Source organism: Enterobacter sp. GD03975 (genome assembly GCF_029838645.1).
GTDB classification, from domain to species: domain Bacteria; phylum Pseudomonadota; class Gammaproteobacteria; order Enterobacterales; family Enterobacteriaceae; genus Enterobacter; species Enterobacter quasihormaechei.
The window spans coordinates 518,413-633,280 of sequence record NZ_JAOBZC010000001.1 but is presented as its reverse complement, the minus strand read 5'-3'; the positions used below and the strand labels follow the sequence as shown (position 1 = coordinate 633,280).

The 114,868-nt window shown below is 55.8% G+C and carries 111 protein-coding genes, 1 pseudogene and 1 riboswitch (2 of these 113 running past the window's edge); of the genes and pseudogenes, 69 read left to right on the top strand and 43 right to left on the bottom strand.

Annotation, left to right across the window (positions count from 1 at the left end):
• Positions 1–426, bottom strand: partial view of a tyrosine transporter TyrP gene (tyrP, locus tag N5C09_RS02900; RefSeq protein WP_279748401.1) — the start only. The gene continues 786 nt to the left of window position 1, outside the view; the window shows 426 of its 1,212 coding nt (coding positions 1–426); its start codon is at positions 424–426; the stop codon falls past the left edge of the window.
• 191 nt (positions 427–617) lie between these two features.
• On the opposite strand from tyrP, the gene N5C09_RS02895 reads away from it, so the two are divergent.
• The gene (locus N5C09_RS02895; RefSeq protein WP_279748400.1) at positions 618–854 is read left to right on the top strand and encodes a YecH family metal-binding protein; all 237 of its coding nucleotides are present in this window, start codon (positions 618–620) and stop codon (positions 852–854) included.
• A gap of 36 nt (positions 855–890) precedes the next feature.
• Here the strand turns inward: N5C09_RS02895 and ftnA are convergent, their stop codons facing one another.
• Complete coding sequence (gene ftnA / locus N5C09_RS02890) at positions 891–1,388, bottom strand: non-heme ferritin (protein WP_003859676.1); 498 nt, start codon at positions 1,386–1,388, stop codon at positions 891–893.
• 200 nt (positions 1,389–1,588) lie between these two features.
• Positions 1,589–1,927, bottom strand: a complete 339-nt coding sequence (gene yecR, locus N5C09_RS02885) for a YecR family lipoprotein (RefSeq protein WP_279748399.1) — start codon at positions 1,925–1,927, stop codon at positions 1,589–1,591.
• Positions 1,928–2,172: 245 nt separating this feature from the next.
• Between yecR and N5C09_RS02880 the strand changes: the two genes are divergently transcribed.
• Positions 2,173–2,811 (top strand): RpiB/LacA/LacB family sugar-phosphate isomerase, encoded by a 639-nt coding sequence (locus N5C09_RS02880; protein ID WP_003859680.1) that lies wholly within the window; start codon positions 2,173–2,175, stop codon positions 2,809–2,811.
• Positions 2,812–2,854: 43 nt separating this feature from the next.
• Here the strand turns inward: N5C09_RS02880 and N5C09_RS02875 are convergent, their stop codons facing one another.
• The gene (locus tag N5C09_RS02875) at positions 2,855–4,273 is read right to left on the bottom strand and encodes an MFS transporter (protein WP_279748398.1); all 1,419 of its coding nucleotides are present in this window, start codon (positions 4,271–4,273) and stop codon (positions 2,855–2,857) included.
• 214 nt (positions 4,274–4,487) lie between these two features.
• Between N5C09_RS02875 and azuC the strand changes: the two genes are divergently transcribed.
• Positions 4,488–4,571, top strand: coding sequence for a stress response protein AzuC (azuC, locus tag N5C09_RS02870; protein WP_003859682.1), 84 nt, complete (start codon positions 4,488–4,490; stop codon positions 4,569–4,571).
• A gap of 106 nt (positions 4,572–4,677) precedes the next feature.
• A complete protein-coding gene (locus N5C09_RS02865; protein ID WP_003859683.1) occupies positions 4,678–4,929 on the top strand; it encodes a DUF2766 family protein in 252 nt (83 codons plus the stop codon).
• An 80-nt stretch (positions 4,930–5,009) separates the two neighbouring features.
• Here N5C09_RS02865 and N5C09_RS02860 read toward each other — a convergent pair whose 3' ends face one another.
• Positions 5,010–6,353, bottom strand: coding sequence for an anaerobic C4-dicarboxylate transporter (locus tag N5C09_RS02860; protein ID WP_279748397.1), 1,344 nt, complete (start codon positions 6,351–6,353; stop codon positions 5,010–5,012).
• A 141-nt stretch (positions 6,354–6,494) separates the two neighbouring features.
• The gene (locus N5C09_RS02855; RefSeq protein ID WP_102751027.1) at positions 6,495–6,998 is read right to left on the bottom strand and encodes a non-heme ferritin-like protein; all 504 of its coding nucleotides are present in this window, start codon (positions 6,996–6,998) and stop codon (positions 6,495–6,497) included.
• A 504-nt stretch (positions 6,999–7,502) separates the two neighbouring features.
• Between N5C09_RS02855 and N5C09_RS02850 the strand changes: the two genes are divergently transcribed.
• The 6 genes from N5C09_RS02850 to otsA all read left to right on the top strand — a co-directional run bounded on the left by N5C09_RS02850 (position 7,503) and on the right by otsA (position 14,303).
• Positions 7,503–8,060 (top strand): DJ-1/PfpI family protein, encoded by a 558-nt coding sequence (locus N5C09_RS02850; protein WP_131636917.1) that lies wholly within the window; start codon positions 7,503–7,505, stop codon positions 8,058–8,060.
• Positions 8,061–8,376: 316 nt separating this feature from the next.
• Positions 8,377–9,366, top strand: coding sequence for an arabinose ABC transporter substrate-binding protein AraF (gene araF / locus N5C09_RS02845; protein ID WP_017384422.1), 990 nt, complete (start codon positions 8,377–8,379; stop codon positions 9,364–9,366).
• 71 nt (positions 9,367–9,437) lie between these two features.
• Positions 9,438–10,952, top strand: coding sequence for an L-arabinose ABC transporter ATP-binding protein AraG (gene araG / locus N5C09_RS02840; protein WP_107533282.1), 1,515 nt, complete (start codon positions 9,438–9,440; stop codon positions 10,950–10,952).
• A gap of 14 nt (positions 10,953–10,966) precedes the next feature.
• Positions 10,967–11,947 carry an L-arabinose ABC transporter permease AraH gene (gene araH / locus N5C09_RS02835; protein WP_063450143.1) on the top strand — a complete coding sequence of 327 codons (981 nt, stop codon included), beginning with the start codon at positions 10,967–10,969 and terminating at the stop codon, positions 11,945–11,947.
• Positions 11,948–12,100: 153 nt separating this feature from the next.
• Positions 12,101–12,904, top strand: coding sequence for a trehalose-phosphatase (gene otsB / locus N5C09_RS02830; RefSeq protein WP_107533281.1), 804 nt, complete (start codon positions 12,101–12,103; stop codon positions 12,902–12,904).
• A complete protein-coding gene (gene otsA, locus N5C09_RS02825; RefSeq protein WP_107533280.1) occupies positions 12,879–14,303 on the top strand; it encodes an alpha,alpha-trehalose-phosphate synthase in 1,425 nt (474 codons plus the stop codon). The genes otsB and otsA overlap by 26 nt, the downstream gene beginning before the upstream one ends.
• A gap of 15 nt (positions 14,304–14,318) precedes the next feature.
• On the opposite strand, the gene uspC is transcribed toward otsA, so the two are convergent.
• On the bottom strand, positions 14,319–14,747 hold the full coding sequence (gene uspC / locus N5C09_RS02820; protein ID WP_279748396.1) for a universal stress protein UspC: 429 nt from the start codon (positions 14,745–14,747) through the stop codon (positions 14,319–14,321).
• Positions 14,748–15,544: 797 nt separating this feature from the next.
• Between uspC and flhD the strand changes: the two genes are divergently transcribed.
• From flhD to cheW, 6 genes are all read left to right on the top strand, one after another.
• A complete protein-coding gene (gene flhD / locus N5C09_RS02815; protein ID WP_003859693.1) occupies positions 15,545–15,895 on the top strand; it encodes a flagellar transcriptional regulator FlhD in 351 nt (116 codons plus the stop codon).
• Positions 15,896–15,897: 2 nt separating this feature from the next.
• Positions 15,898–16,476, top strand: a complete 579-nt coding sequence (gene flhC, locus N5C09_RS02810; protein ID WP_003859695.1) for a flagellar transcriptional regulator FlhC — start codon at positions 15,898–15,900, stop codon at positions 16,474–16,476.
• 123 nt (positions 16,477–16,599) lie between these two features.
• Positions 16,600–17,487, top strand: a complete 888-nt coding sequence (gene motA / locus N5C09_RS02805) for a flagellar motor stator protein MotA (protein ID WP_003859696.1) — start codon at positions 16,600–16,602, stop codon at positions 17,485–17,487.
• Positions 17,484–18,413 (top strand): flagellar motor protein MotB, encoded by a 930-nt coding sequence (gene motB / locus N5C09_RS02800; RefSeq protein WP_022648511.1) that lies wholly within the window; start codon positions 17,484–17,486, stop codon positions 18,411–18,413. Before motA ends, motB begins: the two co-directional genes overlap by 4 nt.
• Before the next feature lie 4 nt (positions 18,414–18,417).
• On the top strand, positions 18,418–20,427 hold the full coding sequence (gene cheA / locus N5C09_RS02795; protein ID WP_279748395.1) for a chemotaxis protein CheA: 2,010 nt from the start codon (positions 18,418–18,420) through the stop codon (positions 20,425–20,427).
• Positions 20,428–20,446: 19 nt separating this feature from the next.
• Positions 20,447–20,950 carry a chemotaxis protein CheW gene (gene cheW, locus N5C09_RS02790; RefSeq protein ID WP_003859699.1) on the top strand — a complete coding sequence of 168 codons (504 nt, stop codon included), beginning with the start codon at positions 20,447–20,449 and terminating at the stop codon, positions 20,948–20,950.
• Between the two features lie 96 nt (positions 20,951–21,046).
• Here the strand turns inward: cheW and N5C09_RS02785 are convergent, their stop codons facing one another.
• Positions 21,047–22,306 carry a dicarboxylate/amino acid:cation symporter gene (locus N5C09_RS02785; RefSeq protein ID WP_063868444.1) on the bottom strand — a complete coding sequence of 420 codons (1,260 nt, stop codon included), beginning with the start codon at positions 22,304–22,306 and terminating at the stop codon, positions 21,047–21,049.
• A gap of 426 nt (positions 22,307–22,732) precedes the next feature.
• On the opposite strand from N5C09_RS02785, the gene N5C09_RS02780 reads away from it, so the two are divergent.
• From N5C09_RS02780 to cheZ, 11 genes are all read left to right on the top strand, one after another.
• On the top strand, positions 22,733–23,305 hold the full coding sequence (locus N5C09_RS02780) for a spore coat protein U domain-containing protein (protein ID WP_063450136.1): 573 nt from the start codon (positions 22,733–22,735) through the stop codon (positions 23,303–23,305).
• 7 nt (positions 23,306–23,312) lie between these two features.
• On the top strand, positions 23,313–23,861 hold the full coding sequence (locus N5C09_RS02775) for a spore coat U domain-containing protein (protein ID WP_063450135.1): 549 nt from the start codon (positions 23,313–23,315) through the stop codon (positions 23,859–23,861).
• Positions 23,862–23,877: 16 nt separating this feature from the next.
• Positions 23,878–24,639 (top strand): molecular chaperone, encoded by a 762-nt coding sequence (locus N5C09_RS02770; protein WP_193033462.1) that lies wholly within the window; start codon positions 23,878–23,880, stop codon positions 24,637–24,639.
• A complete protein-coding gene (locus tag N5C09_RS02765; protein ID WP_279748394.1) occupies positions 24,615–26,999 on the top strand; it encodes a fimbria/pilus outer membrane usher protein in 2,385 nt (794 codons plus the stop codon). The genes N5C09_RS02770 and N5C09_RS02765 overlap by 25 nt, the downstream gene beginning before the upstream one ends.
• On the top strand, positions 26,996–27,958 hold the full coding sequence (locus N5C09_RS02760) for a spore coat U domain-containing protein (RefSeq protein WP_107533276.1): 963 nt from the start codon (positions 26,996–26,998) through the stop codon (positions 27,956–27,958). The genes N5C09_RS02765 and N5C09_RS02760 overlap by 4 nt, the downstream gene beginning before the upstream one ends.
• Positions 27,959–28,044: 86 nt before the next feature.
• On the top strand, positions 28,045–29,712 hold the full coding sequence (tar, locus tag N5C09_RS02755) for a methyl-accepting chemotaxis protein II (RefSeq protein ID WP_279748393.1): 1,668 nt from the start codon (positions 28,045–28,047) through the stop codon (positions 29,710–29,712).
• A 44-nt stretch (positions 29,713–29,756) separates the two neighbouring features.
• A complete protein-coding gene (gene tap, locus N5C09_RS02750) occupies positions 29,757–31,358 on the top strand; it encodes a methyl-accepting chemotaxis protein IV (RefSeq protein ID WP_279748392.1) in 1,602 nt (533 codons plus the stop codon).
• A gap of 19 nt (positions 31,359–31,377) precedes the next feature.
• Positions 31,378–32,244, top strand: a complete 867-nt coding sequence (gene cheR, locus N5C09_RS02745) for a protein-glutamate O-methyltransferase CheR (protein ID WP_063868450.1) — start codon at positions 31,378–31,380, stop codon at positions 32,242–32,244.
• A complete protein-coding gene (locus N5C09_RS02740) occupies positions 32,241–33,290 on the top strand; it encodes a chemotaxis response regulator protein-glutamate methylesterase (RefSeq protein WP_003859716.1) in 1,050 nt (349 codons plus the stop codon). The genes cheR and N5C09_RS02740 overlap by 4 nt, the downstream gene beginning before the upstream one ends.
• 17 nt (positions 33,291–33,307) lie before the next feature.
• Positions 33,308–33,697, top strand: coding sequence for a chemotaxis response regulator CheY (cheY, locus tag N5C09_RS02735; protein ID WP_000763862.1), 390 nt, complete (start codon positions 33,308–33,310; stop codon positions 33,695–33,697).
• Between the two features lie 10 nt (positions 33,698–33,707).
• Entirely contained in the window at positions 33,708–34,352 is a 645-nt protein-coding gene (gene cheZ, locus N5C09_RS02730) for a protein phosphatase CheZ (RefSeq protein WP_063450128.1), read from the top strand.
• A 48-nt stretch (positions 34,353–34,400) separates the two neighbouring features.
• On the opposite strand, the gene N5C09_RS02725 is transcribed toward cheZ, so the two are convergent.
• From N5C09_RS02725 to N5C09_RS02710, 4 genes are all read right to left on the bottom strand, one after another.
• Positions 34,401–35,570, bottom strand: a complete 1,170-nt coding sequence (locus N5C09_RS02725; RefSeq protein ID WP_193527806.1) for a fimbrial protein — start codon at positions 35,568–35,570, stop codon at positions 34,401–34,403.
• Complete coding sequence (locus N5C09_RS02720) at positions 35,560–38,031, bottom strand: fimbria/pilus outer membrane usher protein (RefSeq protein ID WP_227415086.1); 2,472 nt, start codon at positions 38,029–38,031, stop codon at positions 35,560–35,562. The genes N5C09_RS02725 and N5C09_RS02720 overlap by 11 nt, the downstream gene beginning before the upstream one ends.
• A 93-nt stretch (positions 38,032–38,124) precedes the next feature.
• Positions 38,125–38,817, bottom strand: coding sequence for a molecular chaperone (locus N5C09_RS02715; protein ID WP_193033456.1), 693 nt, complete (start codon positions 38,815–38,817; stop codon positions 38,125–38,127).
• Positions 38,818–38,950: 133 nt separating this feature from the next.
• Positions 38,951–39,526, bottom strand: coding sequence for a fimbrial protein (locus N5C09_RS02710; protein WP_193033455.1), 576 nt, complete (start codon positions 39,524–39,526; stop codon positions 38,951–38,953).
• A gap of 506 nt (positions 39,527–40,032) precedes the next feature.
• On the opposite strand from N5C09_RS02710, the gene flhB reads away from it, so the two are divergent.
• The 5 genes from flhB to N5C09_RS02685 all read left to right on the top strand — a co-directional run bounded on the left by flhB (position 40,033) and on the right by N5C09_RS02685 (position 46,633).
• On the top strand, positions 40,033–41,181 hold the full coding sequence (flhB, locus tag N5C09_RS02705; RefSeq protein WP_064910429.1) for a flagellar biosynthesis protein FlhB: 1,149 nt from the start codon (positions 40,033–40,035) through the stop codon (positions 41,179–41,181).
• Positions 41,174–43,252, top strand: a complete 2,079-nt coding sequence (gene flhA / locus N5C09_RS02700; protein WP_063450124.1) for a flagellar biosynthesis protein FlhA — start codon at positions 41,174–41,176, stop codon at positions 43,250–43,252. The genes flhB and flhA overlap by 8 nt, the downstream gene beginning before the upstream one ends.
• Positions 43,252–43,644, top strand: coding sequence for a flagellar protein FlhE (locus tag N5C09_RS02695; RefSeq protein ID WP_279748391.1), 393 nt, complete (start codon positions 43,252–43,254; stop codon positions 43,642–43,644). Before flhA ends, N5C09_RS02695 begins: the two co-directional genes overlap by 1 nt.
• Positions 43,645–43,905: 261 nt before the next feature.
• On the top strand, positions 43,906–45,489 hold the full coding sequence (locus N5C09_RS02690; protein ID WP_063868457.1) for an MFS transporter: 1,584 nt from the start codon (positions 43,906–43,908) through the stop codon (positions 45,487–45,489).
• A 4-nt stretch (positions 45,490–45,493) separates the two neighbouring features.
• Entirely contained in the window at positions 45,494–46,633 is a 1,140-nt protein-coding gene (locus N5C09_RS02685; protein ID WP_063868555.1) for a glycoside hydrolase family 105 protein, read from the top strand.
• Between the two features lie 34 nt (positions 46,634–46,667).
• Here the strand turns inward: N5C09_RS02685 and argS are convergent, their stop codons facing one another.
• Complete coding sequence (gene argS / locus N5C09_RS02680) at positions 46,668–48,401, bottom strand: arginine--tRNA ligase (RefSeq protein ID WP_279748390.1); 1,734 nt, start codon at positions 48,399–48,401, stop codon at positions 46,668–46,670.
• 237 nt (positions 48,402–48,638) lie between these two features.
• On the opposite strand from argS, the gene N5C09_RS02675 reads away from it, so the two are divergent.
• Together N5C09_RS02675 and cutC are read left to right on the top strand one after the other, a co-directional pair.
• Positions 48,639–49,199 (top strand): VOC family protein, encoded by a 561-nt coding sequence (locus N5C09_RS02675; protein WP_063450119.1) that lies wholly within the window; start codon positions 48,639–48,641, stop codon positions 49,197–49,199.
• 69 nt (positions 49,200–49,268) lie between these two features.
• Entirely contained in the window at positions 49,269–50,012 is a 744-nt protein-coding gene (gene cutC, locus N5C09_RS02670) for a copper homeostasis protein CutC (RefSeq protein ID WP_279748389.1), read from the top strand.
• 175 nt (positions 50,013–50,187) lie between these two features.
• Here cutC and cmoB read toward each other — a convergent pair whose 3' ends face one another.
• Genes cmoB through N5C09_RS02645 form a run of 5 tightly spaced genes read right to left on the bottom strand, consistent with a single transcriptional unit; the run spans position 50,188 to position 53,768 of the window.
• Positions 50,188–51,159, bottom strand: a complete 972-nt coding sequence (gene cmoB / locus N5C09_RS02665) for a tRNA 5-methoxyuridine(34)/uridine 5-oxyacetic acid(34) synthase CmoB (RefSeq protein ID WP_131636883.1) — start codon at positions 51,157–51,159, stop codon at positions 50,188–50,190.
• Positions 51,156–51,899 (bottom strand): carboxy-S-adenosyl-L-methionine synthase CmoA, encoded by a 744-nt coding sequence (gene cmoA / locus N5C09_RS02660; RefSeq protein ID WP_279748388.1) that lies wholly within the window; start codon positions 51,897–51,899, stop codon positions 51,156–51,158. The genes cmoB and cmoA overlap by 4 nt, the downstream gene beginning before the upstream one ends.
• 40 nt (positions 51,900–51,939) lie before the next feature.
• On the bottom strand, positions 51,940–52,335 hold the full coding sequence (locus tag N5C09_RS02655; RefSeq protein WP_063450115.1) for an MAPEG family protein: 396 nt from the start codon (positions 52,333–52,335) through the stop codon (positions 51,940–51,942).
• Positions 52,336–52,386: 51 nt separating this feature from the next.
• On the bottom strand, positions 52,387–53,205 hold the full coding sequence (locus tag N5C09_RS02650; protein ID WP_204643504.1) for a DUF72 domain-containing protein: 819 nt from the start codon (positions 53,203–53,205) through the stop codon (positions 52,387–52,389).
• Positions 53,202–53,768: a hydrolase gene (locus tag N5C09_RS02645; protein ID WP_279748387.1), complete on the bottom strand. Its 567-nt coding sequence runs from the start codon at positions 53,766–53,768 to the stop codon at positions 53,202–53,204. The genes N5C09_RS02650 and N5C09_RS02645 overlap by 4 nt, the downstream gene beginning before the upstream one ends.
• Before the next feature lie 263 nt (positions 53,769–54,031).
• On the opposite strand from N5C09_RS02645, the gene aspS reads away from it, so the two are divergent.
• The 6 genes from aspS (at position 54,032) to ruvB (ending at position 59,288) form a co-directional block, all read left to right on the top strand.
• Complete coding sequence (gene aspS / locus N5C09_RS02640; RefSeq protein ID WP_279748386.1) at positions 54,032–55,804, top strand: aspartate--tRNA ligase; 1,773 nt, start codon at positions 54,032–54,034, stop codon at positions 55,802–55,804.
• A gap of 1 nt (position 55,805) precedes the next feature.
• Entirely contained in the window at positions 55,806–56,249 is a 444-nt protein-coding gene (gene nudB, locus N5C09_RS02635) for a dihydroneopterin triphosphate diphosphatase (RefSeq protein WP_063450111.1), read from the top strand.
• Positions 56,250–56,276: 27 nt separating this feature from the next.
• Positions 56,277–57,017: a YebC/PmpR family DNA-binding transcriptional regulator gene (locus N5C09_RS02630; RefSeq protein ID WP_006176049.1), complete on the top strand. Its 741-nt coding sequence runs from the start codon at positions 56,277–56,279 to the stop codon at positions 57,015–57,017.
• A 34-nt stretch (positions 57,018–57,051) separates the two neighbouring features.
• Positions 57,052–57,573 (top strand): crossover junction endodeoxyribonuclease RuvC, encoded by a 522-nt coding sequence (gene ruvC, locus N5C09_RS02625; protein WP_003859749.1) that lies wholly within the window; start codon positions 57,052–57,054, stop codon positions 57,571–57,573.
• A gap of 81 nt (positions 57,574–57,654) precedes the next feature.
• Positions 57,655–58,269 carry a Holliday junction branch migration protein RuvA gene (ruvA, locus tag N5C09_RS02620; RefSeq protein WP_023312236.1) on the top strand — a complete coding sequence of 205 codons (615 nt, stop codon included), beginning with the start codon at positions 57,655–57,657 and terminating at the stop codon, positions 58,267–58,269.
• An 8-nt stretch (positions 58,270–58,277) separates the two neighbouring features.
• On the top strand, positions 58,278–59,288 hold the full coding sequence (gene ruvB, locus N5C09_RS02615) for a Holliday junction branch migration DNA helicase RuvB (RefSeq protein ID WP_003859753.1): 1,011 nt from the start codon (positions 58,278–58,280) through the stop codon (positions 59,286–59,288).
• 65 nt (positions 59,289–59,353) lie between these two features.
• On the opposite strand, the gene znuB is transcribed toward ruvB, so the two are convergent.
• Together znuB and znuC are read right to left on the bottom strand one after the other, a co-directional pair.
• A complete protein-coding gene (znuB, locus tag N5C09_RS02610; protein WP_063450110.1) occupies positions 59,354–60,139 on the bottom strand; it encodes a zinc ABC transporter permease subunit ZnuB in 786 nt (261 codons plus the stop codon).
• Positions 60,136–60,891 carry a zinc ABC transporter ATP-binding protein ZnuC gene (gene znuC, locus N5C09_RS02605; protein WP_063450109.1) on the bottom strand — a complete coding sequence of 252 codons (756 nt, stop codon included), beginning with the start codon at positions 60,889–60,891 and terminating at the stop codon, positions 60,136–60,138. The genes znuB and znuC overlap by 4 nt, the downstream gene beginning before the upstream one ends.
• Before the next feature lie 77 nt (positions 60,892–60,968).
• On the opposite strand from znuC, the gene znuA reads away from it, so the two are divergent.
• From znuA to lpxM, 3 genes are all read left to right on the top strand, one after another.
• A complete protein-coding gene (znuA, locus tag N5C09_RS02600) occupies positions 60,969–61,913 on the top strand; it encodes a zinc ABC transporter substrate-binding protein ZnuA (protein WP_129741652.1) in 945 nt (314 codons plus the stop codon).
• Positions 61,914–61,928: 15 nt separating this feature from the next.
• Complete coding sequence (mepM, locus tag N5C09_RS02595) at positions 61,929–63,248, top strand: murein DD-endopeptidase MepM (RefSeq protein WP_006811031.1); 1,320 nt, start codon at positions 61,929–61,931, stop codon at positions 63,246–63,248.
• A 119-nt stretch (positions 63,249–63,367) separates the two neighbouring features.
• Positions 63,368–64,339, top strand: coding sequence for a lauroyl-Kdo(2)-lipid IV(A) myristoyltransferase (gene lpxM / locus N5C09_RS02590; RefSeq protein WP_063868466.1), 972 nt, complete (start codon positions 63,368–63,370; stop codon positions 64,337–64,339).
• A gap of 35 nt (positions 64,340–64,374) precedes the next feature.
• Here lpxM and pyk read toward each other — a convergent pair whose 3' ends face one another.
• Together pyk and N5C09_RS02580 are read right to left on the bottom strand one after the other, a co-directional pair.
• Positions 64,375–65,817: a pyruvate kinase gene (gene pyk / locus N5C09_RS02585; RefSeq protein WP_010432595.1), complete on the bottom strand. Its 1,443-nt coding sequence runs from the start codon at positions 65,815–65,817 to the stop codon at positions 64,375–64,377.
• A 114-nt stretch (positions 65,818–65,931) separates the two neighbouring features.
• Complete coding sequence (locus N5C09_RS02580) at positions 65,932–66,801, bottom strand: MurR/RpiR family transcriptional regulator (RefSeq protein WP_063450107.1); 870 nt, start codon at positions 66,799–66,801, stop codon at positions 65,932–65,934.
• Positions 66,802–67,157: 356 nt separating this feature from the next.
• Here N5C09_RS02580 and zwf point away from each other — a divergent pair, with 356 nt between their 5' ends.
• The 3 genes from zwf (at position 67,158) to kdgA (ending at position 71,356) form a co-directional block, all read left to right on the top strand.
• Positions 67,158–68,633: a glucose-6-phosphate dehydrogenase gene (gene zwf / locus N5C09_RS02575; protein ID WP_022648481.1), complete on the top strand. Its 1,476-nt coding sequence runs from the start codon at positions 67,158–67,160 to the stop codon at positions 68,631–68,633.
• A 230-nt stretch (positions 68,634–68,863) separates the two neighbouring features.
• Positions 68,864–70,675 carry a phosphogluconate dehydratase gene (gene edd, locus N5C09_RS02570; RefSeq protein WP_279748385.1) on the top strand — a complete coding sequence of 604 codons (1,812 nt, stop codon included), beginning with the start codon at positions 68,864–68,866 and terminating at the stop codon, positions 70,673–70,675.
• 39 nt (positions 70,676–70,714) lie between these two features.
• Positions 70,715–71,356: a bifunctional 4-hydroxy-2-oxoglutarate aldolase/2-dehydro-3-deoxy-phosphogluconate aldolase gene (gene kdgA / locus N5C09_RS02565; protein ID WP_063450105.1), complete on the top strand. Its 642-nt coding sequence runs from the start codon at positions 70,715–70,717 to the stop codon at positions 71,354–71,356.
• A 41-nt stretch (positions 71,357–71,397) separates the two neighbouring features.
• Here kdgA and purT read toward each other — a convergent pair whose 3' ends face one another.
• On the bottom strand, positions 71,398–72,576 hold the full coding sequence (gene purT / locus N5C09_RS02560) for a formate-dependent phosphoribosylglycinamide formyltransferase (protein ID WP_279748384.1): 1,179 nt from the start codon (positions 72,574–72,576) through the stop codon (positions 71,398–71,400).
• Between the two features lie 170 nt (positions 72,577–72,746).
• Here purT and N5C09_RS02555 point away from each other — a divergent pair, with 170 nt between their 5' ends.
• Both N5C09_RS02555 and ptrB read left to right on the top strand, forming a co-directional pair.
• Positions 72,747–73,397, top strand: coding sequence for a tellurite resistance TerB family protein (locus N5C09_RS02555; protein WP_063450103.1), 651 nt, complete (start codon positions 72,747–72,749; stop codon positions 73,395–73,397).
• Between the two features lie 75 nt (positions 73,398–73,472).
• Complete coding sequence (gene ptrB, locus N5C09_RS02550) at positions 73,473–75,548, top strand: oligopeptidase B (RefSeq protein ID WP_112792797.1); 2,076 nt, start codon at positions 73,473–73,475, stop codon at positions 75,546–75,548.
• Here ptrB and exoX read toward each other — a convergent pair.
• From exoX to N5C09_RS02535, 3 genes are all read right to left on the bottom strand, one after another.
• Positions 75,530–76,192, bottom strand: coding sequence for an exodeoxyribonuclease X (gene exoX / locus N5C09_RS02545; RefSeq protein ID WP_063450101.1), 663 nt, complete (start codon positions 76,190–76,192; stop codon positions 75,530–75,532). The genes ptrB and exoX overlap by 19 nt on opposite strands.
• A gap of 24 nt (positions 76,193–76,216) precedes the next feature.
• On the bottom strand, positions 76,217–76,867 hold the full coding sequence (locus N5C09_RS02540; protein WP_063868470.1) for a carbon-nitrogen hydrolase family protein: 651 nt from the start codon (positions 76,865–76,867) through the stop codon (positions 76,217–76,219).
• 111 nt (positions 76,868–76,978) lie between these two features.
• Entirely contained in the window at positions 76,979–77,209 is a 231-nt protein-coding gene (locus N5C09_RS02535; protein ID WP_003859784.1) for a DNA polymerase III subunit theta, read from the bottom strand.
• Between the two features lie 137 nt (positions 77,210–77,346).
• On the opposite strand from N5C09_RS02535, the gene yobA reads away from it, so the two are divergent.
• Genes yobA through N5C09_RS02520 form a run of 3 tightly spaced genes read left to right on the top strand, consistent with a single transcriptional unit; the run spans position 77,347 to position 78,944 of the window.
• Positions 77,347–77,718: a CopC domain-containing protein YobA gene (yobA, locus tag N5C09_RS02530; RefSeq protein WP_279748469.1), complete on the top strand. Its 372-nt coding sequence runs from the start codon at positions 77,347–77,349 to the stop codon at positions 77,716–77,718.
• A gap of 1 nt (position 77,719) precedes the next feature.
• Positions 77,720–78,589: a copper homeostasis membrane protein CopD gene (copD, locus tag N5C09_RS02525; protein ID WP_279748383.1), complete on the top strand. Its 870-nt coding sequence runs from the start codon at positions 77,720–77,722 to the stop codon at positions 78,587–78,589.
• Between the two features lie 16 nt (positions 78,590–78,605).
• A complete protein-coding gene (locus tag N5C09_RS02520) occupies positions 78,606–78,944 on the top strand; it encodes a YebY family protein (RefSeq protein WP_063868473.1) in 339 nt (112 codons plus the stop codon).
• Positions 78,945–79,311: 367 nt separating this feature from the next.
• Here N5C09_RS02520 and N5C09_RS02515 read toward each other — a convergent pair whose 3' ends face one another.
• A complete protein-coding gene (locus N5C09_RS02515; RefSeq protein WP_193037075.1) occupies positions 79,312–80,292 on the bottom strand; it encodes a VirK/YbjX family protein in 981 nt (326 codons plus the stop codon).
• A gap of 159 nt (positions 80,293–80,451) precedes the next feature.
• Between N5C09_RS02515 and pphA the strand changes: the two genes are divergently transcribed.
• Positions 80,452–81,096, top strand: a complete 645-nt coding sequence (pphA, locus tag N5C09_RS02510; RefSeq protein ID WP_279748382.1) for a protein-serine/threonine phosphatase — start codon at positions 80,452–80,454, stop codon at positions 81,094–81,096.
• A 34-nt stretch (positions 81,097–81,130) separates the two neighbouring features.
• On the opposite strand, the gene N5C09_RS02505 is transcribed toward pphA, so the two are convergent.
• The 4 genes from N5C09_RS02505 to yebS all read right to left on the bottom strand — a co-directional run bounded on the left by N5C09_RS02505 (position 81,131) and on the right by yebS (position 86,881).
• On the bottom strand, positions 81,131–81,370 hold the full coding sequence (locus N5C09_RS02505) for a YebV family protein (RefSeq protein ID WP_279748381.1): 240 nt from the start codon (positions 81,368–81,370) through the stop codon (positions 81,131–81,133).
• A 105-nt stretch (positions 81,371–81,475) separates the two neighbouring features.
• The gene (gene rsmF / locus N5C09_RS02500; RefSeq protein ID WP_279748380.1) at positions 81,476–82,918 is read right to left on the bottom strand and encodes a 16S rRNA (cytosine(1407)-C(5))-methyltransferase RsmF; all 1,443 of its coding nucleotides are present in this window, start codon (positions 82,916–82,918) and stop codon (positions 81,476–81,478) included.
• 77 nt (positions 82,919–82,995) lie between these two features.
• Positions 82,996–85,629, bottom strand: coding sequence for a PqiB family protein (locus tag N5C09_RS02495; protein ID WP_102750892.1), 2,634 nt, complete (start codon positions 85,627–85,629; stop codon positions 82,996–82,998).
• Positions 85,598–86,881 carry a membrane integrity lipid transport subunit YebS gene (yebS, locus tag N5C09_RS02490; protein ID WP_063449630.1) on the bottom strand — a complete coding sequence of 428 codons (1,284 nt, stop codon included), beginning with the start codon at positions 86,879–86,881 and terminating at the stop codon, positions 85,598–85,600. The genes N5C09_RS02495 and yebS overlap by 32 nt, the downstream gene beginning before the upstream one ends.
• A 132-nt stretch (positions 86,882–87,013) precedes the next feature.
• Between yebS and N5C09_RS02485 the strand changes: the two genes are divergently transcribed.
• The 4 genes from N5C09_RS02485 to htpX all read left to right on the top strand — a co-directional run bounded on the left by N5C09_RS02485 (position 87,014) and on the right by htpX (position 91,437).
• On the top strand, positions 87,014–87,511 hold the full coding sequence (locus N5C09_RS02485; RefSeq protein ID WP_279748379.1) for a GAF domain-containing protein: 498 nt from the start codon (positions 87,014–87,016) through the stop codon (positions 87,509–87,511).
• A gap of 96 nt (positions 87,512–87,607) precedes the next feature.
• On the top strand, positions 87,608–88,294 hold the full coding sequence (gene proQ / locus N5C09_RS02480; protein ID WP_006811005.1) for an RNA chaperone ProQ: 687 nt from the start codon (positions 87,608–87,610) through the stop codon (positions 88,292–88,294).
• A 19-nt stretch (positions 88,295–88,313) separates the two neighbouring features.
• Positions 88,314–90,362, top strand: a complete 2,049-nt coding sequence (gene prc, locus N5C09_RS02475) for a carboxy terminal-processing peptidase (RefSeq protein ID WP_063868479.1) — start codon at positions 88,314–88,316, stop codon at positions 90,360–90,362.
• A 193-nt stretch (positions 90,363–90,555) separates the two neighbouring features.
• Positions 90,556–91,437, top strand: coding sequence for a protease HtpX (gene htpX, locus N5C09_RS02470; RefSeq protein WP_063868480.1), 882 nt, complete (start codon positions 90,556–90,558; stop codon positions 91,435–91,437).
• Positions 91,438–91,486: 49 nt separating this feature from the next.
• On the opposite strand, the gene N5C09_RS02465 is transcribed toward htpX, so the two are convergent.
• The gene (locus tag N5C09_RS02465) at positions 91,487–92,860 is read right to left on the bottom strand and encodes an MFS transporter (protein WP_279748378.1); all 1,374 of its coding nucleotides are present in this window, start codon (positions 92,858–92,860) and stop codon (positions 91,487–91,489) included.
• Between the two features lie 178 nt (positions 92,861–93,038).
• On the opposite strand from N5C09_RS02465, the gene kdgR reads away from it, so the two are divergent.
• Positions 93,039–93,830, top strand: coding sequence for a DNA-binding transcriptional regulator KdgR (gene kdgR, locus N5C09_RS02460; protein ID WP_063449625.1), 792 nt, complete (start codon positions 93,039–93,041; stop codon positions 93,828–93,830).
• A 64-nt stretch (positions 93,831–93,894) separates the two neighbouring features.
• On the opposite strand, the gene N5C09_RS02455 is transcribed toward kdgR, so the two are convergent.
• The gene (locus tag N5C09_RS02455) at positions 93,895–94,134 is read right to left on the bottom strand and encodes a YobH family protein (protein WP_063449624.1); all 240 of its coding nucleotides are present in this window, start codon (positions 94,132–94,134) and stop codon (positions 93,895–93,897) included.
• A 160-nt stretch (positions 94,135–94,294) separates the two neighbouring features.
• Here N5C09_RS02455 and mgrB point away from each other — a divergent pair, with 160 nt between their 5' ends.
• The 6 genes and pseudogenes from mgrB to rlmA all read left to right on the top strand — a co-directional run bounded on the left by mgrB (position 94,295) and on the right by rlmA (position 98,653).
• Positions 94,295–94,438 (top strand): PhoP/PhoQ regulator MgrB, encoded by a 144-nt coding sequence (mgrB, locus tag N5C09_RS02450; protein ID WP_063868482.1) that lies wholly within the window; start codon positions 94,295–94,297, stop codon positions 94,436–94,438.
• A 74-nt stretch (positions 94,439–94,512) separates the two neighbouring features.
• Positions 94,513–94,800: a YebO family protein gene (locus N5C09_RS02445; RefSeq protein WP_107535549.1), complete on the top strand. Its 288-nt coding sequence runs from the start codon at positions 94,513–94,515 to the stop codon at positions 94,798–94,800.
• Between the two features lie 669 nt (positions 94,801–95,469).
• Positions 95,470–95,614 (top strand): annotated as a pseudogene (locus N5C09_RS02440) (DUF2627 domain-containing protein).
• 12 nt (positions 95,615–95,626) lie between these two features.
• Entirely contained in the window at positions 95,627–95,836 is a 210-nt protein-coding gene (cspE, locus tag N5C09_RS02435) for a transcription antiterminator/RNA stability regulator CspE (RefSeq protein ID WP_001062678.1), read from the top strand.
• A 216-nt stretch (positions 95,837–96,052) separates the two neighbouring features.
• Positions 96,053–97,798, top strand: a complete 1,746-nt coding sequence (gene ftsI, locus N5C09_RS02430; RefSeq protein WP_279748377.1) for a peptidoglycan glycosyltransferase FtsI — start codon at positions 96,053–96,055, stop codon at positions 97,796–97,798.
• Positions 97,799–97,837: 39 nt separating this feature from the next.
• Positions 97,838–98,653: a 23S rRNA (guanine(745)-N(1))-methyltransferase gene (gene rlmA, locus N5C09_RS02425; RefSeq protein WP_203464847.1), complete on the top strand. Its 816-nt coding sequence runs from the start codon at positions 97,838–97,840 to the stop codon at positions 98,651–98,653.
• On the opposite strand, the gene mntP is transcribed toward rlmA, so the two are convergent.
• The 5 genes from mntP to manX all read right to left on the bottom strand — a co-directional run bounded on the left by mntP (position 98,650) and on the right by manX (position 102,801).
• A complete protein-coding gene (mntP, locus tag N5C09_RS02420) occupies positions 98,650–99,216 on the bottom strand; it encodes a manganese efflux pump MntP (RefSeq protein ID WP_279748376.1) in 567 nt (188 codons plus the stop codon). The genes rlmA and mntP overlap by 4 nt on opposite strands.
• Positions 99,217–99,226: 10 nt before the next feature.
• Positions 99,227–99,415, bottom strand: a riboswitch (yybP-ykoY riboswitch).
• A 198-nt stretch (positions 99,416–99,613) separates the two neighbouring features.
• Positions 99,614–100,072 (bottom strand): DUF986 family protein, encoded by a 459-nt coding sequence (locus N5C09_RS02415; RefSeq protein WP_279748375.1) that lies wholly within the window; start codon positions 100,070–100,072, stop codon positions 99,614–99,616.
• A 54-nt stretch (positions 100,073–100,126) separates the two neighbouring features.
• Complete coding sequence (locus N5C09_RS02410; RefSeq protein WP_006810994.1) at positions 100,127–100,978, bottom strand: PTS mannose transporter subunit IID; 852 nt, start codon at positions 100,976–100,978, stop codon at positions 100,127–100,129.
• A 12-nt stretch (positions 100,979–100,990) separates the two neighbouring features.
• Positions 100,991–101,791, bottom strand: a complete 801-nt coding sequence (gene manY / locus N5C09_RS02405; protein ID WP_063868486.1) for a PTS mannose transporter subunit IIC — start codon at positions 101,789–101,791, stop codon at positions 100,991–100,993.
• Between the two features lie 47 nt (positions 101,792–101,838).
• Positions 101,839–102,801: a PTS mannose transporter subunit IIAB gene (manX, locus tag N5C09_RS02400; protein WP_063868487.1), complete on the bottom strand. Its 963-nt coding sequence runs from the start codon at positions 102,799–102,801 to the stop codon at positions 101,839–101,841.
• 463 nt (positions 102,802–103,264) lie between these two features.
• Between manX and yoaE the strand changes: the two genes are divergently transcribed.
• Complete coding sequence (yoaE, locus tag N5C09_RS02395) at positions 103,265–104,824, top strand: CNNM family cation transport protein YoaE (RefSeq protein ID WP_279748374.1); 1,560 nt, start codon at positions 103,265–103,267, stop codon at positions 104,822–104,824.
• A gap of 6 nt (positions 104,825–104,830) precedes the next feature.
• Here the strand turns inward: yoaE and N5C09_RS02390 are convergent, their stop codons facing one another.
• From N5C09_RS02390 to pabB, 4 genes are all read right to left on the bottom strand, one after another.
• Positions 104,831–106,429, bottom strand: a complete 1,599-nt coding sequence (locus tag N5C09_RS02390; protein ID WP_279748373.1) for a cyclic diguanylate phosphodiesterase — start codon at positions 106,427–106,429, stop codon at positions 104,831–104,833.
• A gap of 129 nt (positions 106,430–106,558) precedes the next feature.
• Complete coding sequence (gene sdaA / locus N5C09_RS02385) at positions 106,559–107,923, bottom strand: L-serine ammonia-lyase (RefSeq protein WP_047354210.1); 1,365 nt, start codon at positions 107,921–107,923, stop codon at positions 106,559–106,561.
• A 184-nt stretch (positions 107,924–108,107) separates the two neighbouring features.
• Positions 108,108–108,686, bottom strand: coding sequence for a CoA pyrophosphatase (locus N5C09_RS02380; protein WP_063868489.1), 579 nt, complete (start codon positions 108,684–108,686; stop codon positions 108,108–108,110).
• Complete coding sequence (pabB, locus tag N5C09_RS02375) at positions 108,683–110,017, bottom strand: aminodeoxychorismate synthase component 1 (protein ID WP_279748468.1); 1,335 nt, start codon at positions 110,015–110,017, stop codon at positions 108,683–108,685. The genes N5C09_RS02380 and pabB overlap by 4 nt, the downstream gene beginning before the upstream one ends.
• Positions 110,018–110,078: 61 nt before the next feature.
• Here pabB and N5C09_RS02370 point away from each other — a divergent pair, with 61 nt between their 5' ends.
• On the top strand, positions 110,079–110,261 hold the full coding sequence (locus N5C09_RS02370) for a YoaH family protein (RefSeq protein WP_003859925.1): 183 nt from the start codon (positions 110,079–110,081) through the stop codon (positions 110,259–110,261).
• A gap of 5 nt (positions 110,262–110,266) precedes the next feature.
• Here N5C09_RS02370 and N5C09_RS02365 read toward each other — a convergent pair whose 3' ends face one another.
• Positions 110,267–110,611: a RidA family protein gene (locus N5C09_RS02365; RefSeq protein WP_003859927.1), complete on the bottom strand. Its 345-nt coding sequence runs from the start codon at positions 110,609–110,611 to the stop codon at positions 110,267–110,269.
• A 133-nt stretch (positions 110,612–110,744) separates the two neighbouring features.
• Here N5C09_RS02365 and N5C09_RS02360 point away from each other — a divergent pair, with 133 nt between their 5' ends.
• The 4 genes from N5C09_RS02360 to fadD form a co-directional block, all read left to right on the top strand.
• The gene (locus tag N5C09_RS02360) at positions 110,745–112,655 is read left to right on the top strand and encodes an ATP-dependent DNA helicase (RefSeq protein WP_023303884.1); all 1,911 of its coding nucleotides are present in this window, start codon (positions 110,745–110,747) and stop codon (positions 112,653–112,655) included.
• 66 nt (positions 112,656–112,721) lie between these two features.
• Positions 112,722–113,417 (top strand): tRNA (adenosine(37)-N6)-threonylcarbamoyltransferase complex dimerization subunit type 1 TsaB, encoded by a 696-nt coding sequence (gene tsaB / locus N5C09_RS02355; protein ID WP_107535544.1) that lies wholly within the window; start codon positions 112,722–112,724, stop codon positions 113,415–113,417.
• A 37-nt stretch (positions 113,418–113,454) separates the two neighbouring features.
• Complete coding sequence (locus N5C09_RS02350; RefSeq protein ID WP_063449611.1) at positions 113,455–114,036, top strand: Slp family lipoprotein; 582 nt, start codon at positions 113,455–113,457, stop codon at positions 114,034–114,036.
• A gap of 203 nt (positions 114,037–114,239) precedes the next feature.
• Positions 114,240–114,868: the start of a long-chain-fatty-acid--CoA ligase FadD gene (gene fadD / locus N5C09_RS02345; protein ID WP_129741659.1), read on the top strand. The gene runs 1,057 nt beyond the window's last position; the window shows 629 of its 1,686 coding nt (coding positions 1–629); its start codon is at positions 114,240–114,242; its stop codon lies off the right edge, out of view.

Below are 114,868 nucleotides of genomic sequence, written 5' to 3'. Positions count from 1 at the left end.
GACCAGCGACGTGCCCGCGCAAACCACGCCGCCACCGATTAGCGCAAAGACAATGGCGCCTGTTTCCGGTGAAAACGACGCCCCGAAGCCGTCATTGATACTTGACGCTATCAGTTCCCCGGCGCCGCTGATGTAAGCGGCAGTCAGCGCGTACATCAGGAACATCATGCTAAAACCGGTGATCCACTGCCCGTAGCGTCCAAGATAGCGTGCCGCCAGGGAGCCTAGGCCGGTATCGGCAGGGACGTGCTGATAAACCTCCAGCAACAGGAGCGCGGTGTAACACATCAGGGCCCACAACCCGCCCAGTAACAGTACGGTCACGCCAAATCCGACGCCGGCAGCCGCCAGCGGCATAGCCAACATTCCTGCGCCAATTGTCGTTCCGGCGACGATAAAAATACTTCCCAGAGTTCTGTTTTTCACGCTTTCCTCTACAACCCTTCCATACCGCGACTCATTCTGCGGCGCAGAGTAAGGGAAAAGCTCCATCTCGTCAAATCACCGTTACATAGGGTGTAATGATTAATTTACAAAAAGAAAAGGGGAACCTGCGCCAGCGCAAAGCGTGTCGTGGAGGGAGCGGTTAGTCTGCTTTTTATTTGCGAGAGGTAACCATGTCAATTCACGGTCACGACGTGCTTAATATGATGATTGAGTCAGGTGAGCGCTATACGGAGCAGAGTCTGGTTGAGGCAATTCATGCCCGCTTTGGCGAAGCGGCGCGATTCCATACCTGTTCGGCTTCGGAGATGTCCGCCGAAGAGCTGGTGGCGTTTCTGGCGGCGCGCGGAAAATACATTCCGGCAGAAGACGGCTTTTCTACGCACGAAAGTAAGATTTGCCGTCATTAAAATAAAACGGTGCTGAAAAGTCAGCACCGTTTGATATTAATTCTGAGTATCGAGAGTCGACAGCTCTTTATCGATAAAGTACAGGCCTTCCCCGGATTTCCCCGCCAGCGATAATTTATCCAGCACGGATTTAAACAGCTTCTCTTCTTCGTGCTGTTCAGCCACATACCACTGAAGGAAATTAAAGGTTGGATAATCCTGGCTGGTCATAGCGGCATGAGCCAGTTCATTTATTTTCTGGGTGATCAGCTGTTCATGCTCGTACGTGGCGCGGAACAATTCATCCAGAGAGCCGTACTCGGCGAAAGGCGACGCCACGTTATCAATGCGCGGCAGGCTGCCGGTATCCGTCAGATAATCAAACAGACGCTGCATGTGCGTCATCTCTTCCTGAGCATGACGACGCAGGAAGGCGGCGGCCCCTTCAAAGCTGTGATAGCTGCACCAGGCGCTCATCTGCTGATAAAGCAGGGAAGAAAAAAGCTCAAGATTCATTTGCGCATTGAGCTTGTCGATCATTTCAGTTTTAAGCATGGTGCAGCTCCGGTTTATTATTTCTGGTTCACGATGAGCGACACTATAATTTGTTATTTAATTATTTGCAAAAAGTAAAATAAATATCTCTTTATTAAAAATACGAATGGGAATAAAACGCATTGCCGCTATTTATTTTTATTAATGCGAATTGTTTTTGTTCTTATTAAATAAACTGCCAGCGTGACTGGCAGTACCGGTTAATACCACGGATTCTGGCGGCCGGCGGTTACGGCGTAACCCTGACATTTATACTGAATGGTCACGCTTTCATTCAGACACAGCGAGCCGCTGATGAGCGTACAGGTTTTAATGGGCTGTCCGTAGGCTGACGCGGTGGCATAGCCCATGTTTTGACAGGCTTTTGTTGCCGTTCCGTTATTGACATAGTCGTCAGACCAGGCATTTTGCAGCATGGCCTGGCCATAGTCGAGGCGCACAATCCCGTTAGGGGCATCGGTGCTGCTTACTTGTGCCTCACGGTTGATGCTGCACCCGGCGAGCAGCAGGATCGTTCCGGCGATGATTACACTTTTCATGGTTCACTCTGCGTGTCGGGAAATATGCCATTGTAACCAACGCGATGGGGCGCAATGGCTGGAATAGCCGGAGGATCTGACCCTTCACCGTGCAACGAGCCGGTCCCGCCTGCGAAATTGTGAGCGCATCTTTGTTTTTTAAAACAAGTTTTCACTTAATTTGAAAGTGCGTTTGTTTGATAGTAAGGTTAAGTGGAAAAGGTATCCACAGCGGGATCGCCCGCCATGCATTCAGGAGAGACGAGATGAAAATTGCACTGATGATGGAAAACAGCCAGGCCGCTAAAAATCCCATCATCCTTAATGAGCTGAAAGCCGTTGCTGATGAAAAAGGTTTCCCGGTCTATAACGTCGGTATGAGTGATGAGAACGATCATCATCTCACCTACATTCACCTGGGCATCATGGCGAGCATTCTGCTGAACGCGAAAGCCGTCGATTTTGTTGTTACCGGCTGCGGTACCGGGCAGGGCGCATTGATGTCCCTGAACATTCATCCGGGCGTCATTTGCGGCTACTGCATCGATCCTGCGGATGCTTTCCTGTTTGCACAAATCAACAACGGTAACGCGCTTTCTCTGCCATTTGCGAAGGGCTTTGGCTGGGGGGCAGAACTGAACGTCCGCTTTATCTTTGAGAAAGCCTTTACCGGACGCAATGGCGAAGGCTACCCGCCAGAGCGTAAAGAGCCGCAGGTGCGTAATGCGGGGATCCTCAATCAGGTGAAAGCCGCCGTGGTGAAAGAAAACTATCTGGATACCCTGCGTGCAATCGATCCTGAGCTGGTTAAAACCGCCGTCTCGGGCCAGCGCTTCCAGCAGTGCTTCTTCGAAAACTGCCAGGACAAAGAGATCGAAGCCTTTGTGCGCGGTATTGTTGGCTAATTCCGTTGTGCCGGGCGGCGCGCTGTCTGCCCGGCAAGAAGCCTTACTTTTTCGATGAGACCGCGCTGCCTGCATCTTTGGTCAGGCGCAGCGTGTCAAACATCCCCACCAGGCAGATTAGCGCGATCGCCACAAATGCCAGCCGGAAGCTCATTCCCGGCATGGCGGTAAGCCCCATCGCCTCGCTGACTGTTTCCCCGATACGAATACCTATTGCCCCGAGTGAGATCCCAAGCCCCACGGCAAGCTGCGTTGCGGTTGAAAATAACGTATTGGCGTAGCTCATCTGCGCCGGGGGCACATCCGCAAAGGCCAGCGTACTGACCGCCGTAAACTGAACCGAGCGGAAAACGCCGCCCAGATAGAGGATCAGCATCACGAGCCACATCGGGGTCTGCGGAGTGAGAAACGCGCAGGCCAGCAATGCCACCACATTCAGCGCACCGTTAATCAGCAAAAGCCGCTTAAAACCCAGGCTGCGGATCAGGGGCGTCGTCGCCGGTTTAATGGTGAGATTGCCAACGAAAACGGCCAGCACCAGCAGGCCCGAATGGAACGCATCCATGCCAAAGCCGACCTGAAACATCAGTGGTAGCAGGAACGGGACCGCGCTGATGGAGGCGCGAAACAGCGATCCGCCGTACAGGGTGACGCGAAACGTCGGCACCTGCATCGCATCGAGACCGATCATCGGCCAGGCTGCCCGTTTAAAATGACGCAGCGCCAGGCCCAACGCGACGAAACCGACGATGAACAGCGTGGCCGTTAATCCTGCCCGAAGAGGCTGTCTTCCCATCAACTCCATCGCGTACACCAGGCTTACCATGGCAAGGGTGGTGACAACAAAACCCGGCAAATCAAACGGCCGTCGCGTATCTTCATGCAGGTCAGGAATGATGCGCAGCGCCAGCAAAATGGCGATGAACCCCAGCGGCACGTTAATAAAGAAGATCCAACGCCAGTCGGCATAGCTTGTGATGAACCCGCCCAGCGGCGGGCCGATGATTGGCGCAACCAGCGCAGGCCAGGTCAGGGTGGCGATTGCCGTGATGAGCTGGTGTTTTGGCGTTGTGCGTAACACGGCCAGGCGGCCAACGGGCACCATCAGCGCGCCGCCTATGCCCTGGAGCACGCGCATCGCCACGAACTGCTCAAGCGTTTTGGACAGGCCGCAAAATACCGAGGCCAGCGTGAAGATCGCCAGCGCGAGGGCGAACACTTTGCGTGCGCCGAAGCGGTCGGCAATCCAGCCGCTGGCGGGGATCAGCACGGCCAGGGTAATCAGATAGGCGCTGATACCGATATTCAGATCCACGGCCTGTACGCCAAAGCTCTTTGCCATATCCGGCAGCGCGGTGGCAATCACCGTCCCGTCCAGAAACTCCATAAAGAAAGCACCGGCCACCAGCAGCGCCGCAGGCGAGAGTCCACGGCCCTCTTTGCCGGTTAGGTTTTCACTCATTCTCTTCCTGCCCGTTCAAAAAATTTTATAAAAATTTACTGGAATTTATAAGTCTGTAAGATGCGGATTTATCTTGGCTTTTTTTAACAAACCAGCAGCACTGTGGGGTTAGTAACCGTGACGTAGGTCACAAAACGGTTGATTTTTGTGATGATGGTCATATTATAAGCCTATTGACAATAACACCTGCATAACACGTTACTGGAGCAACATAATGAAACTGCGCAAAATCCTGAAAAGCATGTGGGCGAACTACTGCACGACGTTCAAAGACGTCCCACCGGGTGCGATGTTCTGATAAAAAAACCTGCTTCGGCAGGTTTTTTTATGTCTGCGAACGACGAGAGGAAGATAGAAGGGCATCTGTTTTGCTACTATGGCGGCCTTTCAATAAGGAGAAACCCATGTCACAAAACCTGAGCGCCGATCAGGAACTGGTATCTGACGTCGTCGCCTGCCAGCTGGTTATCAAACAAATCCTTGATGTGATTGACGTTATCGCGCCGGTAGAAGTGCGCGAAAAGATGTCGACCCAACTGAAAAACATCGATTTCACCAACCATCCTGCCGCGGCGGATCCGGTTACGCTCCGCGCGATCCAGAAAGCGATCGCGCTGATTGAACTTCGCTTCACGCCGCAGGGTGAGTCACACTAAAATAAACCGATGTTTTAAAATTAGAAACTGTTTTCTGATTTTGCGTTGAAGGGCGACAGAGCCTGTCGCCCTCAGAAGGGTCAGAAGAACGTCTGCACCAGCAGATAGCTCACCACGCAGGCGCAGCTGACGCCAATCAGCCCCGGCAGAATAAAGCTGTGGTTAATGATGAATTTGCCGATGCGGGTGGTGCCGGAGCGATCGAATCCGATACAGGCCAGATCGCTCGGATAGGTGGGCAGCACAAAGTAGCCGTATGACGCCGGGAAGAAAGCAACCAGCATTTTCGGGTCGATGCCCAGCATCAACCCCATCGGGGCGACGGCGGTCAAGGCTGCGGCCTGGCTGTTGACCAGTTTTGAGACCAGAAACAGCACGATGGCATACGTCCAGGGATGACTCTTCACGACCCCCTCCAGCGCCATTTTCAGCTCGTCGAGATGCGCCTGAAAAAAGGTATCGCTCATCCACGCCACGCCAAACACCGAGAAGATGGCGACCATCCCCGCCTTAAACACTGCCCCGTTTGAAATTGCCGATGCATTGACCTTGCAGGTCATCAGCATGACGGCCCCGGCGATCAACATCATCATTTGAATGACAAGATTCATCGACAGAGCCGTCATTTTACCTTTGATCTCAAAGGCCGGGCGTAGCGCTGGCACTGCCCCCAGAAGCACCACGACGGCAATACCGGCGAAGAAAATCCACGTTGACCAGTAGGCCTGTTTCGGGAAACGCTGATCCATCAGCGTCTCCGTTCCCCCGTAAATAAACTCCCGCTGTTTCGGATCTCCCAGCTTTTCCTGAAACTCAGGATCGTCTGCCAGGTTCTTCCCGCGGCGTAAACTCCACAGCGCGGCGATGGCAACGCCACACAGCGAGGCCGGTACGGAGACGGCCAGGATTTCGAGGATCCCCCACGCGTGGCCGATACCGTGCTGCGCACCCAGAATGGACACCAGCGACACGACGGCCACGGAAACGGGGGAGGCGGTGATCGCCATCTGAGATGCCACCGAGGCCACTGCCATTGGTCGTTCCGGACGTATGCCTTTTTTCAGGGCAATATCCGCGATAATGGGAAACATGGTGTAAACGACGTGGCCGGTCCCGCAGAGAAAGGTCAGCGTCCAGGTGGTAAATGGCGCGAGAAGGGTGATGTGCTGGGGATGTTTACGCAGCAGACGCTCCGCGAACTGCATCATCACGTTCAGGCCACCCGCAGTCTGTAGCGTGGCCGCGCAGCCGATGACCGCAAGGATCGTGAGCATCACGTCAACCGGGGGTTTACCGGGTTGCAGACCAAAGACAAAACTCAAAATAAACAGGCCGATGCCGCTTATCAGCCCCAGGCCCATACCGCCGAAGCGTGTGCCTATCAGCAGGCAGAGGATAATGACAATAAACTCAATGGTGATCATGATGCTCCCTCGTCAATGAATGTAATTAAACAAATCATTACACGATGTATGGTTATTCATTGGGAGCGAGATCTGATTTGTTAAATGTCAGTAAAAGCAGGGAGTTGGTACCCGCTCCCTGACGGGAGCGGGTGAAAGGGATTAGTGGTGCTGAACGGTGGCAAGGTCCAGAAGATGGCGGTCCGTCTGCTCCAGGCAAATACCCGCGCGCTTCGCGTTGCGGATTTCATCTGCGAGCGTTTTCAGCAGCATGCCATCCTGCTGCTGCTCTCTGTCCATATCACGTAAAAACCTGAAGGTCGTGATGTCCTGTTGCGCTTTGGCTTCATCAGCCAGCTTGCTCAGCGTCGCACAGCGTTGCTCATACTCTTCGAGCGTTTTCTGGAACAGTTCTTCCAGAGAAGAGTAATTATCTTCAATCGTTTCAAGCTCTTTTACGGTGGGGTTTGCCCCGACGGCTTTTAAAAAGTTAAAGACACGCATCATGTGCGTGACGTTACTTTGCGCCTGAGTACGAAAGAAAGTGGCAGTGCCGTTGAGGCTTTTTCTGGAACACCACGCGCTCAAATGCAGATGCAGATTTGAAGCGTAAAACTCCAGGTTCATCTGGGCATTCAGTTTTTGCATCATCGTTTGGGTAGTCATACTCATATCCTTATTGACTGTGGGACTTGATGTCCGCTACTTAACCTGACCCGGCAGGTATTGACGATTGAATGGCAGAAAAAGATTTCTGCAAGGTAAAGAAACTCGAAAATTCACTTCCTGTGTTCGATTTAAATAAGCATACGCTTCTCTTCGAATTAAGAAAACTCTTAATTGGGCTGTGTTTACCATACATTACAAATTTAAATATAGCGCAGAATAGAAAACAGGCGATAAGTCGGATTGTTTTTTAATTATATGATTTTATTGATTTAAAAAAGAATAACGCTCATTTTTATCGTTTCAGGAAACCTTCTTTGGCGGGAAATTCTGCGAAAGTGTTAAATGAGAAATAATATCTGCAAATATATCCTGCTGTAGGAAATTTGAGCTAAATCAATTTTACCGCAATATACGGTTCTGTGATCGCGTCGCAAGATTGTCATCTGACATGGTGTAAAAATGAAACAATGTTTTATATCGTTTCATCCGTTGAGGTTTATGATGACTAAAGTTGCGGTGCTGTTGGCACCAGGTTTTGAAGAAGCAGAAGCGATTATCACTATTGATATTCTGCGCCGCTTGCAGATTGAGGTGGAAACGCTGGCCTGCACGGAGTCCCGTGCGGTAGTGAGTTACCACAACATTCCCATGGTGGCCGACAGTACGTTAACGGAGCGCAGTGAGACGCTTTATGACGCGGTGGTTTTACCCGGCGGGCCGCAGGGAAGCGTCAGCCTCGCGGCTAACCGCGAGGTGATACGCTTTATTTCCGCGCATGACGAGCGCGGCAAGCTCATCTGCCCCATCTGCTCTGCGGCAGCGCGGGTTCTGGGCGGCAACGGGTTGCTCAAGGGGCGCCGCTACGTCTGTTCCGGCGATCTGTGGGAAACCGTTAATGACGGGGTTTATGTGGATGCGCCGGTCGTAGAGGATAACAACCTTATCAGCGGTAAGGGCCTGGGACACGCTTTTGACTTTGCGCTGACGCTCTCTGCTCGTCTGTTGGGCGACGATGCCCCCGTTCGCGATCATGCGGAACACATCTATTATCCCTGGTAATTTCTCTGCCGGGCGCTCAGGCGTCCGGATGACAGGGACGTCTTAGCTGACCTTATGGATAATTCTGCTTAATCCCTTCCCATTTGTAGGACAATTACGGCCTTTTTTATGTCATTTTTCGCTGAATTTATGTACGCAATTACTGTAATTCTGCGGTGTGATGGCGCTCTCTTATGGATGATTAATTTCCCGCTAAAACTATCTCCAGCAATAACGCTTATGACGAGGTAAGCGCTAATGCCTTGTTTTAAGTCCGATTAAATAAGCTGTTCGCCATTATTCCCTACAGATAAGAATACTTAAGCTGGAGTTTACCATGCACAAATTTACTAAAGCGCTGGCGGCCATCGGCCTGGCTGCCGTTATGTCACAATCCGCTATCGCTGAAAATTTAAAGCTCGGTTTTCTGGTCAAACAGCCTGAAGAACCGTGGTTCCAGACCGAATGGAAATTTGCTGATAAAGCCGGGAAAGATTTGGGATTTGAGGTGATTAAAATCGCCGTGCCTGACGGCGAGAAAACGCTGAACGCCATCGATAGCCTGGCGGCCAGCGGCGCGAAAGGGTTCGTTATCTGTACCCCGGATCCAAAACTGGGTTCGGCTATTGCCGCGAAAGCGCGCGGTTACGATATGAAAGTCATTGCCGTGGACGACCAGTTCGTGAATGCCAAAGGCAAACCGATGGATACCGTTCCGCTGGTGATGATGGCGGCCACCAAAATCGGTGAGCGTCAGGGTCAGGAGCTCTATAAAGAGATGCAAAAACGCGGCTGGGATGTGAAAGAGACCGCCGTAATGGCCATTACCGCTGACGAGCTGGATACCGCCCGTCGTCGTACCACGGGCTCCATGGACGCCCTGAAGGCGGCCGGCTTCCCGGAAAAACAGATCTACAAAGTGCCGACCAAATCCAATGATATCCCGGGCGCCTTTGATGCGGCGAACTCCATGCTCGTCCAGCATCCGGAGGTGAAACACTGGCTGGTGGTGGGCATGAACGACAACACCGTGCTGGGCGGCGTGCGTGCAACGGAAGGTCAGGGCTTTAAGGCACCGGACGTAATTGGGATCGGCATTAACGGCGTTGACGCCGTGAGCGAACTGTCTAAAGCGCAGGCGACCGGCTTCTACGGCTCCCTGCTGCCAAGCCCGGATGTCCACGGCTATAAATCCAGTGAAATGCTCTACAACTGGGTGACCAAAGGGGTTGAGCCGCCGAAATTCACCGAAGTGACCGACGTGGTGCTGATCACCCGCGATAACTTCAAAGAGGAGCTGGCGAAAAAAGGACTGGGCGGTAAGTAATACGCTGTGATTGCGCCCCTCACTCGCCGTGAGGGGCCAGACGTACACACTACAGGAATCACGGAGTCGTTATGCAACAGTCTGATCCGTATCTCTCTTTCCGCGGCATCGGGAAAACGTTCCCCGGCGTAAACGCGCTGACCGATATCAGCTTCGACTGCTATGCCGGCCAGGTTCACGCCCTGATGGGGGAGAACGGCGCGGGAAAATCCACGCTGCTAAAGATCCTCAGCGGCAACTACACGCCCACCACCGGTACGCTGGCCATTCGCGGCGAAGAGGTGGCCTTTGCCGACACCACGGCCGCGTTAAACGCGGGTGTCGCCATCATCTATCAGGAGCTGCACCTTATTCCTGAGATGACCGTGGCGGAGAACATCTATCTGGGCCAGCTTCCGCATAAAAGCGGCGTGGTCAACCGCTCGCTGCTCAACTATGAAGCGGGCTTGCAGCTGAAGCACCTTGGGCTGGATGTCGATCCGCAAACGCCCCTTAAGTATCTCTCCATCGGCCAGTGGCAGATGGTGGAAATTGCCAAAGCGCTGGCGCGTAACGCCAAAATCATCGCTTTCGATGAGCCAACCAGCTCGCTCTCCGCGCGCGAAATAGAAAACCTCTTTCGCGTGATCCGCGAGCTGCGCAAAGAGGGCCGCATCATTCTGTACGTTTCTCACCGTATGGAAGAGATTTTTGCCTTAAGCGATGCCATCACGGTGTTTAAGGATGGCCGCTACGTGCGCACCTTTACCGATATGGAGCAGGTCAATCATGACCAGCTGGTGCAGGCGATGGTCGGACGCGATCTGGGAGATATCTACCACTGGAAACCACGGGAATACGGCCCAGAGCGTCTGCGTCTGGATAACGTTAAAGCGCCCGGCGTTCGCACGCCCATCTCACTCTCGGTGCGCAGCGGCGAAATCGTCGGGCTGTTTGGCCTGGTGGGGGCAGGGCGCAGCGAGCTGATGAAAGGGCTGTTTGGCGGTACGCGTATCACCCAGGGCCAGGTCTTCGTCGACGGGAAAAAGGTGGATATTCAGAAGCCTGCCCAGGCGATTAATGCGGGCATCATGCTCTGCCCGGAGGATCGAAAGGCCGAAGGCATCATTCCGGTACATTCGGTGCGCGACAACATCAACATCTCTGCCCGGCGCAAGTTCATCCGTGCGGGATGCCTGATTAACGATGGCTGGGAGGCGAGCAACGCGGATCACCATATCCGTTCGCTGAACATCAAAACCCCCGGTGCTGAACAGCTGATCATGAACCTGTCCGGCGGCAACCAGCAGAAAGCGATTCTGGGTCGCTGGCTGTCGGAAGACATGAAGGTCATTTTGCTCGACGAGCCGACGCGCGGCATCGACGTCGGGGCGAAACACGAAATTTATAACGTCATCTATGAGCTGGCAAAACGCGGCGTGGCGGTGCTGTTCGCCTCCAGCGATCTGCCCGAAGTGCTCGGCGTTGCCGACCGTATCGTTGTGATGCGCGAAGGCGAAATTGCCGGTGAATTGTTGCATGAACAGGCGAATGAACAACAGGCGTTGAGTCTCGCCATGCCTAAAGTTAGCCAGGCTGTCGCCTGAGTAAGGAGTCAATGATGTCCTCTGTTACTACATCCGGAGCGCCGAAGTCGGCCTTCAGCGTTGGCCGCATCTGGGACCAGTACGGCATGCTGGTGGTTTTTGCCGCCCTGTTCGTTGCGTGCGCGATTTTTGTGCCAAACTTCGCGACCTTCATCAACATGAAGGGGCTGGGGCTGGCGATCTCCATGTCCGGCATGGTGGCCTGCGGAATGCTGTTCTGTCTGGCCTCCGGCGATTTTGACCTGTCGGTCGCCTCGGTGATTGCCTGTGCCGGCGTCACCACCGCCGTGGTCATCAACATGACCGAAAGCCTGTGGATCGGCGTATTTGCCGGGCTGATGCTCGGCGTGCTGAGCGGCCTGGTGAACGGCTTCGTGATTGCGCGCCTGAAGATTAACGCCCTGATCACGACGCTGGCGACCATGCAAATCGTGCGCGGTCTGGCCTATATCATCTCTGACGGTAAGGCGGTAGGGATTGAAGACGAGCGCTTCTTCACGCTGGGCTATGCCAACTGGCTGGGCCTGCCCGCGCCTATCTGGCTGACGGTCGCCTGTCTGATCCTGTTCGGTTTCCTGCTTAACCGTACCACCTTTGGCCGTAATACCCTGGCAATTGGCGGTAACGAGGAAGCGGCGCGCCTGGCGGGGGTGCCGGTTGTGCGCACCAAGATCATTATCTTCGTGCTCTCCGGGCTGGTATCGGCGGCGGCGGGGATTATTCTGGCGTCGCGCATGACCAGCGGCCAGCCAATGACCTCTATCGGCTATGAGCTGATTGTCATTTCAGCCTGCGTTTTGGGGGGCGTTTCCCTCAAGGGCGGCATCGGAAAAATCTCATATGTGGTGGCGGGGATCCTGATTCTGGGGACCGTGGAGAACGCCATGAACCTGCTTAATATTTCTCCGTTCTCTCAGTACGTCGTGCGCGGCCTGATCCTGCTGGCAGCGGTGATATTCGACCGTTACAAGCAAAAAGCGAAGCGTACCGTCTGATTTATTTTTAGCCACCAATATGCTCAACTATTAACCATAGTTGACCCCCTGACCGGCCCGCCAGTTTTGCTGACGGGCCGGTTGCTAAATGGCGAGCAGCGTCACACTGTCTATACTTACATGGCTGTTTTGCTAACCGTAAGGAGGATTAGGGTGGCTGACTTGTTAACCGCACCGCCTGTACTGCCCGGAAAATTTGCTTTCTTTTTTGACCTCGACGGGACGCTCGCCGGGATTGAACCGCATCCTGATGACGTCGTTGTACCGGATACGGTGTTAGAGAATTTGCAGCAGCTCTCACGACAGAACGAGGGGGCACTGGCATTGATTTCAGGGCGCTCAATGGCCGAGCTGGACGTGCTCGCCAGTCCTTATCACTTTCCGCTGGCCGGTGTACACGGAGCGGAGCGCCGCGATATCCATGATCAACTGCACATAGTTTCACTCCCCGATACGCTGATTCAGGCGCTGCATGCGCAACTCTCTTCGGCACTGGAACTGCTTCCTGGTACGGAACTGGAAGCCAAAGGCATGGCCTTTGCGCTGCACTACCGTCAGGCACCCCACCATGAGTCGGCGATCTTTGCGCTGGCAAGAAGCGTGGCGGACGCCCATCCGGAGCTGGCCTTACAGCCGGGTAAATGTGTGGTTGAGATTAAACCGGCAGGCATTAATAAAGGCGCTGCCATTGCAGCGTTTATGGCGGAAGCACCGTTTAAAGGGCGTACGCCAGTCTTTTTTGGGGATGACCTGACCGATGAGGCCGGGTTCAGCGTGGTAAACCAGGCCGAGGGCATGTCTGTCAAGGTCGGGCCTGGTGAAACCGTTGCCGGATGGCGTCTGGAAAATGTCGCCAGCGTCTGGCAGTGGATATCTGACGTCGCTAACCAGCAACAACAACAAATAGCGCAAAACAACGGGAGAAATCATTATGGGTCGCTTAGTCGTCGTCTCTAATCGCATCGCACCGCCGGATGATAAAAAAGCCAGTGCCGGTGGACTGGCGGTCGGGGTATTAGGTGCCCTCAAAGCCGCGGGTGGTCTCTGGTTTGGCTGGAGCGGTGAAATCAGTAATGATGAAAAACCGCTAAACACGGTGTCGCGGGGCAATATCACGTGGGCCTCTTTCGCCCTCAGCGAAAAGGACTACGATGAATATTATTCCGAGTTCTCGAACGCCGTGCTGTGGCCTGCGTTCCACTATCGTCTGGATCTGGTGAAGTTCCAGCGTGAATCGTATGAAGGCTATATGCGCGTCAACGCGCTGCTGGCAGATAAACTGCTGCCGCTGATAGAAGAAGACGATATTTTATGGATCCACGATTATCACCTGCTGCCCTTCGCCAGGGAGCTGCGTAAACGTGGCGTGAAGAACCGCATCGGCTTCTTCCTGCATATTCCTTTCCCGACTCCGGAGATTTTTACGGCGCTGCCGCAACATGAAGAGATCCTGGAGGCGCTGTCCGATTACGACCTGCTCGGGTTCCAGACGGAAAACGACAGGCTGGCTTTCCTCGACAGCGTGTCGGGTAAAACGCGGCTTGTCACTCACGGCGGAAAATCTCACACCGCGTGGGGGCGAAATTTCCATACCGAAGTCTACCCGATTGGTATTGAGCCTGACGAAATCGCCGAGCAGGCCTCCGGCCCGCTGCCGCCGAAGCTTGCGCAGCTTAAGAACGAACTTAAGCACGTTAAGAACATCTTCTCGGTCGAGCGCCTGGATTACTCCAAAGGGTTGCCGGAACGATTCCTTGCTTACGAAACCCTGCTGGATAAATTCCCGCAGCATCACGGCAAGATCCGCTATACCCAGATAGCGCCAACCTCGCGCGGTGAGGTTCAGGCCTATCAGGATATTCGTCACCAGCTGGAGACCGAAGCAGGGCGCATCAACGGACGCTACGGTCAGCTCGGCTGGACACCGCTTTTCTATCTGAATCAGCACTTTGAGCGCAAAATCCTGATGAAGGTGTTCCGCTATGCTGACGTCGGCCTGGTCACGCCGCTGCGCGACGGGATGAATCTGGTGGCAAAAGAGTATGTTGCAGCACAAGATCCTGCTGACCCTGGGGTGCTGGTGCTGTCACAATTTGCCGGTGCGGCAAACGAGTTAACCTCAGCGTTGATTGTGAACCCTTACGATCGCGATGACGTGGCCAATGCCCTGAACCGTGCGTTAACCATGCCGCTTGCGGAGCGTATTTCGCGTCATTCGGAAATGATGGAGACCATCGTTAAGAATGATATCGACCGCTGGCAGGCGCGTTTTATTGACGATTTGCGCGCGATCCAGCCGCAGAGTCAGGAAGGTGACCTGCAAAAAAAGATCGCGACATTCCCTAAACTCGCCTGATTTTCTCCGGGGGCATTAATTGCCCCCGAGAGGCACCAGCAGTACATCAACACGGCTTGATGAAACAATGGATTTTGCCGAGCAAGCCGCACGAGAAAAAAAGCTCTGGTTATGATTCCCGCCAATCACCAGGTCAATATTCTCTTTCTGGCACATGTCGAGAATATGCGCGCTTAATTCACCCGTCGCGATGACGGTCTGATGAATCGGATAGTCTGCCTTCTGTGCCAGCTCTCGCAGAAATTGCTGCGTTTCCTCCTGCAACACCTCACGAATATCCTCCAGCATCGGCGCAGCCAGCTGATTATACATTTCGGGTTCGGCGGCCAGCGTGATCAGGCTGATGCGGGCGTTTGCGGGGCGGGCGATGGACACGGCTCGGGCGACAAGCTGATGGCTTTCGGGAGAAACAGCAACGGAAACAAGCAGATGGGAGTAACTCATCACGCACTCCTTTGATGTCAGAATGACAAGTTTCCCCAGCTTTACCGCGAAACTGACCTTACTGCAAGGGGTGAATGCGTCATTAGTGTGAAGCTTATCATAATTATTCATTAATTATTCTTATAAGAAGAATAACTGAAAAGTTGGGCTAAATGAAAATAATTAACAACTTAACGTAAATGACACATTTAAGCTTCCGGGCGGTTTACCCGGCTTAACGCAACGTCAACCCGACGAAGATCGTTACGCAACGAAACTGTTTTTTTGGTTGCCAACGTTAACTTGTTGTTTTTACTTTATTAATTAAATGTCGTTTCAGCGTGACGTTTTCCCCATAGCAGGTTATCGCGAATTTGCCCTGTTCTTGCCTATCCCCGACCCAATTTTCCCGTCCTGATGCATGAGTATTCGTTGCTTAAGAATATAAACAAGCTTCGGTTGGGTGAAAAACACCCAAATTACAAGTCACGCTGATGGATTTGTGGGTTACATTCGCGTAAATTATGTGACGTAGATCACATTTTTTTTAAATTCCAGGGGGGGCTGCATTGTATGTGTCAAAACTGACGAGTAGAGTTTGCGTCGAATTAGGAAAAATCTTAGTTATTTGTAAGAAAAGATAAAATGTGTAACCGACATTTTGGCCATGTTAGCCGGTCACGCGCTTTACGACGTACAAACCTAAATTCAACTATGCATTTGGCCTTTTCTTTTTTATACCGGGTGATTTCCCGGCGACATCACGGGGTGCGGTCTTTCCGCATAAAAATAATAGTTGGTTATTCGGGATGGGAAAAATGCATACATCCGAGTTGCTAAAACATATTTACGACATCAATTTGTCGTATTTATTGCTCGCGCAGCGTTTGATTAGTCAGGACAAACCGTCAGCGATGTTTCGTCTGGGTGTTAACGAAGAGATGGCAACCATGCTGGGTGGATTAACGCTTCCGCAGATGGTCAAGCTGGCGGAAACGAACCAACTTGTCTGCCAGTTCCGTTTTGATAACCCCCAGACCATTACGCGTCTGACTCAGGAATCCCGCGTGGACGATCTGCAACAGATCCACACCGGTATTCTTCTCTCCACCCGCCTGCTCAACGAAATCAGCCAGCCTGATGACGTAGCCCGGAAGAAAAGGGCTTAACAATGAGCGAAAAAAGCATTGTTCAGGAAGCCCGTGACATACAGCTGGCGATGGAGCTGATCACGCTGGGCGCGCGTTTACAGATGCTGGAAAGCGAGACGCAGCTGAGCCGTGGACGTTTGATCAAGCTGTACAAAGAGTTACGTGGAAGCCCGCCGCCGAAAGGCATGCTGCCGTTTTCAACGGACTGGTTCATGACCTGGGAACAGAATATCCACGCTTCCATGTTCTGCAACGCCTGGCAGTACCTGCTGAAAACGGGCTTATGTAGCGGCGTTGACGCCGTGATCAAAGCCTACAAACTTTACCTTGAGCAATGCCCGCAGCAGGAAGAGGGTCCTCTGCTGGCGCTGACGCGCGCCTGGACGCTGGTGCGTTTTGTTGAAAGCGGAATGCTTGAATTGTCGCGCTGCAACTGCTGTGACGGCAATTTTATTACCCACGCGCACCAGCCTGCGGGCAGCTTCGCCTGTAGTTTGTGCCAGCCTCCATCCCGAGCCGTAAAAAGACGTAAACTTTCCCGGGATGCTGCCGATATTATTCCACAACTGCTGGATGAACAGATCGAACACGCTGTTTAACCCGAACCTGTGGGCAAGATTCCAGCAGCGGTAAGCCATTACCGCTGCTTTTTTTTACCCTGCGTTCCGGTCATGCGCTCGAGATGAACGTCCTGCCATAGTCACTAGCGGAAGGATGATGTCGTGCTTATCTTATTAGGTTACCTGGTAGTTCTCGGTACAGTTTTCGGCGGTTACATGATGACCGGCGGGCACCTTGGAGCACTCTATCAACCGGCTGAACTTGTCATCATCGGCGGTGCAGGGGTAGGGGCTTTTATCGTTGGGAACAACGGTAAATCGATCAAGGGCACGCTGAAGGCGATTCCGCTGCTGTTTCGTCGTTCGAAATACACCAAAAGCATGTATATGGATCTGCTGGCGCTGCTCTATCGTCTGATGGCGAAGTCACGTCAGCAGGGGATGTTCTCGCTGGAGCGGGACATCGAAAACCCGAAAGAGAGCGAAATTTTCGCCAGCTACCCGCGTATTCTGGCCGATGCGATGATGCTCGATTTTATCGTCGACTACCTGCGCCTGATCATTAGCGGCAACATGAATACCTTCGAAATTGAAGCCCTGATGGACGAAGAGATCGAAACCCACGAGAGCGAATCTGAAGTGCCGGCCAACAGCCTGGCGCTGGTGGGCGACTCGCTTCCGGCCTTCGGGATCGTGGCGGCGGTTATGGGCGTTGTTCATGCCCTGGCCTCGGCGGATCGCCCGGCGGCAGAGCTGGGGGCGCTGATTGCCCACGCGATGGTGGGAACCTTCCTCGGCATTTTACTGGCCTACGGCTTTATCTCCCCGCTGGCGAGCGTGCTGCGCCAGAAGAGCGCCGAAACCACCAAAATGATGCAGTGCGTGAAAATTACGCTGCTCTCAAACCTCAACGGCTATGCACCACCGATCGCCGTCGAATTTGGTCGTAAAACGCTCTATTCCAGCGAACGTCCGTCGTTTATCGAGCTGGAAGAGCACGTGCGGGCGGTGAAAAACCCTAACCAACAGACGACCACCGAGGACGCATGAAAAACCAGTCCCACCCGATCGTCATCGTAAAAAAGCGCAAGCATAAGGGGCACGGGCACGGTTCTCACGGCTCCTGGAAAATCGCCTACGCCGACTTTATGACCGCCATGATGGCCTTCTTCCTGGTGATGTGGCTGATCTCCATCTCCAGCCCGAAAGAGCTTATCCAGATTGCGGAATATTTCAGAACGCCGCTGGCGACGGCGGTCACCGGCGGGCCGCGTATTTCGAACAGCGACAGCCCGATCCCCGGCGGCGGTGACGATTACACCCAGCAGCAGGGCGAAGTCAAAAAACAGCCTAACATCGACGAACTGAAAAAACGGATGGAGCAGGCGCGCCTGAAAAAACTGCGCGGCGACCTGGATCAGCTGATTGAAGCGGACCCCAAACTGCGCGCGCTGCGTCCGCATCTGAAGATCGACCTGGTACAGGAAGGGCTGCGCATTCAGATCATCGATAGCCAGAACCGGCCGATGTTCAAAACCGGCAGCGCTGACGTGGAGCCCTATATGCGCGATATTCTGCGCGCGATTGCACCGGTGCTGAACGGCATTCCTAACCGCGTGAGCCTGTCCGGTCACACGGATGATTTCCCGTACGCCACGGGCGAGAAGGGATACAGCAACTGGGAGCTTTCTGCCGATCGCGCCAACGCCTCGCGACGCGAGCTGGTGGCGGGTGGGCTTGATGATGGCAAGGTCCTGCGCGTGGTCGGCATGGCTGCAACCATGCGCCTTACCGACCGCGGACCGGATGACGCCATCAACCGTCGTATCAGTCTTTTAGTGCTGAACCAGCAGGCGGAGCAGGCCATCCTGCATGAAAACGCCGAAAGTCAGAATGAGTCACTGGACGATTTAAAACAGCCTGGGGCCGTCCCTTCGGCTGCCGTTCCAACATCGCCACCAGCCAATCCGAGGTGATAGCGTGAGCATGGATATTACCGATTTTTACCAGACATTTTTTGATGAAGCCGACGAACTGTTGGCCGATATGGAGCAACATTTGCTGGATCTGGTGCCCGAAGCACCGGACTCAGAACAGCTCAATGCCATCTTCCGTGCGGCGCATTCCATTAAAGGCGGAGCCGGCACGTTTGGATTTACCATTTTGCAGGAAACGACCCATTTAATGGAAAACCTGCTGGATGAAGCACGACGCGGTGAGATGCAGCTCAATACCGACATTATCAACCTGTTTTTGGAAACGAAAGATATTATGCAGGAACAGCTCGACGCCTATAAAAGTTCGGCAGAGCCTGATGCCGCCAGCTTTGAATACATCTGCAACGCGCTGCGTCAGCTCGCGCTGGAAGCCAAAGGTGAGGCGTCTGCGCCCGTTGTCCCTGCGGCAAAACTGAGCGTTGTTGACGCCGTTGCTGAGCCAGATACGGCTCCTGAAGCGCCCGCAGGGAAACTGCGCGTGGTGCTGTCACGCCTGAAAGAGAGCGAGGTCAACCTGCTGGAAGAGGAGCTGGGTAACCTGGCGACGCTCAGCAACGTGGTGAAGGGCAAAGACAGCCTGGCCGCGACCCTCGACGACGGTATCGGCCAGGACGACATCGTGGCGGTGCTGTGCTTCGTTATTGAAGCGGATCAGATTGCTTTCGAAACCGACGCTGCGGCGGTTGAAGCGCCCGCTGCGGAAGAAAAGGCCCCTGCGGTGGTCCCTGCTGCCCCTGCGCTGAAGGCCGTGCCTAAAGAGACGGCATCGCCGGCGCGCGGTGAAAAACCGGCGGCGCGTTCCAGCGAGTCCACGAGCATCCGCGTGGCGGTAGAAAAAGTGGATCAGCTGATCAACCTGGTCGGTGAACTGGTGATCACCCAGTCGATGCTGGCCCAGCGCTCCAACGAGCTGGACCCGGTGACCCACGGGGATCTCATCACCAGCATGGGCCAGTTACAACGTAACGCCCGCGATTTGCAGGAATCGGTGATGTCCATCCGCATGATGCCGATGGAATATGTCTTCAGCCGCTTCCCGCGCCTGGTGCGCGACCTGGCCGGCAAGCTCAACAAGCAAATCGAACTCACGCTGATGGGCAGCTCTACCGAGCTGGACAAAAGCCTCATTGAACGCATTATCGACCCGTTAACGCACCTGGTGCGTAACAGCCTCGACCACGGCATCGAGCTGCCGGAAAACCGCGTGGCCGCCGGGAAATCGCCAGTTGGCAACCTGATCCTCTCTGCGGAACATCAGGGCGGCAACATCTGCATCGAAGTGACCGATGATGGCGCGGGCCTGAACCGCGAGCGTATCCTGGCGAAGGCGATTTCGCAGGGGATGGTGGTCAATGAAAACATGACCGATGAAGAAGTGGGCATGCTGATTTTTGCCCCGGGCTTCTCAACCGCAGAGCAGGTCACCGATGTTTCCGGCCGTGGCGTGGGCATGGACGTGGTGAAACGTAACATTCAGGAGATGGGCGGTCACGTTGAGATCCAGTCTAAGCAGGGCGCGGGCACCACGATTCGTATCCTGCTGCCGCTGACGCTGGCCATTCTTGACGGTATGTCCGTTAAAGTGGCGGACGAAGTCTTTATTCTCCCGCTGAATGCGGTGATGGAATCCCTCCAGCCGCGTGAAGAAGATCTCCATCCGCTGGCGGGCGGCGAGCGCGTGCTTGAAGTGCGCGGCGAGTACCTGCCGCTGGTGGAGTTGTGGAAAGTGTTCGAAGTGGACGGGGCAAAAACCGAGGCGACGCAGGGTATCGTTGTGATCCTGCAAAGCGCCGGACGCCGCTACGCGCTGCTGGTCGATCAGCTGATTGGTCAGCATCAGGTGGTGGTTAAGAACCTGGAAAGTAACTACCGCAAAGTGCCGGGGATCTCTGCTGCCACCATCCTGGGTGATGGTAGCGTCGCGCTGATCGTCGATGTATCGGCACTTCAGGGATTAAATCGTGAACAACGTGTGGCGAACACAGCCGCCTGATTAAGTAAAAGGTAATAACATGACCGGTATGAGTAACGTAACGAAACTGGCGGGCGAGCCATCTGGGCAGGAATTCCTGGTTTTCACTTTAGGGGATGAAGAGTACGGGATCGACATTCTGAAAGTGCAGGAAATTCGCGGTTACGATCAGGTAACGCGCATTGCGAACACGCCAGCGTTTATCAAGGGTGTGACCAACCTGCGCGGTGTGATTGTGCCTATCGTGGATCTGCGCGTGAAGTTCAGCCAGGGCGACGTGGAGTACAACGACAACACGGTGGTGATTGTCCTGAATCTGGGGCAGCGCGTGGTAGGGATCGTCGTGGATGGCGTGTCTGACGTGCTGTCGCTGACCGCCGATCAAATCCGTCCTGCGCCGGAGTTTGCGGTCACGCTGTCGACGGAATACCTGACGGGTCTGGGTGCGCTCGGCGAGCGTATGCTGATTCTGGTCAATATTGAGAAGCTGCTGAACAGTGAAGAGATGGCGCTGCTGGATATCGCGGCGAATCACGTGGCATAAAACAAAGCCGGGTGGCGCTGACGCTTACCCGGCCTACGTGTTCGAGCCATTTGTAGGCCGGGTAAGGCGAAGCCGCCACCCGGCTCTTTTGTAACCTTACGCCTCCTGCTCCACCAGCTCTGCCTCCGCTTCCCGCGCCCCTTCATTTTGCGACAGCATCGCCGTCGCAATCCCGTTCCCCAGCACGTTGATGGCCGATCGCCCCATATCCAGGAAATGGTCAATTCCCATCAGCAGCAGGATCCCGGCGACCGGAATGTTAAAGCTCGGAATGGTTGCCGCCAGCACCACCAGCGACGAGCGCGGTACGCCCGCAATACCCTTCGAGGCCAGCATCAGCGTGAGCATCAGCACCGTCACCTCGGTGAAACTCAGGTGAATGTTGTACGCCTGGGCGATAAACATCGAGGCGAACGAGCAGTACACCATGGAGCCGACCAGGTTAAACGAATAGCCGATTGGCAGGACGAAAGAGGCGATATTACGTGAACAGCCGAAGCGTGCTAGCTGCTCCAGCGTTTTAGGGTATGCCGCTTCTGAACTGCTGGTGGTAAACGCCACCAGCACCGGATCCTTCAGCATCGCCACCAGACGGAAAACCTCTTTTTTCAACACCATATAACCGACCGCCAGCAACACCAGACAGGTCAGGAGGATCGCCACATAGTAACCACCAATAAACGAGGCATAGTTCAGCAAAATGCCCAGCCCCTGCGTGGCAATCACCGACGAAATCGCTGCAAAAATGGCGAGCGGCGCAACGTACATTACGTAGCCCGTCACTTTAAGCATAATGTGGGACACCACATCCAGCGCCGCGACCAGCGGGGCGTTGAATTTTTGGCCCAGCGACGCGCCGCCAATGCCGAAGAACATCGAGAAGACCACAATTTGCAGGATCTCATTGTTGGCCATCGCGCCGGCAATGCTGGTTGGAATGGTGTGTGACAGGAAGGCTTTCAGCGACATCCCGCTCACGGCCAGGCCGGTATCAACCGTCTCAGTAGGAATGCTCAGGTTCAGACCGCTGCCGGGTTGTTCAAGGGTAACGATAAACAGCCCCACCAGAATGGAAAGCACGGACGAGCTGATAAACCATACCATCGCTTTACCACCGACGCGTCCAATCGTCGACGTTTCACCCAGCCTCATAATGCCCACCGTCAGGGTGCTGAACACCAGCGGGGCAATCACCATTTTAATCAGCCGCAGGAAGATATCGGTCAGCAGCGTAATGTTCTCCGACCAGGCCTGTATCGCGTCGGGCGAAGCATATTCATGGATCGCTGCACCTGAAAGAATACCCGCCAACATGAAAATCACGATGAAGAGCGTGAGTTTGTTTGCACTTGCCACAAAAAGATCCTCGATGCGCTAAAAGAGTTTCCTGCGTCAATGCATACAAAATTTTTATTTAAGCGCAGGAAAATATTCGGGGCATAAATTGAAGTAAAGCGGGGTGAGTTACAACTTGTTTTTAATTTTTATGAAATTCGTTGTTTTGCAGGTCACGATATATTGTGACGCAGATCACACTACAGGCGATATATCCTCAAGCTAAGCAAGAATAATGCCTCTTTTTTTTTGCTAACTCTTTGTAATGTTTGTTAATAGTCTGTTAATTCGGGCGAGGTTGACCGCTTTTTGATGAAAGTGGTTGAAGTGTTAACCATAAACTAAATTCTCAGTAACCGCGCCGGGGAATGTTTTAGCGGGGCTAACATATTGAACAGTATGAATAAAATATAGCAAGCGAACCTATAATCTTCTGGAGAGTGGTAAATGAAAAGAAAACTTCTTTTTATCTGCGCGGGCACGCTGCTGACGGCGACAACGGTCGGTCAGGCTCTCGCAGTCACCAGTAGCGGCACTATCGGCGCGACGCTGACGCTGACCAACGGCTGCTTGATCAACGGCTCGCCAACGCAAAACGGCATTAACTTCGGTACGCTCGATTTCGGCACCCATCCTGCTACGTTTTCCACGCTGACAACCCAGTTAACCGGTGCCAGCGGAGGAAACACCTTTACCATTCAATGTACCACCGCCAGCTATACGGTGGCGATCACCGGCAACACCAACGCTACCGCACCCGGAACCGTCGTCGGCACCCCAGGTACGCCGGGCCGCTATTTGGTGAACACCGCCAATGCGGCGCAGGGCGTTGCCTACAGCCTGTTCAGCGATAGCGGTTACAACAACGTGGTTGCGAACAATGCCGCGCTGCCGGTTGCCTCTACGGCGGGTGGGGTGGACAGCTACACCCTTTACGCACGCATCACGGGCGGCGGCAATAGCGTAACGGTCGTACCGGGCACCTATACCGACACGATTAACGTCAGCGTCACCTACTGATTCAGCCATGAAGGCACTGTGTTTATGTCTGCGCGTTAGCGCAGAGGGCCTCGTGCACCCTTTTTTGGCCCTGTTCGTCGGGCTGGTACTGCTCCCCGACGCCAGGGCGGTGACGTCCCAGTCATTCAGGGTGAGCGCGACGGTGGTACCCGGATGCTCGGTAAGCACCGGCACCGGCGGGCGTTTCGGTACGCTAAATTTCGGGACCCGCAGCGGCGTGGAAAGCGCGCCGGTCAGCACCAGCTTTGTCGCCGACGGCGCGTTGTCCATCGCCTGTACGCCGGGCGTGGCGCTAAGCATGAGCATTAACGGCGGGCAGAACTACAGCTCGGTGCGGCGGATGACCCGTTCTGGCGGGACGGAGGTGGTTGGATACCGCCTCTACAGCAGCAGCTCTCTGGCCGCAAACAGTGAAATTGGGGTTAACCAGGCCATACCGATTACCTATACCAACAGCAATAACATCGCGCTGCCTCTTTTTGGCGTCGCGCTGCTGACCGGGTTTAGCCCGTCAGGAACTTATTCAGATCAACTCACCGTGACCTTGTCATGGTAGGAAAGGGAGAGCATCGATGAAGGCATTATTCAGGCGGTCAGGCCTGATAAGTCTGTTGGGGGTAACGGCCCTCGCGGCGGTAAAGGCGCAAGCAGCGGCAACCATTCTTCTGTGGCCCATCGATCCGTGGCTTGCGGCAGAGGCCAAAGCCACTGAATTGTGGATCCAGAACCAGGGCAACAGCGCCACGACAATGCAGATACGTATTGTACGCTGGAAACAGGAGGGCGGTTATGAGCGTTACACTGCCCAGCAGGATGTGGTCGCCAGCCCGCCGATTGTGACCATCGCAAACGGCAGTAAACAGCTTATTCGCCTGATCAAGCAGGGGACGATCCCGTCGGGCGTCGAGCAAGCCTACCGCATTATCGTGGATGAAATTCCCCAGCCGGATGCTAAAGCGGAACCGTCCCTGGGCTTGAAACTGCAAATGCGCTACTCCATTCCTTTATTCGTCTACGGCCAGGGGATCCCCACTCTCAATGAAGGAGCGCATCACGCGCTGGCGAACACGCAACAACTCAGCTGGCGGGTCATTCAGGAGGAGGGAAAACCCGCGCTTCAGGTCCGCAATCAGGGGAACGTTCACGTCAGGCTCAGCCAGGTTGCGGTTGAGCAGGGCGGGCAAAAACGCACGGTTGCCGAGGGGCTACTGGGTTACGTGCTGCCAGGCAGCACCCGAAGCTGGCCGCTTCCGGCAGGGATTTATCAGCCGAATCGGATGAGCGCGCAAATTAATGCCAGGGATACGCAATGGCAATCGACGCCCGACAGCTGAAACCGGCGATGATGATCCTGCTTTGCGTCAGTACCAGCGCCTTTGGCGAAACCGGCGACGACAGTTTACCGCCGCCGCCGGACGCGCAGACGATGAACGGTGAAGCAGTATTCCAGCTCGCCCTGGTGCTGAACCACTATGACACGGGTCTGGTGGTGCCGGTGACGCAGCGCGAGGGCGCCTGGTTTATTTCCGGGGCAGATTTGCTTCGCGCCGGGCTGCCGCCGGAGCATGTGCCTGCCGGAGAGGTGAACCTTTCAACGCTTTCATCGGTACGCGTGGAGTATGACAGCACCGCCCAGCGGCTAATGCTGACGGTCCCCCGGGACTGGGTTGCGGCGCGGATCACCTCGTTTAACGGTCAGAGCGCGCAAAGCAAACCGCATTATGGCCGGGGTGCGCTGCTCAACTACGACGTTTATACCAACCATACCGAGCACACGGGCGGCCAGGCATCGCTGTGGCATGAGTTCCGCTATTTCAACGAAGACTATTCGTTTTCTTCAACAGGGTACGCCCGACAGAATTTTGCCGGAAGCAGCGGGCAGCAGGAAGGGTACGTGCGTTATGACTCGACCCTGCTGATCACCAACGAAGAGGATGCCACCACCTGGACCGTCGGGGACGTTATCAGCGATGCGCTGAGCTGGAGCACCAGCGTGCGCATGGGCGGGATCAGCTACGGGCGCGACTTCTCCCTGCGTCCGGATCTGGTGACCTGGCCGCTGCCGGAGTTTTCCGGTGAGGCGGCGGTGCCGACCTCGGTCGATCTGTTTATCAACGGCTACCGTTCCGGCTCCACCCGTCTTCAGCCGGGGCCGTTTACCCTCACTAATCTGCCGTATATCAACGGCGCGGGAGATGCGGTACTGGTTACCACCGACGCGCTGGGGCGTCAGGTGAGCACCACGCTGCCGTTTTATGTCAGCAGCGATGTGCTGAAGCAGGGATTGAGCGACGGCGCTTTGACGCTGGGCAGCCTGCGGCGCAACTACGGTATAGACAATTTCGACTATGGCCCGGCGGCGGGCAGCGGATCGTATCGCTACGGGTTCACCGACTGGCTCACGCTGGAAGGGCACGCGGAAGGGGCGGAATCGCTGGCGCTCGGCGGCGCGGGCACGGTGGTGAAGATCGGGCGTTTTGGCGTGGTCAATACCGCTTATACCCAAAGCCGGATGCGCGGCGACGAAGGGGGACAGATGAACTGGGGCTATCAGTACAGCACCAGCGAGTTTAGCGTAGCGACCCAGCATACCCGACGCGATCGCGGCTTCGGCAACCTCGCCCTGTACGATCAACCCACCGTTTATGATGAATATGATAACCCCATTGCCAGCCTGAGCCGCAATACCGACCAGTACTCCTTAACCTTTAACCTCGGTGATTACGGCAATATCGGCGCGGCGTGGATCGGCGTTGAGAGTTTTGACAGCCGCAAAACCGAGCTGCTTAACCTCTCCTGGAGCCGCAATCTGTGGGGCTCAAGCAGTATTTATCTGGCTGCCAGTCGTGACCAGCAGCGAGGCGACTGGACGGTTGCGCTGTCGTTGCAGGTTCCCCTCGGCGAACGTGACAGCGCCGCCGTCACCTTTGAAAACACGCCTGACGCAGGCAGCACGCAACGCATTAACTATAACCACTCGATGCCGTCTGACGGCGGCTTTAGCTGGAACATGGCCTGGGCCAACCAGTCGCGGTCGAGTAACTATCAGCAGGCCACCCTCGGCTGGCGCAATAACAACGTTGAGCTTCAGGGCGGCGGCTACGGCGAGAAGGGCATGATGACCTGGTGGGGCGAGGCGATGGGATCCATCGTGCTGATGGACGGTGAACTGTTTGCGGCGAACAAAATCAACGACGCGTTTGTGGTGATCAGCACCGACGGACACCCGGACGTACCCGTCAGCTACGAGAACCAGCCGGTGGGTAAAACCAATAACAAAGGCTACCTGCTGGTGAGCGGCGTTTCTGCCTACTATCCGGCAAGCTACCGCATTGATACCCTGAACCTTCCGGCAGATACCCGGCTGAAGGAGACCGAACGTCGGGTAGCGATTCGTCGGCATAACGGCTATCTGGTGGATTTCCCGATGGAGCAAGAGCGGGTTGCCAGCGTGATCCTCCACGACGCGCAGGGCTATGCGATCCCGGTGGGAAGCCAGGTCAAACGCGCGTCCCGCAGCAGCGCGGTTGTCGGCTATGACGGCCTCGCCTGGCTGGAAAACCTCAACGATGTGAATCCACTGGAGGTTATCACCCCGGACGGTAAACGCTGTACCGCAACGCTGACCGTGGGCGCAAACCCCGAGCATAAGTTGCAAACCTACGGTCCGCTGACCTGCCGGGAGGCGCCATGAAACGTTTGATGATAGCCATACTGCTGCTGTTCTCGGGCAGCGGCTGGGCGGCCTGCACCGTCAGTACGGTGAACGCCTCGTTTGGCAGCGTCACCTCGTTCGCCCTGAGCAGCACGGGGGAGGTGCAAACCACCGGCACGCTGGTGGTCTCCTGCGATACGGTCCTGAACCTCCTCACCAACGACTCGGTGACGCTGACCTACACCTCGGCATCGATAGCCGCCAACAGCCGCGCCACCATGAAACGCACCGATAACGCGGCTATCGCGGACGTTATCCCCACGCGCCTGTGCGGTGCCACTGGCTGTGGCGGGAACAGTGAAGTGCAAATCAGTAAATCCTATACCTGGAGCGGCAACACCCTGCTCGGGCTGCTGGGGTCCAGACGCTACAACATTCCCCTTTATTTCCGTACCGTGCCGGGGCAGAACGTCACGGCCGGGCCGTACCAGGTATTGCTAACGTTCAGCATCAACTACAACGTGTGCGCCGTTGGCGCGGTCGGGGCGTGCCTGACCCCGCAAACCGGCACGGCAACCACCTCTATCCTCCTTAATATGACCGTCACCAACGATTGCAGCACCATGACCACGCCGGACGTGAACTTCAACAGCGCGCCGCTGGTGCAAAATTTCCCCACCGTTTCGCAGTCGATCGCCGTCACCTGCACCAAAGGCAGCACCTACACCATAGGGATTAACAATGGCGCAAACGCCCTGAACAACGTTCGTCGTATGGTTAGCGGCAGTAATTTTATGAGTTACGACATCTATAAAGAGGCGACCAGCAACCGCTGGGGCGGCAGCGGCAGCGAGCGCTGGGCCAGCGCCAGCTCGTCCCAGGTCAGTACCGACGGGCTTTTACGCACCTACAACTACACCGCTAAAGTCCTGACCAGCCAGGCCACGCCGCCTGCCGGAACCTACAGCGACACGCTGATTGTTGACGTCGCGTTCTGATCCTCCGCGCTTTTCCCTTTCGCAAATGTAAAGTTCCCGTGGCCCGTGCCGATAACACCGTTAATCAATCGATGAGAAGGTGTTGTATGTTGAACCGTATCCGCGTTGTCACAATGCTAATGATGGTGCTGGTCATTTTCGCACTTCTTCAGCTTATTTCTGGCGGCCTCTTTTTCTCGTCTTTAAAACAGAACCAGGACAGCTTCGCGGCCTCGAACGATTTGCGGATGCAGCAAAGTGAACTGACCACGACATGGGATCTGATGTTGCAGACGCGTATCAACCTGAGCCGCTCGTCCGCCCGCATGATGATGGACCCGAACAACCAGCAGAGCAGCGCCAAAACGGAACTGCTGAAGAACGCGCGCGCCACGCTGGCAGACGCGGCGAAACACTATGACGCCTTCAAAAAAATCGCCCCTCAGCCCGCAATGGCGCAGGCGAGCGCGAATATAGATGAAAAATATCAGGCCTACTTTGCCGGCCTGACGGAGCTGGTGCAGTTCCTGGAGAAGGGCAATATGGATGCCTATTTCGCCCAGCCGACCCAGGGCATGCAGAACGCCCTCGGCGCGGCGCTCGGCGAGTACGCCAAAGCCAGCGGCGAGCTTTATCACTCGGCGTTTACGCAAAGCCAGAGCGACTACCGTTTTGCAAAATGGCAGATGGCGGTTCTCGCCCTCGCGCTGGTCATCGTGCTGATGGCCGTCTGGTACGGCATTCGCCATATCCTGCTGAACCCGCTGGGCCGCGTCATTGCGCATATCCGTGACATTGGCCGGGGCGATCTCACTAAAACGCTGACCGTTTCTGGCCGCAACGAGATCACCGAGCTGGCGACCAGCGTCGACCATATGCAGCGTTCGCTGATTGATACCGTCGCCAACGTGCGTGAGGGGGCGGATGCCATCTACACCGGCACGAGTGAAATCGCGATGGGTAACAACGATCTCTCGTCCCGTACCGAACAGCAGGCGTCTGCCCTAGAAGAGACGGCGGCCAGCATGGAGCAGCTCACCGCAACCGTGAAGCAGAACGCCGACAACGCCCGCCAGGCGTCTCAGCTTGCAGAAAGCGCGTCCGATACCGCCCAGCGCGGCGGTCGCGTGGTCGACGGCGTGGTGAAAACCATGCACGACATTGCCGACAGCTCGAAGAAAATCGCCGACATCATCAGCGTTATCGACGGCATCGCATTCCAGACCAACATTCTGGCGCTGAACGCGGCCGTTGAAGCGGCGCGAGCGGGCGAGCAGGGACGCGGATTTGCCGTGGTCGCCGGCGAAGTGCGCAACCTTGCCAGCCGCAGTGCCAACGCGGCGAAAGAGATCAAAGCCCTGATTGAAGACTCTGTTTCACGCGTGGATACCGGCTCGGTGCTGGTAGAAAGCGCGGGTGAAACCATGAATGACATCGTGAATGCCGTGACGCGCGTGACGGACATCATGGGTGAAATCGCCTCTGCATCGGACGAGCAGAGTCGTGGTATTGACCAGGTCGCCCTGGCGGTATCGGAAATGGATCGTGTGACGCAGCAAAACGCCGCCCTGGTGCAGGAGTCCGCTGCGGCGGCCGCTGCGCTGGAGGACCAGGCGAGCCGCCTGAAAATGGCCGTCTCGGCGTTCCGTCTTACTTCAAAAACAACAAATACGGTCAGCTCGCGGTCGGCGTACGGCGAAGCAGCCCCGGCGCCCGTGACAGCACGTACGCGCGCAGCGGTGACCGGACAAGATGAAAACTGGGAAACATTTTGACTGACAATTAAACCGCGGCTGCTTGCCGCTTGATGGGAGCGTGGATGTTAAATCGTATTCGTATCTCGACCACACTGTTTTTGATTCTGATCCTGTGTGGGGTTTTGCAGGTTGGCAGTAACGGGTTGTCTTTCTGGGCGTTTCGCGATGGCTATCAGAATTTGCAGGAAGTTGAGACGAGTAATCAGCAGCGCTCCGCACTGGCACAAACGCGTGCCGTGCTGTTGCAGGCAAGCACTGCGCTGAACAAAGCAGGGACCTTAACCGCGCTGAGCTATCCGCCGGACGATATTAAGACGCTGATGGTCGTGGCCCGCAGCAGCCTGAAGCAGGCCGACGCGCAGTTTAAGGCGTTTGCGGCGCAGGAGGCGGTGAGTGAGAAAGAGAAAGCGCTGAAGGTCGCCATGAAGAAGAACTTTGATGCGTGGTACGGCGATCTCGAGCATCAGGCGACGTGGCTGGAGAACAACCAGCTTTCTGACTTCCTGACCGCGCCGGTACAGGCATCTCAGGCGGCGTTCGACGGCAGCTTTAACGCGTGGCAGCAGAATATTAACCAGTTTGTGGCGCGTGCCGGCGCGGACAGCCGTACCAGCTACCGCATGTCAGGGATGATTTTTCTGACCGTGGTGATCCTGGCGGCCCTGCTGACCGGCGGCTCGCTGTGGTGGTCGCGCAAAACGATCGTGCAGCCGCTGGCCATCATCAGCAGCCACTTCGACAGTATCGCAAAAGGCGATCTGGCGCGTCCGGTTGCCGTGTATGGCAAGAATGAAATATCGGCGATTTTTGCCAGCCTGAAGGCGATGCAGGGATCGCTGCGGGAAACGGTAAGCAACGTTCGTCAGGGCAGTTACGCCATGCACACCGGGATCTCAGAGATTGCGGCGGGCAATAACGATCTGTCGTCCCGCACCGAACAGCAGGCGGCATCGCTGGCGCAGACGGCGGCCAGTATGGAGCAACTGACCGCGACGGTAAGCCAGAACGCCGATAACGCGCGTCAGGCGTCCGACTTGTCCAGACAGGCGGCGATGACGGCGAAACGTGGGGGTGACCAAGCCTCGCACGTCGCCAGCACGATGCAGGAGATTGCCGCCAGTTCGCAGAAAATTGGCGACATTATTAGCGTCATCGACGGTATCGCGTTCCAGACCAATATTCTGGCGCTGAACGCTGCGGTGGAAGCGGCGCGTGCCGGGGAGCAGGGACGCGGGTTTGCGGTGGTTGCCGGTGAAGTCCGTAACCTCGCCAGCCGCAGCGCCAACGCGGCGAAAGAGATCAAAGGGCTGATTGAAGAATCGGTCTCCCGCGTCCAGCAGGGATCCGCGCTGGTGGATACCGCCGCGCAGACCATGCACGAGATTGTCACCTCCGTGACGCGGGTGAACGACATTATGGGCGAGATTGCCTCGGCGTCGGATGAACAGCGTCGCGGCATTGAGCAGGTGGCGCAGGCCGTCACGCAGATGGATCAGGTTACGCAGCAGAACGCCTCGCTGGTGGAAGAGGCGGCGTCGGCTGCCGATCAGCTGGCGAACCAGGCGGATCACCTTACCGGGTTAGTCGCCGTATTTAATGTGAAAGAGCACGTTGAAGCAGTAACAGAAGTCGGACGGTCACAGGCCGTGCCCGTTGTATCCTGAATGTGATTAAGAAGGCGCTATGACATCACCCATGCCCTCAGGGCAAACGTCATTATTGTTGCAGATGACACAGCGCCTCGCGCTGTCCGACGCGCATTTTCGTCGGATATGTCAGTTAATCTACCAGCGTGCGGGGATCGTGCTTGCTGACCATAAGCGAGACATGGTCTACAACCGGCTGGTGCGGCGCCTGCGCACGCTGGGGCTGGACGATTTTGGCCGCTATCTGAGCATGCTCGAAGCGAACCAGAACAGCGCCGAATGGCAGGCATTTATCAACTCATTAACCACCAACCTGACCGCGTTTTTCCGCGAGGCGCATCACTTCCCGGTGCTGGCGGAACACGCCCGTCGCCGTAGCGGAGAGTATCGCGTCTGGAGCGCGGCGGCCTCCACCGGTGAGGAGCCGTACTCGCTGGCCATCACCCTGGCGGACACCCTGGGCATGGCGCCGGGCCGCTGGAAAGTGTACGCCAGCGACATCGACACCGAAGTGCTGGAAAAAGCCCGCAACGGCGTTTATCGCCAGGATGAGCTGAAAACGCTGTCGCCTCAGCAGCTACAGCGTTACTTCATGCGCGGAACTGGCCCGCATGAAGGACTGGTGCGCGTACGCCAGGAGCTGGCGAACTGCGTGGAATTTGCCCCCGTTAATTTACTGGACAAGCAGTACAACGTGCCGGGGCCATTCGACGCCATTTTTTGCCGTAACGTGATGATCTATTTTGATAAAACGACGCAACAGGACATTCTGCGTCGCTTTGTTCCGTTGCTCAAGTCTGACGGTTTACTGTTTGCCGGGCACTCGGAAAACTTTAGCAACCTCGTGCGTGAGTTTAGCCTGCGTGGGCAAACGGTATATGCGCTGAGTAAGGAAAAAGCATGAGTAAAATCAGGGTATTGTCTGTCGATGATTCGGCGCTGATGCGTCAGATCATGACCGAAATCATCAATAGCCACAGCGATATGGAGATGGTGGCGACAGCGCCCGATCCGCTGGTCGCGCGGGATTTAATCAAAAAATATAACCCCGACGTGCTGACGCTCGATGTCGAAATGCCGCGCATGGATGGCATCGATTTTCTGGAAAAATTAATGCGCCTGCGACCGATGCCAGTGGTGATGGTCTCCTCCCTGACCGGGAAAGGCTCGGAGATTACCCTGCGCGCGCTGGAGCTGGGGGCGGTGGATTTTGTCACCAAGCCGCAGCTCGGCATTCGCGAGGGGATGCTGGCATACAGCGAGATGATCGCCGAGAAGATCCGCACCGCATCCCGGGCGAAGCTCGCCGCGCACAAGCCGACGGCGGCCCCGGCAACGCTGAAGGCGGGGCCATTACTCAGCTCGGAAAAACTGCTGGTGATTGGCGCGTCAACCGGAGGAACAGAGGCAATTCGCCATGTACTCCAGCCATTGCCGCTCTCAAGCCCGGGTATCCTGATTACGCAACATATGCCGCCAGGCTTTACCCGCTCGTTCGCGGAGCGCCTGAATAAGCTGTGCCAGATTAGTGTGAAAGAGGCGGAAGACGGCGAGCGCGTGCTGCCGGGACACGCGTATATCGCTCCGGGTGACAAACACATGGAGCTGGCGCGAAGCGGGGCGAACTATCAAATCAAAATTCATGACGGGCCGCCGGTTAACCGGCACCGTCCGTCGGTGGATGTGCTGTTTCATTCGGTGGCGAAACATGCGGGGCGCAACGCCGTAGGGGTGATCCTGACGGGGATGGGCAACGACGGCGCCGCCGGAATGCTTGCGATGCACCAGGCTGGCGCCTGGACCATCGCGCAGAATGAAGCAAGTTGTGTGGTGTTCGGCATGCCGCGCGAGGCCATCAATATGGGTGGCGTGAGCGAAGTGGTCGATCTTAGCCAGGTAAGCCAGCAGATGCTGGCGAAAATCAGTGCCGGACAGGCAATACGTATTTGACTCAGGAGTATTATTTTATGGCGGATAAAGAGCTTAAGTTTTTGGTTGTGGATGACTTTTCCACCATGCGTCGCATTGTGCGCAACCTGCTGAAAGAGTTGGGATTCAACAATGTTGAAGAAGCAGAAGACGGTGTGGATGCGCTGAACAAACTTCAGGCTGGCGGGTTTGGCTTTGTGATTTCCGACTGGAACATGCCAAACATGGACGGTCTCGAACTGCTGAAAACCATCCGCGCGGATGCAGGCATGGCCTCTCTGCCGGTGCTGATGGTGACCGCAGAAGCGAAAAAAGAGAACATTATTGCTGCCGCACAGGCGGGCGCAAGCGGCTACGTGGTGAAGCCTTTCACCGCGGCGACTCTGGAAGAGAAGCTCGGCAAGATCTTCGAGAAACTCGGCATGTGAGGTGGTGGTGATGATGCAACCTGCTATGAAACCCGTTGAAGAACATTCGCCGAGCGACATTATTGCCCGCATTGGTAGCCTCACGCGCATGCTGCGCGACAGCCTGCGTGAACTGGGGCTGGACCAGGCGATCGCCGAAGCGGCGGAAGCCATCCCTGACGCCCGTGACCGTCTGGACTACGTGGTGCAGATGACCGCACAGGCAGCCGAGCGCGCGCTGAACAGTGTTGAAGCTTCGCAGCCGCACCAGGACGCGATGGAGAAGGGCGCAAAAGCCTTGACCCAACGCTGGGACGCGTGGTTTGAAAACCCAATCGAGCTGGCCGACGCGCGCGAGCTGGTCACCGATACCCGCCAGTTCCTGGGTGACGTGCCGGGACACACCAGCTTCACTAACGCCCAGCTGCTCGACATTATGATGGCGCAGGATTTCCAGGATCTTACCGGCCAGGTGATCAAGCGCATGATGGATGTGATTCAGGAGATTGAGCGTCAGCTGCTGATGGTGCTGCTGGAAAACATTCCGGAACCGGCCGCCCGTCCGAAACGCGAGAACGAAAGCCTGCTCAATGGGCCACAGCTCGACGCCAGCAAGGCGGGCGTGGTGGCCAGCCAGGATCAGGTGGACGATCTGCTGGACAGCCTCGGCTTCTGATAAATGCGTTTACCCTCAGGTTGTTTGAGCAGCCTGAGGGTGTTCTGGCTAGCGTAGATCCATTTTTACCGTCACGTTACCTTCGAAGCTGCCGGGGGCAGGAGAGGCATCCTTAAGGCTGACCGGCACAGCCTGAATTTTAATGACACCATTTCCCTGTTCGTCCATTGCTACGGGAAATTCATAAGTACCGTCCAGTGCAACGTTTTGGCTGTTTTCGTCATAGACGCGTACACCCAGGTCATCTCGCTCAAGCAGTTTTGCAATGTACGGCGTACGGCTGTCCGCCACGCCCTGGTCCGCTGACAGCGTAAGCTTAATTCGATCCGTGTTACCAACGGCGTTATCGTCACAGTGATAAGCTATATCGACGCCCTTAAGGGCGTAGCCCTGCGGCGGCTGCCCTTTTTGGGTGAACTGCTTGCTGACAATGCTACCAAATTCCACCTCAATGGTGCTGCCTGCGTTGATCGTACAGCTCAGTGGCGCTGAAAGGGTACCCCCAAACCAGATATCCGAGACCTGTTCTGCCTGAGTACCGTCGCAGGTAGTACCGGAGCCGATATAAAGGCAGGCATAGTTCTGAGCAATGAGCGTGGGTGGAATCACCTCTTCACCCAGAATAGGCTTTTTAACGTGGAGCATGACCGCCACAACATTCCAGCGAAATTTACGCTTTATTGCTGCGGCTCCTGAGGGTTGGGTATCGCTGCTGCAAACGCTGGCTTCGGACTCGGGTTTCGCCAGCGAATTTTCAAGGACACTCTGCATATTTCCCCGCGACGTGGGGTATTCATTTATTGGCACCGGGGTGAGATAAGTGCCGTCCGGGGAGTTAATTGCATCGGCGTAGCCGGTAATATCCGCATCAATCTTGTCGGTCAGATAGCCATAACCATTTACGCCTGGGCTGAGCGGGCTGCCCACCAGCGTTTTTTCATACACCATGCTGGAGGAAAATAAATTGTTTGGACAGGTGCAGTTAGCCTCCATCTCTACGCCGGCACCCACCAGATGATCGGGAATATCGTAGTCGCGATTGGCCACGTTTTCACTGGAATCAAATTCATGGTCGTACGACACATTGTAGGTTTGCGGTGCGCCGAAACAGTTCTGGAGTAGGGTTACGCCAGCAGCGCTGCTGGAAGGATAATAGGCCATAACCAGCACCGTTGTGAGTGAGGCTGTTGTCGTAAGTCTCTGTAGTTTATTCAACATGCGGGTGCTCCTGCTGACAAAGCACGCTAACTGAGCGAATGCCGTTAGGGCTTTCATTTTGACGATCTGTCTGCTGTGAAAGAGAGGTGCTGCACTGCTGATCGGGGCCGTTACCCCACTTTACCGTCAGCTGCGCGGTATCCCCGATGCCTGCCAGATAAACGGTGCCGGTATCATCCACGATCCCGCTGATGACGGGAGATGCACTGGTCGCGATGGCACCAAACGGAACGCGCTGCCCGTTCGGACGCGTCAGAGTGATTAACATTCGGTAGCCAACGTGAGCATCAAAATTGGCCACTACCGCAGCATTACGGGACGGAATAACCGTGGCCGAGGTATCGCTGCTGTCTACGTTTTCCGGCAGGCTGGAGGTATCGATTCGAATTCGGTTCTCCTGATACGGAGTCAGCGACGGGATGATGGCATTCCCTTGCCAGTCAGTCTGAATGCCACGCTGGTTCTGGAAACGAACACCCGCTGCGTTGTTGGCATTAATAATGGCAAACTGATTGCCCAACGGTTGAGCAAGGGTGACACCGTGCGGGTGTGCCACAATACCGCCGCTGATCCCATAATTAAGCTGTTGAGAATGATCGGAAGAGGCGTAGTACCCGGCATTCAGGTTGGCATATTGCGAACGGTAACTGCCATATATGCTGCTGGTGTCTTCTCCATCGTGGTTAGAATGGCTTTGCTGTAGCGAGTAGCTCAGACGCTGATCATCCAGCAGGGTGCCGTTGAAACCGAGGTTTTGCCGGGTGTATCCGTGTTTGGTGTTGCTAATGTTATAGCTGCTCCACGCACGCGGTAGCCATCTGGCGAGTGGAACGCTAAAGCCAAAAGACACCATCCGGTCTGACTCTTCGCCATTCGTTTTGCTGTAGGTATACGCCAGATGATAGCTAACGCCTGCGAGAACGGTATTAAACCCGACAGAGAGGCTGCGTTCTTTTTTCGAGGTTCCCCAGTAGTCCTGCTGATAGCCGTTAAGGTACAGACTCACGCCGGAAATAGTCTGGCTAATGCTGGCCTGAATACGGTTGCGTTTGTTATAGCGGAACAGCAGGTCATCTTCGTGCCCGTCAAGCTTTTGGTTGGCGTCTGCAAAACTGTAATAACCCCGGCTGGAATAGCGATAGCTGCCGAGGGTGAAATTCGTATTGGTACTGTCAATTTTACCGGTATACAGCAAACGCCAGGACTGGCCTTTGTGCTCGCTGTCGTCGTCGAGCCGGGTATCGGCTACGGTGACGTCTGCTGAAAGTGAGCCCAGCGGGCCTAACGCTATACCCGCCCCCGTATTGGCGGCGTTATAGTCTTTTGAAAGCGTTAAGCCGCCAAACCAGGTGAGAATATTGTTGAATCCGTAGATAAAACTTCCCTGCACGAAGTCGGGTTCATTTTGATCGCTGCCGCTATCGGCGCGATAACGTCCCGCCGTGAATTCATACTTCATGTGCCCCGGACGTTGCATAACGGCGATACTGGAGTAGGGTTGCGTAAAGTGATGCTCGGTACCGTCGGCTTCTTTTACCGTTACCTCCAGATCGCCGCTGTTTGTGGTGGAGTAAAGATCGTTGATCTCAAACGCGCCCGGCGCGACGTTCTGCTGATAGATGAGGTAGCCATTCTGGCGAACCGAGACTTCCGCGTTTGAGCTGGCTATCCCTCTAATGACAGGCGCATAACCGCGCTGGCTGTAAGGCAGCATCTCTTCGTCTGAGGCGAGGTTCACCCCACGATACTGGAGACTGTCAAACACCTCACCGCGGGTGTTACTTTCCCCAGCAGTAAACTGAGCCTTAAGCGCATCAACGTCATGTTGCAGATAGGTATTTATGTTTTCCCAGTGATTATCAGTATCTGATTTGCTCCACGTGGAGTAGTTTCGCACGCGCCATCCCTCAAGGTTTGCGCCGGTGCGCAAATTCAGGTACTGGCTGGACGTTTCATTATCGTCGCTGTCTTTGTTTTGCGACCCGGAAAAGGCATAGTCGCTGAACACGACAGGAACTCCGTCATCCCAGCGTGATGGGTCGATGTAATCCCGGCCGGTCCCGCCGATCGCTGCCTGAGGGATACTCAGCTTTAGGGTCATCGTCGAGAAATCAAGCGCGGCTGAGGCCATGGGAATGTAGTTTCCCAGGGGTTTTGGCAACGTTTCGCCAGCGGGAAGTTCCAATAGTTTCGGAAAACGATCGACATTAATGCCCCACATTCGCAGCATATCAGGCGTCATTTGTGGCGCTAATGCGCCGTCGGGCGTGCTCACATACGTGATATCAGCGTCATCAAGGCGACGATCGTTGACCATCACTCTTGAAGAGTAGGTTCCGGGTAGCTGAGCGTTGGATTTCGAAAATAGCGAAAGATCGATATCCTGCTGAATCAGCATGTCCCCTTCCAGCGAAGAGGGGGAGAAGCGGTATTCGCGGGCATGTCCGGAGCAGCTCGCCATAATCAAGAGGCCACCCAGGCAACGAAGAAGTGGATTCAGTCGAAAGATACCTTCGCATCGCAAGGAATTAGGTCCTGTCATCATTGTGAGTTTTTAATCCTGCGCCAGGGTAGAAATATGTTTTTCAGAGGCGTTGCCGTAATCGGTGATACAACGCCAGCTAACACTCGTACCTGATACGTTGGCGGGAAGCGTAATATCGACGCGTGATTTTGGCCCCACCATGTCCGCGTCTTTCAGCTTCTGCGATCCAAGTGAAAGTGAGTCGAAGATGCTATAAAACGCGCCGTCGTTAATGACGGTGAGTTGCTGACCATGACGAACGAAGCGCAGATTTTTACACGTTTCGGTGGATGTTCCCGCAAGCCCGGTGGGGCGCCAGAAGAGTTTCAGGCGAGTTTTATAGATTAGTCGGAGTACATTTTTATCTTCTTCATCCGCGGCAGTGGCAGGAACGGTACGCACATTCATATAGAAAAGCGTCTCTTTGTCGCCGGGCAGAGATTTGCCGTTCCACGCGATACGCAGACTTTGCTCTTTTTGCGGATCAAGGCGAAAAAGGGGAGGCGTCACAATAAACGGCCCGCGCGTTTTACCATCACCCGTGTCTGTCCATGACTGAATTAACCAGGGGAGCGCTTTATCATTATTCTGTAAGGGCAGGGCAACTTCCTTTTTTGCGGCATCGTAAATTATGCGTGTACGGCTGATTTGTACGCCTGTAGCGTGACAATACATGCTCGTAATAACGGGAAGGCATAATAAAAATTTTATAGATGTGCGCATGGTCAAACCTTTAATAAAGGAGGTTGATAAAATGACAATAGTCCGGAATAGGATCCGAACTATTTTCTGAGCATGACTCCTTAAACGTCATGAGGCGTAAATATCTATTTGCTGAATACCAGAGAGCCGAATATTAGCGATATAGAATATTTACGGTCATATCCGCATCGGCCGGCCCGGCTGTAACGTTAGCTGCAAAAGATTTATAGCGAGCGTTGAAATCAGCTTTAATAGTGTCGGAGGATTTTGTCGCCAGCTCGATATAAACCTGTTCTTCAGCACCATCCATGGTGATGAGTTGTTCATTCCGCCCAGCCGGGCTGACGGCAATACCAATACCTGCGGCCGCAGTATCGCCTGAGGTGGTGATTTTGCTGACATTAAGTAGCGTTGTAGTGCCCGTAAGATCCGTTGGGCCAACAAACGTGAGCTGCACAGCTGGCAGACCGTCGCTTCTTAACGGACAATTTGCAAGGGTAATAGAAAACGGCGTGAGAGAGGTTTCCTTGCCGACTTCGGTGAAGTAAGACGTTGGATAGGTGCCCAGCGGAATGGTGCTATCCGTACCGTTATCGCCCTGAATGGTGCAACTTGGTTCAATAATTTCACCCGTAAAGTGAATGGTACCGGCATTCATTTCGGCAGCAAAACTGCTCATCGAAAGGGTGGCAAGCGCCAGGCCTGCGATAATATTCTTTTTGAAGTCCATCTGCTAAATTTCCTGAGTTTAAAATGTATGTCGGGCTGTTCATCTGACGTTGTGATTCAAATGACGCCGCGCAGAAGTATAACGGGTAATTTTTCGCAGGTAAGCGTTGGTCAAGATGAATATTATAAAGAGTAAAACCCTTTTACTAATTTGTAAATTAATGGAAGCCGGTTATTCAATATTCATTGTTTATTGAATTTACATACAGTTATCATTTCTGCAAACAAATAAGTCTAAAAAAAAGCAAAAAGTGAAGATGTTTGAGAGAGAGTTAGCCAGTTAGACTTATTAATTTATTTTTACTTAAAATATTTTCAATTATTAATCATCTCATAAAATGATTGACTTCATGTCAGTGAGCAATCTTTAGCCCATTTTTTCATCCCCCTTACAGTCTGTTATCTCTCAAAGAGAATAAAAAGCCCCGCTAATGCGGTTTTATCAGCCCATTGGCGCATTGACATGATGGCATGATACCCCTGAATCATTGGGCTGCGAGACCGAAAGTGGCAGAAGAGAACGACGACAAAACGGAAGCCCCCACACCCCACCGACTTGAAAAAGCCCGTGAGGATGGGCAGATCCCCCGATCCAGAGAGCTGACGTCCCTGCTGATCCTGGTGGTCGGCGTGTGCATCATCTGGTGGGGCGGGGAGATGCTCGCCCGCAGACTGGCGGGTATGCTCTCTGCTGGCTTACGTTTCGATCACAGCATGGTCAATGACCCCAATCTGATCCTCATTCAAATCATCAATCTTGTGAAAAGCGCGATGATCGCCTTGCTGCCGCTGATCGTGGGCGTGGTCATCGTGGCGCTTGTATCGCCGGTCATGCTCGGTGGCCTGGTGTTCAGCGGTAAATCGCTGCAACCGAAATTCTCTAAGCTCAACCCGCTGCCCGGTATTGCAAAAATGTTTTCCGCGCAAACGGGCGCTGAGTTGCTCAAAGCCATTCTGAAATCGCTTCTTATGGGCGGGACAGCCGGGTTTTTCCTGTGGCACTACTGGCCCGAGATGATGCGCCTGATCAGCGAATCCCCCATGACGGCGATGAAAAACGCCCTGAATCTGGTCGGATTATGCTCGCTGCTGGTAGTGCTCAGCATTATTCCGATGGTGGCGTTCGACGTTATCTTCCAGATCTTTTCCCATATCAAGAAGCTGCGAATGTCGCGTCAGGACATCCGCGATGAATATAAACAGATGGAAGGCGACCCGCACGTCAAGGGCCGTATCCGCCAGATGCAGCGTGCTGCCGCGCGTCGTCGCATGATGGAAGATGTGCCGAAAGCCGATGTGATCGTCACTAACCCGACCCACTACTCCGTCGCGCTACAGTACGACGAAAACAAAATGAGCGCGCCGAAAGTGGTGGCGAAAGGGGCCGGGCTGATTGCGCTGCGCATTCGTGAAATCGCCACGGAAAACCGCGTGCCGATCCTTGAAGCACCGCCGCTGGCCCGTGCGCTGTACCGCCACGCGGAAATTGGACAACAGATCCCGGGCCAGCTCTATGCCGCTGTCGCAGAGGTGCTGGCCTGGGTGTGGCAACTGAAACGCTGGCGTTTAGCAGGCGGTCAACGACCTGTAAAACCTGAGAACCTTCCGGTGCCTGAAGCACTGGATTTTTTGAACGAGAAGGACACTGATGGCTAATCTGGTGGCAATGTTGCGCCTGCCCGGCAACCTGAAAACAACGCAATGGCAGATCCTTGCCGGACCGATTCTGATCCTGCTAATTTTGTCGATGATGGTGCTGCCGTTACCGGCATTTATACTCGACCTGCTTTTCACCTTCAACATTGCGTTGTCCATCATGGTGCTGCTGGTGGCGATGTTTACCCAGCGCACGCTGGAGTTCGCCGCGTTTCCAACGATCCTGCTGTTCACTACGCTGCTGCGCCTTGCGCTGAACGTTGCCTCCACGCGTATCATCCTGATGGAAGGGCACACCGGCGCGGCGGCGGCGGGCAAGGTGGTAGAAGCCTTCGGTCACTTCCTGGTGGGCGGCAACTTTGCCATCGGTATCGTGGTGTTCGTCATTCTGGTGATTATCAACTTTATGGTTATCACTAAGGGTGCAGGGCGTATCGCAGAAGTGGGCGCGCGCTTCGTGCTCGACGGGATGCCGGGCAAGCAGATGGCCATCGACGCAGACCTTAATGCCGGGCTGATCGCGGAAGATGAAGCGAAAAAACGCCGTGCCGAAGTGACCCAGGAGGCCGATTTCTACGGCTCGATGGACGGTGCGAGTAAGTTTGTGCGCGGTGATGCCATCGCGGGCATTCTGATCATGGTGATTAACGTCGTCGGCGGCCTGCTCGTCGGCGTGCTGCAACACGGAATGGACATGGGCCACGCGGCGGAAAGCTATACGCTGCTGACCATCGGCGACGGTCTGGTCGCGCAGATCCCGGCGCTGGTGATCTCCACCGCGGCGGGTGTGATCGTGACTCGCGTCAGCACCGACCAGGACGTTGGCGAGCAGATGGTGGGACAGCTGTTCAGCAACCCGCGCGTTATGCTGCTCTCCGCGGCGGTGCTGGGCCTGCTCGGGCTGGTGCCGGGCATGCCAAACCTGGTGTTCCTGCTGTTTACCGCTGGACTGCTGGGGCTTGCCTGGTGGATGCGTGGCCGTGAAACCCAGCCAGCGGCAGAGCCGGCCCCGGTCAAAATGCCTGAGAACACCCAGGCGGTGGAAGCGACCTGGAACGACGTTCAGCTTGAGGATTCGCTGGGGATGGAAGTGGGGTACCGCCTGATCCCAATGGTGGATTTCCAGCAGGATGGTGAACTGCTGGGCCGTATCCGCAGCATTCGTAAAAAATTCGCCCAGGACATGGGCTTCCTGCCGCCGGTGGTTCATATCCGTGACAACATGGATCTGCCGCCCGCGCGCTACCGCATCCTGATGAAAGGGGTGGAAATCGGCAGCGGCGACGCGTACCCCGGCCGCTGGCTGGCGATTAACCCCGGCACCGCCGCAGGCACGCTGCCGGGCGAGCAGACGACCGATCCGGCCTTTGGTCTGGCCGCTATCTGGATCGAAAGCGCGCTGAAAGAGCAGGCGCAGATTCAGGGTTACACGGTCGTTGAGGCCAGTACCGTGGTGGCGACGCACCTTAACCACTTGATTGGTCAGTTCTCTGCGGAGCTGTTCGGACGTCAGGAGGCGCAGCAGCTGCTCGACCGCGTAACGCAGGAGATGCCGAAGCTGACCGAAGATTTAGTCCCGGGCGTGCTGACCTTAACCACGCTGCATAAAGTGCTGCAAAACCTGCTCGACGAGAAGGTGCCTATCCGCGATATGCGTACCATCCTCGAAACGCTGGCCGAGCATGCGCCGCTGCAAAGCGATCCGCACGAGCTGACGGCGGTAGTGCGTGTAGCGCTCGGACGCGCCATTACCCAGCAGTGGTTCCCGGGAACCGGCGAAGTGCAGGTAATTGGCCTCGACACGCCGCTTGAACGTCTGCTGCTTCAGGCCCTACAGGGCGGTGGCGGGCTGGAGCCAGGCCTGGCGGATAGATTACTGGCGCAAACTCAGGAGGCGCTGGCGCGTCAGGAGATGCTGGGCGCGCCGCCGGTGCTGCTGGTGAATCATGCGCTGCGTCCGCTGCTGTCGCGCTTCCTGCGCCGGAGCCTGAACCAGCTGGTGGTACTGTCGAACATGGAGCTGTCCGATAACCGCAATATCCGCATGACGGCGACCATCGGAGGAAAATAATGCGTAAGTGGCTGTGGATCTTACTTTTTCCGCTGGCGGCGCAGGCCGCAGGCGAGGGGGCATGGCAGGCCAGCAGTATCGGCTTAACGCTCAACCATCGGGGGGAGGCGATCTCCTCCCGTCCGCTGTCGGCCTCTGAGCCCGTTTCCGGGCAGATGACGCTGGTGGTCTGGAATTACACATTGACGGGGCCTACGCCGGCCGGATTACGGGTGCGGCTGTGCTCGCTGACCCGCTGCGCGGAAATCGAGGGGCAAAATGGCACAACCCAGGCCTTAAACGGGGTGTCTGCTCAGGAACCTTTACGCTTTATCTGGGAAGTGCCGGGCGGTGGCCGCCTGATCCCGGCGCTTAAAATTCAGCGCAACGAGGTGCTCGTCAACTACCGCTAACTGCCCGCCTTTTCGCCAGTCTTCAGGCATTTCTGAAGGCTGGCTCGCAAAATTGACCTTCCCTTTTGATGCAAAAGAAACGCTGTTTTATAAATCAGTGACACGCGTAACGACACTCTTTGCATTTTTGCCATTTGCCACCCGGTGATGGCAGAAACAGAAAGGTTTCACCAGGTCGATACTTTTACTGTAGCCGTGTAAAAACTCCCGGACGAGGTTTGCTTACAGGGAGTCTCCCAAAACTGATTAGGGTTGACGGCAATGAAAACACGAAAAATTGGACTCGCAAATTATCTTGCTTACGGGTCAGGGGACTTCCTCGGGGCGGGGACTACCGCCCTGACGGCCGCCTGGCTTTTGTATTTTTATACCACCTTCTGTGGACTCACACCGATTGAAGCAACCTTTATCTTTGCCGCCGCAAGGGTGCTGGATGCGGTTGTTAGCCCGTTAATGGGCTTCTTAACCGATAACTTTGGTACCACCTGGCTGGGTAAGCGTTTTGGCCGTCGTAAGTTCTTTATTCTGCTCGGTATTCCTTGCGTCTTCAGCTACTCGCTGATGTGGGTAGGGGACATGAGCTTCTGGTACTACCTGCTGACTTATCTGATCTTCGATATCGTCTACACCATGATCCTGGTGCCGTACGAAACGCTGGTGCCGGAGATGACGGACGATTTCAAACAGAAAACCAAATTCTCCGGGGCGCGTATCTCCATGGCGCAGATGTCTGCCATTCTCGCCTCCTTCCTGCCGGGGATCCTGCTCACGCAATTTGGCAAAGACAACGCGATCTCTTTCTTCTATGCCAGCCTGGTCTTCTCCGTACTGTGCGCCCTGATGCTCACTTTTGTCTGGTTCTTTACCTGGGAACGTCCGCGTGAAGAGTGGTCTGAAGCGGCCCTGCGCGCCGAAGAAGAGAAGAAAAAGCTGACCCTGGGCCAGAGCCTGAACCGTCTTTTTGTCGAATTAAGTTCAACGCTGCGTATTAAGATTTTCCGCCAGCACCTGGGCATGTACCTCGGCGGCTATATTGCTCAGGACGTGTTCAACGCCGTCTTCACCTATTACGTGGTGTTTGTGCTAATGCAGGAAGCGTCGATGGCGTCCAACCTGCTGGGCACGATGGCCATCTTCCAGTTCCTCGCCGTGATCGGGATGATCCCGCTGTGCATTCGCTTCGGACCTGCACCGTCTTACCGCATGGTGGTCGTGCTGTTTGGCCTGGCTTCGCTCTCTTACGCGGTGCTTTACTACGCGGGCCTGAGCGACGTATACGCTCTGCTGTTGCTGATCTCTGCAATTGCCGGTCTTGGCCGCGGCGGTATCAACTATGTACCGTGGAATACCTACACCTACATTGCTGACGTGGACGAAGTGATCACCGGTCAGCGTCGCGAAGGGATCTTCGCGGGCATCATGACGTTGACCCGTAAAGCGTCTCAGGCCGGCGCGGTGATGCTGGTGGGTATCGTGATGCAGATGTCCGGCTTTGTCAGCGGTCAGAAAGTACAGCCTGCGGAAGTGAGCCATACCATTCTGATGATCCTGAGCGTGGGCACCATTCTGGTGCTGTTCTGCGGCTTCCTGGTCTCCCTGCGCTTCAGGCTCAATTTACAAACCCACAGCACCCTGCGCGAAGAGACCGCGAAAATGCGCGAGTCCGGCCATGCGATGCCGGAGGCGGCGACCCCGCAAGCGCGCGCCACCGTGGAGATGCTGGCCGGTATGCCGTATGAATCCCTGTGGGGCAACAACAATATCGGTTATCTGAATCGCAATAAGCCGGCGGCCCCTTCGCTGAAGGATCGTGCGGTACTGAATTCGACATACAACAGAGGTTAAGATGATGAAAGTTTGGCCTGTCAAACATAGCCCGCTACTGCGTCAGCCTGAGCGCTTTATCGCCAGGGATGAGCTGAAATCGCTCATTCAGAAGGTGACGCATAACCTGGTCAATATCCACGACAAAACGGGTGAGTTTTTGCTGCGGCTGGACGACGGGCGCGTGATCGACACCAAAGGCTGGGCCGGATGGGAGTGGACGCACGGCGTCGGTTTGTACGGTATCTGGCAGTATTACTGCCAGACCGGTGATGAAGGCATGCGCGAGATTATCGACAGCTGGTTTGCTGACCGTTTCGCAGAAGGCGCAACCACCAAAAACGTGAACACCATGTCGCCGTTCCTGACGCTGGCGTACCGCTACGAAGAGACCAAAAACCCGGCCTGGCTACCGTGGCTGGAAAGCTGGGCAGAGTGGGCGATGAATGAGATGCCGCGCACCGAACATGGGGGTATGCAGCACATCACGCTGGCAGAAGAGAACCATCAGCAGATGTGGGACGACACGCTGATGATGACGGTACTGCCGCTGGCGAAAATCGGCAGGCTGCTGAACAAGCCGGAGTACGTAGAGGAGGCGATCTATCAGTTCCTGCTCCACGTGCAGAACCTGATGGACCGGGAGACGGGGCTGTGGTTCCACGGCTGGAATTACGAAGGTAATCACAACTTTGCCCGGGCCCGCTGGGCGCGCGGCAACAGCTGGCTGACTATCGTGATCCCGGACTTCCTTGAGCTGGTGGATCTGCCGGAAAACAACGCCGTTCGTCGCTATCTGGTGCAGGTGCTGAATGCGCAGATCGCCGCGCTGGCAAAATGTCAGGACGAGAGCGGGTTGTGGCATACGCTGCTTGACGATCCTGATTCTTATCTGGAGGCGTCGGCCACGGCAGGGTTTGCCTACGGTATCCTGAAGGCCGTGCGCAAGCGTTATGTCGGCGCAGAGTACGCTGAGGTGGCGGAGAAAGCGATTCGCGGTATTGTGCAAAATATCTCGCCGGAAGGGGAGCTGCTGCAAACCTCGTTCGGGACGGGAATGGGAAGCGATCTCGATTTTTATCGTCAAATACCGCTGACGTCGATGCCGTATGGCCAGGCAATGGCGATTCTGTGCCTGACGGAGTATTTGCGCAAATATTTCTGATAATAAAAAACCCGGCGACCGCCGGGTTTCTTTTTTACATACGTTCTACGGTTTCGATACCCAGGGTCTCCAGACCCAGCTTCAGGGTTTTCGCCGTCAACTGCGCCAGCTTCAGGCGGCTGTTACGCACCGCTTCGCTCTCGGCAGAGAGGATAGGGCAGTGTTCGTAGAAGCCAGAGAACAGACCGGCCAGATCGTACAGGTAAGCACACATAACGTGCGGCGTACCGTCACGGGCGACCACGGAGAGCGTCTCTTCGAACTGAAGCAGGCGCGTGGCCAGCTGTGCTTCCCGGTCTTCGGTAATGGTCACCGGGGCGTTCGCCAGCACGCTTTCGTCGATATTCGCTTTACGGAAGACGGAGAGCACGCGGGTGTAGGCATACTGCATGTAAGGCGCCGTGTTGCCTTCAAATGCCAGCATGTTGTCCCAGTCGAAGATATAGTCGGTGGTACGGTTCTTGGAGAGATCCGCGTATTTCACCGCACCGATACCCACGGCGTTAGCCAGTTTTTCCAGCTCGTCAGCAGGCATATCCGGATTCTTCTCGGCCACCAGGCGACGCGCGCGTTCCAGTGCTTCATCCAGCAGATCGGAAAGCTTCACGGTGCCGCCCGCACGGGTTTTGAACGGCTTACCGTCTTTACCCAGCATCATGCCGAACATGTGGTGTTCCAGCGGCACGCAATCCGGTACGTAGCCCGCTTTACGCACGATCGTCCACGCCTGCATCAGGTGCTGGTGCTGACGGGAGTCGATGTAATACAGCACGCGGTCCGCATGCAGGGTTTCATAGCGGTATTTCGCACAGGCGATATCGGTGGTGGTGTACAGATAGCCGCCATCCTTTTTCTGGATGATGACGCCCATCGGTTCGCCTTCCTTGTTTTTGTACTCATCAAGGAATACCACCGTTGCGCCTTCGCTTTCCACCGCCAGATGTTTGGCTTTCAGGTCCGCCACAATGCCTGGCAGCATCGGGTTATACAGGCTTTCACCCATCACGTCGTCGCGGGTCAGGGTCACGTTCAGACGGTTATAGGTGAGCTGGTTCTGGGACATAGTGATGTCCACCAGCTTGCGCCACATCTCGAGGAAGTACGGGTCGCCCCCCTGGAGTTTCACCACGTAGCTGCGCGCGCGCTCGGCGAAGGCTTCGTCTTCGTCATAGTGTTTTTTGGCTTCACGGTAGAACCCTTCCAGGTCCGCCAGCGCCATTTCGCCCGCATTTTCCTGCTGCTGTTTTTCCAGATACGCGATCAGCATGCCGAACTGAGTGCCCCAGTCGCCTACGTGGTTAGCGCGGATCACCCTGTGCCCCAGGAATTCCAGGGTACGTACGGCGGCATCACCAATGATGGTGGAGCGCAGGTGGCCGACGTGCATCTCTTTCGCCACGTTTGGCGCAGAGTAGTCAACCACCACGGTCTGCGGCTCTGGCTGAGTCACGCCCAGACGGTCAGACTTCAGCGCCGCGTCAACGTGGCTTGCCAGGAACGCTGGCTCAAGGAAAATGTTGATAAAGCCCGGACCGGCGATTTCGGTTTTGCTGGCGATGCCGGTGAGATCCAGATGCGTCAGTACCTGCTCAGCGAGCTGTCGCGGCGGCATGCCCAGTTTTTTAGCCACTGCCATCACGCCATTAGCCTGATAGTCGCCAAACTGTACTTTTGCTGACTGACGAACCTGTGGTTCGCAATCCGCAGGCGCGCCTGCGGCAATCAGTGCCTGACTGACTTTTTCTGAGAGAAGAGCCTGAATATTCACCTGGATACCTTACATTTTTGATGCGGGTAAAAACGCCCGCGCCAGTTTAAGAATTTAGGGCCGGAGTATACTGCAAATGCCTTCGGGCGTCAGCCCTGCCGGGGCCGAAGATTGTTCAGAATCCAGGCGAAGACGGTATGCATAAACATGCAGTCGAAAAAACCGTGATTCTGCGGTTGGTCGAATGGGGGCAACAGAGTAAATTAGCGGCTTTGCGACACGAGACGAGACTGACCTATGGCGAACTGGCACACCCTTGACGAACTGCATGATATTTCCGCAGATTTACCGCGCTTCACCCAGGCGTTCACAGAACTTGCCACCCGTCTCGGGCTGGATATCGCGCCGCTTGACGCCGATCACATTGCTTTGCGCTGCCACCAGAACGCCACCGCCGAACGCTGGCGGCGTGGCTTTGAGCAGTGCGGTGAACTGCTCTCAGAGAATATCATTAACGGCCGCCCGATTTGCCTGTTCAAACTTCACGAGCCGGTAAGCGTCGCCCACTGGCAATTCACCGTTGTTGAACTGCCCTGGCCGGGAGAAAAACGCTATCCGCACGAAGGCTGGGAGCATATCGAAATTGTTCTGCCGGGGGAGCCAGAGACGCTGAACGCGCGTGCGCTGGCGCTGCTCTCTGACGAGGGCTTAAGCCAGCCGGGTATTTTTGTGAAAAGCAGCTCACCAAAAGGGGAGCGCGAACGTTTACCAAACCCTACGCTTGCCGTTACGGACGGGAAAGTGACGGTGAAATTCCATCCCTGGACTATCGAGCAGATCGTCGCCAGCGAAGCGTGAGCGTTGATCCAGACAGGAATCGGGCAACGTGCCACGATGGTGCGTTGAGCGACATTTAAGGAGAGAGATATGGCGCTGCTGGAAATTTGTTGTTACAGCGTGGAGTGTGCCGTTACTGCGCAACGGCAGGGGGCCGATCGCATCGAGCTTTGCGCGGCACCGAAAGAGGGTGGATTAACCCCGTCCTCTGGCGTGCTGAAATCAGCGCGTGAGGCCATCACCATTCCGGTGCACCCGATTATTCGCCCGCGCGGGGGTGATTTTTGTTATACGGCGGGTGAGTTTAGCGCCATGCTTGAGGATATTGCCCTCGTCCGTGATTCAGGTTTCCCGGGGCTGGTAACCGGCGTGCTGGATGAAGACGGCAACGTCGATCTTCCGCGCATGCGCCAGGTTATGCGCGTTGCCCAGGGAATGGCGGTCACTTTTCATCGTGCGTTCGATATGTGTAAAGATCCGATGCAAGCCTTTGATACGTTGGCAGAACTGGGCGTGGCACGCGTTCTGACGTCAGGCCAGCAGTCCTCGGCTGAAAAAGGACTGAAATTAATTACGGAACTAAAAGCACATTCCGGTGTTCCAATAATCATGGCGGGCGCGGGAGTACGCGCCAGCAATCTGGAACTGTTTTTAAACGCAGGGGTGGAAGAGCTGCACAGCTCGGCGGGTAAATGGATATCTTCGCCCATGCGTTATCGCAATACAGGGTTGTCAATGTCGACGGATGCTGAAGCGGATGAGTACTCGCGCTACGGTGTGGATGGAGAGTCGGTTGCGGTAATGAAATCGCTGATTGAACGTCATCACGTGTAGCAACGTACCGATTTTTACCGCGCATCATGTCGCCCAATATGATGCTTGCTTGTACCAGGCCCCTGCAATTTCAACAGGGGCCTTTTTTTGTCCTGTGCCCGGTGGCGCTGCGCTGACCGGGCCTACAAAAGTGAGAGCAGGCCGGGTAAGGCGTAGCCGCCACCCGGCTAAAAGATTACGGCTTGGTCGCAATCAGCACCGCACGCATCGGGGCCGGATAACCTTCGATGGTTTTACTGTGATCGTCCGGGTCGAGGAACTGCTCCAGCGATTCGGTGATCATCCAGTCGGTGCGGCGCTGCTCCTCAATCGACGTCACGCACACATCGGCGATGCGCACATCGATAAAGCCACATTTCTCCAGCCAGTTCTTCAGCGCCAGCGCGGAAGGGATGAAGTAAACGTTGCGCATCTGCGCGTAGCGGTCGCCCGGCACCAGAACCGCATGCTCATCGCCTTCGATAACCAGCGTTTCCAGCACCAGCTCGCCGCCGCTGACCAGCTGATCTTTCAGCTGCCACAGATGCTCCAGCGGGGAACGACGATGGTACAGCACGCCCATGGAGAATACGGTGTCAAAGGCTTTCAGGGCCGGAAGTTGCTCGATGCCCAGCGGCAGCAGGTGCGCGCGCTGGTCGTTGCCGAGCAGCTTTCGCACGGCTTCAAACTGGCACAGGAACAGCTGCATCGGATCGATACCCACCGCCAGATGCGCCCCCGCGCCGATCATGCGCCACATGTGATAGCCGCTGCCGCAGCCCACGTCCAGAATGGTGCGCCCGCTCAGGTCGGACAGGTGAGGCAGAACGCGATCCCACTTCCAGTCGGAACGCCACTCGGTGTTGATGTTCACGCCGTACAGCGAGAATGGCCCTTTGCGCCACGGCATCAGGTTACGCATCAGCGTTTCGATACGGTTAATCTGCCCGGCCGGGAGCGGCGCTTCGCTTTCTGCCGTCACGCTGTGCAGTAAATCCAGACGATGAGGCGTCAGTTCAGGCAGAAACTCCACGGCGTTTGACCACTGCTTCAGCAGGCCATGCTGCTGATCGCGCTGCCAGGTGGCAATTTGCGCAGGCAGGGTCTCCAGCCAGTGGGAGAGGTGGTTTTTGGCAATCAGCTGATAGAAATTACCGAACTCGATCATGTTGCGTCTCCGGCCTTCAGCGCTACCAGAGAGCCAAAGTTAAAGCACTGGAACCACAGTTCGCTGTGTTCGAATCCGGCTTTGTGCAGGCGCGCTTTGTGAGTTTCCACGGAGTCCGTCAGCATCACGTTCTCCAGCATGCTGCGCTTCTGGCTGATCTCCAGCTCGCTGTAACCGTTAGCACGCTTGAAATCGTGGTGCATGTTAAACAGCAGCTCGCCCACGCTGGCGTCTTCAAAACTGAATTTCTCGGAAAGCACCAGCGCGCCGCCAGGGTTGAGGCCTTGATAAATTTTATCCAGCAGCAGCTGACGATCGTCCGGCACCAGGAACTGCAAGGTAAAATTCAGTACCACCATCGAGGCGTTCTGAATGTCGATATCGCGGATATCGCCTTCTACTACCTCCACTGGCGTAGGGGCTTTATACGCGTCAATGTGTCGACGGCAGCGTTCAACCATAGCCGGAGAGTTATCGACGGCTACGATCTTGCAGCCTTCCTGATGAACGTTACGGCGGATGGACAACGTTGCCGCACCCAGCGAGCAGCCCAGGTCATAAACCTGCGTGCCGGGTTGAACGAAGCGTTCAGCCAGCATGCCGATCATGGAAATAATATTGGAATAACCGGGAACAGAGCGCTGGATCATATCCGGGAAGACTTCGGCTACCCGTTCATCAAAGGTCCAGTCGCCCAGGCTGGCGATAGGCGCGGAAAAAAGCGTGTCGCGATCTGACATAACGTAAAAATCCGGGAAAAATAAAGGGGCATATTGTGCGCTAACGGAAGGAGAAAACCAACTCCCACGGCATATACCAAAGGTTAGCCAGCACCATCAGCAAAAGCGAGCACCAGGTCGCGCTCATGCCGGAACGACGCCAGCGTATAAGGCGTTGGTGAAAACCGTAATAATGCATTAAGCGTCCGGCAATCAGCAGCAGCCCGCAGACGTGCACCATCCAGGTTTCTGCGCCATCCATTTCCATTAACAGCAGTAAAATTAACGCGACGGGGATGTACTCGACCGCGTTGCCGTGGATGCGGATTGCGCTTTGCAGCTCAGAAAAGCCCCCGTCACCGTAGGAGACGCGGTACTGCATTCTCAGGCGCACAACATCAAATGAAAATTTAATCAGCAGTAATGCACCTAACACCGCATACAGCGCGCTGACCATACTAACTCCCTGTTTTTGGCAGATGGCACGTCTCTATGATAGGGGGTGATGTCAGAAAAGAGAAGATTGTTGTGGGATGGAGGGGGCGGGGCCAACCGACGGAACCGCATGCTGCAAGGCCTGCCAGAGAGCATCGACCAGTTCAGGCGCCTGGGCAATATCCGGCGTATGTAAAAACAGGTACGGAGTGGTGGTCTGCTCCCATTTCGCGAGCGTTTGCAGCCAGACGGCGAACATCGCCTGGTTTTGCTGCATGTTATCGCTGCCGATAAACCGCACCATCGGGTTTTTGGCCGTCACGATCGCGTGGACGGGCACTTTCGGTTTTTTGCGCTGGGCATCAACAATGGCTTCGCTGTGCGGGATTGCGCTGTGCACGGGCCGGCTGTCGAGGATCGCCCGGTTGACAGAGCGATCTAACAGACCGCGATTCAACGCTTTTTCAGCCTCGCCTTTGGCAAAGAATTCCGGATGCCTCACTTCCACGCCGTAGGTAAAGTCATGCGGCAACGCATCGAGAAACTGCCAGAGAGCAGGCAGGTCGCGCGGGCCAAACGTGGCGGGAAGCTGGAGCCAGTACTGTCCAATCCGGTTGGCCAGAGGCGACATCCGGGTGAAAAACTCGTGGGTTAAATCATCGCAGTTGCGCAGCGCGGCGTTGTGGGAGATGGTTGCCGGGAATTTAAAGCAAAAGCGAAAGTCGTCGGTGGTTTGCTCGCGCCAGCGTTCGACGATCTCCGCGCGGGGCAGGGCGTACAGCGTGGTATTGCCCTCCACGCAGTTAAAGTGTCGGGCATACTCTTCAAGGCTGGTAATACCCAGGCGCACCCATTTCGGGTGCGACCACTGGGGCAGGCCCACGTACATCATAGCGCGCTCAGGATCTCATCCGTGCTGCGCACGCGACCGATACGCGGGAAGATGTGGGTCATGCTGCCCTGATGCTGGTCCGCAGAGGCTGCGCTGCACGCGTCTTCCGCGATGACCAGGTTAAAGCCCAGCTCCCAGGCGTTACGGGCGGTGGATTCCACACCGATGTTGGTGGAGATCCCGCACAGAATGATCGTGTCGATTCCGCGACGGCGCAGCTGAAGCTCCAGATCGGTGCCGTAGAAGGCGCCCCACTGGCGTTTGGTGACTTCAATATCGCTGTCGCGTTTACCGAGCGAGATCGGATACGTCCACCAGTTGTCCGGCAGCGCCTGCGCCGGGACCTGAGCATCAACCGGCTGTTTCAACGCTTCGGCAAAATCAGCGGACCAGCCGACGCGCACCATGACCACCGGCGCACCGCTGGCGCGGCATTTTTCCGCCAGACGCGCAGCGCGGCTTACGACATCGTCAGCGGTGTGCGGACCCCCGGCAAAAGGCAGGATCCCTTCCTGTAAATCAATGACCACAAGGGCGGTTTTGGTGGCATCAAGCGTCAACATTGTTACTCCAGTCAAATCAGTTGCTTTTCTACACCTTACGACGGTATGGCCTGTTATCGGTCGGATAATTTTGTTAATTTTTGTGAGAATAGGCAATAAGAGCACAGCAAACGCGCGTCAGGCCGTGCTTCGCTCTTATCGTCCGGCAGAATTTCCAGTATAATAGCCGCCTTTTTTCATCCAGTTGTGACATACAGAAAGCTGCGACATCGTAGCCTGCAAGACAGGCAACAATCAGCCTGCGGCTAATTAAGGGATATCTCATGCGTACAGAATATTGCGGGCAGCTGCGTCAGTCCCACGTCGGGCAGCAGGTTACCCTGTGTGGTTGGGTCAATCGTCGTCGCGATCTTGGTAGCCTTATCTTTATTGATATGCGTGACCGCGAAGGTATCGTTCAGGTGTTCTTCGATCCGGATCGCGCTGATGCGTTGAAGCTGGCTTCTGAGCTGCGTAATGAGTTCTGCATTCAGGTGACGGGCACCGTGCGTGCGCGTGACGAAAAAAACATCAACGCCGAGATGGCGACCGGCGCTATCGAAGTGCTGGCGTCCGATCTGGTGATTATCAACCGCGCGGAAGCGCTGCCGCTGGACTCCAACCACGTCAACACCGAAGAAGCGCGTCTGAAATACCGCTACCTGGATCTGCGTCGTCCGGAGATGGCTCAGCGCCTGAAAACCCGTGCGAAAATCACCAGCCTGGTGCGTCGCTTTATGGACGATCACGGTTTCCTCGATATTGAAACCCCGATGCTGACCAAAGCCACGCCGGAAGGCGCGCGCGATTACCTGGTGCCATCCCGCGTCCATAAAGGCAAATTCTATGCGCTGCCGCAGTCTCCGCAGCTGTTCAAACAGCTGCTGATGATGTCCGGCTTCGACCGCTACTACCAGATTGTAAAATGCTTCCGCGACGAAGACCTGCGCGCTGACCGTCAGCCAGAATTTACCCAGATCGATGTGGAAACCTCCTTCATGACCGCCGAGCAGGTGCGTGAAGTGATGGAAGCGCTGGTGCGTAGCCTGTGGAACGACATCAAGGGCGTTGAGCTGGGCGATTTCCCGATCATGACCTTCGCGGAAGCCGAGCGTCGCTACGGTTCCGACAAACCAGACCTGCGTAACCCGATGGAGCTGGTGGACGTGGCTGACCTGGTTAAAGACGTGGAGTTCGCGGTCTTTGCTGGCCCGGCTAACGATCCGAAAGGCCGCGTGGCTGCCCTGCGCGTACCGGGCGGCGCGTCCTTAAGCCGTAAGCAGATTGACGACTACGGCAACTTCATCAAGATCTACGGCGCGAAAGGTCTGGCCTATATTAAAGTGACCGAGCGCGCGAAAGGTCTGGAAGGCATCACCAGCCCGGTGGCGAAATTCCTGAACGCGGACATCGTGGAAGCGATCCTTGAGCGCACCGGTGCCCAGGACGGCGACATGATCTTCTTCGGCGCAGACAACAAGAAAGTTGTTGCTGACGCAATGGGCGCGCTGCGTCTGAAGCTCGGTAAAGACCTGAACCTGACCGACGAAAGCAAATGGGCGCCGCTGTGGGTTATCGACTTCCCGATGTTTGAAGACGACGGTGAAGGCGGCCTGACCGCGATGCACCACCCGTTCACCTCGCCAAAAGACATGACGGCGGCGGAGCTGAAGGCAGCACCGGAAGATGCGGTAGCGAATGCCTACGATATGGTTATCAACGGCTATGAAGTGGGCGGCGGCTCCGTGCGTATTCACAGCGGTGAAATGCAGCAGACCGTGTTCGGCATTCTGGGCATTAACGAGCAGGAGCAGCGCGAGAAGTTTGGCTTCCTGCTGGACGCCCTGAAGTACGGTACGCCTCCGCACGCGGGTCTGGCCTTCGGTCTTGACCGTCTGACCATGCTGCTGACCGGCACCGACAACATCCGTGATGTTATCGCCTTCCCGAAAACCACCGCAGCGGCGTGTCTGATGACCGAAGCGCCAAGCTTTGCCAACCCGGCCGCGCTGGCCGAGCTGGGCATTGAGGTGGTGAAGAAGGAAGAGAAAAACTGATATGGCATACAAGCTTCCCGTTTCTGTCTTAGTTGTCATTTATGCCCTGGACACGAAGCGGGTGCTGATGTTGCAGCGGCGCGACGATCCTGATTTCTGGCAGTCGGTTACCGGCAGCCTGGAAGAGGGGGAGACCGCGCCGCAGGCCGCCGCGCGTGAAGTAAAGGAAGAGGTCGCCATTGACGTTGCTCGCGAGCAACTGACCCTGAAGGACTGTCAGCGCACGGTGGAGTTTGAAATTTTTAGCCATTTACGTCATCGCTATGCGCCGGGCATTGAGCGCAATACGGAATCGTGGTTCTGCCTTGCGCTTCCCCATGAGCGGGAGATCGTGTTCACTGAACATCTGACCTACCGCTGGGTCGATGCGGCGGATGCCGCCGCACTGACCAAGTCATGGAGCAACCGGCAGGCGATTGAAGAATTTGTAATTAACGCTGCCTGAGAAGGCGCGATTTTTGGAGAACTTTTTATGGCAGGTCATAGTAAGTGGGCCAACACCAAACACCGTAAAGCGGCACAGGATGCCAAGCGCGGTAAAATCTTTACCAAAATCATTCGTGAGCTGGTAACAGCGGCGCGTCTGGGCGGCGGCGATCCGGCCTCTAACCCGCGCCTGCGTGCGGCGGTGGATAAAGCCCTGTCCAACAACATGACGCGTGACACCCTGAACCGCGCCATCGCACGTGGCGTGGGCGGTGACGAAGACGCGAACATGGAAACCATCATTTATGAAGGTTACGGCCCTGGCGGTACGGCGGTAATGGTTGAATGTCTGTCTGACAACCGTAACCGTACCGTTGCGGAAGTGCGCCACGCGTTCACCAAAACCGGCGGTAACCTGGGCACTGACGGCTCCGTAGCTTACCTGTTCAGCAAAAAAGGCGTCATCTCCTTCGAGAAAGGCGACGAAGACGTCATCATGGAAGCGGCGCTGGAAGCAGGCGCGGAAGACGTGGTGACCTACGACGACGGTGCGATTGACGTTTACACCGCGTGGGAAGAGATGGGTGCCGTGCGCGATGCGCTGGAAGCGGCTGGCCTGAAGGCGGATAACGCTGAAGTGTCCATGATCCCGTCCACCAAAGCGGATATGGATGCGGAAACCGCGCCTAAGCTGCTGCGTCTGATCGACATGCTTGAAGACTGCGACGACGTACAGGAAGTGTATCACAACGGTGAAATCTCTGATGAGGTGGCTGCGACGCTGTAATGCGCCAGCCTGAACCGTTTACGGGAGACGCGTGATGTCGATTATCCTTGGGATTGACCCCGGCTCGCGCGTCACCGGCTATGGCGTTATCCGTCAGGTGGGACGCCAGCTAACCTACCTCGGCAGCGGCTGTATTCGCACTAAAGTGGACGATCTGCCGTCGCGCCTGAAGCTCATTTATGCGGGCGTGTCGGAGATCATCACCCAGTTCCAGCCGGACTATTTCGCCATTGAGCAGGTCTTTATGGCGAAGAACGCGGATTCGGCGTTAAAGCTCGGTCAGGCGCGCGGCGTGGCGATTGTTGCCGCTGTGAACCAGGACCTGCCGGTATTTGAGTACGCGGCCCGTCAGGTCAAACAGACGGTAGTCGGCATCGGTAGCGCGGAGAAAAGCCAGGTGCAGCATATGGTGCGCACCCTGCTGAAGCTTCCCGCGAACCCGCAGGCCGACGCCGCGGATGCGCTGGCGATTGCGATTACCCACTGCCACGTCAGCCAGAACGCGATGCAAATGAGCGAGTCGCGGCTCAATCTGGCGCGAGGCAGGTTACGATAATAAGAAATCAGGCTGGATGTTTATCCAGCCTTTTTTTATTATGTCGCCAGTTAACACTTTTCCAGAACGCAGGAGCGTCACGTGATAGGCAGACTCAGAGGCATCATCATTGAAAAACAACCCCCGTTAGTGCTGCTGGAAGTGGGTGGCGTGGGCTATGAAGTCCATATGCCGATGACCTGCTTCTACGAGCTGCCCGACGCGGGCAAAGAGGCGATTGTTTTTACCCAGTTTGTCGTGCGTGAAGACGCTCAGCTGCTGTACGGCTTCAATAACAAACAGGAACGCACCCTGTTCCGCGAATTAATCAAAACCAACGGCGTCGGGCCGAAGCTGGCGCTGGCGATTTTGTCCGGTATGTCAGCCCCGCAGTTTGTGAACGCCGTTGAGCGCGAAGATCCGGCTGCGTTGATTAAACTTCCGGGCATCGGCAAGAAAACCGCCGAGCGTCTTATCGTCGAGATGAAAGACCGCTTTAAAGGCCTGCATGGCGATCTGTTCACCCCGGCCGCCGATCTGGTGCTGACGTCACCGGGCGGGCCAGCGACGGATGACGATGCCGAGCAGGAAGCGGTTGCCGCGCTGGTAGCGCTGGGATATAAACCTCAGGAGGCCAGCCGGATGGTGAGTAAAATTGCTAAACCGGACGCCAGCAGTGAAACCCTGATTCGTGAAGCGCTGCGCGCTGCATTGTGAGGTAAAGGATGATTGAAGCAGACCGCCTGGTATCGGCAGGCACCATTCAGCCCGATGACGTGGTGGATCGCGCGATCCGTCCAAAACTGCTGGATGAGTACATCGGCCAGCCGCAGGTTCGTTCCCAGATGGAGATTTTCATCCAGGCGGCAAAGCTGCGCGGCGATGCGCTCGATCACCTGCTGATTTTTGGTCCGCCGGGCTTAGGTAAAACCACCCTGGCAAACATCGTCGCCAACGAGATGGGCGTAAATTTGCGTACCACTTCCGGTCCGGTGCTGGAAAAAGCGGGCGATCTGGCGGCGATGCTGACTAACCTCGAACCGCACGACGTGCTGTTTATCGATGAAATCCACCGCCTGTCGCCGGTGGTGGAGGAAGTGCTCTATCCGGCAATGGAAGATTACCAGCTGGATATCATGATTGGTGAAGGGCCGGCGGCGCGCTCCATTAAAATCGATCTGCCGCCGTTTACCCTGATTGGCGCCACGACGCGCGCCGGGTCGTTGACCTCTCCGCTGCGCGACCGCTTTGGCATTGTCCAGCGTCTGGAGTTTTATCAGGTGCCCGATCTCCAGCACATTGTGGGCCGCAGCGCGCGCTACATGGGGCTGGATATGAGCGAAGAGGGGGCGTTTGAAGTGGCGAAGCGTTCCCGCGGTACGCCGCGTATTGCCAACCGCCTGCTGCGTCGCGTGCGTGACTTCGCTGAAGTGAAGCACGACGGCACCATATCGGCAGAGATTGCCGCCCAGGCGCTGGACATGCTGAACGTGGATGCCGAAGGCTTTGACTATATGGACCGCAAGCTGCTGCTGGCGGTACTGGATAAGTTCTTTGGCGGGCCGGTAGGGCTGGATAACCTGGCGGCGGCCATTGGCGAAGAGCGTGAAACCATTGAGGACGTGCTGGAGCCGTATCTGATCCAGCAGGGCTTCTTACAGCGTACCCCGCGCGGTCGTATGGCGACGGTGCGAGCGTGGAATCATTTCGGGATAACGCCGCCGGCGATGCCTTAAATCATGCCGGGTGGCGGAACGTTTTTGTAGCCCCGGTAAGCGAAGCGCTACCGGGGACATGCTGACTACTGCGCGGTCTTTTTCATCATACTGAAAACAAACAATACCGCCGCGCTCAATACCACCGACGGTCCTGCCGGCGTGTCATAAAACGCCGAGAAGGTTAACCCGCCCGTGACGGCGATCATCCCGATAACCACCGCGATACCGGCCATTTGCTCTGGAGTACGTGCAAAACGGCGCGCCGTGGCGGCAGGGATAATCAGCAGCGACGTGATAATCAGTGCCCCGACAAACTTCATCGCCACGCCAATGGTTAATGCCGTGACCAGCATCAGCAGCAGCTTCACGCGCTGAAGCTTCACGCCGTCGACAAAGGCCAGATCCGGACTGACGGTCATCGCCAGCAAATTTCGCCACTGCCACAGCAATATGCCCAGCACCACCACTACGCCAATGGCAATGGAAACCAGATCCTCTGGCGTAACGGCAAGCAGATCGCCAAACAGATAGGCCATCAGGTCAACGCGGATGTTTGACATCAGGCTCACCACCACCAGGCCCAGCGACAGGGCGCTGTGCGCCATAATGCCGAGCAGGGTATCAATTGCGAGGTGAGGGCGTTTTTCCAGCCAGACCAGACCGGCGGCCAGCAGCAGCGTGACGACTATCACCGCATAGAACGGGTTCACGTCCAGCAGCAAACCAAACGCGACGCCCAGCAGGGAAGCATGGGCCAGCGTATCGCCGAAATAGGACATTCTGCGCCACACGACAAACGAGCCGAGTGGACCCGCGGCGCAGGCAAGCATAATCCCGGCCAGCCAGCCGGGCAGTAACAGTTCAATCATGAGTGTCCATTTCCCCGACGCAGGACAATTCGTCCCTGTAAATCATGGCGGTGATTGTGATTATGGCGATAAATGCCCAGCTGTTCGGCGCCACGATGGCCAAACATGGAGATAAATTCAGGATGCATTGACACCACTTCCGGCGTACCGGAACAGCAGATGTGGTGGTTCAGGCACAGCACTTCGTCGGTTTTCGCCATCACCAGATGCAGGTCATGGGAAACCATCAGCACCGCACAGTTCAGTTCACGGCGAAGCTGGTCGATAAGGTCGTACAGCGCAACCTGACCGTTAACGTCAACGCCCTGCGTCGGCTCGTCCAGCACCAGCAGCTGAGGGCTGCTGAGCAGGGCGCGGGCAAGCAATACGCGCTGGGTTTCCCCGCCCGAAAGCTTTTGCAGAGGGGCATCAACGAGGTGGCCCGCCTGAACGCGCTTCAGGGCCGGGAGGATATCCGCTTTTCGCGTACCGGGGCGCAGGCGCAGGAAGCGGCTCACCGTCAGGGGCAGTGTGGCGTCGAGATGCAGTTTTTGCGGCACATAGCCGATACGCAGCTTGTCTTCGCGGGCGATCAGCCCTTCATCAGGCGTGACCAGGCCTAGCACGACGCGCACCAGCGTAGATTTACCCGCCCCGTTAGGGCCGAGCAGCGTCAGTATTTTGCCGGGCTTCAGAACCAGCGACACGTCAGAAAGGACGCGGCGCTGGCCGAATGAGACCGACACATTTTCAAGAGAAACTAAAGTCGTCATGTCAATTTAAGCTTGCAGAAGTTATCGAATGTTATAATATCACATTCCACACATTCATTACGATGATTAGTCGCATTATGTTACAGAAAAATACGCTTCTTTTCGCTGCTTTATCCGCTGCACTTTGGGGTACAACCGCACAAGATGTTAACGCTGCCGTTGTCGCTTCGCTTAAACCGCTAGGCTTTATCGCCGCTGCCATCGCCGATGGGGTCACGGAGACCCAGGTTCTGCTGCCTGACGGCGCCTCCGAACATGATTATTCTTTACGCCCGTCCGACGTAAAACGCTTACAGAACGCGGACTTAGTTGTCTGGATCGGTCCTGAGATGGAAGCCTTCATGCAGAAAACGGCGAAACAGGTTCCCGCCGCGAAACAGGTGGCGATTGGTGAGCTGTCCGGCGTGAAACCGTTGCTGATGAAAGGATCTGAGGATGACGGTGACGAACACGACCACGGTCATGCTCACGACGAAAAAGGTGACGACCATCACCATCACGGCGAGTACAACATGCATCTCTGGCTTTCCCCAGAGATAGCGCGGCTTTCAGCGGTTGCAATCCACGACAAATTAGTGGAACTTATGCCGCAAAGTCGAGTCCAACTCGACGCCAACCTGAAGGATTTTGAGGCTCAGTTAGCCGCAACCGATAAACAGGTAGGTAACGAGCTCGCACCGCTTAAAGGAAAAGGGTACTTCGTTTTTCATGATGCTTACGGCTATTACGAAAAACATTACGGTCTGACCCCGCTGGGGCATTTTACCGTCAACCCTGAAATTCAGCCTGGTGCGCAGCGTTTACATGAAATCAGAACACAGTTGGTTGAGCAAAAAGCGACATGCGTTTTTGCTGAGCCACAGTTCAGGCCAGCGGTCGTAGAAGCCGTGGCCAGGGGAACATCCGTGCGCATGGGAACCCTTGACCCGCTAGGTACGAACATCCAGTTGAGCAAAGCGAGCTATTCGCAGTTCCTCAGCCAACTGGCGAATCAGTATGCGAGCTGCCTGAAAGGAGATTAACGAGGAAGTGAATACGTGCAACAGATAGCCCGCTCTGTCGCCCTGGCATTTAACAATCTGCCTCGACCCCACCGCGTTATGCTGGGGTCGCTTACAGTTCTCACCTTAGCGGTCGCCGTCTGGCGGCCCTATGTTTACCACCCGAGTTCTGCCCCTATTATCAAAACCATCGAACTGGAGAAGAGCGAAATCCGCTCTCTGCTGCCCGAGGCCAGCGAGCCTATCGATCAGGCCGCTCAGGAAGATGAAGCGATTCCCCAGGACGAGCTGGATGACAAAATCCAGAATGAAGCTGGCATTCATGAATATGTGGTCTCGACGGGCGACACGCTGAGCAGCGTGCTTAACCAGTACGGTATCGATATGGGCAACATCAGCCAGCTTGCCGCCTCCGATAAAGAACTACGTAACCTGAAAATTGGTCAGCAGCTTTCCTGGACCTTAACCCCCGATGGCGATCTGCAACGTTTGACCTGGGAAATGTCCCGCCGCGAAACCCGCACCTACGATCGCACGGCAAACGGTTTCAAAATGACCAGTGAAATGCAGCAGGGCGACTGGGTGAATAGCGTCATGAAAGGGACCGTTGGCGGCAGCTTTGTTTCCAGTGCACGCGATGCCGGCCTGACCAGCGCTGAAATCAGCTCGGTGATCAAAGCCATGCAGTGGCAGATGGATTTCCGCAAACTGAAAAAAGGCGATCAGTTCTCTGTCCTGATGTCCCGCGAAATGCTGGACGGCAAGCGCGAGCAGAGCCAGCTGGTAGGCGTGCGTCTGCGTTCAGATGGCAAAGACTACTACGCCATTCGCGCGGAAGACGGTAAGTTCTATGACCGCAGCGGTACGGGCCTGGCAAAAGGCTTCCTGCGTTTCCCTACGGCTAAACAGTTCCGCGTCTCCTCCAACTTCAACCCGCGTCGTCTGAACCCGGTAACGGGCCGCGTAGCGCCGCACCGTGGCGTTGACTTCGCCATGCCGCAGGGTACGCCAGTGCTGGCGGTAGGGGATGGTGAAGTGGTGATGGCGAAACGCAGCGGCGCTGCTGGCTATTACGTGGCTATCCGTCACGGTCGTACGTACACCACCCGCTACATGCACCTGCGTAAACTGCTGGTCAAACCGGGCCAGAAAGTGAAACGTGGCGACCGCATCGCGCTGTCCGGGAACACAGGCCGTTCGACGGGCCCGCACCTGCACTACGAAGTGTGGATCAACCAGCAGGCGGTTAACCCGCTGACGGCGAAACTGCCTCGCACCGAAGGGCTGACCGGGAAAGATCGCAAAGATTACCTGGCGCAGGTGAAAGAGGTGATGCCACAGCTGCGCTTCGACTAAGCTAACACCCTCAAAAATAAGCCGGCGTCAGTGTGCGCCGGCTTTTTCTTTTGTACGCGGACGGCTGCCTCGCTACACTATCTGAATATATTTTTGCGTCACCAGACCCTGGAACCCGCATGGAAACCAAAAAAAACAATATTGAGTACATTCCCGAGTTTGAAAAATCTTTTCGCCACCCGCGTAACTGGGGCGCCTGGCTTGGCGTATACGCGTTTGCTGGCATGGCGTTGCTACCTGCTTCCCTCCGCGATCCGGTGCTCGGCAAGGTCGGGCGACTGGCAGGCCGCTTAGGAAAAAGCGCGCGCCGTCGAGCGCAAATCAATCTTCTGTACTGCTTCCCGGATAAAACCGACGCCGAACGCGAAGCAATTATTGATGACATGTATACCACCGCGCCACAGGCGATGGCGATGATGGCGGAACTGGCGCTGAAAGGGCCGGAGAAGATTGTTGACCGCGTTGACTGGAAAGGGCTGGAGATCATCGACGAGATGCGTCGCAATGATGAAAAGGTGATTTTCCTGGTGCCGCACGGCTGGGGAGTCGACATTCCGGCGATGCTGATGGCCTCGCAGGGCCAGAAAATGGCGGCGATGTTCCATAACCAGGGAAACAAAATCTACGATTTCGTCTGGAATACCGTACGCCGTCGCTTTGGCGGACGTTTGCACGCGCGTAACGATGGCATCAAGCCCTTCATTCAGTCCGTGCGTCAGGGCTACTGGGGCTACTACTTGCCCGATCAGGACCACGGCCCTGAGCACAGCGAGTTTGTTGATTTCTTCGCGACCTATAAAGCGACGCTACCCGCGATTGGACGCCTGATGAAAGTCTGTCGCGCCCGCGTGATCCCGCTGTTCCCGGTGTATGACGGGAAAACGCATCGCCTGAGCATTGAGGTACGTCCGCCGATGGACGATCTGCTGACCGCAGACGATCGCACCATCGCGCGCCGTATGAATGAAGAGGTGGAAGTGCTGGTGGGGCCGCATAAGGAGCAATATACGTGGATCCTTAAGCTGCTCAAAACGCGTAAGCCTGGCGAAACGGAGCCGTACAAGCGTAAAGAGCTGTTCCCTAAGAAATAGGAAACCCTCTCCCTTAGGGGAGAGGGGATCGGGTCTTACTCTACGGTCAGTACGCGGGTGGTGTTGGTTGAGCCGATGGTGCTCATCACGTCACCCTGCGTCACGATAACGATATCGCCGGACACCAGATAACCTTTGTCGCGCAGCAGATTTACCGCGTCGTGCGCAGCGGCCACGCCGTCGTTAGTGCTGTCGAAGTGCACCGGCGTCACGCCGCGATACAGCGCCGTCAGGTTCAGCGTACGCTCGTGACGGGACATGGCGAAGATCGGCAGCCCGGAACTGATGCGGGACGTCATCAGCGCGGTACGGCCAGATTCGGTCATGGTGATGATTGCCGTGACCCCTTTCAGGTGGTTTGCGGCATACATCGCGGACATCGCAATCGCTTCTTCCACATTGTCGAACTGGATATCCAGGCGGTGCTTGGAGACGTTAATGCTTGGGATCTTCTCTGCGCCCAGGCAGACGCGCGCCATGGCGGCCACGGTTTCCGCCGGATACTGACCGGCAGCGGTTTCGGCTGACAGCATCACCGCATCGGTACCGTCCAGCACGGCGTTGGCCACGTCCATCACTTCCGCACGGGTCGGCATTGGGTTGGTGATCATGGATTCCATCATCTGGGTGGCGGTGATCACCGCACGGTTCAGCTGGCGCGCGCGACGGATCAGCGCTTTCTGGATGCCGACCAGCTCAGGATCGCCGATTTCTACACCCAGGTCACCACGGGCAACCATCACGACGTCAGACGCCAGGATCACGTCATCCATCGCGTCCTGATCGCAGACTGCTTCCGCGCGTTCAACTTTCGCAACGATTTTCGCATCGCAGCCCGCGTCGCGCGCCAGACGGCGAGCATAGTTCAGATCTTCGCCGCAGCGCGGGAAGGAGACGGCCAGATAATCTACGCCGATCTGTGCTGCGGTCACGATATCCGCTTTGTCTTTATCGGTCAGCGCTTCGGCAGACAGGCCACCGCCGAGCTTGTTGATGCCTTTGTTGTTGGAGAGCGGGCCGCCGACGGTCACTTCCGTGAACACCTTCATACCCTGAACTTCCAGCACTTTCAGCTGTACGCGACCGTCGTCCAGCAGCAGGATGTCGCCAGGCACAACGTCAGCAGGCAGACCTTTGTAGTCGATACCCACTTTCTCTTTATCGCCTTCACCTTTGCTCAGGTTGGCATCCAGCAGGAATTTGTCGCCGATGTTGAGGAAGACTTTGCCTTCTTTGAAGGTCGATACGCGAATTTTGGGACCCTGAAGATCGCCGAGGATAGCAACATGGCGGCCCAGTTTAGCTGCGATTTCACGCACTTTATCGGCACGTAATTTATGATCTTCTGGCGTACCGTGAGAGAAGTTCATACGCACCACGTTGGCACCCGCGGCGATAATCTTCTCGAGGTTATTATCGCGGTCAGTGGCCGGGCCTAAGGTGGTAACGATCTTGGTTCTGCGAAGCCTTCTGGACATGTAATACTCCGTTGACTGAAACAACTTTGGTGTTGCGTGAACATTGAATCGGACTTCATCTATTGCAAGGCAGTAGCGAGGGGACCGAATGCCGTAAATCGTACTTCGTCGTTATTAGGGAACATCGCTCTTTATAAGCAATTCTTTATCAAAACGCGATTCTTTCAGGGCTTCCTTGACCCGCTTCAAGTTATCCCGGAATTTTGCGCCCCGGCGTAAGGTAAAACCGGTCGCCAGCACGTCAATGACCGTCAACTGCGCCAGGCGGGAGACCATCGGCATGTAGACGTCGGTGTCCTCCGGTACGTCCAGGGTAATGGCGAGCGTCGCTTCCCGGGCCAGCGGCGTACCCGCCGTCGTCAGGGCGATGACCATCGCATCGTTGTCACGCGCGAGCTGCGCCAGCTCGACCTGGCTCTTGGTGCGGCCCGTGTGGGAGATGAGGACCACGACATCATCTTCGCTACAATTCATACAGCTCATGCGTTGCAGCACAATGTCATCGGAATAAATCACCGGCACGTTGAAGCGAAAGAATTTATTCATGGCGTCATGCGCCACGGCAGCCGACGAGCCAAGGCCAAAGAAGGCAATCCGTTTGGCCTGAGTGAGCAAATCAACCGCGCGGTTCACCGAACTCATATCCAGAGACTGGCGCACGTGGTCGAGCGTCGCCATTGCCGATTCAAATATTTTCGCAGTGTAAGCATCAACGCTGTCGTCTTCATCCACATTGCGATTAACATACGGGGTGCCGTTTGCCAGACTTTGGGCCAGATGCAGTTTAAAATCAGGAAAGCCGCGCGTGTCCAGACTACGACAGAATCGATTAACCGTCGGTTCGCTGACGCCCGATTCCTGTGCCAGAGCGGCGATGCTTGAATGAATCGCCTGAGCGGGGGCGGCGAGAATAACTTCAGCCACTTTGCGCTCGGATTTGCTAAGGTGTTCCAGTTGAAACTGGATTTTTTCCAGCATGTTCATTGTTAACAAGACGCTCATGAGGGCATAAACGATTTCATACAGAGATGAAACCCTGATTCGATTTAGCCGATATTACCCCCGGGACTTCCGAAAGGGTAACCGTCGACAAGAAATGTTGTTGTTTTTTTTCATTACTTGATCGACGTCGGGTTTTGCCCTGACTCCGTTGCGCAAAGAATCGACGTTTGTTGCGTCATTTGACGGGCTGAAAGGTCTGGACGATGAAAAATCGCCGTATCGCACGTGACGTTAAGCGCTAATGGTTTCAGGAAATGCGTAAAAGCAGTACAGTGCATTGTAATAAAATTACAACGATACCTGGCAGAGTACCAGGCGATCTAACTGAGGAGAATGACATGGCGGTAACGCAAACAGCCCAGGCATGTGACCTGGTCATTTTCGGCGCGAAAGGCGATCTTGCACGCCGAAAATTGCTGCCTTCCCTGTATCAGCTGGAAAAAGCGGGCCAGATCCATCCCGACACCCGAATCCTTGGGGTAGGGCGCGCCGACTGGGATAAAGAAGCTTATACCAAAGTCGTGCGCGAGGCGCTCGAAACCTTCATGAAAGAAAAAATCGATGAAAGCCTGTGGGATAAGCTGAGCGGGCGCCTCGATTTTTGTAACCTGGACGTCAATGATGTCAGCGCCTTTACCCGTCTGGGTGAAATGCTGGACCAGGAAAATCGTGTCACCATTAACTATTTCGCCATGCCACCAAGCACCTTCGGCGCCATCTGCAAAGGTCTGGGCGAAGCGAAACTGAATGCCAAACCGGCGCGCGTGGTGATGGAAAAGCCTCTGGGCACGTCGCTGGCAACCTCTCGTGAAATCAACGACCAGGTGGGCGAGTTCTTTGAGGAGTGCCAGGTTTACCGTATTGACCACTACCTGGGCAAAGAGACGGTTCTGAACCTGCTGGCGCTGCGCTTTGCTAACTCCCTGTTTGTGAACAACTGGGACAACCGCACCATCGATCACGTGGAAATTACCGTGGCGGAAGAGGTGGGTATCGAAGGCCGCTGGGGTTACTTTGACCAGGCCGGCCAGATGCGCGACATGATCCAGAACCACCTGCTGCAAATTCTGTGCATGATTGCCATGTCTCCACCGTCGGATCTGACGGCCGACAGCATTCGTGACGCCAAAGTGAAAGTGCTGAAATCACTGCGCCGTATCGACCGCTCCAACGTGCGTGAGAAAACCGTTCGCGGTCAGTACACCGCAGGTTTTGCCCAGGGGAAAAAAGTCCCTGGCTATCTGGAAGAAGAGGGCGCGAACAAGTCCAGCAATACCGAGACGTTTGTGGCGATCCGCGTGGATATCGACGACTGGCGCTGGGCCGGCGTGCCGTTCTACCTGCGTACCGGTAAGCGACTGCCGGCAAAATGCTCCGAAGTGGTGGTCTACTTCAAAAACCCGGAACTGAACCTGTTCAAAGAATCCTGGCAGGAGCTGCCGCAGAACAAACTGACCATCCGTCTGCAACCGGACGAGGGTGTGGATATTCAGATCCTGAACAAAGTGCCGGGTCTTGATCACAAGCACAACCTGCAAACCACCAAGCTGGACCTGAGCTACTCTGAAACCTTCAACCAGACGCATCTGGCCGATGCTTACGAGCGTCTGCTGCTGGAAACCATGCGCGGTATTCAGGCCCTGTTCGTCCGTCGCGATGAAGTGGAAGAGGCGTGGAAATGGGTCGACTCCATTACCGAAGCGTGGGCTGCCGATCAGGATGCGCCAAAACCGTATCAGGCGGGAACATGGGGACCAGTTGCCTCCGTTGCGATGATCACCCGCGATGGCCGCTCCTGGAACGAGTTCGAGTAAAGCTCTCTAGCCCATAGGTGTTATTTTACCGGTAACATGATCTAACACAGCAAGTGGCATCATTTTTACTTTTTAAGCTCCGCGTGGATTCACCCGCGGAGCTTTTTTTATTACACTCCTCTTAGACATTTTGCCCCTGCGCTCCGGATAACAGGCGTTTCAGCGTTGTTAACAACCGTCAGAACCTGTGTAAACTCCCGAGCCCGGACAGATAAATTAGAGGAGCTTTTATGAATCCGACATTGTTACGCGTAACACAACGCATAATTGAGCGCTCGAAAGAGACCCGTTCTGCCTACCTCGCCCGCATCGAACAGGCGAAGAGCGAAACGGTCCACCGCTCGCAGCTGGCCTGCGGGAATCTGGCCCACGGCTTCGCCGCCTGTCAGCCTGGCGATAAAGACGCGCTGAAAAGCATGTTGCGTAACAACATCGCCATTATTACCTCATATAACGACATGCTCTCTGCCCACCAGCCGTACGAGGTTTACCCGAACATCATTCGCAACGCACTGCATAGCGTAAACGCGGTGGGCCAGGTTGCGGGCGGCGTGCCGGCCATGTGCGACGGCGTCACCCAGGGGCAGGACGGCATGGAGCTGTCGCTGCTGAGCCGCGAAGTGATCGCCATGTCTGCGGCGGTTGGCCTCTCGCATAATATGTTTGATGGCGCGCTCTATCTGGGCGTGTGCGACAAAATCGTCCCGGGGCTGGTGATGGCCGCGCTGTCGTTTGGCCATCTGCCAGCGATTTTTGTGCCGTCAGGTCCGATGGCAAGCGGTCTGCCGAATAAAGAAAAAGTACGTATTCGCCAGCTGTATGCCGAAGGAAAAGCGGATCGTAAGGCGCTGCTGGAAGCGGAAGCCGCGTCCTACCACGCGCCGGGCACCTGTACGTTCTACGGTACGGCCAACACCAACCAGATGGTGGTGGAGTTTATGGGAATGCAGCTGCCGGGCTCCTCGTTCATTCAGCCCGACGCGCCGCTGCGTAAGGCGCTGACCGAAGCCGCAGCCCGTCAGGTCACGCGCCTGACCGGTAACGGCAACGAATGGATGCCGATGGGCAAAATGGTGGATGAAAAGGTCATCGTCAACGGTATCGTTGCCCTGCTGGCAACCGGCGGTTCAACCAACCACACCATGCACCTGGTCGCAATGGCGCGCGCGGCGGGCATTCTGATCAACTGGGATGACTTCTCCGATATCTCCTCCGTGGTGCCGCTGATGGCGCGTCTGTACCCGAACGGTCCGGCGGACATCAACCACTTCCAGGCGGCGGGCGGCGTGCCGGTGCTGATGCGCGAGCTGCTGAAAGGCGGCCTGCTGCATGAGGATGTCAACACGGTGGCGGGCTTTGGCCTGCATCGCTATACCCTTGAGCCATGGCTGAACAACGGTGAGCTGGACTGGCGTGAAGGGGCGAGCGACTCGCTCGATTCGCAGGTTATTGCCACCTTCGAGAAACCGTTCTCTCCTCACGGCGGCACTAAAGTGCTGAGCGGTAACCTTGGGCGTGCGGTGATGAAAACCTCTGCCGTGCCGGAAGATAATCAGGTGATTGAAGCCCCGGCCGTGGTGTTCGAAAGCCAGCACGACGTTTTACCTGCCTTTGACGCGGGTCTGCTGGATAAAGACTGCGTGGTCGTTGTGCGTCATCAGGGACCAAAAGCGAACGGGATGCCAGAATTACATAAACTTATGCCGCCGCTTGGTGTATTATTGGACCGCCGTTTCAAAATTGCGCTGGTCACCGATGGACGCCTCTCCGGGGCATCCGGTAAAGTGCCTTCAGCTATCCACGTCACCCCGGAAGCCTACGACGGTGGCCTGCTGGCGAAAGTCCGTGATGGTGACATGATCCGCGTTAACGGTCAGACAGGTGAGTTAACCCTGCTGGTGGATGAAGCAGAGCTGGCGGCACGTCAGCCACATATTCCTGACCTGAGCGCGTCGCGCGTGGGTACCGGACGTGAAATGTTTGGTGCGTTGCGCGAGAAACTCTCCGGTGCGGAGCAGGGCGCAACCTGTATTACGTTTTAAGACGACTTGATTTTAACGATCTGGCGAGAGAAAACTCTGATGAAAAACTGGAAAACAAGTGCAGAAGCAATCCTGACCACTGGCCCTGTCGTGCCGGTTATTGTGGTAAATAAACTGGAGCACGCGGTCCCGATGGCGAAGGCGCTGGTTGCGGGTGGCGTTCGCGTTCTGGAAGTGACCCTGCGTACTGCCTGTGCGATGGATGCGATCCGCGCTATCGCCAAAGAAGTGCCGGACGCGATCGTTGGTGCAGGTACGGTTCTTAATGCGCAGCAGCTGGCGGAAGTGACCGAAGCGGGCGCACAGTTTGCCATCAGCCCGGGTCTGACCGAGCCGCTGCTGAAAGCCGCGACCGAAGGCACTATTCCTCTGATCCCGGGTATCAGCACCGTTTCTGAACTGATGCTGGGCATGGATTACGGCCTGAAAGAGTTTAAATTCTTCCCGGCTGAAGCGAACGGCGGCACCAAAGCGTTGCAGGCGATTGCGGGTCCATTCTCGCAGGTGCGTTTCTGCCCAACGGGCGGTATCTCTCCGGCCAACTACCGCGACTACCTGGCGCTGAAAAGCGTGCTGTGCATCGGCGGCTCCTGGCTGGTTCCTGCGGATGCGCTGGAAGCGGGCGACTGGGATCGCATCACTAAACTGGCTCGCGAAGCGGTAGAAGGCGCGAAACAGTAAGCGATTCGCAGTAAGAAAAACGGGCCACGTGGCCCGTTTTTTTATCCTGCAACGCTGACGTTCGCAGCCGCTCTTTTCGCTCTTGCAACGGCTTCCTCCACGTTATCTCCGGTCGCTAATGCCACGCCCAGACGACGGGTCCCGTCGATCTCCGGTTTGCCGAACAGTCGGACCTGCAAGCCTGCGCCAACCGCACCTTCGACGTTATCAAAGGTGACATTCTGGCTGGTTAGCTGCGGCAGGATCACCGCGGAGGCTGCCGGGCCGTACTGGCGAATGCCGCCAACCGGCAGGCCGAGGAAAGCGCGCACGTGCAGCGCAAACTCGGAGAGATCCTGTGAAATCAGCGTGACCATACCGGTATCGTGCGGGCGAGGGGAGACTTCGCTGAAGATCACCTCGTCGCCGCAAACAAACAGCTCCACCCCGAACAGGCCGTAGCCGCCCAGCGCCAGCACCGTCTTGCGGGCGATCTCCTGCGCGCGCGCCAGCGCCAGCGCGCTCATCTGCTGCGGCTGCCAGGATTCGCGATAATCGCCGTCTTCCTGACGATGACCAATCGGGTCGCAGAAATAAACGCCGTCCACGGCGCTGACGGTAAGCAGGGTAATTTCGAAATCAAACTTCACCACGCCTTCCACGATGACGCGCCCGGCACCGGCACGACCACCCTGCTGGGCATAGTTCCAGGCCTTGTCCAGCGTGCTGCTGTCGCGGATAAAGCTCTGCCCTTTGCCGGAGGAGCTCATTACCGGCTTAATGATGCACGGGTAGCCAATCTCTTCGACGGCATGGAGAAACGCAGCTTTATCCCCGGCAAAACGGTAGCTTGACGTCGGGAGCTGTAATTCTTCTGCGGCCAGGCGACGAATGCCTTCCCGGTTCATGGTCAGTTTTGCCGCTGTGGCGCAAGGCACTACGTGCTGGCCTTCCTGCTCAAGGGCAACCAACACCTCAGTGGCAATGGCCTCAATTTCAGGCACCACGAAATCCGGTTTTTCCTCGGCAATCAACGCCCGCAGGGCATTGCCGTCAAGCATATCGATGACGTGCGAGCGATGCGCGACGTGCATCGCTGGGGCGTTAGCGTAACGGTCCACCGCAATCACCTCTACGCCCAAACGCTGGCATTCAATGGCCACTTCTTTACCCAGTTCACCCGATCCCAACAGCATTACGCGCGTCGCGGCAGGGCGCAGCGCGGTTCCTAAACAAGTCATAAAATCCCCCTGAAAAAGTTGCGGGCAGTATAAACGAAAACGTTTGCGTCTGTCTTGTATGGGGATAGCCAGGGCAGGGGAGAAATTTGCGCTTCTTTAGCACTGACAGACATTTCCTGACACCTGCTCGCTTAGGCTGTGAAAGTACGCACCGTAACGTGAGGAAAAATATGTCAGGCTGGATGAATCAACTGCAATCCCTGTTGGGACAAAAAGGCTCGTCGTCCGGCGAGCAGGGTCTAAGTAAGCTGCTGGTGCCGGGAGCGCTCGGCGGGTTGGCCGGTTTGCTGGTTGCCAATAAATCATCGCGGAAGCTGCTGACGAAATATGGCACCGGCGCGCTGCTGGCGGGCGGAGGAGCCATTGCGGGCAGCGTTTTATGGAACAAATACAAGGACAAGGTGCGCAACGCGCATCAGGATGAACCGCAGTACGGGAAGCAGGCGACGTCGCTAGACGTACGCACCGAGCGTCTGATCCTCGCGCTGGTGTTCGCGGCCAAAAGCGACGGGCATATCGATGCCAGTGAACGCGCCGCGATCGAACAGCAAATGCGGGAAGCGGGCGTCGAGGAGCAGGGCAGGGCGCTGGTGGCGCAGGCCATTGAACAGCCGCTCGATCCGCAGCGCCTGGCGCAAAGCGTGAAAAACGAAGAAGAGGCTCTGGAACTCTATTTTCTGAGCTGTGCCGCTATTGATGTCGATCACTTTATGGAGCGCAGCTACCTGAACGCCCTCGGCGATGCGCTGAAGATCCCGCAGGACGTTCGTGAGGGGATCGAGCAGGATATTCAGCAGCAGAAACAGACCCTCGCGGGCTAGAAGGGCATGTTTCGCTTGCATCATACGCGCGTTTTGCCAACCTTATAGGATGTAAAACGAAAAAGTAAGAATGCCATGCCTCCAAAAGCCCGACGTACTCCTTATGCGATCGTCACGCATGGCGATACGCGTATAGATAACTACTACTGGCTGCGGGACGATTCTCGTTCCCGGCCAGAGGTGCTCGACTATCTGCACGAGGAAAACGACTATGGCCGAAAGGTCATGGCCAGCCAGCAGGCGCTTCAGGACAGGCTCCTGAGCGAAATGGTGCAGCGTATTCCCCAGCGCGATGTCTCAGCCCCGTGGTGCAAAAATGGCTATCGCTATCGCCATATTTACGAGCCGGGAAACGAATATCCCATCTATCAGCGCCAGTCGGTGCTGAGTGCCGAGTGGGACGAATGGGATATCCTGCTTGATGCCAACAAACGTGCGGCCCACAGTGAGTTTTACACGCTGGGCGGCATGTCGATTTCCCCTGATAACGCCATTATGGCGCTGGCGGAGGATTATCTTTCCCGCCGGCAGTACGGTTTGCGCTTCCGCAATCTTGAGACGGGGAACTGGTATCCCGAAATGCTGGATAATGTTTCCCCCGATTTTGTCTGGGGCAACGATTCAGAAACGGTCTACTACGTTAAAAAGCATGCCTCAACGCTGCTGCCTTATCAGGTCTGGCGCCACACGGTGGGGACCGATTCCGCCGACGACGAGCTGGTGTACGAGGAAAAAGACGAGACGTTCTACGTCAGCCTGCATAAAACCTCGTCTCGCCACTACGTGATTATCTTCCTTGCCAGCGCCACCACTTCTGAGGTGCTGCTGCTGGATGCCGAACTGCCGGATGCGCAGCCGCTGTGCTTCCTGCCGCGCCGTAAAGATCATGAGTACAGCCTGGATCACTTCCAGCACAGCTTTTACCTGCGTTCAAATCGCGAGGGGAAAAACTTTGGCCTTTATAAAACCAAAGTGCGCGATGAACGGAAGTGGGAAGTGTTAATTCCCGCGCGCGATCAGGTGATGCTGGAGGGGTTCACCCTGTTTACAGACTGGCTGGTGGTGGAGGAGCGTCAGCGCGGGCTGACCAGTATCCGCCAAATCAACCGCAAAACCCGCGAGGTGGTGGGTATTGCGTTTGATGACCCGGCTTACGTCACGTGGATTGGCTTTAACCCGGAACCGGAATCGTCCCGCCTGCGGTATGGCTATTCGTCGATGACCACCCCGGACACGTTATTTGAACTGGATATGGACACCGGGCAGCGTCAGGTGATTAAGCAGGCTGAGGTCCGGGGATTTGAGTCGGAGAATTACCGCAGTGAACACCTGTGGGTGACCGCGCGCGACGGCGTCGAAGTCCCCGTGTCTCTCGTCTACCACAAGGACCACTTCAACAAAGGCAAAAACCCCATCCTCGTCTACGGTTACGGCTCCTACGGATCCAGCATGGACGCCGATTTCAGCAGTAGCAGGCTGAGCCTGCTCGACCGCGGGTTTGTTTATGCGATTGCCCATATTCGCGGCGGCGGCGAGCTGGGTCAGCACTGGTATGAAGACGGTAAATTTCTCAAAAAGAAAAATACCTTTAATGATTACCTGGACGTCTGCGATGCGCTGCTCGCCCAGGGGTATGGCGATCCGCAGCTCTGCTTTGGCATGGGGGGCAGCGCCGGAGGCATGCTAATGGGCGCTGTGATTAACCAGCGGCCTGAACTTTTTAAAGGCGTTATCGCCCAGGTGCCGTTTGTGGACGTGGTGACAACCATGCTGGATGAGTCTATTCCGCTGACCACCGGTGAGTTTGAGGAGTGGGGGAACCCGCAGGATGAAACCTATTACCGGTACATGAAAGAGTACAGTCCGTACGATAACGTCGAGGCGAAAGCCTATCCGCATATGCTGGTGACCACCGGCCTGCACGATTCCCAGGTGCAGTACTGGGAGCCAGCGAAATGGGTGGCGAAGCTGCGCGAGCTGAAAACAGACGATAATCTGCTGCTGCTGTGTACCGATATGGACTCGGGGCACGGGGGGAAATCAGGGCGATTTAAATCCTATGAAGGGGTGGCGCTGGAGTATGCCTTTTTGATTGGCCTGGCGCAGGATACGCTGCCAGGCCGCGCGGGAACTCAGGCTTCGCCTAAATAATGCTTCAGCGTCAGGCGCAGTTCCGGGCTCATTCTGTCGAGGTTGTTGTACAGCCAGCGCAGGTAGCCCGGATCGTTGTCCGCGACTTCCGCTACCGGTTTCCCCCGGTATTTACCGAACGTGAAGGTGGTCAGTAGTGCGGGGCGGCCGGTAATGGTCGCCATATCGTCTGGCGTCCAGCCGGATGTATTCATGATATCAATCAGGAGCGCCGCGGTGATGTAGCAGTCATACAGGGCGCGGTGATGGTGTAGCCCTTCCGGCGTCCGCACGCTGAGTTTGCGCGACTTATACAGCGCCATATTGCTGTATTTGATCCCTGGCCACAGGCGGCGCGCCAGCTTCATGGTGCAAATCCATTCGCCGGGCATCTCCGGCAGCACACGGCGGTCAAAACTGGCGTTATGCGCGACGTACCACTGGCTGCCGTGGTAGAGGGGGATGATCTCTTCAATCCACGGCTTGTCCGCCACCATCGATTCCGTAATGCGATGAATGGCCATCGCCTGCGCACTGATGGGGCGATCCGGGCGCACCAGATGGCTCATTGGGTTGACTATCTTTCCGTCAATCACGTCGACAGAAGCGACTTCCACAATTCCGCCCTGCAAATCGCAAGTTTCGGTATCAATAACGCGTAGCATTGATCGCTCCTGATCCTAAAAGGCTTAGCCTAATGGAATGATATCGCCTTGCCAACCCTGTCGGCCTAAAGAACCGGTTAACAGCAGTTCGCCCTTGTCGGCACGCACGATAAGCTGACCTTTTTCATCCCATAACGCGCTGCCGCTGTGCGCGTTCGCCATCAACACCGCGATGGCGTATTTATGCGCGAAGCGTTGTAACGAACCGATGGACTGCCGCCAGCGGTGCTCGCCCACCGCCAGGCTGCTGGTGAACAGGGTTGCCTCCGGGTCCAGTTCCGGGGCGTCAGCCTGGTTATCAACGATGGATAGTCGTTTATCGCCAGGGATCACACCCGCACCGTTGCCCTGCGGATAACGCCGGATGGTCGACAGGCTGGGCGTGAAAAGCGCGAGTCCTTTCTGACGCTGGCCGTGTTGCTGGAGCGTAATACCGGCAATCACCGTGATGAAACGTGACTGCGCGGCGTGAAGGAGGGGAGCAAGCTGCAAATCGTCAGGCGGTGGGGGTAAAGTTGCCCCGCCAGGGCCGGTAAGGGAAAGCTCGGGAAAGACGACTAAATCGCACCCCTGGCAGGCCGCCTCGTCAATGAAGTGCAGGTGGTGTTTTACGTGCTCATCAACACAGTTGTGCCGCGGAGCATACTGGGCCGCGGCTATATTCCATCGTGACATCGTGACTTCCTTATACACTAAGTCGCTGGGATTTTAAGATTACACCTAAATTTATCAGGGTTTTCTTATCCTGCCACATAACGCGTAAGGAAGTGTAACGAGACGTTAAGCTTATTTAACTTTAGGTTCGTACGGCAGGCGTGAGAGGTTGACGGAAGCGAGGCGATGCGCGATCAGACGTTCGCGAAACCAGTCGCGCAGATGCGCAGGCTGTTCACGCTCTACCACTTCAGCCACGACGGGCATATTGTAACGCTCTTTGAATGCGACACCCGCGGCGGCGAGATCGACATTCACTTTGTCCATCTCGTCCTGAGGAAGGGCGGCCAGGTTAACGTTCATTTCCTTCTCCTTTTTCTGCGGCGGCAACGTTACCGCGATTGTTCAACGATGACAAGGGAGCAAAGGATGTTCCTCGACTCGTTAATTATACAGAGTTATTCTTTAGCATTCAGGCATAACGAAAAGGAATGATTGTGATGCACTTTACCCCTTCCCGCGTCGCGTGCGCGCTGGTTTTTCTGCTCTCTTCAGCAACCGCGCCCTCAGCTCTGGCCCATGCGCACCTTAAGCAACAATCCCCGCAGGAAAATACCGTCGTGACGGCACCCGACGTCATTACCCTGAATTTCTCGGAAGGAATTGAGCCAGCCTTTAGCGGCGTTGTGGTGACAAACGCGCAGAAGCACACGATCCAGACCGGTGCGGTGAAGCGTGACGAGAAGGATAACGCAAAGCTGATTGTTCCCCTTGAGAAACCGTTGCCGACCGGCACCTACACGGTGGACTGGCACGTGGTCTCCGTGGACGGCCACAAAACCAAGGGCAGCTATCACTTTAGCGTGAAATAGTATGCTGGCCCTGAGCTACGTAGCGTTACGCTTTATCCATTTTGCTGCGCTGATGCTGCTCTTCGGCAATGCGCTTTACAGCGTCTGGTTTGCACCGTCTTCGTTGCAGCGCCTCATGACGCAGCGTTTCCAGCGCCAGCAGAAAATCGCGGCTGTAATCAGCCTGATGGCTGCGCTGCTGATGTTCGGCCTGCAAAGTGGGTTAATGGGTAACGGCTGGGGCGACGTCATTAGCCCGGCGGTCTGGCACGGCGTGCTGGGGACGCAGTTTGGTGGCGTCTGGCTGTGGCAAATGGTTTTGGCCGCTGTGACCGCGGGCGCGGCATGGCTAACTCCGCAGAAAGGCTCGCGGCTGTTACTCCTGGCCATGGGGCAACTTGTGCTGCTGGCGGGCGTCGGACATGCCGCAATGAACGGCGGCGCACCGGGAGCGTTGCATCGTCTGAACCATGCGCTTCATCTGCTGTGCGCCGCGACCTGGGTGGGCGGGTTACTGCCGCTGCTGTTCTGTATGCGTCTGGCGAAAGGCCGCTGGCAGCCAGCCGCTATCTTCACCATGATGCGCTTCTCCCGCGTGGGGCATTACGCCGTTGGCGGCGTGCTGCTGACCGGGATCATCAACACGCTCTTTATTGTGGGCATAGACGTGCCGTGGCAGGCGCCTTATGTACGGCTGTTGTTGTTCAAATGTGCGCTGGTCATCATGATGGTGGCAATTGCGCTGGCGAATCGGTATTTTCTTGTGCCACGCTTTCGCCCTGATGCCGGGCGGGAACAACAGATTTTTATCAGGATGACACAGGCAGAAGTGGTGCTGGGCGCGCTGGTACTGGCGGCCGTCAGCCTGTTCGCGACCTGGGAACCCTTCTGACAAGGTTAAATAACATATGAAAAAGACGCTGCTTTCTCTTTTACTTCTCACCTGTGCCAGCAGTGCGCTGGCCGCGCCGCAGGTCATCACCGTCAGCCGGTTCGAGGTGGGCAAGGACAACTGGGCTTTCAACCGTGAAGAGGTCATGCTCACCTGCCGTCCCGGCCACGCGCTGTACGTCATTAATCCCAGCACGCTCGTGCAGTATCCGTTAAATGACGTTGCGGAGCAGCAGGTTGCCAGCGGCAAAAGTAACGGACAGCCTGTCAGCGTGATCCAGGTCGACGATCCGGCAAACCCCGGGCAGAAGAAGAGCCTGGCACCGTTTATTGAGCGCGCTGAAAAACTCTGCTAACAGTCAGGTTTCCAATAAAAAAAACCGCAGGTGCTTGTAAAAGCTCTGCGGTTTTTCACATTTAGTGATGTTTTAACGCTTTTTTTCAGGCCACTTTTACTGTGGACTGGAAAACCTGACGTCGTCATCTATTCTTAAAGGGCAAGGCGATTGAGCCTGCATTAATGCCAACTTTTAGCGCACGGCTCTCTCCCAAGAGCCATTTCCCTGGACCGAATACAGGAATCGTATTCGGTCTCTTTTTATCTGCTTCATAGTAAACGATAAAATCCGGTTTTCGTCTCAGCAGAAGGCTCACTTCCTGTGCGCCTGCTTAAAACATACCACAACCCGGCAGGCGTAAGTCCAGTCCTTTTTGGCTGTTTTGTTAAATTTTTGTTTGTTTTTCGCCTGAGGTCGACAAGGGCTCAATCCGCGCATTGACGGAAGCCGCAATATTATCGAGAAGCGCAAAGCGGCGGCGGTATTCTGCGCGTTTCTTGCTGGCGATCTCATCCAGCGATTTGCGCGCTATCCGCAGCGGCAGCTGCCAGCAAAGAGGTGAGAGCTGTTTTCCGTTCAGGCTTTCCCAGAACTCGTCGTAGCTGGCGTGGAAATGTCGGCCTTTGCTCAGCCGGTAGCGCAGGGCGCGAAATACGTGCCCCTCATCGCTGACGGCAAAGATAGCGCTGATGTTCGAGTGTGAGGCGAGCTGGAAGATCACCTCCATCAGCACGCGTTTCGGGAACAGCCCGTGGCAGGCGCGTGTGGCCTGCTTGATAACGTCACGCGAGACGCTGCGGCGCGGGCCCTGAAGGCCGCCAATCACCAGCACAGAGCGCCCGTTGCTGCGCGCAACGCAAAACGTCAGGCTGGCGAGAAGGGTATCTTCATGGTCGTGCAGCCACAGCGTACTTTCGCCCTCGCGTTCGGCCTTGCCCGCGGAGGAGGCTGTAACGGTATAGATCACCCCGTTTTTCGCCTCAAACTGCGCCACGGGCAACTCATTGGGGCTCGCGAGGGCGTGAGCGAGCATCCGGTCTTTCAGGCTGTCAATCCAGTGGTAGTGGCTGACGATGGCGTCGGCTCTGTCATTGGCGTTCAGGCCGCGCATCAGGTACTGACGGTGGGTTTTGCTCGGCAGCGTAATTTGCGCCGCCAGTAATCTGTCAAAATCATCGCGTCCGGATAGCGCCTCCAGCATACGATGGGTTGAAGACCAGAATAAAAGCGAGCGCAAAAGAAACTTCAGACGGTATTCCCGTTTTTGCCAGATAGGCCCTGGAACGCGTTTTCCCTTAATCAGTTCCGAAATAATATTTGTGCGATGCGGATAAAAAACATCATTTTGCAGGTGTAAGTTCGACACGTAAAAATCCCTCGTTTTATTGCGCTCTATTTTAGGGGGCCGCTAATAAAGGATTAATAGCGCGGCAGGGTTTATTTCCGGCTGGTTGAGGGTTTGTTGGGGTTTGTAATATCTGACTGGACATTTTCTGCTGCGGCTATACTTCAGAATGGAGGGCTTATGTATCAGAAAATAGAGGGTAAAGACTGGCGTCATGTCTGGGTTGTCAGCGATATTCATGGTTGCTATCAGCAGCTTTTAGATGCGCTGAAACGTCGGCATTTTAATCCTGATACGGATCTGCTGATCTCCGTGGGAGATATTATCGATCGCGGGCCTGACAGCGTAAAATGTTTACAGCTGATACAGGAAAACTGGTTTTATGCGGTGCGCGGCAATCACGAGCAAATGGCGTTAGATGCGCTGGAAAATAATGATTTTAGCCTGTGGTCGGTAAATGGCGGTATTTGGTTTAGCGCGCTTAAGGGTGAGCAACAAAAACAGGCGCTGACGTTACTCAAAGCCTGCCGGACCTTACCGCACGTCATTGAAATAACCTGCATAAATGGCCTGAACGTTGTGGCTCATGCGGATTATCCCTCAGCCGAATATGTCTGGCAAAAGCCGGTTGATGCCAGGCGCGTGCTGTGGGACCGCGATCGTTTAATGGGCTTTATGGTGGGTAAAGGCCAGGGCGTTAGCGGGGCGGATCACTTCTGGTTTGGACACACGCCCGTAGACAAGCGGTATGACTTTAACAATCTGCACTATATCGATACGGGGGCGGTGTTTGGGGGCTTTCTGACGCTGGTGCAGCTTCAGTAATAAATAACCCGCCTTCGGGCGGGTTCTCTTTGGGTCAGGCAAGACGCAGGACCCAGGCATCGGTTTTACTGTCGTAATGCTTACGGTACAGAACGGAATGTTCCCCATCGAGGATCGCCGGGACGCTGGTGTCTGCATCCCAGGCGTCCAGTTGCATGCACAAATCCGGATCGGATTTGCAGGGAATACTTAACGTTCGATCGCCTTGTGCTTCGCCGCGCAATTCAGCGTCGTCGATTTCAAAAGCGCCAATGCGTACGCTGGTTTTCGTCATAATGCTCTCCGGTTTGTTGCCCAAAATCTGGTATGACCAGTGAAGTCATCCATTTTTGATCCTAGACAAGGAGAGCGAAATCGCCAGTAAAAAAATGCGTTTTTTTCAGGCGGTGCGGCTGTTACCGGTAAACAGACGGCCATCGCGAACCAGTTCACGTGGATAACTGTTTTTCAGCCGCGAGCCGACTTTTTTCGCCAGACCCAGCGGAAAACCCTGATACGTCACGATCGTTTCATCCTGCGCCGGACCGTTTTCCGGATAAACGTCACGACCGCGATACCACTCCTCCGCTTCCTGATGCGTCAGGGCGAACGTGTTTTCATGACCAGCCAGCGCAATGACCGCTTCATGCTGCCAGCGATAGCCTTTGTTGTGGATCTCCGCCAGACGAATACCAAGGCGGGAGAAACGCACTTTACCCATCAGCGGTTCGATATGGGTCGGGAACAGCCACAGCTCTTTGTCACGCATCCAGAGGTGCAGGCTCTCATCCCAGCGCAGCCCCACTTTGTTTGCAGCCGCCTCCACCTGTGCCGCTTCACGGCCTTTAACCGGCGTGAAGGGGAATTTACCGACCTTAAACGTCGGCGCGGGCAGGGGCTCTACGGCGCCGGTTTTACGCAGGCGCGCGACGAAGAAACCTTCGCAATCGTAAATCTGCGGGAAGACATGGAGGAAGCCTTCAGGCGTGGCGGCTTCACTGGCCGAGTCAAACAGCGTATCCAGCGGTAAAAACTCGACGGCGTCCGGATAGCGCGCCTTCAGCCACAGGCAGACATCCTCGTTTTCATCGCGGTTCAGCGTGCAGGTGGAGTAAACCAGCGTGCCGCCGGGGCGCAGGGCATGGAACGCGCTGTCGATCAGTTCACGCTGCGTGGCGGCGATCTCAAGGTTGCTTTCAACGGACCAGTTTTTTAATGCATCAGGATCTTTTCGCACCACGCCTTCGCCGGAGCAGGGCGCATCAAGCAGGATGGCATCAAACGCTTCCGGCAGGGCAGTCCCAAAAACGCGACCGTCAAAGTGCGTCAACGCGACGTTGTGGATCCCGCAGCGGCTGATATTGGCGTGCAGAACCTTCACGCGGCTGGCGGAAAATTCATTGGCGAGGATCGCGCCGCGGTTGTTCATCCGGGCGGCAATCTGCGTGGTTTTAGAGCCCGGCGCCGCGGCGACATCCATCACCCGTTCAGGCTGGTTATCATCGGCAAACAGCGCGGCAACCGGCAGCATGGAGCTGGCTTCCTGAATATAAAACAGCCCGCTCAGGTGCTCGGCGGTGCTGCCGAGGGGCAAGCTTTCCTCGTCATCCCGCTCGATCCAGAACCCTTCTTCACACCACGGCACCGGCGTCAGTTGCCAGCCGTAGGGAGAGACGAGATCCAGAAATGCCCCGACGCTGATTTTTAGCGTATTGACGCGAATACTCCGGCGCAAAGGGCGCTGGCAGGCGGCGATGAAATCGTCGAATGAGAGATGAGCAGGAAGCGCCTCGCGCATCTGCGCGAGGAATTGTTCGGGAAGAAATACGGAGTTTTGAGCCACGGGCACACCACAGGGAAACATTCAGGCGCGCAGTGTAACATAAAGGCTCCGGCGCGTTGACACCGGAGCCTGCGAGATTAACGCGGCAGCGCCGTTCCCCATTCGCGCCACTCTTTCGGTTCACTTTCCAGCAGCAGGAAGTGTTTACCTGCCTGCGCTTTAGGTGCCAGAGGCGTGCCAGGCGGCGTTGCGAAGGCAATGCCGCCGCGAATGAACTGGTTAAAGGTCCCCGTTTTCACCACGCCGCCGGTCAGGCCGAAGTCGAGGGAGTAACCTGAAGCCAGCCAGAACACTGAGTTGTTGCGGACCAGATGCTGATAACGCTGGCTGATGCGCAGGCCGACCATCACGCGATCGGACAGATTACCCAGCGTCAGGCTGGTTACCGTCCCTACCTCAATGCCGCGGAACAGCACCGGCGTGCCGATGCCCAGCGAACCGGCTTCCGGCACTTCAACCACGATGCTCAGACCGTCCAGATAGCGGGAGTCGGTGATGGTCGCCTCCTGCAACTCAAACTCACGACGCGCGTTGCCGCGACCCGGTTCAACGTTAATGTACGGCTGAAGTATAGTGTCGAGGTGCTCAACCCCTGCGGCAGAAATTTGCGGCGTAACCACCGAGAAGCGCGAGCCAGCGCGGGCAAACGTCTGCACATATTCCGGATAAAGCACGGCGGTTGCCTGGACTTCATTGCGCGCGGTGATGAGCTTCAGCTTCTGGACCTGCCCGATATCAATGCCGAGATAGCGGATAGGCATCCCCTCCGCCAGTTTACCGGCGTCAAAGGTATGTAGCGTAATCTGTCCCCCGACGGCGCGCGCTGCGGTTTCAGACGGGAAGAGGATCCGCTTGTCACCTTTACGCATGTTGCCGCCCGCGCCGCTCAGGTTGTCAAAGCTGATCGCACCGCGCAGGGCACGGGAGAGGGGAGACGCCTGTACGGTCAGGCCGCTGCCGTTAAGCTGCACCTTCGCGCCGCCTTCCGCCCAGAACACGCTGTTTGGCGTGAGCAGCTTGCGGTACTCCGGCTTGATGTGCAGTTCGATATCAAACGCGTCCGCGCGAGGGCGAACGGTGATCACTTCCCCGACCTCAAACTTGCGATAGAGCACCACGGAGCCCGCCTGGACATCCGGCAGCGTTTCAGCACTTAAGGTCAGCGTGGTGGTCGGCAGGTCGCCCATGCTGTTTTCAATGGCTTTGTCCAGATTTGCGAACAGCGGATAGCTCTCGCGCAACGCACCTTTGCTGCCCGGCAGAATGCGGATCCCGCCGTTGACCCACTCGCTGGCGCTGGCGCCGAGGAACTCAACGCCGTCCAGGCCCACCTTCACGTCGACCCGGCTGTTGACCACAAATTTACTGTCGCCGTGAACCAGATTGCTGTACTGCGGATCGATGGCGGCGGAGAAGGAGACCCCTTTTTCTGTCAGCTTACGTTCGAGAACCTGGCCTACCTGCACACCGTGCAGGATCAGCGGCTGTCCGGCTTCGATGCCATAGCTCTCCGGTGCATTCAGGGTAATCGTTTGCACGCCCGGCTTTTGCAGCAGCGCTTTATCCGCCGGGGCGATAACAAAGGTTTTATTCGGCTGGCCTTCTCCCGGGATCAGCTCGAAGGTACTGCCGGTCAGCAGCGAACTGATGCTGGCGTCGCTGAGCGACAGCTTCGGATTACGCAGCTCGATACGCGTCTTCTCCCGCAGGAGATCGACAACGCTTGGATCCACGGTCATCTCGCCGGTGACGGAGCCGCCTGCATTGAGGGTTAATTTCGTCAGTTGGCCGACCTCTAATCCCTGGTACATCAGCGGGGTCGAGCCGGCTTTCAGTCCTTTAGCATCCGGCAGGGTCAGCTTGACGATGACGCCGCGCTGGCTGTGCGCCAGGTCAGCATACAGGCCAAACGTATCTTCAGCGGCGGCAGGGCTTGAGCCTTCCGGGGAATCGAAGGCGATAGCGCCATTCACCAGCGCCGCCAGGCTCTCAAGCTTCACTTTCGCACCGCTTAAGCTCAGATCGGCATCGACGCCGGAGACGTTCCAGAAGCGGCTGCCTTTTTTCACCAGGCTGGTAAAGCGCCGTTCGATCAGCACGTCGATGGTCACGCCGTCTTTGTTCGGGTTAATGGCGTAATCATACACGCGGCCAACCGGAATTTTGCGGAAATAGACCAGAGAACCGCTGTTCAGCGATCCTAAATCCGGCGCGCGGAGATGGATCATCAAATCACCGTTATTCAGCCGGTATTTTGGCTGCGTATCCAGCGCAACGAAGTGATCCTGCGGCTCACCTTTACCGGGCATCATGCCGATATAGTTTCCGCCCACGAGCGCATCCAGCCCGGAAACGCCGGCCAGCGAGGCTTTTGGCGTTACCAGCCAGAACTGCGTTTCGGCGCGCAGCGCGTCCTGCATATCGGACTTAATGCTCGCCCGTACCTGGATTTTGTTCAGCCCTTTGCCGAGGGAGATATCCTGCACGGTACCCACTTCCACCCCCTGGAAGCGAACGGGGGTACGTCCGGCGACAATGCCATCCGCAGACTGGAAATCAATCGTGATGGTACTTCCGCGATCTTCATAGCTCGTCCAGATAAGCCAGCCTGCGATCATCAGCGCGATGACAGGCAGCAGCCAGAATGGCGAAATACGACGTTTTGTTTTAATTCTCGCTTCAGTCGGCGAAGCGGGCGTTTCCTGACTCATGTGCGTCCCAAAGTAAGCGGCTGTCCAGCCATTCCACTGCAAGAATAGTCAATATCACCGCAGAGCCGAAATAAAAAGCTGCGGGTCCCATGGTAAAAGCAAGTAACTGATCGCGATTGATGAGCGACATCATCAGCGAAATCACGAACAGATCCAACATCGACCAGCGACCGATCCAGGTCACGAATCGCAGAAGCAGGATGCGGGTGCGGAGTCCTTGTTCGCATTTAAAGTGAATGCTGATAAGTAGCGTAAACATCACCACCACTTTGGTAAAGGGCACCAGAATACTGGCGATAAAAACAATCGCGGCGACCCCCACGTTACTGTGCGCCAGAGAAATAATCCCGGAGAGGATCGTATCTTCCTGGCGGGCGCCGTTTACGTAAATCACCGAGATGGGCAGCATGTTGGCCGGGAACAAAAATACCAGAGAGGCGATAAGCGCCGCCCAGCATTTTTGCAGGCTATTGTTGCGCCGCAATCTTAGCGGAATATGGCAGCGCGGGCACCTGCCGCGTTTATCCGGAAAACCGGTGTAATGACATCCCAGGCAGACGCGCAGGTTTTCATCAGGCCGCGTCGCGGGGCGCTGGGGGTAAAAGCGCTCCCAGAGCTGTTCAACGTTCAGATGGATCATGGTCAAAATGCTCAGCAGGACCAGCGATATGAATGCAAAAAGGCCAATGCCGGGCTGTAAAAACGCGTAATCCTGCACCTTGATGGAGGCCACGCCGACGCCCACCAGATAGATATCCAGCATGACCCACTCTTTGAGCTTATCCAGCATCAGCAGCACCGGGCGCAGGTTCATCCCCAGAATATTGCCAAACCACAGGTAGGCAATCGCCGCGACCAGCACCAGCGGCGCGCCGACGACGCAGAATAGCACCATCGCGCCGGTGAGCGGATCGCCCTCGCGCGTCATCTGCCAGATCCCCTGAAATACGTTGGCGTCGATGCGCACGCCCAGAAGATAGAGCTTCAGCAGCGGTTCGGTCCAGGCAAACGGCATCAGCAGCAGCATGGTGACCGCCATTGCGGCCAGACGCGTTAGCGACCAGTCTCGTCCATCGCGAATTTTGGCATCGCAGCGAGGACAAAAGGCGCTTTGGTGCGATTTCATCTTCGGCAACATAAAAAGCGTATCGCACTGGGGGCAACGCTGATAATGTGCACGAGGCAAAGCTTCGCTTACCGTATGGATAACGATCTTTCCTGTCGGCGTAATTTTGGGTGTTTTTATGGCCATGAGTCGCGCACGGTTTAGTATTGTTGAAAGTTATAATAACTCATGTACGGATTCATCTTGAGCATGAGCGCATTTAATGCTTATTTTAATAGGCTATGCGGTAAATTTGTAAGTTAACTAAGTGATTGAAGAATGAACAAAACAGAATTCTACGCGGATCTGAATCGCGATTTTAAAGCATTAATGGCAGGGGAAACCAGTTTCTTAGCCACTCTGGCAAATACCAGCGCGTTGCTCTTCGAACGCCTCTCTGACGTGAACTGGGCCGGCTTTTATCTTCTGGAAGACGACACGCTGGTGCTTGGGCCGTTTCAGGGCAGGCTGGCCTGCGTTCGCATTCCGGTAGGGCGCGGCGTGTGCGGTACCGCCGTGGCAACGCGTGAGGTTCAGCGCGTTGAAGACGTCCACGCGTTTGACGGCCATATTGCCTGTGATGCCGCAAGCAACGCTGAAATCGTACTGCCGCTGGTGGTAAAAAATCAGATTATTGGCGTTCTGGATATCGACAGCACGGTCTTCAGCCGCTTCACTGCCGAGGACGAACAGGGGCTGCGCACGCTTGCGGCGAACCTGGAAAATGTTCTTGCAGAGACCGATTATCATAAATTCTTTGCGAGCGTCGCAGGATAATCAACGGATAACGTAGCATTTACTGATAGCGTCATTATAATGTCGCCTGTTCATGCCTGCGCTTGTTGGCAACGTCCGTTGTAATCAGGAAATTTCATGGAAAATCAACCTAAGTTGAATAGCAGTAAAGAAGTTATCGCATTTCTGGCCGAGCGTTTCCCGCAGTGCTTCAGCGCTGAAGGTGAAGCGCGTCCTCTGAAAGTCGGTATCTTTCAGGATCTGGTCGCGCGCGTTGAGGGGGAGATGAACCTCAGCAAAACGCAGCTTCGCTCTGCATTACGCCTTTATACCTCGAGCTGGCGTTACCTGTACGGTATCAAGCCGGGTGCGACCCGTGTCGACCTTGACGGCAACCCGTGCGGTGAGCTGGACGAACAGCACGTAGAACATGCGCGTAAGCAGCTTGAAGAAGCCAAAGCTCGCGTGCAGGCACAGCGTGCGGAACAGCAGGCGAAAAAACGCGAAGCCGCAGCGGCAAACGGTCAGGAAGACGCCCCTCGTCGCGAGCGTAAACCGCGCCCGGCACCGCGTCGTGCAGAAAATAACGATCGCAAACCGCGTGCTGACAAACCAGCAGCTAAAGCCCCACGTGCGCCGCGCGAAGAGCCGCGCCACACCCCGGTTTCTGACATCAATGCGCTGAGCGTGGGTCAGTCTCTGAAGGTGAAAGCGGGTAACAACGCGATGGACGCCACCGTACTGGAAATCACCAAAGATGGCGTTCGTGTACAGCTGACTTCTGGTATGTCAATGATTGTACGCGCAGAACACTTGTTGTTCTGAAACGGAGGCCGAGCCTGGCATGAACACTTTTTTTAAGCTCACCGCGTTGGCTGGCCTGTTTGCTATAACAGGCCACGCTTTCGCTGTGGACGATATTACGCGTGTCGATCAAATTCCGGTTCTCAAGGAAGAGACTCAGCACGCGACGGTGAGTGAGCGCGTGACGTCGCGCTTTACTCGTTCGCACTATCGTCAGTTCGATCTCGATCAGGCCTTTTCGGCCAAAATCTTTGACCGTTATCTGAACTTGCTGGATTACAGCCATAACGTACTGCTGGCCAGCGATGTCGAACAGTTCGCGAAACGCAAATCCGAAGTGGGTGATGAGCTGCGCTCCGGAAAGCTGGATCTGTTTTACGATCTCTACAACTTATCGCAAAAGCGCCGTTTTGAACGTTATCAATACGCGCTCAAAGTGCTGGAACGTCCAATGGACTTCACCGGCAACGACACCTTTAATCTGGACCGCAGCAAAGCGCCATGGCCGAAAGACGAGGCTGAGCTGAATGCGCTGTGGGACGGAAAAGTCAAATATGATGAACTGAGCCTCAAGCTCACCGGCAAAGACGAGAAAGAGATCCGTGAGACGTTAAACCGTCGCTACAAGTTCGCTATTCGTCGTCTGGCGCAGACCAACAGTGAAGACGTTTTTTCACTGGCGATGACCGCGTTTGCGCATGAAATTGACCCGCACACCAACTATCTCTCTCCACGTAACACCGAACAGTTCAATACCGAAATGAGCCTGTCTCTGGAAGGTATTGGTGCAGTGCTTCAGATGGACGATGACTACACCGTTATCAACTCCATGGTGGCCGGTGGCCCTGCGTCTAAAAGTAAAGCGATCAGCGTAGGCGACCGCATTGTCGGTGTTGGTCAGACCGGAAAGAGCATGGTGGACGTGATTGGCTGGCGTCTTGATGACGTTGTTGCGCTGATCAAAGGGCCGAAGGGCAGCAAAGTGCGCCTGGAGATCCTGCCAGCCGGTAAGGGCACCAAAACCCGCATCATTACCCTGACCCGGGAGCGTATCCGTCTGGAAGATCGCGCGGTGAAAATGTCGGTGAAAACCGTGGGGAAAGAGAAGGTTGGCGTACTGGATATCCCGGGCTTCTACGTTGGCCTGACCGATGACGTGAAAGTGCAGCTACAGAAGCTTGAGAAGCAGAATGTCAGCAGCGTGATCATTGACCTGCGCAGCAACGGCGGCGGGGCACTGACCGAAGCCGTCTCGCTGTCTGGGCTGTTTATCCCGTCTGGCCCGGTGGTGCAGGTGCGCGATAACAACGGTAAAGTGCGTGAAGATGCCGATACCGATGGCGTGGTCTACTATAAGGGGCCGCTGGTGGTCCTTGTCGATCGCTTCAGTGCCTCAGCATCGGAAATCTTTGCTGCCGCCATGCAGGATTATGGCCGGGCGTTAATTGTCGGCGAACCGACGTTTGGCAAGGGCACCGTACAGCAGTACCGCTCTCTGAACCGTATTTATGACCAGATGCTGCGCCCTGAATGGCCGGCGTTGGGTTCAGTACAGTACACCATTCAGAAGTTTTACCGCGTCAATGGCGGCAGTACGCAGCGTAAGGGCGTCACGCCGGACATCATGATGCCGACAGGTACTGAAGAGACGGAAACCGGCGAGAAGTTTGAAGATAACGCGCTTCCGTGGGATAGCATCGATGCCGCGACATTCGTGAAATCGGGTGATATGAAGCAGTTCGGACCGGAACTGTTGAAAAATCATAACGATCGCATTGGGAAGGATCCTGAATTCCAGTACATCATGAAGGACATTGCGCGTTTCAACGCACTGAAAGCGAAACGGAACATTGTGTCTCTGAACTACGCCCAGCGTGAGAAAGAGAACAATGAAGATGACGCGACGCGACTGGCGCGTATCAACGATCGCTTCAAGCGTGAAGGTAAGCCTCTGCTCAAAAAACTGGACGATCTGCCTAAGGATTACCAGGAGCCCGATCCGTACCTGGACGAGACGGTGCATATCGCGCTTGATCTCGCGACGCTGGAAAAAGATAAACCTGCCGTGCAACCTGCTCCGGCAAAATAACTCCCCAACAGGCACAAGAGATTGTGCCTGTTTCTTTTTGTTCTGCATCCTTCCGTCAGGCAGATTTCCAATTGTGTAAAGTTGTGTCTTTCTGGTGACTTACGCCGTCTGGATGCTTGAAAATACCCGCAATACCCATACGATGTGGGTAATCGCATAGTGCGTTTTGTTAAACTGAGGTTAAAAGAATATTATGATGCGAATCGCGCTCTTCCTGCTCACCAACCTTGCGGTTATGGTGGTATTCGGGCTGGTGCTAAGCCTGACGGGAATTCAGTCGAGCAGCGTTCAGGGTCTGTTGATTATGGCGCTGCTGTTTGGTTTCGGTGGCTCTTTCATTTCACTGCTGATGTCGAAGTGGATGGCACTGAAATCCGTGGGCGGTGAGGTTATCGAGCAGCCGCGTAACGATATGGAACAGTGGCTGGTGAGCACGGTTGCTCAGCAGTCAAAGCAGGCGGGCATTGCCATGCCGCAGGTGGCGATCTACCACGCGCCGGATATCAACGCATTTGCTACCGGTGCACGTCGTGACGCGTCCCTGGTGGCCGTCAGTACCGGTCTGCTGCAAAACATGAGCCGTGACGAAGCGGAAGCGGTTATTGCTCACGAGATCAGCCACATCGCCAACGGCGATATGGTCACCATGACCCTGATCCAGGGCGTGGTGAACACCTTCGTTATCTTTATTTCCCGTATTCTGGCGCAAATCGCTGCCGGGTTTATGGGCGGCAACCGTGATGAGGGTGAAGAGAGCAACGGCAACCCGCTGATCTATTTTGCTGTTTCGATGGTGCTGGAACTGGTGTTCGGTATCCTGGCAAGCATCATTACCATGTGGTTCTCCCGTCACCGTGAGTTCCATGCGGATGCCGGTTCAGCGAAACTGGTGGGTCGTGAGAAGATGATTGCGGCGCTGCAACGTCTGAAAACCAGCTACGAGCCGCAGGAAGCGAACAGCATGATGGCCTTCTGCATCAACGGTAAATCTAAGTCGCTGAGCGAGCTGTTTATGTCTCACCCGCCGCTGGATAAACGAATCGAAGCGCTGCGTAGCGGTGAATACCTGAAGTAATACCAGCCGCATGAATAAAAACCGGGCAGGAAATCTCCGCCCGGTTTTTTTATGCCTGCGCCTTCGGCTGGGTGATACGAAGCCCGCTGACGACAGCCGCGAGGGTTGCTAGCGTCCCAGCGGTGATCAGCGCAACGTGTGTCGCATTCTGCCCGGCAAGGTTAAACATCAACGCCACCAGTGCGGCCCCGGTGCTTTGCCCTAATAGCCGTGCCGTCCCCAGCATTCCGCTGGCGCCACCGCTGCGATTGCGTGGGGCAGAGGTGATAATCGTGTGGTTATTCGGTGACTGGAACAGACCAAAACCTGCACCGCAGAGGATCATACGCCAGATAATATCCAGATCCCCCGGCGAGGAGGGCAGTAGCGCCAGCGCAAACAGTCCCACAGCCATGACTACCAGTCCGATAGCCCCCAGCAGTCCGGCGTGAACTCGCTCAATAAGATACCCGGCCAGCGGGGCCATCACCATGGTTGCCAGAGGCCAGGGCGTGAGCAGCAAGCCCGTTTCCACTTCCGAACGACCAATCACGCTCTGTAAAAAGAACGGCAGCGCGACCAGCGCCAGCATCTGGGCGCAAAATGAGCAAATTGAAGTGCAAATGGAGAGCGAGAACAGCGGTATACGCAGCAAATCTACCGGCAGTAACGGCACGGGGAGCGCCAGCTGGCGTCGTACAAAGAAAAAGCCGATAACAAGCAGGGCAACGATTTCTGCGGCAATGAGCATTAGCGACTGCCCCTGCGCAAATCCGCTCAGCGCGGTGATCAGCAGGCCAAAGGTCAGCGCGTTCATCACGGCGCTGGGCAGGTCGAAGCGTGGCGTGGTGTTTTTCGGACCATTTTCCGGGAGATAGCGCAGGGCGAAGAAGATAGCCACGATGCCAAGGGGCACGTTGATGGCAAAAAGCCACTGCCACGAGGCGACAGACAGAATGGCAGCGGCAATCGTCGGCCCGGCGGCAGACGACACGGCCACAATAAAGGAGTTAATGCCCATGCCGCGCCCAAGGTGGCGATGAGGGTAGATAAGTCGAATCAGGGCCGTATTCACGCTCATCAGCGCCGCGCCCCCAAAGCCCTGAGCGATACGCGCCAGGGTGAGGGTGTGCAGCGAATCGGAAAGGGCACAGAAGAGCGAGGTGAGGGTAAAGACCACCAGCCCGCACTGGTAAACCCGCCGATAGCCAAACATCTCGCCCAGGAAAGAGAGTGACAGGAGGGAAATCACAATCGCTATCTGGTACGCATTCACGATCCAGATGGAGCTTGCGGGAGACGCATTAAGATCTTTTGCAATGGTAGGAAGAGCAACGTTGGCAATCGCACCGTCAAGAACGGCCATCGAAATGCCGATGACAATAGTGGCAATTGCCCCGTACCGCTGCGGTAAGGGCAGGCCATCAGAAACGTTTTTTTGCATGGGAAAAGAATGACTCAGCGTGAAATTATTTTCAGGGTAACTATTTTAGCACCGTTATTTCGGTTTTATGTCGCAGATTTGTAACGAAGTAAAGCCAGATAGATTGCAGCACGCATCACACGAATTTATAATAAAAACCGGTTCTGATTTTTATAAAACACTCTCCATGAGGTGATAAATGGCAATCGCAGATTTGGATAAGCAGCCAGATTCTGTTTCTTCCGTGCTGAAGGTGTTTGGCATCTTGCAGGCGCTCGGAGAAGAGCGTGAAATTGGTATTACAGAGTTGTCTCAGCGTGTGATGATGTCGAAAAGCACCGTTTATCGCTTTTTGCAGACGATGAAATCATTGGGTTATGTCGCGCAGGAAGGAGAATCAGAAAAATATTCTCTGACCCTGAAGCTGTTTGAACTGGGCGCTCGTGCCTTGCAAAACGTGGATCTGATCCGCAGCGCGGACATTCAGATGCGTGAACTTTCACGGCTGACGAAAGAGACAATTCACCTCGGCGCACTGGATGAAGACAGCATTGTTTACATCCACAAAATTGATTCCATGTACAACCTGCGCATGTATTCACGCATCGGTCGCCGTAACCCGCTCTACAGTACCGCAATTGGTAAAGTGCTGCTGGCCTGGCGCGATCGCGAAGAGGTGAAGCAAATCCTTGACGGCGTGGAATACAAGCGTAGCACCGACCGCACTATCACCAGTACGGATGAACTGCTGAGCGTGCTGGATAGCGTACGCGAGCAGGGCTACGGGGAAGATAACGAAGAGCAGGAAGAAGGGCTGCGCTGCATCGGTGTGCCGGTGTTTGACCGCTTCGGCGTTGTCATTGCGGGCCTGAGCATCTCGTTCCCAACGCTGCGTTTTTCCGAAGAGCGTCTTCATGAGTATGTGGCAATTCTGCATACCGCAGCGCGCAAAATTTCAGAGCAGATGGGCTATAACGACTACCCGTTCTGATCGATGCCGCCAGTAAAAAACGCCGCACTTTTGCGGCGTTTTTGCAGATTAAGTTCAGCGCTGATTAGCCGTTATCAACCACGACAGAGGACTTACGCAGTACGGGACAGTTGCTTAGCCCGATGATCCCGCTGTCTGAATGGATGTACTGCGCCGTGCTTACCCCCTGGGCGGTGAGATATTTACACTGAATACCCAAACCCGCGGCATTTTCTTTGCTTCCCATTAATACGCCATACCCACTTAACAGCAGGCCGATCCACACAAGTGCCAGTACAATTACCGTACGAACGAGTAAACGCATCGATGCCTCTTTTTTCTTTGTTGTCATGGAGTAAGCGTAACGGGTTTACGCAGTGAAACAAGTGCACGATTCCGAAAAGAGTCAGTTGAAGGTACAGTTAGCCCCTGTTTAAGATAGCCGTGATAACCTGGCTACATCAGGTCATAAGACGGAGTGTGGAGTGAAAAAAATACGCTGGGTAATTCTGGTTATAGTGTTGATAGCATGCGTGGTGCTGTGGACGCAGACTATCAATGTGATGTGCGATCAGGATGTACAGTTCTTTAGCGGCATTTGTTCAATCAATAAGTTTATCCCCTGGTAGACGTCATTTTTACGCTGAGCGATGTTCTTACGTGGCGGCAGTGGTAAAATAGCGGTTTTTACTGAGGTGGTGAAATGGGTGAGTTACTGAATTCGGGGCTGCTGAGCATTGCATCCCTGGTAATGGCGTTGGTTGTGCTGGCTGTTGGCCTGGTACTGTGGTTCTTCGTTAACCGCGCCAGTTCCCGTACAAACGAGCAAATTGAGCTGCTGGAAGCGTTGCTGGATCAGCAGAAAAGGCAGAATGCGTTGCTGCGTCGTTTGTGCGAAGCCAACGAACCGGAAGCGAAAGCGATACCGAAGGACGCTACTGCTCCGCAACAAGACGAGGAAGACTTCATTCGCCTGGTAGCCGAACGATAGTCTGCCCGGATCGGGGAGGTGGCCTGAGCGTACGGCGTAAATCTCCTCCCTTATCACGTTTTTCCCGCAACATCCCCGCAAAGAATTAAGCAGTAGTTAACTCTTGTTTCAGTGCACTGAAAACTGGCGAATATTTATCCTTATTTAACAAATACCGTTTCGTTGAATAAATAGTGTGCTTAACTCGCCAAAAGTGTTTTATTTTTATCGAAACGTTTTGCTTGCCTTCTTTTGAGGCAGAGTCATAAAAATTTCATTATTTTGGTGCAGAATAACGCTTATTAAATGGTGGATTTTAATACAGTTAGCAATAGCTGATTAACTTTTTATATTCACTGTCACACGTTGGTGCGTTGCATTGTTTTCAGCATAACTTTTCACAAAAAGTTCTAACTCAGTCATTCCTTTAAAGAAAAGTAGGGTTTGGGATGGACGCTTTGAAATGATTGAGCTATGTTTAAAAAGTCTTTGATTACAGGGCGCGTCAAGGCACTCTGTAGGCCGTTAGATCAGGTGGCGCTTCATTTGACAATACGCATAACCGTGCAGATTGTTCTGGAGTAACACGTGAATTTGTGCGGCGGATCGAGACACGTTTAAAAATGGCTTGCCATATTAAACGTTGTGTGTGATAACACGTTTTGGGTCAAACGAGGTACAGTTCTGTTTATGTGTGGCATTTTCAGTAAAGAAGTCCTGAGTAAACACGTTGTCGTTGAATACCGCTTCTCTGCCGAACCTTATATTAGTGCCTCAAGCAGTAATGTCTCAGTTTTATCTATGTCAAAGCCTGCGGGCTAAGAAAACACTCTAAGGAATTTTGCAAATGGCAAAGATTAAAGGTCAAGTTAAGTGGTTCAACGAATCTAAAGGTTTTGGTTTCATTACTCCTGCTGACGGCAGCAAAGACGTGTTCGTACACTTCTCTGCAATCCAGGGTAACGGCTTCAAAACTCTGGCTGAAGGCCAGAACGTTGAGTTCGAAATTCAGGACGGCCAGAAAGGCCCAGCTGCGGTTAACGTAACTGCTATCTGATCGAATCACTGCTGACTGAAGCGCCAGGCGCTTCGCTCTCAGACATAAGCCTCGCCGATGCGGGGCTTTTTTATTCGCTTATTTTTCAAAATATTACGTAATCCACCTCTGTTAGTATCTTGTTGCAAACCCGTGAGGTTATTAGCATTCTTTTCCCGTCTTATTATCCGTTTTTCCCGTTAAATCAGGGCGTTGATCAATAGCCCTGGGGTTAAGGTGAAAAAAAAGACAATAACGACCACCGGAAACTTTACGCCGGCACGTTTTGCACTTCTGTGTCTCGCCATCTTTTGTAGCCTCGCGTTTCTGCTGGGCCGCGTGGCGTGGCTACAAATTATCAAACCGGATAATCTGGTGAAGCAGGAGGATATGCGCTCCCTGCGCGAAGTGGCGATAGATGCCCCGCGTGGAATGATTGTTGACCGTGAAGGGCGTCCCCTTGCGGTAAGCGTACCCGTGCAGGCCGTCTGGGCCGATCCCAAAACCGTGCTGGAAAAAGGGGGCGTCGGGTTTGATTCGCGCTGGCAGGCTCTGGCAAATGCCCTACACCTTTCTTTGAGCTCGCTCGCATCCCGGATTAACAGCAACCCGCACGGGCGATTCATTTATCTTGCCCGTCAGGTTGATCCCTCCCAGGCAAAGTGGATCGATAAGCTGCGTCTTCCCGGTATTAACCTTCGCGATGAGTCCCGCCGCTTTTATCCCGCCGGACACGTGGCGGCTAACCTGATTGGCTTCACGAACATTGATGGTCAGGGTATTGAGGGCGTCGAGAAAAGTTTCAACACGCAGCTCACCGGGAAGGCAGGCGTGCGGCTGGTCAGGAAAGATCGCTATGGACACGTGGTGGAGAACCTCACTGAGGTGGCCCCCGTTCCTGCGCACAATATTCAGCTCAGTATTGATGAACGCCTGCAAACCATCACCGAAGACGCGCTGGATAATGCCGTGGCGTGGAACAAAGCCGAGTCAGGCGCGTCGGTACTGATTAATATCCAGACGGGCGAAATACTGGCGATGGCCAGCTTCCCGGACTTCAACCCCAACAATCGGGAAGGGGCAACGCTGGATGATTTTCGCAATCGCGCGATCAGCGACACCTTTGAACCGGGCTCGACCGTTAAGCCTCTGGTGTTGATGACGGCGCTACAGCAGGGGCTGGTTCAGCCTGACAGCGTGATAGACACGCATCCCTACACTATTGATGGGCATCGTATTCGCGACGTGGGCTACTATCCGGAACTGACGATGACCGGGATCCTGCAAAAGTCCAGCGACACGGGCGTATCCCGTCTTTCGTTGGCCATGCCCGTGCAACGGTTACTGGATACCTATAAGCACTTTGGTTTTGGCGAGAGTACCGGGCTTGGCTTAACGGGGGAAAGCGCTGGCTTACTGCCACAGCGAAAATTCTGGAGCCAGTTAGACCGGGCGACCTTTGCATTCGGCTATGGCCTGATGGTCAGCCCCCTCCAGCTGGCGCATGTGTATGCCACCATCGGCAGCTATGGTATTGAACGGCCTCTGTCCATTACCCGTATCGATCCGCCGGTGATTGGCAAACGGGTGATGCCCGAGGAAATTGTTCACGAGGTGGAACACATGATGGAGAGCGTCGCGTTACCCGGCGGTGGCGGGATCAAAGCAGCGGTGCGTAACTATCGCGTGGCGATTAAAACCGGGACGGCCAAAAAAATCGATGAACACGGTAAGTATGTGGATAAATACGTCGCCTACACTGCGGGCGTTGCGCCCGCCAGCGATCCCCGTTTTGCGCTGGTGGTGGTGATCAACGACCCGAAAAACGGCGCCTACTACGGCGGGGCCGTTTCTGCGCCCGTTTTCAGCGAAATTATGGGGAACGTACTGCGTCTGGAAAACGTAAAGCCTGACGGGCTGCCGGCAGATTCTGACCATCTGATTGTGATGCGTCACCCGGCCGTTTATAACCCTGGCGAATAGCGGTACACTTCGCCTTTTGGTTTACGCCCTGGAGTTGTCATGTCTTTCAGCTGTCCCCTTTGCCACGCGCCGCTGACGCGCGCGGAGAAAACGTTTATCTGTCCACAGGGACATCAGTTTGACAGGGCGAAAGAGGGCTATGTGAATCTTCTGCCTGTACAGCACAAGCGCTCCCGGGACCCGGGTGACAGCGCGGAGATGATGCAGGCCCGCCGGGCGTTTCTCGATGCCGGGCACTATCAACCGCTCAGGGATTGTGTCGTCAACTTACTCGGTAACTGTCTGACAGAAGGCGCATCCGCCATGCTGGATATCGGCTGTGGCGAAGGCTACTACACCGCAGCGTTTGCAGACGTGGCGGCTGAGAAGGGCGCCGAAACGTACGGCCTGGACGTATCGAAAGTGGCAATCCGTGCGGCAGCAAAACGCTATTCCGCGGTGACGTTCTGCGTGGCCTCCAGCCACCGTCTGCCGTTTGAGGAGGCGAGCATGGACACCGTGGTGCGTATCTACGCGCCGTGCAAGGCAGAGGAGCTGGCGCGCGTGGTTAAGCCCGGCGGGTGGGTTATCACCGTTACGCCAGGGCCCCGTCATCTGCTGGAGCTGAAAGGGCTAATTTATGATGAAGTGCACCTGCATGCGCCTCACTCAGAACAGCTGGCGGGCTTTGCGTTAAAGCAGGAGCTGTCGGTGGCGTATGAAATGACGTTACAGGGAAGCGAAGCCGTGGCGTTACTGCAAATGACGCCGTTTGCGTGGCGGGCAAAACCCGCGGTGTGGGAAACGCTGGCAGCGCAGACGGAATTTCGCTGCCAGACGGATTTCAGCATCCATTGCTGGCAGCGCGAAGGTTAAGCCGCGAAGTGTGCCCAGAGGATTTGGGCACCAATCCCGATCAACACGATACCGCCCAAAATTTCGGCTCGTTTACCCAGCAGCGGGCCAATGAACCGGCCAACCATCATCCCCAGCGTTGACATGATAAGCGTCGCGCAGCCAATCGCCAGCGCGGTGGCGATAATATTGACCTGCAAAAACGCCAGACCGACACCGACGGCCATGGCGTCCAGGCTGGTTGCGATAGCGGTTGTCACCAGAAGCCAGAAGCCGTGGCGGTGCAGCGGCGCGTCATCTTCATCGCTGTTGCCCCGCAGACCTTCAATCACCATCCGGCCGCCAAGAAAGACCAGCAGCACGAAGGCAATCCAATGGTTCCACTCCAGCACAAACTGGCTGGCGAGCATCCCCAGACCCCATCCGATAAGCGGCGTCAGCGTTTCGATAGCGCCAAAGATAAGACCGGTACGCAGGGCTTCGGAAAATTTAGGTTTATGGAGGGTGGCACCTTTACCGATAGAGGCGGCAAATGCGTCCATTGACATGCCAAAGGCCAGGAGGATCGTAGCGGAGATATTCATAAGCGCGTCCAGACCGGGGATATCCATATGACACATCACTGCCCCCAGTAAACAGCAGTTGATGTATCTATGGTCTCGCCTGATCCCTTTGGCACAGTAAGTGCTGAAAGCGATCCGTACGCGCCACGTTTTTCAACGAGTATGTTGACACGTACATTTCCTGAAGGCAGGAAATCGGCTACTCCCCAACGACGGGCGCAACCTTAACATATTTTGAGAATATAAAACAACAGTCAGAAAGGCTTAATCCAGGGACTGCGTTGATAACGATTTTCATTTAGATTTATGCGTGAAAATATCGTTAAGAAATATAAGCTATTTAACGGGGAGGATATAGCATCGGCTATATTGCGAGCAAAAATATTACGCAATATATAGCCGAAGCTATAATTTTAACTCATTGAGTTTTAAGGAGTAATCTGTAGATCTTTTCCAGGTCATCAATATTTTTAACCCGAATGAGCAGGCGGCGTTGTTCTAATTGCATCACCAGCACCCCGTCCTCGGATAAATTCATCTCTTTAATACGGTTATATTCTATCCAGACATTGGCGAAGAAGAATCCCTGTTTTTTAAAAATGAGTTTTGACGAGCGGATCCAGAACAGGTAAATCGCCATTAATGCCAGCGCACATAATAACCATGTGGTTAATATTGCACCGTGGCTGGTCACGTTATTGTAAATCAGAATGACCACCAGCCCGGCGAAGATGAATGCATCAATGCGTCCACGGCGTAAGAGGGGAAGGGTCAGCAGCGTCTCGCCGTGGCGGCGAGGCATAATGAACTCGTCATAGATCGCGTAAGCCAGAAGGGCAACAATAAACAAAACCAGTACGGTGTCCGTGACAGTCATTCATCCTCCAGATAAAAAGACCGGGGGCAAGCCCCCGGTCGGTAACGCATTTTATTACAGACCCAGCAGGCCGACGGCGTAGCCCGCGATACCGATGACGAAGAAGCCAACGATGATCCACAGCGGGTTCACTTTCTTACGCAGCAGCCACATGCAGGCGAAGGTTAACAGCAGCGGTACCAGGCCCGGCATCAGCTGGTCCAGAATGGTCTGCACGGTGGTAACGCGCGTCTGACCATCCTGACCGGTGATGGTCGATACCACCAGAGGGATGTTCACGTGCGTCCACTTGTTAACCAGCGCCCCCATCACAAACAGGCCGAGGATTGACGCCCCCTCGGTCAGTTTTTGCAGGAAGCCGCCGCCCATATCCTTAACGATATCCACCCCTTTACGGTAGCCGTACGCCACGCCGTAGTAACGGGTCAGCAGACGCACCGCGTTAAACAGGATGAAGAACAGCAGCGGACCAAGCAGGCTGCCGCTCATGGCAATACCGGCACCCAGCGCCGCAAACACCGGACGCACGGTTCCCCAGAAGATAGGATCGCCCACGCCTGCCAGCGGACCCATCAGACCGACTTTGATCCCGTTGATGGCACCATCGTCAATCTCAGCCCCGTTCGCACGCTGCTCTTCCATCGCCAGCGTTACGCCCAGAACAGGCGCCGCGACGTAGGGATGGGTGTTGAAGAATTCCAGGTGACGCTTAATTGCCTGACGGCGCGCTTCGTTGTTTTCCGGATACAGGCGTTTGATTGCCGGTACCATGGAGAAGCAGAAGCCGAGCGCCTGCATACGTTCGAAGTTCCATGAACCCTGAAACAGGTTAGAACGGATGAACACGCCACGAATATCACCCGGAGTGAGTTTTTTCTCAGTGGTAGTTTTTGTCATATCAACCATTTCGCTCACCTGTTAGTCCAGTTCGTTATCGAGATCGTTGTTACCAGCAGCCTGCGCAGGGGCACCCGCGACGCGGTTGTATTTCGGGCTGAGCTGGATATAAAGAATCGCCATCACCGCGCCAATCACGCCCAGCGCAACCAGGTTGAAGTTGGTGAACGCAGCGGTAACGAAGCCGAGGTAGAAGAATGGCATCAGGTAGCCCGCGCGCATCATGTTGATGACCATCGCGTAACCGACCACCACGATCATGCCGCCGGCGATGTTCAGACCGCTGGTGACCACTTCAGGGATGGCGTTCAGCATGCTCTGAACTTCGCTGGTCCCCACGGAGATCGCCACGATAACCGCCGGGATCGCGATACGCATCGCTTGCAGGAACAGGGAGGAAACGTGGATCCAGGAGAGCGCCGTAAGGTTGCCGTTTTCGGCTGCCTTATCCGCCGCGTGCTGGAAGGCCACGGTGATAGTACGAACGATGATGGTCAGCACCTGGCCCGCAGCGGCCAGTGGGATAGCCAGCGCGATACCGGCACCAATACTCTGGTGACCGGCGATAACCAGAACGGTTGAGATAATGGACGCCAAGGCGGCATCTGGCGCAACGGCTGCACCGATGTTCATCCAGCCGAGGGCGATCATTTCCAGCGTACCACCGATAATGATACCGGTTTTCATGTCACCGAGAACGGCGCCAATCAGCGTACAGGCCACCAGAGGACGGTGGAACTGAAATTCATCAAGTACGGATTCCATACCCGCAATACATGCGACGATGAACACCAGTACAATTTGAAGAGTAGTAATCTCCATTGCACTTCTCCTATTACATAAGCTTTATATGAAAAACCGGCCCGGGCTTATTTCCCCACTTTGCCGATCAAATCCATCATTTTCAGTTTCTGATCCGTGGAAACCTTACGGGCTTCCAGTTCGATACCGCGGGCATTCAGCTTATTGAAGGCCTCGATATCTTTCGCATCCACTGAAATCGCGTTATTGACCTGCGTTTTGCCCTGACGGAATGCCATACCGCCAATGTTAACGGAGGTGATTTTCACGCCGCCTTCAACGAGGCGTTCGACGTCTGTCGGGTTGGTGAAGAGAAGCATCACGCGTTCGCCCGCATATTTCGGGTTGTTGTAAACGCGGATCATTTTGGCGACATCCACGACGTGCGCGGTAACGCCCGGCGGTGCAACCTGGGTAAGAAGTGTTTTGCGGACAGTGTCAGCGGCCACTTCGTCACTGACCACGATAATGCGTTGTACGTTTGTCTCTTTGGTCCAGCGTGTCGCCACCTGGCCGTGGATCAGACGGTCATCAATACGCGCAAGGCCGATAACCATGTAATCGTTCGGACCCATTGGCTTCGCCGGTGCAGCGGCCTTTGGTGCAGCAGGGGCAGGGGCGGGTTTTTCAACCGGCTGTGCTTTCAGCGCCTTAACGCCTTCGCGACCGGTTTCCACCGCCAGCGCCACCAGCTCGTCAAAGCCTGGGTTGTCGTCACGCGCCATCAAGGTTTCCACCAGCATCGGGATATTCACCCCGGCGACGACTTCATAATGCTCTTTATCGACGACAATGCGGCTGGCAGCGTTGAACGGGCTGCCGCCCCATGTATCCACGAGAAACAGCACGCCTTTGCTGGTATCCAGCTTCTCAAGCTGAGCAGTATATTTTTCAATCAGCGTCTCGGCGTTTTCACCGGGAACGAAATCGATCCAGCCGACGTTTTCCTGCTCGCCCAACAGCATCTCTGCCGTTTTGAGTAACTGCTCCGCAGCCCAACCATGTGTGCCTATGACAATAGCAATGGTCACTTGCTACCTCCTATTATTATCATTTATACGTCTGCCAGGCAGGCGTACTGAGAATCGTATTGGCGAACCGAATCGATTCAGATAAGGGTTAGAGTTCTAAAAAACCAAGACTTCCGCGAATTATTTTAGATAGTGAAAAAATAATTTATGTGATGAAGATCCGTAATTTAGCTACGCATTACAGATTTTTCTAAAAGATAAACCGCGTGTGTTACAGAAGTTTGCAAAGGAACGTAAATCTTTGCTAAATACCAATTGTCTCTGATATGTTTAGCGTCCGTTTAATTATTCAGGAGTATAGGGCTACAGCCCACTATATGGACCGTCACCGACGTCAGTCATCTTCCAGGCCATCCCGCGCCTTATTCACCGGCGATCTTCGCCACGCATCGACTCTCATTTCCTTTGAACTGCCCGAAATCAGCGGGGCACCGTTTTGTCATTCCTTTAGCAGGAGCGTGTCATGGAATTCTTAATGGACCCGTCAATCTGGGTAGGACTGCTTACGCTGGTCGTGCTGGAGATCGTTCTCGGTATTGATAACCTGGTGTTTATCGCCATCCTGGCGGACAAGCTGCCGCCGAAACAGCGTGACAAAGCCCGTCTTATCGGCCTCTCGCTGGCGCTGATCATGCGACTGGGCCTGCTCTCCGTGATCTCGTGGATGGTTACGCTGACGAAGCCGCTGTTCTCCGTGATGGATTTCACCTTCTCCGGTCGCGATTTGATCATGCTGGTGGGGGGGCTTTTCCTGCTGTTCAAAGCCACAACGGAGCTGCATGAACGGCTGGAAAACCGGCAGCACGACGGTGGACACGGTAAAGGCTATGCCAGCTTCTGGGTCGTTGTTCTTCAGATCGTGGTGCTTGATGCGGTCTTCTCGCTGGATGCGGTGATTACGGCGGTCGGCATGGTGAACCATCTGCCGGTGATGATGGCGGCGGTTGTGATTGCGATGGCGGTAATGCTGCTGGCCTCGAAGCCGCTGACGCGTTTCGTTAACCAGCATCCGACGGTAGTGGTGCTGTGTCTGAGCTTCCTGCTGATGATTGGTCTGAGCCTGGTGGCAGAAGGTTTTGGCTTCCATATTCCGAAAGGCTACCTGTACGCCGCGATTGGCTTCTCGATCTTAATCGAGCTGTTTAACCAGATTGCGCGCCGTAACTTTATTAAACAGCAGTCGAATCAGCCGCTGCGCGCCCGTACCGCCGATGCGATCCTGCGCCTGATGGGCGGCCGTCGCCAGGTGAACGTGCAGGCGGACAGCGAGAACCGCAACCCGGTTCCGGTGCCGGAAGGCGCGTTTGTGGAAGAAGAACGCTATATGATCAACGGCGTGCTTTCGCTGGCCTCCCGCTCCCTGCGCGGCATTATGACGCCGCGCGGAGAAATCAGCTGGGTGGATGCCAACCTGAGCGTCGACGAAATTCGTCAGCAGCTGCTCTCCTCGCCGCACAGCCTGTTCCCGGTCTGTCGGGGCGAGCTGGATGAGATCATCGGCGTGGTGCGCGCGAAAGAGATGCTCGTGGCGCTGGAAGAGGGCGTCAACGTCGAGGCCGTTGCGGCCGCATCGCCTGCCATCGTGGTGCCGGAGACGCTGGATCCGATTAACTTGCTGGGCGTGCTGCGTCGTGCCCGCGGCAGTTTTGTTATCGTCACCAACGAATTTGGTGTGGTACAGGGTCTGGTCACGCCGCTTGACGTGCTGGAAGCGATCGCAGGTGAATTCCCCGATGCGGATGAAACGCCGGAAATCGTTGCCGACGGTGACGGCTGGCTGGTGAAAGGTACCACCGATCTGCACGCGCTCTCGCACACGCTGGGCGTTGAAAACGTAGTCAATGACGATGAAGACATCGCCACCGTGGCGGGGCTGGTGATTGCCGTTAACGGACAGATCCCGCGTGTCGGGGATGTGCTGGAGCTGCCGCCGCTGCAAATTACCATCGTTGAAGCCAACGACTATCGCGTTGATATGGTGCGTATTGTTAAAGAGCAGTCTGCACACGACGAAGAAGAGTAACGCTTGCTAGCGTAACGGCAATAACGGCACGATGTGTCCATTGTGACGGGCTGGCGGAGAGGCACTTTCCGCCAGCCATGTCGGGAACTCCCGCAGCGGCATCGGTCGCGCATACAAGAACCCCTGCAAAATGTGTACGCTGTGACGGCGCAAATAGCGTGACTGCTCCTCGGTTTCAACCCCTTCCGCAACCAGTTCTATATTCAGCCGCTGGCCCAGCGCAATAATGATATCCGTGACCGTTGAGTTCACGGCGTCGGTGCCGATCGCGGTGGTGAAGGATTTATCAATTTTCAGCACGTCCGGACGCAGCTTTTCAAGCCACGAAAGTGAGCTATTGCCGGTACCAAAATCATCAATCGCAAGTTTCACCCCTTTACGGTGCAGCTCGCGCACGATGCGGTAATCCACATCAAGCAACGCATCGCGTTCAGTTAACTCCACAATCAGCTGCTGAACCGGATTGGCGTTAAACCAGATGCGGTTGAGATCCCGGATCAGCGCAGCGCGGCGAAAATGGCTGGCGGCCACGTTAATGCCGATATGGAAATCGCGCGAGGCCGGGAAATAGCCTATCTGCCGCACCGTTTCGCTGATGACGTAGCGGGTAAGCGGAACAATCAGGTTATGTTCTTCGGCCAGAGGGATAAAGACATCGGGTGAGATCCATCCCTGACGCGGGTTATTCCAGCGCAGAAGGATCTCGACGCCGACGCACTCCCGCGTGCGGGCATTCATCAGCGGCTGGCAGAAGAGTTCAAACTCCCGGGCGGCAATCCCCATATTGATTTCCCAGGTGAAACTGATGCGCCGCGCCGTGGCGAGCCAGACGATATAGCCCATCAGTAAGCTGAGCATCAGCGCCAGCGGCAGCTGAGTGGGCAGATTCCTCAACGCCATTTCGCCTGGCCCCGGGCCGCTGACCGTGACGCTGAAGGGGTACCGCTGCGACGACTGTTCCAGCAGGGAGGCGTGTTCATCGAAGGTCAGCGTATTCGTGACCTGTTGCCCGTCGCGGAGAAAATTATCGCCCACCTTGAGGACAACGTCGGTAATCAGCGGCCGCTGCGGCTCAAGGATCATTTTGGTGATGAGATCGATATTCACCACCTCCATCACCCCATCCTTGCTCCGGCCCGCCACGGGGGACCACTGGATCAGCACCGGGCTGCCCTTTAACAGCCACCGGTCGGTCAATAACAGCAGCCCGGGATCGCTCGCCGGCAGGATCGGGTGAAATTCGCTGACGGGCACATTACGAATACCGAACACGCTTGAACAATACAGCGTGCCGTCTTTTACAAGGGCAATTGAGCGTACGGTTTGCAGAATCGCCGCCTGTTTTCGCAGGACAAGATTCACCCCGGAACAGGGTTCACCCACCAGCGCGATGAGGGTTTCACGGTGGGTTTCCAGGGACATCAGCACCTTGTCCAGCGCGCGGACGGTGCTCTGAGCGAAGTCCTGGATACGATCCTGATTTATGTTGCGCTGTGAAATAAAGCGAATGCCCAACGTCAGGACGAGCGTCATGAGCGCAACCGTGACGCAGACGATAACGCGTTTTCGGCGATAGTCTTTAATGATCGTTTGTGCAGTTTGCATGAACGGTCGCCTGTTAAGCACCGGCCGGAAGAGCCAGACGCAACAGTGACAGTGTAGTGGGGATTACGTGAAGCGACGAGACGAGAGGAGAAAATTCGCCCATCCGTTGTGGATGGGCGAAAGGAAGGCTTAGTCGCACTGCACCTTAATGGCCAGACCACCGCGGGAGGTCTCGCGGTACTTCGCATTCATGTCCTTGCCGGTTTCGTACATGGTTTCGATAACCTTATCCAGCGACACGCGTGGCTCGCTGGTGCGGCGCATCGCCATGCGCGAGGCGTTGATGGCCTTAACGGAGGCGATGGCGTTACGCTCAATGCACGGCACCTGCACCTGGCCGGCAACCGGGTCACAGGTCAGACCGAGGTTATGCTCCATGCCGATTTCCGCCGCCACGCAAACCTGCTCAGGGCTTGCGCCCAGCAGCTCCGCCAGTCCCGCAGCCGCCATGGAGCAGGCAACGCCCACTTCACCCTGACAGCCCACTTCCGCACCGGAGATAGAGGCGTTCATTTTGTACAGCGCGCCGATGGCGCCTGCCGCGAGGAAATAACGGATGTAGATGTCCGGCGTGACGGGCTCGATAAAGTGATCGTAGTAGGCCAGCACCGCCGGAACGATACCGCACGCGCCGTTGGTCGGCGCGGTCACCACGCGGCCCCCTGCGGCGTTCTCTTCGTTCACCGCCAGAGCAAACATGTTCACCCAGTCAACCACGTTCATCGGGTCGTTGGAGAATTTGTCCGTGGTGACCAGCATACGGCGCAGCGCGGATGCACGACGCGGCACGCGCAACGGGCCCGGCAGAACGCCTTCGGTGTTCATACCGCGATCGATACAGGCGCGCATGGTTTGCCATACATTAGCAAAATAGTCTTCTATCTCTTTCTTGCTGTGCAGCGCCAGCTCGTTCTTCATCACCATGCCGGAGAGGGACAGACCGGTCTCTTTGCAGTAGCCCAGCATTTCGGTGGCGGATTTGAACGGATAGGGCACATTGACGTCGCCCGCGCTCTCTTTACCAAAGTGTTCTTCGTCAACGATGAAGCCACCGCCGATGGAGTAGTAGGTTTTGCTGTAGATCTCTTTTTCGCCGCTCCAGGCGTGGATGGTCATGCCGTTTTCGTGCAGCGGCAGGTTGTCGCTGCGAAAACGCATCCCGTCATCCTGCGGGAAGTCCACTTCATGCTGACCGTTAGCCAGCAGCAGGCGTCCGCGCGTTTCCACGTCGCGGATAAATGCCGGAATGGCATCAATATCAACAGTGTCCGGCATGTTGCCCGCCAGACCCATAATAATGGCGATATCGGTGTGGTGGCCTTTACCCGTTAATGACAGTGAACCGTAAACGTCTACGGCGACACGGGTAACGCTTTCCAGTAATCCTTTTTCGACCAGATCATCGACGAACTGTTTACCGGCCTTCATCGGCCCTACAGTGTGGGAAGAGGACGGGCCAATCCCCACTTTGAACATGTCGAATATACTAATCACTTTCACACTCCTGACAGGGTTACTGGGGTTCCAGTAACGATGTTATAACTGCGCATAGTGTAAGAGGGAACACCAACCTCGGCTTAACTATTCACATGAATTAAACTAATGGTTAACGATGGTTTTGCTAATAGCGCGACGCCGATCGCAAACCTGCCAGAAAAGGGTGGAATGTAAAGTATAGTCAAGGCTTCAGGCCGATTTGCAGCGCCAGTTCACGAATAATGCCTGCCGTCATGCCCCAGACAAAATAATGCTGATACCACGATAGCCAGACCCGATGATCGTGCCCGCGACGGTGAATATCCAGCGGGTGATAGCGACCCAGACGAAGGGCCTCTTCAAGCGGCATTTCGAACACGGCTGAAACTTCATCGACGCTGGCGTGATATTGAAGATCGGGCGGAATAATGCCGACCACCGGCGTGACCTGAAAACCGGTGACGCTGTCGACCGGCGGCAGCACGCCGATCACCTCCACCGCTTCCGGGGGGATCGCCACTTCCTCGTGCGCCTCGCGCAGCGCGGCGGCAATCAGGGAAGCATCGGTGCTGTCCACCGCGCCGCCGGGAAACGCAACCTGACCGGCGTGTTTTCGCATATGCGGTGCGCGCTGGGTGAGCAACAGACCCGGCTGTTCACGACGCACAACCGGGATCAGCACCGCCGCCTGACGTTGATTCAGCGTGGCGCGGTTAACCTGGGGCCGCAGAAGCTGAAAGCGCGACAAAAAATCATCCAGCGTCAGGTTTTCTTTCTTCACCGTGAGTTCTCCAGTTGTTTCAGGATACGATTCACTTTATCAAACGTTTCCTGATATTCCGCCCCGGCCTGGCTGTCGGCCACAATGCCACCGCCTGCGGAGCAGTACAGATTCCCGTCGCAGGCGGTGAGCGTGCGAATGGAGATGCTGGTGTCCATGGCTCCGCACAGGCTCACATAGCCGATGCTGCCGCACCAGGCGTTGCGTCGATGGGGTTCCAGTTCGTCGATAATCTCCATCGCGCGCACCTTTGGCGCGCCGGTGATGGAGCCCCCCGGAAACGCGGCGCGGAGCAGATCGCAGGCGGTGCGCGAGGACGGCAGACGGGCGGTAATGGTGCTGACCAGATGATGCACCGCCGGGAAAGGCTCCACGATGAACAGCTCCGGTACGCGCACGCTGCCCGGCTCGGCGACGCGGCCAATGTCATTGCGCATCAGATCGACAATCATCAGGTTTTCGGCACGATCTTTGGGCGAGGCAGCCAGCTTCTCCGCCTGCTGACGGTCTGCATCCGGATCGGCAAGGCGCGGCAGGGTGCCCTTGATCGGCCGGGTCTGAATCGTCCCTTCCGCCAGATGGATAAAACGCTCGGGCGAAAGGCTGAGGATCGCGCCGCGCTCCAGGCGTATAAACGCGCTGAACGGGGCCTTGTTGCTGGCATTGAGGCGGATAAACGCCTGCCATTCATCCCCCCGGTATGCTGCCTGGAAGCGCTGGGCCAGGTTCACCTGATAGCAGTCGCCGCTTTGCAGATACGCCTGCACGCGGGAGAATTTTTCCGCGTATTCCATCGCGCTCATATTCGAGCGCCAGCCGGAGGTCAGCATAAACTGATCCGTTACGGCGGGCCGTTGCGCCTCAAGCCAGGCCAGACGCGCCTGCACGTCACGGTGGCTCAGCAGGGAGACCGTCTGCTTACGGTGATCCACGATCAGCGCCCAGTCATACAGCCCCACCGCCATATCCGGCAGGGCAATATCCGCCTGCGCTAACTCGGGCAGCTTTTCGAAACGGCGGCCCAGATCGTAACCAAACAGCCCCAGCGCGCCTCCCTGGAAAGGAAGGTCCGGGTTCGGCGTGGCGGATAAGCCCAGCGCGTTAATCTCCTGCTGAAGCCGCAGCAGCGGATCGTCCGTTGGCGACAGCTCATCGGTCGTCAGCGTTTTCACCGGATCGGCCACCAGAATATCAAAACGGCTGTAAGGGTGATCCGCATGGCCTGAGTGCAGCAGCATGGCGAAAGGAAGATGGCTCAGACGGGCAAACCAGAACTCGGCGGCGTCCGTACGCCAGGGCAAGGTAATAACAGTGGGGAAGCGCATGTTCATGTATGGCATACTACCGGGCAGCGTGAAATAATTAGCGCGAATAATTTAGCAGGAGTTAACGATGTTTGCAGGTTTACCTTCTCTCAGCCATGACCAACAGCAGAAAGCCGTTGAACGTATTCAGGAGCTGATGTCCCAGGGGATGAGCAGCGGACAGGCGATTTCCCAGGTCGCGGAAGAACTTCGCGCCACCCATACCGGCGAGCGGATCGTGGCGCGTTTTGAGGATGAAGATGAAGAATAACCGGCCTACACTGCCGCGATAATCTTGATCTCAACTTTGTATTCCGGTTTCATCAGCGTGGCCTGTACGGTGCAGCGTACAGGCGCGTGTCCCGCCACGACCCACGCATCCCAGGCTTTGTTCATCGCCGCGAAATCGTCTTTATTCGCCAGAAAAATCGTCGCATCCAGAATGCGGGATTTATCGCTGCCCTGTTTTTCCAGCACAGCATCAATTTGCGCCAGGGTATTCGCCGTCTGCTCGAAGGCGTCAGCGTCCAGATTGGCAGGGACACCGGTGTAGTACAGCGTCTGGTTATGGATCACCACATCAGACCAGCGGGCTTCGGCATCAATGCGCGTAATTGTCATAAACGTATCCTCGTTATCTTTCGTCGTCAGGCGGCAAGACTGCCATAATGTTCCGCCGCCGTCACTATTTGGGGTGGCACCGGAGAGAAGGGGCTGACATAATCCCTGTGCAAAAATACAGTGAGAGAACACCGTGGCAGACGATTTTTCCCCAGAAGGTCAGTTAGCACAGGCTATTCCCGGTTTTAAACCGCGTGAACCCCAGCGTCAGATGGCGCATGCCGTCGCGCACGCTATCGACAAGGCGCAGCCGCTGGTCGTGGAGGCCGGAACCGGTACGGGGAAAACCTATGCTTACCTCGCCCCTGCGCTGCGGGCGAAAAAGAAGGTGATCATCTCTACGGGGTCGAAAGCTCTTCAGGACCAGCTTTATAGCCGCGACTTGCCCACGGTGGCGAAAGCGCTGAAATACAAAGGGCGTCTGGCCCTGCTGAAAGGGCGCTCAAACTACCTGTGCCTGGAGCGTCTTGAACAGCAGGCGCTGGCCGGCGGAGATCTGCCGGTACAAACCCTGAGTGATGTGATCGTCCTGCGCGCCTGGGCCAACCAGACGGAGGAGGGGGACATCAGCACCTGCGCGAGCGTGCCGGAAGACTCTCCGGCCTGGCCGCTGGTGACCAGCACCAACGACAACTGCCTCGGCAGCGACTGCCCGCTGTACAAAGACTGTTTTGTGGTGAAAGCGCGTAAAACGGCGATGGATGCCGACGTGGTGGTGGTGAACCATCACCTGTTTCTTGCGGATATGGTGGTCAAGGACAGTGGATTTGGCGAGCTGATCCCGGAGGCAGAGGTGATGATCTTCGATGAAGCCCATCAGCTTCCGGACATCGCCAGCCAGTATTTTGGCCAGTCGCTCTCCAGCCGTCAGCTTCAGGATCTGGCGAAAGATATCACCATTGCCTATCGCACCGAACTCAAAGATACCCAGCAGTTGCAGAAGTGCGCGGACCGCCTGGCACAATGCGCGCAGGATTTCCGCTTACAGCTTGGCGAGCCGGGCTATCGCGGCAACCTGCGTGAACTGCTGGCAGACAAAAATATCCAGCGCGCGCTGCTGCTGCTCGATGATGCCCTTGAGCTCTGCTACGACGTGGCGAAGCTGTCACTGGGCCGTTCCGCCCTGTTAGACGCTGCCTTTGAACGCGCCACGCTCTATCGCGGGCGGCTGAAACGGCTGAAAGAGATCAACCAGCCGGGGTACAGCTACTGGTACGAATGCACCTCCCGCCACTTCACCCTGGCGCTGACGCCGCTGACCGTTGCCGATAAATTCAAAGAGGTGATGGCGCAAAAGCCCGGCACCTGGGTCTTTACCTCGGCCACGCTGTCGGTGAATGACGATCTGCATCACTTTACCGAGCGCCTCGGCATTGAGCAGGCTGAATCTCTGCTTCTGCCGAGCCCGTTCGACTACGAAAAACAGGCGCTGCTGTGCGTGCCGCGCAATCTGCCGCTGCCTAACCAGCCGGGGGCCGCGCGCCATCTGGCGGCCATGCTGAAGCCGATGATTGAGGCCAACAACGGGCGTTGTTTCATGCTGTGTACATCCCACGCCATGATGCGCGATTTAGCCGAGCAGTTCCGCGCCACCATGACGCTGCCGGTGCTGTTACAGGGAGAAACCAGTAAAGGCCAGCTGCTCCAGCAGTTTGTCAGCGCCGGTAATGCCCTGCTGGTGGCGACCAGCAGCTTCTGGGAAGGGGTGGACGTGCGCGGCGATACGCTCTCGCTGGTGATTATCGATAAGCTGCCGTTCACCTCCCCGGACGATCCGCTCCTGAAAGCGCGCATGGAGGATTGCCGTCTGCGCGGGGGCGATCCGTTCGACGACGTCCAGCTGCCGGATGCGGTCATTACGCTTAAGCAGGGAGTAGGGCGACTGATCCGCGACGTCACCGACCGCGGCGTGCTGGTGATCTGCGATAACCGCCTGGTGATGCGCCCCTACGGCGCGACCTTCCTCGCCAGCCTGCCGCCCGCGCCGCGCACGCGGGATATTAAACGCGCGGTCCGCTTCCTGGCGAACCCAACGGCGGAGTAATTCTCGCCGGAGTGTGTTAAGATGCGCGCCATTTTGTGACTGACCCTTGCGAGAGCGCGACGACCAATGCGAATTCTGGCTATTGATACCGCAACAGAGGCGTGTTCCGTTGCCCTGTGGAACGACGGTAAGACCTTTGCCCATTTCGAAGAGTGCCCCCGGGAGCATACCCAGCGTATTCTTCCCCTGGTAAAAACCATTTTGACCGAGGGCAACGCCGCCCTGACCGACCTCGACGCGCTGGCCTATGGCCGTGGCCCGGGCAGCTTTACGGGCGTGCGTATCGGGATTGGCATTGCGCAGGGGCTGGCGCTGGGCGCTGACCTGCCGATGATCGGCGTCTCAACGCTTGCCACGATGGCGCAGGGCGCCTGGCGTATGACCGGCGCTACACGCGTGCTGGCTGCCATCGACGCCCGTATGGGGGAAGTGTACTGGGCGGAATATACCCGTGATGAAAACGGCGTCTGGCACGGCGAAGAGACCGAGGCGGTGCTCAAGCCCGAAGCCGTGACTGAGCGCCTGAAGCAGCTCTCCGGCGAGTGGGCGACGGTGGGAACCGGCTGGCCGGCATGGCCTGAGATGGCGAAGGAAACCGGCATTACGCTGGTGGACGGCAACATGCTCCTGCCCGCCGCAGAAGATATGCTGCCGATTGCCCGTCAGCTGCTTGACGCAGGTAAAACCGTGGCGGTTGAGCACGCTGAACCCGTTTATTTACGAAACACCGTCGCGTGGAAGAAACTTCCAGGCCGCGAATGAATCTCAGTAACAGGAACTGAGAAAAAGGAGTCGCATCATGGCGGTTCAGACTAAAGTTGTACGCCTTCTTATGGCAGGCGTTGTTGCCATAGCACTGAGCGGTTGCGTCACCGTTCCTGATGCGATCAAGGGCACCAGCCCGACGCCACAGCAGGATCTGGTACGCGTGATGAACGCCCCGGAGCTCTATGTCGGGCAGGAAGCACGGTTTGGCGGCAAGGTGGTTGAGGTCGTTAACCAGCAGGGTAAAACCCGTCTGGAAATCGCCACCGTTCCGCTGGACGACGGCGCGCGGCCTATTCTGGGTGAAGCCTCGCGCGGGCGGATCTATGCTGACGTCAGCGGCTTCCTCGATCCGGTTGATTTCCGCGGACAGCTGGTGACCGTCGTCGGGCCGATTACCGGTTCGGTAGCAGGTAAAATCGGCAATACGCCGTACAAATTCATGACCATGCAGGTTAACGGCTACAAGCGCTGGCGTATCGCCCAGCAGGTGGTGATGCCGCCACAGCCTATCGATCCGTGGATGTGGGGCCCTCATCCGTACCGTTACGGCTACGGTGGCTGGGGCTGGTATAACCCCGGTCCTGCACAGGTACAAACCATCGTAACTGAGTAACTTCCTGTTATTTATAGTAAAGAGACAGCGGCTCAGCCGCTGTCTCTGTTTTTTTACGCTTAAAACGAAAAAAAAGAGTGACGCGCTTCGCAACCTGTAATCTGAACAATTAATAAACTGGTACGCTGAGTTAATATAATGTTAACAAACTGTTTATTATCGGGGCTGTGATGACGACGAATACTCATTTCAGAGGTGATGCATTGAAAAAGGTTTGGCTTAACCGTTATCCCGCGGATGTCCCTGCGGAGATCAATCCTGACCGTTATCAATCCCTGATTGAATTATTTGAACACTCGGTACGGCGCTACGCCGACCAGCCCGCATTTGTGAACATGGGCGAAGTGATGACCTTCCGTAAGCTGGAGGAGCGCAGCCGGGCGTTTGCGGCCTATTTACAGGAGGGGCTGGGGTTGCAGAAAGGGGATCGCGTCGCGCTGATGATGCCAAACCTGCTGCAATATCCGGTGGCGCTGTTCGGGATCCTCAGGGCAGGGATGATCGTTGTTAACGTCAACCCGCTTTATACCCCGCGCGAGCTGGAGCATCAGCTGAATGACAGCGGTGCGGCGGCGATTGTAATTGTCTCCAACTTTGCCCACACGCTGGAAAAAGTCGTTGAAAGAACCCAGGTTAAGCACGTCATTCTGACGCGCATGGGCGACCAGCTCTCTACCGCGAAAGGTACGCTGGTCAACTTTGTCGTTAAATACGTTAAGCGACTGGTGCCGAAATACCATTTGCCGGATGCCATCTCCTTCCGCCGCGCGCTGCATGCGGGCTATCGCATGCAGTACGTCAAGCCTGAAGTGGTCTCAGAGGACCTGGCCTT

Excerpts from the sequence above, each read along its gene's own strand:
- N5C09_RS02865 (WP_003859683.1), top strand. The coding sequence starts at position 4,678 with ATGTCACAAAACCTGAGCGCCGATCAGGAACTGGTATCTGACGTCGTC.
- exoX (WP_063450101.1), bottom strand. The coding sequence starts at position 76,192 with ATGCTACGCGTTATTGATACCGAAACTTGCGATTTGCAGGGCGGAATT.
- proQ (WP_006811005.1), top strand. The coding sequence starts at position 87,608 with ATGGAAAATCAACCTAAGTTGAATAGCAGTAAAGAAGTTATCGCATTT.
- N5C09_RS02895 (WP_279748400.1), top strand. The coding sequence starts at position 618 with ATGTCAATTCACGGTCACGACGTGCTTAATATGATGATTGAGTCAGGT.
- N5C09_RS02410 (WP_006810994.1), bottom strand. The coding sequence starts at position 100,978 with ATGGTTGATATGACAAAAACTACCACTGAGAAAAAACTCACTCCGGGT.
- N5C09_RS02760 (WP_107533276.1), top strand. The coding sequence starts at position 26,996 with ATGAAACGTTTGATGATAGCCATACTGCTGCTGTTCTCGGGCAGCGGC.
- edd (WP_279748385.1), top strand. The coding sequence starts at position 68,864 with ATGAATCCGACATTGTTACGCGTAACACAACGCATAATTGAGCGCTCG.
- manY (WP_063868486.1), bottom strand. The coding sequence starts at position 101,791 with ATGGAGATTACTACTCTTCAAATTGTACTGGTGTTCATCGTCGCATGT.
- N5C09_RS02535 (WP_003859784.1), bottom strand. The coding sequence starts at position 77,209 with ATGAACGTTAACCTGGCCGCCCTTCCTCAGGACGAGATGGACAAAGTG.
- N5C09_RS02765 (WP_279748394.1), top strand. The coding sequence starts at position 24,615 with ATGGCAATCGACGCCCGACAGCTGAAACCGGCGATGATGATCCTGCTT.
- N5C09_RS02850 (WP_131636917.1), top strand. The coding sequence starts at position 7,503 with ATGACTAAAGTTGCGGTGCTGTTGGCACCAGGTTTTGAAGAAGCAGAA.
- N5C09_RS02690 (WP_063868457.1), top strand. The coding sequence starts at position 43,906 with ATGAAAACACGAAAAATTGGACTCGCAAATTATCTTGCTTACGGGTCA.
- N5C09_RS02780 (WP_063450136.1), top strand. The coding sequence starts at position 22,733 with ATGAAAAGAAAACTTCTTTTTATCTGCGCGGGCACGCTGCTGACGGCG.
- N5C09_RS02695 (WP_279748391.1), top strand. The coding sequence starts at position 43,252 with ATGCGTAAGTGGCTGTGGATCTTACTTTTTCCGCTGGCGGCGCAGGCC.
- N5C09_RS02630 (WP_006176049.1), top strand. The coding sequence starts at position 56,277 with ATGGCAGGTCATAGTAAGTGGGCCAACACCAAACACCGTAAAGCGGCA.
- araG (WP_107533282.1), top strand. The coding sequence starts at position 9,438 with ATGCAACAGTCTGATCCGTATCTCTCTTTCCGCGGCATCGGGAAAACG.
- nudB (WP_063450111.1), top strand. The coding sequence starts at position 55,806 with ATGGCATACAAGCTTCCCGTTTCTGTCTTAGTTGTCATTTATGCCCTG.
- N5C09_RS02485 (WP_279748379.1), top strand. The coding sequence starts at position 87,014 with ATGAACAAAACAGAATTCTACGCGGATCTGAATCGCGATTTTAAAGCA.
- N5C09_RS02350 (WP_063449611.1), top strand. The coding sequence starts at position 113,455 with ATGGCGGTTCAGACTAAAGTTGTACGCCTTCTTATGGCAGGCGTTGTT.
- motB (WP_022648511.1), top strand. The coding sequence starts at position 17,484 with ATGAAAAACCAGTCCCACCCGATCGTCATCGTAAAAAAGCGCAAGCAT.
- yebS (WP_063449630.1), bottom strand. The coding sequence starts at position 86,881 with ATGGCCATAAAAACACCCAAAATTACGCCGACAGGAAAGATCGTTATC.
- yobA (WP_279748469.1), top strand. The coding sequence starts at position 77,347 with ATGCACTTTACCCCTTCCCGCGTCGCGTGCGCGCTGGTTTTTCTGCTC.
- lpxM (WP_063868466.1), top strand. The coding sequence starts at position 63,368 with ATGGAAACCAAAAAAAACAATATTGAGTACATTCCCGAGTTTGAAAAA.
- flhA (WP_063450124.1), top strand. The coding sequence starts at position 41,174 with ATGGCTAATCTGGTGGCAATGTTGCGCCTGCCCGGCAACCTGAAAACA.
- mntP (WP_279748376.1), bottom strand. The coding sequence starts at position 99,216 with ATGAATATCTCCGCTACGATCCTCCTGGCCTTTGGCATGTCAATGGAC.
- N5C09_RS02685 (WP_063868555.1), top strand. The coding sequence starts at position 45,494 with ATGAAAGTTTGGCCTGTCAAACATAGCCCGCTACTGCGTCAGCCTGAG.
- N5C09_RS02655 (WP_063450115.1), bottom strand. The coding sequence starts at position 52,335 with ATGGTCAGCGCGCTGTATGCGGTGTTAGGTGCATTACTGCTGATTAAA.
- ruvB (WP_003859753.1), top strand. The coding sequence starts at position 58,278 with ATGATTGAAGCAGACCGCCTGGTATCGGCAGGCACCATTCAGCCCGAT.
- N5C09_RS02370 (WP_003859925.1), top strand. The coding sequence starts at position 110,079 with ATGTTTGCAGGTTTACCTTCTCTCAGCCATGACCAACAGCAGAAAGCC.
- N5C09_RS02445 (WP_107535549.1), top strand. The coding sequence starts at position 94,513 with ATGGGTGAGTTACTGAATTCGGGGCTGCTGAGCATTGCATCCCTGGTA.
- cheW (WP_003859699.1), top strand. The coding sequence starts at position 20,447 with ATGACCGGTATGAGTAACGTAACGAAACTGGCGGGCGAGCCATCTGGG.
- otsA (WP_107533280.1), top strand. The coding sequence starts at position 12,879 with ATGGGTCGCTTAGTCGTCGTCTCTAATCGCATCGCACCGCCGGATGAT.
- copD (WP_279748383.1), top strand. The coding sequence starts at position 77,720 with ATGCTGGCCCTGAGCTACGTAGCGTTACGCTTTATCCATTTTGCTGCG.
- yoaE (WP_279748374.1), top strand. The coding sequence starts at position 103,265 with ATGGAATTCTTAATGGACCCGTCAATCTGGGTAGGACTGCTTACGCTG.
- N5C09_RS02740 (WP_003859716.1), top strand. The coding sequence starts at position 32,241 with ATGAGTAAAATCAGGGTATTGTCTGTCGATGATTCGGCGCTGATGCGT.
- N5C09_RS02495 (WP_102750892.1), bottom strand. The coding sequence starts at position 85,629 with ATGAGTCAGGAAACGCCCGCTTCGCCGACTGAAGCGAGAATTAAAACA.
- araF (WP_017384422.1), top strand. The coding sequence starts at position 8,377 with ATGCACAAATTTACTAAAGCGCTGGCGGCCATCGGCCTGGCTGCCGTT.
- N5C09_RS02650 (WP_204643504.1), bottom strand. The coding sequence starts at position 53,205 with ATGATGTACGTGGGCCTGCCCCAGTGGTCGCACCCGAAATGGGTGCGC.
- azuC (WP_003859682.1), top strand. The coding sequence starts at position 4,488 with ATGAAACTGCGCAAAATCCTGAAAAGCATGTGGGCGAACTACTGCACG.
- tap (WP_279748392.1), top strand. The coding sequence starts at position 29,757 with ATGTTAAATCGTATTCGTATCTCGACCACACTGTTTTTGATTCTGATC.
- flhD (WP_003859693.1), top strand. The coding sequence starts at position 15,545 with ATGCATACATCCGAGTTGCTAAAACATATTTACGACATCAATTTGTCG.
- N5C09_RS02770 (WP_193033462.1), top strand. The coding sequence starts at position 23,878 with ATGAAGGCATTATTCAGGCGGTCAGGCCTGATAAGTCTGTTGGGGGTA.
- araH (WP_063450143.1), top strand. The coding sequence starts at position 10,967 with ATGTCCTCTGTTACTACATCCGGAGCGCCGAAGTCGGCCTTCAGCGTT.
- N5C09_RS02415 (WP_279748375.1), bottom strand. The coding sequence starts at position 100,072 with ATGACTGTCACGGACACCGTACTGGTTTTGTTTATTGTTGCCCTTCTG.
- pyk (WP_010432595.1), bottom strand. The coding sequence starts at position 65,817 with ATGTCCAGAAGGCTTCGCAGAACCAAGATCGTTACCACCTTAGGCCCG.
- N5C09_RS02555 (WP_063450103.1), top strand. The coding sequence starts at position 72,747 with ATGTCAGGCTGGATGAATCAACTGCAATCCCTGTTGGGACAAAAAGGC.
- tsaB (WP_107535544.1), top strand. The coding sequence starts at position 112,722 with ATGCGAATTCTGGCTATTGATACCGCAACAGAGGCGTGTTCCGTTGCC.
- N5C09_RS02775 (WP_063450135.1), top strand. The coding sequence starts at position 23,313 with ATGAAGGCACTGTGTTTATGTCTGCGCGTTAGCGCAGAGGGCCTCGTG.
- tar (WP_279748393.1), top strand. The coding sequence starts at position 28,045 with ATGTTGAACCGTATCCGCGTTGTCACAATGCTAATGATGGTGCTGGTC.
- cspE (WP_001062678.1), top strand. The coding sequence starts at position 95,627 with ATGGCAAAGATTAAAGGTCAAGTTAAGTGGTTCAACGAATCTAAAGGT.
- N5C09_RS02365 (WP_003859927.1), bottom strand. The coding sequence starts at position 110,611 with ATGACAATTACGCGCATTGATGCCGAAGCCCGCTGGTCTGATGTGGTG.
- cmoA (WP_279748388.1), bottom strand. The coding sequence starts at position 51,899 with ATGTCAGATCGCGACACGCTTTTTTCCGCGCCTATCGCCAGCCTGGGC.
- N5C09_RS02875 (WP_279748398.1), bottom strand. The coding sequence starts at position 4,273 with ATGAGTGAAAACCTAACCGGCAAAGAGGGCCGTGGACTCTCGCCTGCG.
- N5C09_RS02580 (WP_063450107.1), bottom strand. The coding sequence starts at position 66,801 with ATGAACATGCTGGAAAAAATCCAGTTTCAACTGGAACACCTTAGCAAA.
- cmoB (WP_131636883.1), bottom strand. The coding sequence starts at position 51,159 with ATGATCGAGTTCGGTAATTTCTATCAGCTGATTGCCAAAAACCACCTC.
- ptrB (WP_112792797.1), top strand. The coding sequence starts at position 73,473 with ATGCCTCCAAAAGCCCGACGTACTCCTTATGCGATCGTCACGCATGGC.
- ruvC (WP_003859749.1), top strand. The coding sequence starts at position 57,052 with ATGTCGATTATCCTTGGGATTGACCCCGGCTCGCGCGTCACCGGCTAT.
- N5C09_RS02505 (WP_279748381.1), bottom strand. The coding sequence starts at position 81,370 with ATGACGAAAACCAGCGTACGCATTGGCGCTTTTGAAATCGACGACGCT.
- N5C09_RS02725 (WP_193527806.1), bottom strand. The coding sequence starts at position 35,570 with ATGTTGAATAAACTACAGAGACTTACGACAACAGCCTCACTCACAACG.
- flhC (WP_003859695.1), top strand. The coding sequence starts at position 15,898 with ATGAGCGAAAAAAGCATTGTTCAGGAAGCCCGTGACATACAGCTGGCG.
- purT (WP_279748384.1), bottom strand. The coding sequence starts at position 72,576 with ATGACTTGTTTAGGAACCGCGCTGCGCCCTGCCGCGACGCGCGTAATG.
- N5C09_RS02645 (WP_279748387.1), bottom strand. The coding sequence starts at position 53,768 with ATGTTGACGCTTGATGCCACCAAAACCGCCCTTGTGGTCATTGATTTA.
- cheR (WP_063868450.1), top strand. The coding sequence starts at position 31,378 with ATGACATCACCCATGCCCTCAGGGCAAACGTCATTATTGTTGCAGATG.
- cheZ (WP_063450128.1), top strand. The coding sequence starts at position 33,708 with ATGATGCAACCTGCTATGAAACCCGTTGAAGAACATTCGCCGAGCGAC.
- N5C09_RS02465 (WP_279748378.1), bottom strand. The coding sequence starts at position 92,860 with ATGCAAAAAAACGTTTCTGATGGCCTGCCCTTACCGCAGCGGTACGGG.
- htpX (WP_063868480.1), top strand. The coding sequence starts at position 90,556 with ATGATGCGAATCGCGCTCTTCCTGCTCACCAACCTTGCGGTTATGGTG.
- yecR (WP_279748399.1), bottom strand. The coding sequence starts at position 1,927 with ATGAAAAGTGTAATCATCGCCGGAACGATCCTGCTGCTCGCCGGGTGC.
- prc (WP_063868479.1), top strand. The coding sequence starts at position 88,314 with ATGAACACTTTTTTTAAGCTCACCGCGTTGGCTGGCCTGTTTGCTATA.
- znuB (WP_063450110.1), bottom strand. The coding sequence starts at position 60,139 with ATGATTGAACTGTTACTGCCCGGCTGGCTGGCCGGGATTATGCTTGCC.
- N5C09_RS02710 (WP_193033455.1), bottom strand. The coding sequence starts at position 39,526 with ATGGACTTCAAAAAGAATATTATCGCAGGCCTGGCGCTTGCCACCCTT.
- N5C09_RS02880 (WP_003859680.1), top strand. The coding sequence starts at position 2,173 with ATGAAAATTGCACTGATGATGGAAAACAGCCAGGCCGCTAAAAATCCC.
- uspC (WP_279748396.1), bottom strand. The coding sequence starts at position 14,747 with ATGAGTTACTCCCATCTGCTTGTTTCCGTTGCTGTTTCTCCCGAAAGC.
- znuC (WP_063450109.1), bottom strand. The coding sequence starts at position 60,891 with ATGACGACTTTAGTTTCTCTTGAAAATGTGTCGGTCTCATTCGGCCAG.
- rlmA (WP_203464847.1), top strand. The coding sequence starts at position 97,838 with ATGTCTTTCAGCTGTCCCCTTTGCCACGCGCCGCTGACGCGCGCGGAG.
- cheY (WP_000763862.1), top strand. The coding sequence starts at position 33,308 with ATGGCGGATAAAGAGCTTAAGTTTTTGGTTGTGGATGACTTTTCCACC.
- N5C09_RS02675 (WP_063450119.1), top strand. The coding sequence starts at position 48,639 with ATGGCGAACTGGCACACCCTTGACGAACTGCATGATATTTCCGCAGAT.
- N5C09_RS02715 (WP_193033456.1), bottom strand. The coding sequence starts at position 38,817 with ATGCGCACATCTATAAAATTTTTATTATGCCTTCCCGTTATTACGAGC.
- kdgR (WP_063449625.1), top strand. The coding sequence starts at position 93,039 with ATGGCAATCGCAGATTTGGATAAGCAGCCAGATTCTGTTTCTTCCGTG.
- N5C09_RS02855 (WP_102751027.1), bottom strand. The coding sequence starts at position 6,998 with ATGACTACCCAAACGATGATGCAAAAACTGAATGCCCAGATGAACCTG.
- aspS (WP_279748386.1), top strand. The coding sequence starts at position 54,032 with ATGCGTACAGAATATTGCGGGCAGCTGCGTCAGTCCCACGTCGGGCAG.
- ftnA (WP_003859676.1), bottom strand. The coding sequence starts at position 1,388 with ATGCTTAAAACTGAAATGATCGACAAGCTCAATGCGCAAATGAATCTT.
- N5C09_RS02390 (WP_279748373.1), bottom strand. The coding sequence starts at position 106,429 with ATGCAAACTGCACAAACGATCATTAAAGACTATCGCCGAAAACGCGTT.
- N5C09_RS02860 (WP_279748397.1), bottom strand. The coding sequence starts at position 6,353 with ATGATCACCATTGAGTTTATTGTCATTATCCTCTGCCTGCTGATAGGC.
- pphA (WP_279748382.1), top strand. The coding sequence starts at position 80,452 with ATGTATCAGAAAATAGAGGGTAAAGACTGGCGTCATGTCTGGGTTGTC.
- pabB (WP_279748468.1), bottom strand. The coding sequence starts at position 110,017 with ATGAACATGCGCTTCCCCACTGTTATTACCTTGCCCTGGCGTACGGAC.
- N5C09_RS02540 (WP_063868470.1), bottom strand. The coding sequence starts at position 76,867 with ATGTCACGATGGAATATAGCCGCGGCCCAGTATGCTCCGCGGCACAAC.
- kdgA (WP_063450105.1), top strand. The coding sequence starts at position 70,715 with ATGAAAAACTGGAAAACAAGTGCAGAAGCAATCCTGACCACTGGCCCT.
- znuA (WP_129741652.1), top strand. The coding sequence starts at position 60,969 with ATGTTACAGAAAAATACGCTTCTTTTCGCTGCTTTATCCGCTGCACTT.
- zwf (WP_022648481.1), top strand. The coding sequence starts at position 67,158 with ATGGCGGTAACGCAAACAGCCCAGGCATGTGACCTGGTCATTTTCGGC.
- N5C09_RS02720 (WP_227415086.1), bottom strand. The coding sequence starts at position 38,031 with ATGGCGAGCTGCTCCGGACATGCCCGCGAATACCGCTTCTCCCCCTCT.
- cutC (WP_279748389.1), top strand. The coding sequence starts at position 49,269 with ATGGCGCTGCTGGAAATTTGTTGTTACAGCGTGGAGTGTGCCGTTACT.
- N5C09_RS02520 (WP_063868473.1), top strand. The coding sequence starts at position 78,606 with ATGAAAAAGACGCTGCTTTCTCTTTTACTTCTCACCTGTGCCAGCAGT.
- N5C09_RS02455 (WP_063449624.1), bottom strand. The coding sequence starts at position 94,134 with ATGCGTTTACTCGTTCGTACGGTAATTGTACTGGCACTTGTGTGGATC.